Source organism: Vibrio salilacus, from assembly GCF_002811245.1.
GTDB classification, from domain to species: Bacteria; Pseudomonadota; Gammaproteobacteria; order Enterobacterales; family Vibrionaceae; genus Vibrio; species Vibrio salilacus.
The window spans coordinates 115,343-206,877 of sequence record NZ_NIVQ01000005.1 but is presented as its reverse complement, the minus strand read 5'-3'; the positions used below and the strand labels follow the sequence as shown (position 1 = coordinate 206,877).

Below are 91,535 nucleotides of genomic sequence, written 5' to 3'. Positions count from 1 at the left end.
AATCTGCACCAGCAGGCGAGCTATTCAAGATGTTCGGCTTTACTACTGAAAACGTAGTCAAAACAGCACACGAACTGTTGGCGTAAATCATCGATTGAGTCAACCATCAAGCCGGGTCATTATGATCCGGCTTTTTATTTGTGGATGCGTCAGAGAAAGTGATCGGTTACTATCTGTGGCACGAGATAATTCTAGGGTGAAGGCAGCATGCTAAAGGTTGCGATCAATGGATTTGGCCGTATCGGTCGTAATGTGCTGCGAGCGGTGTATGAGAGTGGCAAGAACCAACAGATAAAAGTAGTTGCTGTGAATGAACTGGCTCAACCCGATGCCATGGCTCATCTACTTCAGTACGATACCAGTCATGGTCGTTTTGCAAAAAAAATCTCACATGATCAAGAGCATATCTACATTCATCATGATGCTCCTCATCAGGGAACTGGCGAATTCGATTCGATTCGTATCCTCCATCTTGCTGACATTGACCTGCTTCCGTGGCGAGATCTCGAAGTCGATTTAGTGCTCGATTGCACTGGGGTGTATGGTACCCAAGCGGATGGTCAAGAGCATATAAAAGCAGGTGCAAAGAAAGTGCTGTTTTCCCATCCAGGGGCAAACGATGTTGACAATACGATTATCTATGGCGTAAACCATCACACCCTTAAAGCTGACCACAATATCGTGTCAAATGGCTCTTGCACCACCAACTGTATTGTTCCCATCATTAAAGCGCTCGACGACGCGTTTGAAATTGACTCTGGCACCATTACGACCATTCACTCTGCGATGAATGATCAGCAGGTTATTGACGCCTATCATTCTGACTTGCGCCGTACACGTGCTGCGAGCCAATCGATCATTCCTGTCGATACCAAGTTGCATAAAGGAATTGAAAGGATATTCCCGAAATTTTCTAACAAATTTGAAGCTATTTCCGTGCGAGTGCCGACTGTTAATGTCACTGCGATGGATTTAAGTGTCACAATTAATACAAATGTGAAAGTTAATGACGTAAATCAAACCATTGTTAACGCATCTCAGTGTACATTACAGGGCATTGTTGACTATACTGAAGCACCGCTCGTTTCAATCGACTTTAATCATGATCCCCATAGCGCGATTGTCGATGGTTCACAAACTCGGGTCAGTAATGGGCGTTTGGTAAAAATGCTCGTATGGTGTGATAATGAATGGGGCTTTGCGAACCGTATGCTGGATACTGCACTCGCAATGCAAGCTGCTAAATAAGTCGTTGAGTAGCAGTGGAGAAAGATTTATTTCCCACCTTGAAATAAATCTACAATTTCTCCATATTAAGACCAGTTTGAAGAATTATTGAGCTTGGCAGGGTTGCCGGGCGACTGAAAACTTTACTTATTGAAAATTTGAGAGGACACATCATGTCTGTAATCAAGATGACTGACCTGGAACTAGCAGGTAAACGTGTATTTATTCGTGCGGATCTAAACGTACCTGTTAAAGAAGGCAAAGTAACTTCTGATGCACGTATCCTAGCATCTCTACCAACCATCAAACACTGCCTAGAAGCCGGCGCGAAAGTGATGGTTACTTCTCACCTAGGCCGTCCAACAGAGGGTGAGTACGCAGAAGAGTTCTCTCTACAGCCTGTTGTAAATTACCTGAATGATGCACTCGATTGTGACGTTAAACTGGCAAAAGAGTATCTAGACGGTCTAGAACTCAACACCGGTGAGCTTGTTGTTCTAGAAAACGTTCGCTTTAACAAAGGCGAGAAGAAAAACGAAGCAGAGCTTTCTAAGAAGTACGCGGCATTGTGTGACATCTTTGTTATGGATGCATTTGGTACGGCTCACCGTGCACAGGCATCTACCCACGGTGTTGGCATGAACGCGCCTGTCGCGTGTGCTGGTCCTCTACTTGCTGCTGAACTTGAAGCACTAGGTAAAGCAATGGATAACCCAGAGCGCCCGCTAGTTGCTATCGTTGGTGGTTCTAAAGTTTCGACTAAGCTAACTGTTCTAGAATCGCTTTCTAAAATCGCTGACCAACTTGTTGTTGGTGGTGGTATAGCGAACACATTCATCGCCGCTGAAGGCCACAACGTAGGCAAGTCTCTATACGAAGCTGACCTAGTTGAAACAGCTCAGAAACTAATGAAAGAGTGTTCTATTCCAGTGGCAACTGATGTTGCTTGTGCGAAAGCATTCGATGAGAACGCAGAAGCTGAAATCAAACACGTTTCTGAAGTTCAAGATGACGACATGATCTTCGATCTAGGTCCAGATTCAACGGCGGTACTTGCTGACATAATCGCGAACGCAAAAACCATTCTTTGGAATGGCCCTGTTGGCGTCTTCGAATTCAAAAACTTCGAAGCGGGTACCAAAGGTATCTCTGAAGCAATCGCTAAGTCTGCAGGTTTCTCTGTAGCGGGTGGCGGTGACACGCTAGCGGCTATCGACAAGTTCGGTATCAAAGCAGATGTTTCTTACATCTCGACTGGCGGTGGTGCATTCCTTGAGTTCGTTGAAGGTAAAGTACTTCCAGCAGTAGCTATGCTTGAAGAGCGAGCTAAGTAATTTAATAAAAGCGGGAGCGAATGTCTCCCGCTTTGTCGTTTGCTGCACATCACATTTTTTTGCTAGAATAGCGCACGTTGTGAGCAATCGTTTGCCAAAATTTGAACTTAACAAGTTTTATATTTAAAACGACCCTTTTTCTAAATGACGGTTAAATAGGATTAAATCCATGTCTAAGATCTTCGATTTTGTAAAACCAGGTGTTATTTCTGGCGATGACGTACAGAAAGTTTTTGAAGTAGCAAAAGAAAATAAATTTGCTCTTCCAGCAGTTAACGTAGTTAACACTGATTCAATCAACGGTGTTCTAGAAGCGGCTTCTAAAGTTAAAGCTCCTGTTGTTGTTCAGTTCTCTAACGGCGGCGCAGCATTCTTCGCTGGTAAAGGCGTTAAACTTGAAGGTCAAGGTGCACAAATCCTTGGCGCTGTAGCTGGTGCAAAATACGTTCACGCTGTTGCAGAAGCTTACGGTGTTCCAGTTATCCTACACACTGACCACGCAGCTAAGAAACTTCTTCCATGGATCGACGGTCTACTAGACGCTGGTGAGAAGTTCTTTGCTGAAACTGGTAAGCCATTATTCTCTTCTCACATGCTCGATCTTTCTGAAGAGCCGCTAGAAGAAAACATTGAAACATGTGCTAAGTACCTAGAGCGCATGGCTAAAATGGACATGACAATCGAGATCGAACTTGGTTGTACTGGTGGTGAAGAAGACGGCGTTGATAACTCTGATATGGACGCTTCTGAGCTATACACTTCTCCTGAAGATGTTGCTTACGCGTACGAGAAACTAAGCGCAGTTAGTCCACGTTTCACTATCGCAGCGTCTTTCGGTAACGTGCACGGCGTTTACAAACCAGGTAACGTTGTTCTTACTCCAACGATCCTACGTGATTCTCAAGCATACTGTGCAGAGAAGTTTGGTATTGCACCTAACGCTCTAAACTTTGTATTCCACGGTGGTTCTGGTTCTTCTGAAGCTGAAATCCAAGAGTCTATCGGTTACGGTGTGATCAAAATGAACATCGATACAGATACACAGTGGGCAACGTGGGATGGTATCCGTCAGTACGAAGCTGAAAACCATGATTACCTACAAGGTCAAATCGGTAACCCAACTGGCGAAGATGCACCAAACAAGAAGTACTACGATCCACGCGTATGGCTTCGTGCTGGTCAAGCTTCAATGGTTGCACGTCTAGAGAAAGCTTTTGCTGACCTAAACGCAGTAGACGTACTATAATTCGTCGTTACATCATTGATGTTAAAGCCCGCTTATCATGAGCGGGCTTTTTGTTGTGCGGAAATCTGTGCGTATTAAATAAAGATAAATGTGGCGAAACCTATTCGGGTTGCTTAATCTTGGAACTGAATAAGTCTTTATTTAACGGCTATTTGCAAAAAGTTAATTTTGAGAATGGTCAACAATGTGTCATCGTTCCAAAAATACATTGCCACAGTGAATGCAGTTAGGTTGTGGTGATAAGCAGTTCGATTCATTCAGTCTTTAATAAAAAGAGGATACATGTATGTCAGGTGAGTCAGTTGGGATGGAAGCCCCTCTCGTGGATGGTTTAAGTTATGTGGAAAAATGGCTAACCAATAATTCTGATTTACTGGTTCAGTACGGTGTGAACATCATATCAGCGGTTCTGATCCTGTTTATCGGTAACATCATCGTGAAAGCAGTCGCTAGCAGCGTTTCTAAATTGTTAGAAAAGAAAAACATGGATAATGCAGTTGTTGAGTTTATTCATGGTCTTGTTCGTTATCTGCTATTCGTTATCGTACTTATCGCCGCATTAGGCCGTATTGGTGTTCAAACCGCATCTGTTGTTGCTGTTATCGGTGCGGCGGGCTTAGCGATTGGTTTGGCACTACAAGGGTCATTATCAAACTTTGCGGCGGGGGTGCTAATTGTTGCTTTTCGTCCATTTAAGTCTGGTGATTATGTTGAAGTTGGTGGTGTCGCTGGTAGTGTTGAAGCGATTCAGATCTTCCAAACCGTATTAAAAACCCCTGACAACAAGATGGTGGTTGTACCTAACTCGGGCGTGATTGGTGGTCCAATTACGAACTATTCTCGTCACGCGACTCGCCGTGTTGATCTGGTTATCGGTGTTTCTTATAAAGCGGATCTTAAGCAAACCAAGCAAGTGATCCGTGAGACCTTAGAGAAGGATCCTCGCATTCTCAAAGACCCAGAGATGACCATTGGTGTGCTTGCACTCGCCGACTCATCGGTGAACTTTGTCGTTCGCCCGTGGGTGAAAACAGAAGATTACTGGGGAGTGTACTTTGATGCGATGCAAGGCATTAAAGAAGCGCTTGATGCGGCAGGTATTGAAATTCCATTCCCACAAATGGATGTTCATTTGAACAAGGCTGACTAACGGTCGCCATTGATCGAATATAAAAAGCGAGGCAGTGCCTCGCTTTTTGTGTTTTTAGCTTTTTTATAGCTAACTTTCTATTTCAAGTAATGGGTTGCCTAAACTGGCGAGAATCCTTGGCAACTCTGTTGCCGCGACACCAAAAGTATACTCAGGCTTTGCTGGGGTATATAAGACTTCTCGATATTGATAAAGCTTAGTATTAACAATGATGAGAATCTCGCGTGGTAAACCAAATGGGCAGACGGCACCGGGAAGGCAGCCCGTTACTTCATTCATCTCTTGATCATTCACTATTGAAGGTCGCTTGCCTGTCAGGGCTTTGATTGCTTTACTGTCGAGTCGCGAGTCTTTATCTGTGAGCAGCAGCGCATAGCCAGCCCCTTTCAGTTTTAAAAATAGACTCTTACTGTGCGTCCCTGTCCAGCCTAATCGCTTGGCGACCAACACGTCGGTGGCAAAATCCAAAATTGGCTCATGTTGCCATTCGTTATACGACACCTTAAGTTGCGTAAGCATCTCGACATTGAACCGATAAATCTCATCTAACTTATTCATAGCTAACCTATACAAATTGACTCAACAATTGCTTAGTAAGTAACAGTGCAATCACAAACATCATAACCGCAACCGCAATATCAATTCCTTGCTTTACCCGCGGTTGTGATAATGTCGGGGCCAGTTTAGCGGCGCCAATCGATAGACTAAAGAACCACACAAAAGAGGCGCACATCGTGCCTAACGCGAAAGCCATACGATCTAGGCCCGTAAATTGTCCACCAATTGAACCTAAAATGACGACAGTATCTAGATAGAGGTGAGGGTTGAGTACTGTGACGGCGAGTGCCCCGATAATCACGGCTTTGCGACCACGGAAAGTTTGGCTGTTCTCTGTGGTAGATTGATCGACGCTAAAAGCGTTTTTTAGCGATAAATAACCGTAAAAACTCAAAAAAGCGATACCTCCTAATGTCACTAGTAACAATAAATTTTGATTACTCGCCAACAGTGCGCCGCCGCCAAAGATACCAATGGAGATAAAGGCAATATCTAGAACGCTACAGATGGTGGCCGTTGTCAGGTGGTGATGGCGCTTAATTCCCTGATTGAGTACATACGCATTTTGTGCGCCAATCGGTATTATCATGCTCGCTCCGAGCCCAAAACCTTGCAGTAATAACCAGCTATTCATTGCTTTCTCCTTAACTTTTGTTTGGCTTCAAGATAAGCAGATCACAAGAATAAGTATATTTAATAATAATAATGATATATTAGGCTCTCTAATGTTGGTGTGTCGGAGAGAATTATGCGTGGGTTAGATTATCGGTGGATTGAAGCGTTAGAAGCGGTGATTACCACGGGCGGATTTGAGCGTGCCGCGCAGCTGCTGTTTGTGTCACAGTCAGCGGTGTCCCAGCGGATAAAGCAGCTCGAGAAGTTTCTCACTCAGCCAGTGTTAATTCGCGAGCAACCACCAAGGCCTACGCTAATCGGCCAGAAATTACTTGGTTTTTATCAGCGCGTTCAGTTGCTTGAAAGTGATTTAATACCAGAGCTAAGTAACGAAACATTGCCACGAGTGCAAAGGGTATCAATTGCAACCAACGCCGATAGTTTAGCTACCTGGTTATTACCTGCGTTGGCACCCGTCATGAAGTCACATCAAGTGGAATTTAACTTGGCGGTATTTGCTGAAGCGCGCACCTTAGATAAGCTAAAAAATGGCGAAGTCGTTGGGGCGTTAAGTCTTGAATCTAAGGCGATCGTCGGTTGTGATGCTCAATACCTTGGCCGTATGGATTACGTCTGCGTCGCCAGTCCTAAATTTGCCCAACAGCATTTTCCACAAGGCATCACTCGAGACGCTCTGATTAGAGCCCCAGCCGTTTCATTTGATCAATACGATCAATTGCACCGAGACTTTCTGCAGCAGAACTTCAATATCCCACCAGACGCTATCGTTCATCATCACGTCGCAAGCTCTGAGGCGTTTGTTAATCTGGCATTGATGAGCTGCGCATACTGTCTAATTCCCAAGCTTCAGATAGAAAAAGAGCTTGAGTCAGGGGCATTAGTCGACTTGATGCCGGGTTTTTTTATGAGCTTTAATCTCTATTGGCATCATTGGCAGTTAGAAACAGGATTGCTGAAGAAAATCACCCAGGCGATCATAAGTCATAGTCACGTATTATTACCCAAGTGATTTGCACTCAATCGTTGGGTTAATTCTCTGTCAGAAGTGTTTGTTGTGCTTGGGCTATTCTTATTCGGTGTCTATGCTGTTATGAATTGATTATAAAGAGATTCTAAATATGAAGTTTATTCCGACACTGGTTGCCACACTCTCTTTGTCTACCGTCAGTGTGGCGGTTTTGGCCAACACTCCAGATTTTCCTCACTTGGTGACGACAGGCTATGGTGAAGTCATCGCCAAACCTGATATGGCTGAATTTTCGGTTAAAGTGGTTGAATCAACCATGACGGCTGAGCAAGCGAAACAGTCCGTTGATCAAGTCGTCAAGGCATTAATTGATGCGCTTAATCAACAAGGTGTCGAGTCGCAAGATATCAGCAGTTCTAACCTTTATATCACGCCTCAGTACCATTACCCGGAAAAAGGCAAGCCAGAGTTAGTTGGCTATCGTGCAACACGCAGTGTCTCTGTAACGGTCAATGATCTTGTCGATCTTAATCAGTATCTCGATTTAGCGCTAAATGCAGGGATTAATCAGGTCGACAATATTCAGCTTAAGGTTCGTGACCAAGCTCAATATCAGCAACAAGCGCGCATGGCGGCGATTCGAGATGCCAACGAAAAGGCACAGTCGCTTGCGCAAGGTTTCGGTAAAGCTGTCAAAGATGTGTGGCGTATTGATTACAATATGCAAAGCCAGCAGCCGGTCTTGATGCGTTCGATGGCAATGGATGCCAAAGTGGAATCGAATACTTATCAAGACTCAACCATCGTGATTCGTGATCGAGTGGATGTGATTTACCAGCTCGATTAAGCCATGCGCTAATCGGAGGTAAAAACAAAAAAAAGAGGGCCGAAGCCCTCTTTTCTATTTCAGTATCGAGTTCGATTAAAGAACGTGTACTGATGCCGTGTTGGTTGTACCTGAAGCGACTAGAGCGCCAGAAACCATCACTACGATGTCGCCTTTGTTACCTAGGCCAGATTGTAGCGCGATTTCTTTACCGTTGATGTAGAACGCGTCTGTGCTGTCGATAGAGTCAACCAGAACTGGCTTAACACCTTTAGTAAGAACTAACTGTGCAGCTGTCTTTTCGTTAGTTGTTAGAGCAAGGATGTTTGCCGTTGGGAAGTACTTACGTACTGAACGTGCAGACTTACCGCCTTCAGTTGCCACAACGATTAGAGGGGCCGCTAGCTTCTCTGCAGTGTCTACCGCGCCTTTACATACTGCTTCAGTGATACGTAGGCGTGGGCTGTCTAGACGAGAACCTAGTTCAGCTTTAAGCGCTGAATCAGTACGGTTCGCGATTTGAGCCATGATAGTAACAGCTTCAACTGGGTACTTACCTTTAGCCGTTTCACCAGAAAGCATAACCGCATCAGTACCATCCATGATTGCGTTCGCAACGTCACCCGCTTCTGCGCGAGTAGGGCGTGGGTTGCTGATCATAGAGTCAAGCATTTGTGTCGCTGTGATAACCATCTTACGTGCGCGGTTACATTTCTCGATCATCATCTTCTGCGCGAAGATTACTTCTTCCGCTGGGATTTCAACACCTAGGTCACCACGAGCAACCATGATGCCATCAGAAGCTTCAAGGATTGAATCGAAGTTATCGACACCTTCTTGGTTTTCAATCTTAGAAATGATGTGGATGTTTTCGCCGCCGTTAGCGTTTAGAAGCTCACGGATTTCTTTGACGTCTTCTTCTTTACGGATGAAAGAAGCAGCAACGAAATCAACGCCTTGCTCACAACCAAACTTAAGGTCAGCTTTGTCTTTTTCAGATAGTGCAGGTAGTTGAACAGAAACGCCTGGAAGGTTAACACCTTTGTTTTCACCAAGAGCACCGTTGTTAAGAACTTTACACTTAACTTCAGTTTCAGTCGTTGCGATAACTTCCATTTCGATTAGGCCATCATCAACAAGGATAGTGTTACCAACGGTTAGGTCTTTAGCGAAACCTAGGTAAGTTACTGCTACTACGTCTTTGTTACCAACAACTGTTGCGTCAGTTGTGAAAGTGAACTCTTGACCTGCTACTAGATCTACGTCGTTACCACCTTCAAGCTTAATCGTACGGATTTCTGGACCTTTAGTATCTAAAAGGATAGCAAGTTGTTCACCTTTGTTTTCCATTACTTTACGGAAGTTCGCGATACGGGTGCCGTGCTCTGCGAAGTCACCGTGAGAGAAGTTAAGGCGCATTACGTTCATGCCTGCGTTTACAAGTTCAGTCAGCTTCTCTACAGATTCAGTTTTAGGGCCAATCGTACATACGATTTTGGTCTTTTTCATGGAAGAGTCTCTCCGGTCAATATAGTTACAATTTGAAAGTCGGTTATTGGTCTGAAACCAAGGCTGTCATTTCGGCATTTTGTGCCTGCCAACTTACTAAGACAGCGCTGTATTCAGTTGGCTTCAGAACTGAAAGTCTTTCACAAAGTTTAGTCATTTTATGACCAACTCGTTGGGATTTCAGGCGCTATTTCTGTGATGTCACGGGGGTATATTGACGTAACACACACTGCATAGCGGTCAATTCTGTAATTTATTTTCTTTTCGGATGCGAATTCTATCACCGAATCACTCTAATATCACTGCTTAAGAATTGTCTTAGAACAAGGTTTTTGCGCTATTTATTAATTTTTTGGGTCGAAATAAATAGACGTAAAAGTTTCGTTTTGGCTATAATAAGTTTCACAATGAAACTTATCTTTGAATAATTAATGTCGAAACGAAACACTCAATTGAGAAGGCACGCGATTTCTAACTTAGTCAATGACAAGGGTGAAGTCAGTGTTGAAGAGTTATCCCTCCAGTTTGAAACCTCTGAAGTCACAATTAGAAAAGACTTAGCCTCCCTAGAAAAAAATGGCCAGCTACTGCGTCGTTATGGTGGTGCGATTGCATTACCCAAAGAGGTGGTCAATGACGAATTGAGTGCAAGTGTTTCGGTTCGAAAGAATGAGTTGGCTCAGGCTGCAGCCAAATTGCTTCGTGAGCACAATCGTATCGTGATCGACAGTGGCAGCACTACGGGCGCATTGATCAAGCAGTTAGATGGTATGCGTGGATTGGTGGTGATGACCAACTCCCTGAATGTTGCCAATGCACTCAATGAGCTTGAAAGTGAACCGACTTTATTGATGACAGGCGGTACGTGGGATGCGCACTCAGAGTCATTTCAAGGTCAGGTGGCTGAATCTGTTCTTCGCTCATATGACTTCGATCAGCTATTCATTGGTGCGGACGGGGTGGATTTAGACCGTGGCACCACGACCTTCAATGAGTTGGTCGGTCTGAGCAAAGTGATGGCTGAAGTCTCACGAGAAGTGATCGTCATGGTCGAATCAGAAAAGATTGGTCGAAAAATACCTAACCTAGAGTTGGCTTGGGATGCAATCGACATCTTAATTACCAATAAAGACTTAGATCCAGAGACAAAAAAAATCATCCAGTCTCATGGTATCAAAGTGGTTTGTGCATAACACAGAATATACGTTTTAATCTTAACTACTCCGAATCGGGCCTTTGCTTGCTGCCAATCGGAAAGAAATATTGGAGTTACTTATGTGTGGAATCGTCGGTGCTGTAGCACAACGAGATGTGGCTGAAATTTTAGTCGAGGGATTACGCCGCTTAGAGTATCGCGGCTACGACTCAGCGGGTGTGGCGGTGGTTGATGGTCAATCAAATCTGACTCGTATACGTCGCCTAGGGAAAGTGCAAGAACTGGCCGATGCCGTTGACTCTGCGCAGGTTATTGGTGGTACTGGTATCGCACATACTCGCTGGGCAACTCATGGCGAGCCATCTGAAGCCAATGCTCACCCACATATGTCTGGTGACATTACGGTTGTGCACAACGGCATCATCGAAAATCACGAAGAATTACGTGGTTTGCTGAAATCACGTGGTTATGTATTTGAATCGCAAACCGATACCGAAGTGATTGCTCATATGGTGGAGTGGGAACTGCGTAGCTCTGAAACGCTAGTGGAAGCTTTGCAAAAAACGGCAGCACAACTGGAAGGTGCGTATGGTACGGTAGCCTTGGATCGTAACGATCCTTCCCGTATTGTTGTTGCCCGTTCTGGTAGTCCGATAGTGATTGGTTTTGGGGTTGGTGAAAATTTCTTGGCCTCTGATCAACTCGCACTGTTAAACGTCACTCGCCGCTTTATGTACTTAGAAGAGGGTGATGTTGCAGAGATCACTCGTCGTGAAGTGAGTGTCTTTGATGAGCAAGGTGAACGTGTTGAACGTGAGATCACTGAATCAAATGCAGAGCATGATGCCGGTGACAAAGGTCAATATCGCCACTTTATGCAAAAAGAGATCTACGAGCAGCCAACGGCGCTGATCAACACGATGGAAGGCCGTATTACCGGTGACTCTGTGGTGACAGAAGCGATCGGTGTTAACGCCACAGACATTTTGAGTAAAGTCGAGCACGTGCAAATTGTCGCGTGTGGTACCTCTTACAATGCGGGTATGACGGCGCGTTATTGGTTCGAAGATATCGCCGGTGTCAGTTGTGATGTCGAAATTGCGTCTGAATTCCGTTATCGCAAATTTGTCACTCGCCCTAATAGTTTACTGATTACCTTGTCCCAATCGGGTGAAACTGCGGACACATTGGCAGCACTGCGTTTGGCGAAAGAAAAAGGTTATATGGCGGCAATGACAATCTGTAACGTCGCGGGATCGTCACTGGTTCGTGAGTCTGACATTGCTTTTATGACCCGAGCTGGGGTTGAAATTGGTGTTGCGTCAACCAAAGCTTTTACTACGCAGCTTGCTGCTTTGTTGATGTTAGTGACGGCATTAGGTAAACAGCAAAATCGTATCAGTAAAGAGAAAGAAAAAGAGATCGTTACGGCTCTTCATGCGCTACCAAAGCAGATAGAATCAGCTTTGTCGTTTGAAAAAGACATTGAAGAACTAGCCACTGATTTTGCCGATAAACACCATACTTTATTCCTAGGTCGTGGTGAGTTTTACCCCATTGCGATGGAGGCCTCTCTTAAGCTTAAAGAGATCTCATATATCCACGCAGAAGCATACGCGGCAGGCGAACTCAAGCATGGACCTTTAGCGTTGATTGATGCTGACATGCCAGTGGTAGTGGTAGCACCAAACAACGAATTACTAGAAAAGTTGAAATCGAACGTTGAAGAAGTGCGTGCGCGTGGTGGTTTGCTGTATGTCTTTGCTGATGCCGATGCTGGCTTTGAAGCGGATGAAACGATGAAGATCATCACTTTGCCTCACGTAAGTGAAATCACCGCGCCAATTTACTACACGATTCCGATGCAGTTGCTCTCTTACTATGTGGCTTTGATCAAAGGCACCGACGTTGACCAACCGCGTAACCTAGCCAAAGCGGTTACGGTTGAGTAGTCGATTGGAAAAGGAAAAAAAACCGATGTGTAAGTGGAATAAAGTTTCATACTAAGTAATAAAGAATCATACTGAGTATTAAAGTTTCATACTTAAATGGCAGCGTTCAGAGTACGCTGCCATTTCTAAAACTTTTCTGCCCCAAAATTAGTTACGCCTTCAAATCACACAATGATACTCAGTCAACTTTGATATACAAAAAGTAATAAGAGTCAAAAGACAAGACCTGACCTCGAAGTTCGGGAGAAATAACAATAAAAAAGGTGTCAACAATATGCTTGCTGATAGGCTACTGATATACGATAATGCTGTTTGTATATACAGTTCAAGTGGCATAGATGACAGAGCTAGAAATTAAAAAACTAATAGTAAGGTACTTTCTAGAAAAGTATGAAAATTTTGTTGTTGGTTCTGAATTTTCATTTCAATTTGGTGAAAGGCGAGCGGATCTAGCATTGCTGGATGATGGCTACTTAACTGCCTTTGAAATAAAAGGTGCTCGTGACACTGTATCTAGGTTGAATTATCAGATTGAAAGTTATAAAAAGTTTTTTGATTTTTGCTTTGTTGTGTGTGAACCAAGCAATCTGGCTGAAGTACGAGCAACGATTTCAAGAGATGTTGGCATCTTTCTGGTCGAAAATGACAAAATTACTCATGTTCGCCAATCAAAACAGTTCAAACGACACGATAAAAGAGTGTTAGCCAGTGCGTTAAGTGTGCAAAAGTTGAGTGCTCTATCGAAAGGAAGCAATTTAAGATCGAAGCACGAATTATGCGACTACGTATCAAAAAACAATACGTTAGAGTCATTAAGACAGTTATCAAGAAACGATTTTAATGAAAGATATGGGGTAGCTTCAAAACTGTTGAAACAAGAAACCACCCTTCATTTGACGTCGGATGACATATACACAATTACAAAGAAAGCTCCGTCATTACTAAAACGAAGAATCGTCTGATTCTCTGAGTAAAATGCGACTTTTAATGTAGTAGTTCATGCGAACTGATATCCAAAATGCAGGGCTAATACCTGATGGATTATCATTTGCTGCTGCTTGGATCTCTTCATCAGCCCACACTCCAAGCGGCTTATATGATGTTGTATCTCTGACGGTGTGCTCTGCGGCTCTAACATACCCACCATTGTTTCGACGGTATCTTTTATAGGTGAACGATTTTCCGTCTAAAGATGCAATATCAATCCTAGGTACAAAAGTACCGCCTTTCATTTCAATTTGTTCGGTGTTAATTGAAACGTAGTCGCCATATTTGATTGGGAACTCTTCACTAATACCCTGATAGATATCTTCTTCACAGATTCTAAACTCACCTGCAACATCTTCGCCACCAGTTTGAGCAACATTCGATGGGAAACTAGAGCAGAGCATTACAACGTCTTCTATTTTATCAGCGAAAGACTCCGTACCCGAGCATGCTTCAAGGAAAGTATCAACTACATCATTAATGGCTTTCTTTCTTACGAATTCAGCATCTAGAATTACGTAGAGTTTACAATTTTCGTTCAGGTTACTTGTTATAGGAGTTAAATAATACTCAACTTCTTCGTCACTTAAGTCATATGGCAATCTAACCGCAAGACAATTAGTTCTTGCAGAAGCACTTCTTACGAATTCTTCAACGTCTTCGAACTTACCGTTATCATCTTCATACAAGTGAACCATCGGGATGATGTTTAAGTCGCAATGTAGATCAAACAGAAAATACTGCCACTCTTTAAAGCCGTTGTGTTCTGATAACAATTGCTCAATCTGAGGGTTGATATATTTTTCGTTTGTACTCAAATCAAGTATAAATGGTCGCTTCTTCTGAATTTCAGCAATTTGCTTCATACGGCGATATATATCACCATCAGGTGCTTTTTTTGTTTTTCTTGATTTGGTTAGTTCGTAAATTGGCAAAATCTTTGAAAAATCATCATCATTGATGTGTTCAAAACAGCGGAGTTCGCCATCTCTAGTTTTTATGATCGGGAAATAGACAAATTCACTCATAGATTATGTCCGTCATAACCAAGAACTTTGGCTCTAATTCGAACTGCATGAGAAGATACTTGGAAGTGCATAGCAACATCTTCAACCTTTGATGATACGTTGGCTATGAAATTATCGAAAGCATCTTTAGGCATCAATAGTGAGGCTGCAAAATCATTGGCCTCAGCTTCCATCCAGTTTGTTTCCCCATTTCTAAAGAAAGTTGTATCTTCAAAGCAATCATTGTTAGCAGCATGGCGAATTCGATGTGCAATTTCGTGGGCTATTGTAAACCTTTGCCTATGCGGATGATGTAATGAATTAACGGTCATTACCCAACTACCTGACTTTTTCTCTTTTTTAAGTGAGCCTGATTCTTCATCTTGCATCGGCTCGTATCTAACGGTAATCCCTAGATGTTTGGCTAATTCAGATACATTGACAGGGTCAGTTTCTAAGCCTTTGTCTTCAGCAAGTGCTATTAGATGTTCAGGTGTAGACAAATCTTCAAACTCTGTAGTTGTTTGAGTTTTTCTACCAGATTTTCTAACGAATGCCATCTATTGTTCCTTTTTGACAAGTAGGGATTCTTTGCCTTCAGATTCGGATATATCTAACTGAGCTACACGTTCCGAAATGACCTTTATTTGTTGGCGTAGGCTTTGGTTTTCTGTTTCTAAAAGTTGCAATCGTTCTAGAGCTTCATCGACAGTTCCTAATGACCTTTCAAAATCACTAGCAGTAGCATTTAGATCGCTTTGCACAACTCGAAGCCGTGATTCTGCTTCATTCTCGACTTTTGTATTGAGTACGTGATTGAACGTATCACTATGCATATATTTTTTTGTGATTTCTTCAGCTTTTTCTTCTGATGTGCTTTTGATGTAAATCACGGATATTGCAGCGATCAAACCGTTAATAGCTATAAGGACGGTGATTATTGTTTGATAAAAGCCAGTTTGAAATGACCAGACATCTTTAAGGCTGATTAATGTCCCACTCTTGACTAATTCACCAATAATGTGGGATGTGAATGGATCGTTGATATTATCAGCATTAGCAAGTGCAACTGAGTCGGCATAGCCAAGGTAAGATAGCAGTGATGGGGAAGGTAAACATACGAGTAGCGCCAGTAGCACAATGCAAAAAAGTGAGCATGTGATTAAGCTTACAAAAAAGATTGCCTTGTAGATGCTAGGACTAGCGGGGGTATTCTCTGACATGCTTCCGTTTTATCTGTTGTAATTTTTTGTAGCTTACTATACATCTGATTCATATAAAATAATTTAACTCAATATGGTTGCATATTCCAGAGTGAAAACCAATAGGGTCAGGTCTTGTCTTTTGCTTTTTGGTGGCAGTTTTTCTATCAGGTTTAGCTATTTGTCATACCTGAAGTTATTAGTCATTTGCTAATGTTTGATTTTCCAAAACTCATTTCTGTCCAAAAACTTGCTAGAAATTGATCAGACTTTATTGTCATTCACAATGGGTATTGAAGAATCTGCAAAGCCGTAAATGATCAAACTTTATGACTATGCCACCCCAAAAGTATCTCAATATCCGTTATTTCTGATCAAACTTTATTGTCTGCCGACAACCGAAGAGAAATCTTCGGTTTTTTTGCGACCTAACAATTAAAAAGGGCTCTCTTTACCCAGTTCATTGCAGATTTCTACGATGGCAAGAGAGAGACCTGATTTTATGATTTGTTGCTGACGTTGCAGCTGTAACTGATAAAAATCGAGATCGATATCGTCATCAGGTTCGCTGACTTCAAGATTTACCATACTCATTTTCTGAACTAAATTGAGATTTTTAATCGGACCAAGAATATTAGGATCGGTAAACTCATAGTCGGTCGCATCGCTATTGAGTTTATGTTTAAGTTTGATGATATCTTCAATGTCGTGATAGACCTGGTCAGTCAACACGCCTAAGCCATAAAGTAGTTTCAATCGGACTGAAAGATCGCCTAACGGACCTGAGTCTCCAAGCAGAGGCCCGACAACAGACTGTACGGCAAAATTATCTTTGCGAAAAATTCGCTGCATGAGTGCATCAATAGAGTCGGTAAAAACATCTACGGCAGCAATAAAGAAACCTCGCACCGAAGGGGCGTTGTTTAATTGCTCTATAATCTCTGTTTCGTTAATATTGTCTGCCATATACTGAACTAAATAATTAATTAGAAAGGGGAGCGTTGACTCCCCCTGGTTTGTTGGTTAAAGCGTATTGAAAATACGCTCTATTTCAGCCACTTCCTGGCTGTTAGTGTCAAGCCCTGTATAGTCAGATAAGGTGCTGCTAATGCCTTTTTCTGTGAGTGAACTTTGCAGTTCAACAGCTTGTGGGTCATCACTATTTTGATATTTCAGTGCGGCAGCAATGCCTTTTAAAAGGGCGCTGTTTTTAGTGCCATACTCTATTGTACCTAGTAATGGCTTGATTAATCTATCGTTTGGACCAAGTTTACGAATTGGTTGGCGGCCCACACGATCCACTTCATCAACCAGATAGGGATTGGCAAAGCGACTCAAGATCTTATCGATATAGGCGTTGTGCAACTCGCGATCAAAGCCATAGCGTCGGATTAATACTTCGCCGCTCTCATGCATTGCTTGTTTGACGTCGGCTTGGATCTTTGGATCATTAATGGCCTCGCGAATGGTACGATGCCCTTTTAAACAACCTAAGTAAGCTGTGATGCAGTGCCCTGTATTAAGGGTAAATAGTTTGCGTTCGACGAAAGCCATCAGGTTATCGGTTTTTTCCATCCCAGGAATATTAGGGATGTCTCCTTTAAACTGCTGCTCATCAACAATCCATTCACTGAAGCTTTCCACCGTGACAGCAAGAGGATCATCGTTGGCCGCTTCTGCTGGTGGAACAATCCGGTCAACTGCTGAATCGACAAAACCAACCAACTCGTCTGCTTTTGCGTGCAATGCTTGATCTAAGTGTTGATACACCTGAGCTTTCAGATGCGTAGTCCCGCGCACCATGTTTTCACACGCGATAATATTCAGCGGTGCTTTATTACCCGCCTCGAAACGTTTTGCAATGCCGGTCGCGATTGTTTTTGCAATGATGTCCAATACGTTGGGCCCAACAGCGGTCGTGACCAAGTCAGTTCTAACGATACGCTCGATTACTTCGTCGCTGGCTGAATTGACGGCCGTTACGTGAGTCACGGTATCTGTTTGGCACTCGCTGCCTACGATTTTGACTTTGTATTCTTGTTTGTGGCTGAGTTGATCAACCAAAGGGGTATCGACATCGGCAAAGGTGACCGAAACATCGGCATCGGCTAGTAATTTGCCAATAAAGCCACGACCAATATTACCCGCACCAAAATGAACTGCATTTTTCATAATTTACCTACCAATATAAAAATAACGACTCTAGGGTGAGGTCAACCGTTATAAAGGGGGATAGCTGACCTCAGTTTTGCTCAGGAGCAAAATATTAAGCAGCGTGTGAGCGACCTAAGATGCGGAGTATCTCATCAACATCATTGGTGCTAGTTAGCTTCTCGATTGCTTCCGGATCATCGAGTGCGTTGGTAATGGTAGTGATTACTTGAATGTGCTCATCATTTTTTGCGGCAATACCGATAACCAGTTTTGCTACATCTTGTTGGTCATCTGTGAATTGAATCCCTGCAGGGTATTGGCAAATCACAATGCCGGTTTTTTTGACTTTATCTTTTGCTTCAATGGTGCCATGAGGGACAGCGATAAACTCACCTAAGTAGGTTGGGACGAGCTTTTCACGCTCAAACATAGCATCAACGTACTCTGGCTCGGCGTAACCCATTTCAACTAATTTGTTGCCAGCAAAGCGAATCGCCTGTTCTTTATTGGCAGCGCTCAATCCTAAGTGAATGTTATCTTCGCCAATTTTGAACACTGAAGTTGGTTGAGGCTGGTAGTGATCGTCATTGGCGGCGAGAACTGACACCTTGAGCGCTTGTTCGTCATTGGCTGCGGATTTTTGCGCGGATAATAGTTGAGTTACTAACTGGTTGTACATTTCGCTGTCTAAAAAGTTACTCAGAGAAATATGTTGTGCATTTGGAGCGTGCTGGCGCGCGCGGTCAGTTAAGTCTTTGTGCGTTATTACGAGCTCCGCGCTTTCAGTTAAACTGTTAATTGCCAAATTGGTCACCTTAATATTTAGGCCTGCGCTTTGCACTTTCTTACGTAGCATACTGGCACCCATAGCACTCGAACCCATACCAGCATCACAAGCGACAATAATGCGGTGTAGATTGTCGAGATCGAGGTTGCTTTTATTTGTACTTGCACGGTTGACTGATGCAGAGCTTTTTGGCGCAGACTTCATCTGTTTCATTTGTGAAGTCGCTTTTTCAAGGGCCGCTTCATCGCCGTCTTCTTCATTTGATGTTTGCGTTTTCATCAGTAGCGAAGCAACCGTGAATGACACACCAGTTGCTGACGCAATTGAAGCAAGCACACCAATAATTGATGCTTTAGGTGTCATCAGTAGAACGGCAAAAATAGAACCAGGAGATGCTGGTGACACTAGACCTGCATTAAAAAGCACTAGCACGAATACGCCTGTCATACCGCCAGCAATGGCCGCTAGAATCAAACGTGGATTCATCAGAATGTATGGGAAGTAAATTTCGTGAATACCGCCAAAGAAGTGAATGATCGATGCACCGCCTGCAGTTTGACGTGCCGTGCCCTTACCAAACACCATGTATGCCAATAGAATTCCCAAACCAGGCCCTGGGTTAGCTTCAATTAAGAAGAAGATCGATTGACCCATGTCATTGGCTTGTTGAATACCCAGTGGTGAGAAAATGCCGTGATTGATGGCATTATTGAGGAATAGAATTTTCGCTGGTTCAACAAAGATAGAGGTCAAGGGTAAAAGATGGGCTGAAACTAGGAAATGAACGCCTGCAGCAAGACCACCGGAAAGCATTTTGACAAATGGACCGATAAAGAAGAAAGCGATAATGGCACATACCATCCCTATGATACCGGCCGAGAAGTTGTTAACCAACATTTCAAAACCGCTTTTTACTTTCCCATCAATGTAGTGATCAAACTTTTTGATAGCCCAGCCGCCTAATGGGCCAACCATCATCGCCCCCATAAACATTGGAATGTCGGTACCGACAATGACCCCCATAGTGGTGATTGCACCAACCACAGCGCCGCGGTCACCACCAATTAGTTTACCGCCGGTATAGCCGATAAGCAGAGGAAGTAAGTAAGTAATCATAGGTCCAACCATGGCTGCTAGTGTCTCATTCGGCAGCCAGCCAGTTGGAATGAATAATGCGGTAATAAAGCCCCACGCGATGAACGCGCCAATATTTGGCATTACCATGTTTGATAGAAAACGACCAAAATTTTGTATCTTGATCTTGGTATCTGGTGATATCATCATATTTCCCCGTTTGATGTTCTGATGAATAGTGTCGTAGTACGGTTCGCCAAAACCGTTGATTGCTTAGTACCCAATCAATCTACCACACAAATTCAATTAAGAACTGACAACGGGTTTTTCGTGATCAGAACTGCATAAACTCCCACGCAAAAGTAAATTCCCGTGATCTAATTCACTTCTTGACATTGTAATTTTACAACAAAATGCATATGTCAAATATGTCAATAAATATTAATTGATCAAAATCACATATATATAAAATCAATATAAAATTAAATTGTGATCAAGATCGTTTATTAGGCTTTAAGTTAATTTATCAATAATTATTTAGTGACTTTTATCACTCTTTTATTGTGATTGATCTAAATGTTTTACCGATGACTATCACAAATTAATTTTCCATGAAATTTAATGACAGTTTGAATGATAGCTCTATTGCGCGGCGATATAGGGAAACAATTGACAGAAGTCGCCTTCTGCCAATTAGGTTGACTAATTGTTTAAGTAGGCTTTTGAGGAGATATCAGTCCAAGCGCGAACTTTGGTTAAGTACTGCTTTTGCGACTCAATGATCTCTTTGGCTAAAGGATCGTGGTTTGTTTGTTCTGCGAGTAGTTCTTCAGTCGCGGTTTGCATCGCTTCGAGTACTTGTGGCGGAAAATCTCGAACTTTGATATCTGAGTATTCTGCGCTCATGGTAGCCCAACTATTGGCGTTAGCATCAATAGCTTGAGTATACATATCAAATGCAGCGACTCTAAATGCGGTCTCTAGGATTGTCCGTAAGTCTGCGGGTAGCTTTTCCCAAGTCTTTTTATTGACCAGAAACTGCGTCTCTGACCCTGGCTCATGCCATGCGGTGTAGTAATAAGGCGCGATTTTTTGAAAGCCCATTCTTAAATCAAACGCAGGACCTACCCATTCAAGTGCATCGATAGTTCCGCGCTCTAATGAGGTATAAAGCTCTCCTGGAGCGATATTGGTCGGCGCTGCGCCAACTCGAGCCATGACTTCACCAGCAAAGCCTGGAATACGAATCTTGAGACCTTTCAAATCATCAATCGAATTGATCTCTTTTTTAAACCAGCCACCCATTTGGATATCTGAATTACCACCTGGGAATGACAACAGGTTATGCGGGGCATAGACTTTTTGCATTAACTCCATCCCACCACCATGGTAAAACCACGCGTATTGCTCGGTCGAGATCATGCCAAATGGCATTGAAGAGAAATAGAGCGTGTTGGGGACTTTGCCTTTCCAGTAGTAAGAGCTTGAGTGACCAAGGTCGTACTGGCCAGATTTGACCATATCAAAAATGCCCAACGGCGCTTTATGCTTATTGGCAGAATCGATGCGAATAACTAAGCGACCATTTGACATTTCTTCGGCTAGCCTCGCCATATTTTTGCTTGCATCGCCAAGAATGGGAGTATTTGGTCCCCAAGTTTCGGCTAGTTTTAAACGATAAATTTTATCGGCCGCTAACGTGGCAAAAGAACTCACTGCGAGTGATAACGTTAGTGTTGTGGCTATTATTGAGCGTAGTTGTATTTTGAAGGGCAGCATGTCTAGGTCACTTCCTTATTGTTGTGGCGCTATTTTCTACCTAGCATTTATTCTGGCTATTTTTTCGTCAATCTAATTTTTAGCTACATCGAGATCGGTGTTTAGCTTGTGTGGCTAATAAATAAGTACACACTAGTGAATTACGCTGCTTATCTAGTGAAACTCTGCGACGAATTTGGCGAGCTATCTAGCTTAACAAGTACATAATTTTGATAGTAAAAGTGCTGAGCAGGTCACGCAGCACTAGATTGCCTTTGTTGATCAGCTGCAGTACGGGTGTTGTTGAGATAGTCAGTGGCTTGGGCGACACCCATATAACGAGCTAAGGTTTTTATTGGTACTTGCCTAAGATCTACGGCAATCAACCCATCAAGTGCGTTGTTAAATTGAGGATCAACGTTGAAGCCGATAAGTTTACCGTTGAGTCCAAGGTATTGCCTAAGTAGTACAGGTACACTTTTGCCTTCGTCTATTCTAGCAATCACTCGAGATAGCAATTGTAGGTCTGCTAATGCACAGAGCATGGCACGGTTCCAGTTTAGTTCAGTTTTAGGTAGTGGATGGGATGGGTGGACAAATTCGGCCTTTTGGTTGTCATAATAATGCAGTGTCATTGTTTGAGCGAGTAGTTGACGGGTCTGTTCACTGTAGTCACCACTGATGCTGACGGGGCCAAACAGGTGGGTGTACTGCGGATTTTTCGACACAAAAGTCGCGATGCCTTTCCACAGTAATAGTAGTGGTGCCATGGTTTTCTGATAGCATTCATCTATGACTGAACGTCCCATCTCAATGGATTTTCCCATACTTTCGATGAAGGGCTGTTGGTAATGAAATAACGTACGTGAGTAAAGCCCTGACACCCCACGCTCGGCCACGATCTCATCGACTAGACCTAAACGATAGGCTCCGACGAGGCATTGCTGTTGCCGATCCCAGATAAAAAGTTGCAGGTAATAACGATCAAACTTATCAATATCAAGTGCATTCCCCGTTCCTTCGCCGACTTGACGAAAATTATGTTCTCTTAAGCGACCAATTTCATGCATCACTGATGGAATATGATCCGCCCGAGTGCAGTAAACATCAAACTCACCGCTTGAGATAAGGCGATGATCGTTAGGTAACGCCGCAAGATCGTCGAGCAATTCTTGTTTAGGTAAAGGAGGATCTACTGGAATCTGGTGTTTAGTCTTATGCGCAAGATGTTGCTTTGATAGCGGAGTGCTTTGTAATAAATAAGTATTTAAACGCAGATAATTAACTAGTTGCCCATCCGTCAGGCCATTCACTTCTTTATATTTAACAATTGAACCAATCGATATTTGGATAGTTTGACTTGATTTATTAAGTAACTCTCTTCCTAGCATTAGGGTTCGAAGTAGCGGATGAACTTTACCAGCAAGATAAAAGCGTTTGGAGTTTTGACCATCAATGAACATCGGTACCGTGGTCGCACGTGATTTTCGGATCAGTTGACTGACTGAGCGGCTCCACTCTTTGTCTTCGATACGCGACTTTTTACTATCGACCAGTTGAGAAACCTCTCCGGCAGGAAATAGTAGCAACAGACCACCGTTGGCTAAATGTTGATGAGCCTGACGCAAAGCTTTTAGGTTAGCGCGATGGGCATCTTGACTCTCGAAAACATCGACACCAATAAATAGCTCATCAAGTTCAGGGACAGTTTTTAAATACTGATTGGCTAATATTTGTACATCCTTTCTAACATGAAGCAGCATCTCCGCCAGTATCACGCCTTCAACACAGCCTAAAGGATGGTTGGCAATGACAACGGTCGGTCCACTGCGTGGAATGGTTTCTAAGCTGCCTTTGGCGATATGGTAGTTAATTCCCAATACTTCTAGGGTGTAGCGCAAAAAAGCAGAGGTATCACAATGGGCGGGACGTTGGGCGTAGAACTTGTCAAGTTGGCTTAATCCCGTTGCCCATTCGGTTAGACTTTCTGCAAATCTAAGCGGGGTTTTCTTGGGTAAACGGAAAGGGCTAGAAGTTTGCATAGTATCCTCAAGATAAAGCGTATCTGTATTGAGAATAGACAAGCGATGTTGCAGCTAGGCTGCAGTAAAATGAGAAGTGGATGACGAACGGATGACGTTAAAGTGACAGGCGCTATTTTCTCGAGAAGAATGATAGAGCTAACTGCAACAATGATATTTTTATAAACTATAAAAATAGATCGCTCACAAAATATACTAATTTCATCTCTTAGAAAAAGTATTGTTGCTAACGTTGTAAATGCGGGTAACGGCGATTGGGGCTAACAACGTTAGATTGTAGAGCCAATCGTTTGTCATGTTGCCTTCGTTTTGCTGCTCTGGGAAAGGCCTCTATTAAAGAGGTAAACGGGAACCATTTGGTTCCCGTTGTCGTAGTAATTGAAGCGCTCAAATTAACTGGTGCGATTTACTGACATGTGCGCCAAGGTAACGAGAGCGTGTTTGTAGTCTGACTCTTCTAATACCGCTAACTGAGCAATCGCTTTGTCAGCTTCTTGATATGCTTTATTGCGGGTATATTCTAGTGAGCCGGTTTGTTCCATCGCGGCAAGAATCTCGTTTAACCGTTCCATACCGTTGGCTTTCTCAATCGCTTCTCGAATCATCGCTGCTTGTTCTGGGCTACCGTGTTGCATCGCGTATAAAAGTGGCAAGGTAGGTTTACCTTCGGCCAAATCGTCACCAACGTTTTTACCCATTTCTTCGCCATCGGAAGTATAATCCATCACATCATCGATAAGTTGGAAAGCGGTGCCAAGGTATTTGCCGTAATTTTGCAGCGCAACTTCAATCTCTGCAGGTGCCTCGGTAAGAATGGCGCCAATTTGGGTTGCTGCTTCAAACAAACGAGCCGTTTTAGAATAGATAACCTGCATGTAGCTTTCTTCGCTGGTATCTGGATTGTTGCAGTTCATTAACTGTTGCACTTCGCCTTCGGCAATCACGTTTACAGCATCACTCATTAGCTTAAGGATCTTTAATGATCCTAGCTCTGTCATCATCTGAAATGAACGAGTGTAGATGAAGTCACCGACCAGAACACTGGCCGCATTACCAAATGCCGCATTGGCTGTGGCTTTACCACGGCGCATGTCTGATTCATCGACCACATCGTCGTGTAACAAAGTGGCCGTATGAATAAATTCAATAAAAGCCGCGGCAGTGTTGTGTGCATTACCTTGATAACCAAGAGCGCGCGCAGAAAGCACGGCTAGAAGTGGGCGAATACGTTTACCGCCACCACTGACAATGTAAAAACCTAATTGGTTAATTAAAGAAACGTCAGAGTTGAGCTGCGCATGAATTGTTTCGTCCACTTTTGCCATGTCATCGGCGGTAAGGGCTTGGATAGCTTTAAAATCCATTGTAAATCCGGCTGAGGTTAGAACTTGTAAGGTATTCTTATCTAGTTTATTCGCTGAATAATACACTAAAAAACGTTGATTAATACATGGTTAAAGGGCATGATCTCGGCACTTTTCATTGGCGATTAGCTTTTCGCCAATTTTTTCAAAATATGGCTTGTCATAGGTGCGACCTTTCTGTAGAATCTGCGCCCTATTGATGATTAGTTTAGCGCACACCCTTAGTGCTTAGAAAGCATACGGCTGTGCGGAAAAAGCGGAGTAAGATATGTACGCTGTTTTCCAATCTGGTGGTAAACAACACCGTGTAAGCGAAGGTCAAACTCTTCGTTTAGAGAAATTAGACGTTGAAACTGGTGCAACTGTTGAATTTGATAAAGTTCTTCTTGTTGCTAACGGTGAAGAAATTAAAGTGGGTGCTCCTCTAGTAGAGGGCGGTAAAATAGTTGCTGAAGTAGTACAACACGGTCGTGGCGATAAAGTTAAAATCGTTAAGTTCCGTCGTCGTAAGCACTCTCGTAAGCAACAAGGTCACCGTCAGTGGTTCACGGAAGTGAAAATCACTGGTATCAACGCTTAATCGATTAGGAGAGTTTAACAATGGCACACAAAAAAGCTGGTGGTTCTACTCGTAACGGCCGCGATTCAGAAAGCAAACGTCTAGGTGTTAAGCGTTTCGGTGGTGAGTCTGTTCTTGCAGGCAACATCATTGTTCGTCAACGTGGTACTAAGTTCCACGCTGGTACTAACGTTGGTATCGGTAAAGACCACACTCTTTTCGCTCTTACTGAAGGTAAAGTGAAATTTGAAGTGAAAGGTCCTAAAAACCGTAAATTCGTTAGCATCGACGCTGAGTAATTCAAGCAATTTGCTGAGTGACTAAGTAGCTTTCAAGCTGAATTCAAAAGCCCTGCCGATACGGCGGGGTTTTTTATTTAGTAATGCTGGAATAGATACTAAGGCACTTTGGAAAAAGTCCCTCATTATATATTCCTAAGTAGTAGAACGATCGAAGATCAAGGTGATCGATCTGAAAGCGGAATCTGCTAGAATTTATATCATTCACTTTACCATTGGTGGAGCTTGAGATGATATTTGCAACGCAGCTACTGAAGTAGCAACAGGGCGGAGTAAGAGATGAAATTCGTTGATGAAGCGGTAGTTAAAGTTCAAGCCGGTGATGGCGGTAACGGGGTAGTGAGTTTCTGGCGTGAGAAATTCGTTGCGAAAGGTGGCCCCGATGGTGGTGATGGTGGCGATGGCGGCGATATTTATATCCAAGCTGACGAAAACCTAAATACTCTTATTGATTATCGTTTTCAGCGCTTCTATGAAGCGGAACGTGGTGAGAATGGTCGCGGGGGTAACTGTACTGGTAAGCGTGGTAAAGATAAAGTACTGCGTGTACCTGTTGGTACCCGTGCGGTAGATATTCACACCAATGAAATTGTGGCCGAAGTTGCCGAGCACGGCAAAAAAATCATGGTGGCGAAAGGAGGGTGGCACGGTTTAGGTAACACGCGTTTTAAATCGTCAGTGAACCGAGCACCTCGTCAAAAAACCTTAGGCACCAAAGGTGAAGTTCGTGAAATTCGTTTAGAGTTACTGTTACTGGCCGATGTTGGTATGTTAGGTTTACCAAATGCAGGTAAATCGACCTTCATTCGTTCAGTGTCAGCCGCTAAACCTAAAGTGGCTGATTACCCATTTACCACACTGATTCCAAGCTTGGGTGTCGTGAGTGTGGTTCCAGAGAAAAGCTTTGTTGTCGCTGATATTCCTGGACTGATTGAAGGTGCAGCGGATGGTGCCGGTTTGGGAATTCGTTTCCTCAAGCACTTAGAGCGTTGTCGTGTATTGCTGCATATGATCGATATTATGCCAGTTGATCAATCGGATCCGATTGAAAATGCGCTGACGATCATTGATGAGTTGGAGCAATACAGTGAGAAACTGGCACAAAAACCACGTTGGTTGATTTTCAACAAAGTGGATTTGATGCCAGACGAAGAAGTCAATGAAGTCATTCAAGGGGTTCTTGACGCGTTAGGTTGGGAAGACGAATACTATAAAATCTCAGCGGTCAATAAACAGGGCACTAAAGAGCTTTGTTATAAACTGGCTGACTTTATGGAAAGTCTTCCGCGCGAAACTGAAGAAATCAGCGAAGAAGATAAAGTCGACTTTATGTGGGATGACTACCATAAAGACGCTATCGCTGGTAAAGACGTGATCACTGAAGACGAAGATGACGACGACGATTGGGATGATGAAGAAGATGATGGCCACGTTATCTACGTTCGTGAATAATCGACAATAATATCTATAGCCGCAATATCAATTGCGGCTTTTTTGTGTCTAAATCAAGATATTGTTTTTGATTACACCGCAAAATAGTCACATTCTAAGGGAGTAGGATCGAATTATGGCATCCAAGCAACGAGCGGTGTCTCGTTTAGTCGCCCAAGCTGGGCAAATGCTTTTGGCTCATGGCGCGGAAAGTACATTAGTTGGTGATTTAATGCGCCGCTTTGGTATCGCGGCAGGTATGGATGAGGTTGAAGTCTCTCTATCTGCCAGCTCTTTGGTTGTCACAACTGTGTATCAGGAGCACTGTATTACTACTGCCCGTCGTTGCGCGGATCGCGGCATTAATATGCGCGCTATCACTCAGGTGCAGCGCATTGGTATTATGTTAGAGCGAGGCATTATCGATTACACGTTAGCGCAGCATATGCTCAATCAAATTAGCCCAGAGCGTTATAATCGCTGGTTGGTTGTGTTTATGATTGGTCTATCCTGTGCAGCGTTCAGTCGTTTGGCAGGAGGGGATTGGACTGTGTTTGCGATGACGTTTATCGCCTCTTGTGTCGGAATGATCGTCAGACAAGAAATTGGTCATCGTCACTTTAATCCCTTAATGAACTTTGCCGCGACTGCCTTTGTGACGACCATTATTTCGGTTCAAGCCGTTGTGTATGAATTGGGTAATTCGCCGTCATTAGTCATGGCCTCATCGGTACTGATGCTGGTGCCCGGCTTTCCTTTGATCAACTCGGTTGCCGATATGCTCAAAGGGTACATTAATATGGGCATTGCACGTTTTGTTATGGCAAGTTTGCTGACCCTTGCAACAAGTTTGGGTATTGTCGCTGCGATGGGCCTGATGGGAGTTTGGGGGTGGGTGGTATGATCAGCTTAGATCTTCTGGTCGGTTTGTTGAATGATATGTTTTTTGCCGCAATTCCCGCCGTCGGTTTTGCGTTGGTATTTAATGTCCCGCAAAAAGCCTTAGTTTATTGCGCTCTAGGGGGAGCGATTGGCCATGGGGCGCGGTACTTAATGATGCACTTTGGCGTGCCTATCGAATGGGCAACTTTTTTTGCAGCCATCATTGTTAGCCTGGTTGGTATTCATTGGTCAGGACGCTTTTTGGCTCATCCCAAAGTGTTTACTGTTGCAGCATTAATCCCTATGGTTCCTGGTGTGTTTGCCTTTAAAGCTATGATTGCACTGGTTGAACTGAATCATCGTGGTTATAGTCCTGAATTGGTCGCAATGTTAATGGAAAACTTTTTGAAGGCGATGTTTATTATTGCAGGGCTTGCGGTTGGCTTAGCGATGCCAGGATTGTTATTCTATCGCCGTAAACCGATAGTTTAAGCCCTTAGGAGTAAAGAGATGATCATCAGTATGATCGCCGCTATGGCACAAGATCGTGTTATTGGAAAAGACAATCAGATGCCATGGCATTTGCCGGCAGATTTCGCATGGTTTAAACGCTGTACAATGGGTAAACCTGTGGTGATGGGGCGAAAAACGTACCAATCGATTGGACGGCCATTGCCAGGACGGCAGAACATTGTCATTAGCCGAGATGTGAAACTTGAAATTGATGGCGTTACTACCGTCACGTCGATTGAGCAAGCATTATTGGCGGCCGGTGACGTTGAAGAAGTGATGATCATCGGTGGTGGCGCTATCTATCAAGCCTGTTTAGCACAAGCGAGCAAGCTGTATGTGACTTATATCGATGCTCAAATTGAGGGTGATACACAATTTCCTGAGTGGGGCGACGCGTTTACAGAGACTTATTGTGAACACTATACGGCTGATCAAAATAACGCGTTCAATATGCGCTTCGTCGTTTTAGAGAGAATAGACAAGCTATAGTAGTAAATCGTTGTCATGGCTTTGGATTTCTTGGCGATATGAAAATGGGTTGGCGTACTACCGTCAACCCTGATACGAATCCCACTTATCGCTGCTATACCAATGCGTTTTGAGTGAAAAATGTTTTGTCGTCCCAACGTAGCATCGTCAGACTTCCACCCCAAACACATCCCGTATCTAGTCCAATTACATCGTTATTTTGATAACCTTCGAGAGCCGCCCAGTGACCAAAAATGACGGTTTTGCTCAGCGGTATGCGTTGCTCCACTTCAAACCAAGGTAGTAAGCCTTCATCTTTGACTTTATTTGGCGGCAGTTTACACGCCATATCTAAGCGGCCGTCGGCGGTGCAAAACCGCATTCTGGTAAAAGCATTAATGATATAGCGATAGCGTTCTATGCCTTTGAGCTTTTCATGCCAACGATCAGGTTGGTTGGCGTACATGTTTTCAATCAGCCAACGCCACTCTTTACCATGCAGTATTGCTTCAACTTCTTTGGCGGCCGAACGTGCTTGGTCTAATGACCACTGCGGAGAAATCCCTGCATGACACATTACAAACTGCTCATGCTCTGCAAGTAGCGGTTGTTTACGTAACCATTTAAGCAGCTCTTTTTTGTCCGGAGCTGACAAAATAGCAGCAGTTCGATCTTTGTCTTTGGCTTTAAATAAGCCTAAAGAGACCGCGAGTAAATGAAGATCATGATTACCCAAGACTATTTTGACACTTTTTCCGAGCGACTTGAGGTAACGCAGTGCGTCGAGTGACTTTGGTCCTCTGGCGACCAAATCCCCTGCAACCCAAAGCGTATCTTTTTTTGGCTTGAATTTGACTTTATCCAGCAGTAAGAGCAGTTCGTCCAGACAACCTTGTAGGTCGCCTACAATATATGTTGCCACGGCGTGTACCTAATTAAGAATATTGGGAATAGCGAGTCTAAATGGATCGATTTCAGCGATAAATTCATTGCCTTCACTGTCTTGCAGAATGTATTGACCTTGCATCACGCCAACAGGAGTTTCAATCACGGTACCGCTGTTGTAAGTGTACTCGTCACCGACGTCAATGTGAGGCTGTTGGCCGACAACTCCTTCACCTTCAATGGTCATTTGCTTGCCATCAGCATCGGTAATTAACCAGCGGCGACCAAGCAGTTGCACGGTTTGTTGACTGAGGTTTTTTATCGTGATTAGGTAAGCAAAAACGTAGCGTTTAGCATCAGGATAAGATTGTTCAGGGATGTATTTACTGTGTACTTGGACTTTTATGCAAGGGGTAGTTGTCATGTAAACTCCTATGAAAAGTCAAAAAAGGTGATAAGCCACAGACCTATCACCTCTCGTTTTATTGGTTAGCGTCTAACCAGTTCGCCATGGCGACAAACTGTTGTAATGTCAGGTTTTCAGGACGCATTCCAGGATCGATACCTAACGTTTCCAGTGTCTCAGCGGCAATTAAACCTTTATAACAGTTACGGATCGTTTTGCGGCGTTGGTTAAAGCCTTCACGACAGACACGATCGAGACACTTGAAGTTAGTAACTGGGTGTGGAAGTACTTCATAAGGCACAAGGCGTACCACCGCAGAGTCAACTTTGGGTGGTGGTATAAAGGCGGTTGGTGGCACTTCAAGCACAGGTACCACTTTACAGAAATATTGTGCCATAACCGTTAAGCGGCCATACGCTTTTGTTCCCGGCCCTGCGGCTAAACGGTTGACCACCTCTTTTTGCAACATAAAGTGCATATCTTGAATGTCTTTATGAAATTCAAAAAGGTGGAACATTAGTGGGGTAGAAATGTTGTACGGCAAGTTACCGAAAATACGCAGCTTGTTGTTTGGCTGAACCAATTGAGTAAAGTCGAAGCGCATGGCATCGCCTTCGTGAATCGTTAGCTTGTTGCCCAAATCTGGATGATTGCGCAAGCGTTCAGCAAGATCACGGTCAAGCTCGATAACAGTAAATTTATCGACTTCTTTACCGACAGGTTCGGTAATGGCACCAAGGCCCGGGCCAATCTCAACTAAGTTTTGACCAGGTCTTGGGTTAATTGCAGAGACAATACCATCAATGATATAAGGATCATTCAGGAAGTTTTGACCAAAGCGTTTTCTCGCCTTGTGCCCTAAGTGGACATCGTTTCTCATAATACTCTCAAGTTAATTGGTTTTCTTATCGACCAGCTCAATCGCATGAGCTAGAGCCGTTCTGAAGCTTCCTGTATCCGCATTGCCAGTCCCTGCAAGGTCGAGTGCGGTGCCGTGATCAACGGAGGTCCTAATAAATGGTAGACCCAAAGTGATATTCACAGAGCGCCCAAAACCTTTATATTTTAATACAGGAAGTACTTGATCGTGGTACATCCCGAGTACAGCGTCTGCCTCTTCAAGGTATTTTCCGTTGAAGATGGTGTCGGCAGGAAGTGGGCCGATTAAATTATAGCCCTTTTGCTGACGTATTTTTTCCAGCGTTGGTGTGATGGTTTCCATCTCTTCCTTGCCTAAGCAGCCATCTTCACCTGCATGCGGGTTTAACCCACACACGTAAATTTTTGGTGATGGGATTGCAAACTTATCGACTAAGTCTTGATGGAGAATGTCGATGACTTTTTCAAGTCTTTCCGCTGTCACCGCTTTGGATACATAAGCCAGCGGAATATGAGTGGTCACCAAAGCGACGCGTAGCCCTTCTGTTGCTAGCATCATTACCACAAGTGGGGTGTTGGACTTTTCAGCAAAAAATTCCGTGTGGCCACTAAAGGCAACCCCTGCGCGGTTAATCACCCCTTTATGCACAGGGCCGGTGACAATAGCATCAAATTCACCATTCATACAGCCTAAAGCGGCTCTTTCTAGGGATTTTAATACGTAGTGACCGTTGGTTTCATCCAACTCGCCAGCAGTGACGGCAGAGGTTAGCGCAACATGATCGACAATCAGTGCTCCCGCTTTTTGCGGCTTAATTGCGCTATCGGCATGGTAATCAAGCAGTTCGACGTCAATACCCAGTTGCTGAGCACGTTGGGCAAGCAGGTTTTTATCGGCACAGACAACGATCTGATGTGTCCAATTTTCTTTCGAAAGCGCGAGGACGAGATCTGGACCAATACCTGCGGGTTCACCTGCGGTGACGATAATACGTTTAACGCTCATCTTCATCACTCACAACTTCAACGAAGGCGCTGGCACGCATTTCTTGCAACCAAGCACTCGCTTCTTCGTTAAACTTACGGTTAAACAAAATGCGATAGGCTTTGTTTTTCATTGCGGAATCGGTTCTATCGACTTCTCGGCGATCGAGAACTTCAACAATGTGCCAGCCATGGACTGTTTTAAATGGTTCGCTGATTTGCCCGACGGGTAAGGTATCAACCTGATGCTTAAATTCAGGCACGTACAGATCGGAGGTTTGGTAACCGAGTTCGCCTTCTTGCGCAGCAGAGCCAGGATCTTGGCTATATTGTTGCGCCATTTCTGCGAAGGTCGTTTCGCCTGCGTTAATGCGCGCAATGATCTCGTTGAGTTCTTTTTTGACGCCGTCGTCACTGAGAATAACCGTAGGCTTGATCAGTATATGTCGTGCATTAATCTCAGTCACTGCGACGGTTTCTAACCCTTTAACATCTTCAATTTTTAGAATGTGGAAGCCAACGCCGCTGCGAAATGGACCAATGATGCTGCCTTTATTTTGTAGTTTTATTTGATCGGCAAAGATGGTCGGCATCTCTTCTTTTCGCATCCAACCCCAATCACCACCTTGAAGCGCTTTTGGACCTTTCGAGTAGGTATAAGCCATGGTACTAAAGTCTGCACCATCATTGAGTTTGTTGACGAGCTCTTGTGCTTGAGTTTGGATCGTTTCTTTATTGTCATCATTAACACGTAATTGGATATGGCCAATCTTGTACTGCACCGTTGCATTGGTTTCTTGAGCCAATAAGTTGGCTAAGTTATCAACTTCGGCAGGTAAAATATTAATGCGCTGTCTGACTAATGCATTGCGTGCTTCACTCGCCGCGATTTCTTTACGAATTTGTTCACGAAACTCAGCGTAACTCAGCCCTTCTTGCTCTATTGAAGCACTGAGTTGCTCGACAGTCTGTTGGTTATTGCTAGCAATTTCGTTTATCGTCTCATTGAGGCGATTATCATCAATTCGCACGCCAATACGCTCAGCTTCCTGTTGCTGGATGGTATCGACAATCAGTTTCTCTATGACCTGTTCACGGAGTATTTCTTCCTCAGGCAAAGCTTGTCCGCTCTTTTTCGAGTTGGCCTTAAGGGTCTGAATCGATGCATTGATATCGCTTTGCAAAACCACACCGTCATTGACGATCACTGCGACCTTATCTAGCGCTACAGGTTCCGCGTAGGCAGGGGTGAGGCTACTGAACGCAAATAAAGCCACTAAAGTCTGTTTCCAAAATCTCATTGAGAATCCTATAAATCTATCTTACCTGCTGATATAGACAGCAAGTATCGTCATTAGTTGTTTAAGAAGAAAGGTCGGCCGTAACCTAAAGAGTTCCCGGCACCATCTAATCCTGCTAAGCCAGAACCGGCGCCAATCTGAGTACCAAAGCCAATAATACCGAAGTTAAGGCTAAAGTTGTTCTCATACTGTGGTGTTGCTGTGGTGGAGTTAATGTAGTCACCATTCCAACTCTGGAGCTGATTGCTGTAAGTAAAACCGATATACCAACAATCCGAGGTGTAGTTGAGACGGGTTAGCCATTCAAGTGCTTCATCTGTGGTCAGATCATGGAAATACTGAGCGCTCGCATTCCAGTTTCTTGATATCTGGTAACCCGCTAACAAACCAGCCTGTGAAATCCCTTCTGGTGTAATACTGTCGATATTAAAGTCGACCGTATTATCGATGTACTCTTTAGTGACATAGCGGTAGTTACCTTGGATATAACCACCACTAAATCGGTACTCGAGAGTACTGTTACCCATCTGCACCTCGTCAGTATCGATATCATATTGAATACCACCGTGGAAGAACAGATAGTCGTCGTAGTTAAAGTCTGCCTCTACCGCCCATGCGGAATAGTTTGAAGGAGAATCGGTTGATGAATCGATACGCTGCTGACTATCTAGATAGATGATTTGACCAAATGAGATATTAAGACGCTCTTTAAAACCATCATCAAAGAAGCGAGTCGAGGCACCATAGCTAAACTGGTTAGCGGCCGCGATCTCATCGACGCCGCTAAATTTACGACTACGGAATAAACCGTAGTAATCAGTCTGCAGTAGGGTTGTATCGTACTTGGCGATATCACTTTGATCTTGTTTAGGTACATATAGATACTGAACTTGAGGCTCTAGGGTTTGGGTATAGTTATCAAACACAGCGGTGTCACGTTCTAATACAATACCGGCATGCGAACGAAACTCTGGAATGACGCGTGAGACATTCTCTTTCAGACCATAGTATGGGTTATCAATAAGAGTACCGGAAGAGTCAGCAATCTGCTTTGAAGAAGTATCAATGCCATCCAATTCCTGTTGATAATAGGTACCTAGCACTCTGGCTTCTGTGGTCCATGTGCCCCAAGTGGTGCCAACAGGGATGGTCAATCCTGGCTCAATATGTACCCGGGTCGCAGAGGGTTTGTCTTTAGCGTCAGTATCAAAACGTGAGATATGAGTGACCATATCAAAGTCAAGATAGCGCATTAGCTCTGGTGCGTAGTAATTGTACTCAAGCTGAGGCAGCAATCGATAAGGTAAATTATTACTGCTTGTCAGTACTTGAAAGTCACGAGCAAGAATCGAAGCATCCCAGTTCGCTGAGCGGTAGGTCGCTTTCATTTCTTGCACCAGTTGACCATCTTCACGATTACCAATGCTTGAGTCGATATCTGAGAAATAGCGGATATCACTGACTTTGGAATAATCGCCCTCAAATTTCCAGTTTTGTTGAAATATCCCCGAGTGTTGCCATTGAAAGCCCCAACGATCGCCGAGTTCTGGATACTTCTTATCGTCCGGCAAATATTCGGATTTGATATTGCCGTAACCCAAATCAGACAGATAGCGGAATTCACTATTTAGCTGGGTTCCACGCTCTTGCATGTATTTGAAGGTGGTTTCTAAATCGTAGTTGGGTGCCAAGTTCCAATAAACCGGCACTTCCATTTCGAAACCATCACTAGAGCCGTAAGAGACGGTTGGGTATAAAAATCCCGTTTTTCGTGTGTCGCCAATTGGAACGGTTAAAAACGGCAAATAGAATATAGGGACATTGGCAATTTCAAAGCGTGGATTGTAGAACGTCGCTTCTTCTTCATTCTGATCGATATCGATACTGGAAGCACGCATGCGCCATGACTTGTCACCTTCAGGACACGAGGTGATTGTACCATCTTCAATTTCATAAACGGCTTTGCCCGTTTTCGCGACATAGACGGCTTGACCGCGTCCAGGCTCACATAAAAATTGATAGTGGGTATTCTCGAGCGTGACTTCTTCGGTATTAAGGTTGTTGGTGGCTTTGTCAGAAATGGTCTTGACTTCACCATCGCTGAACACCACATTACCTTCAGCGACAACAATGTTTTCTTGTTGATGCATGGTCACGTAATCCGCTTGGATGCGTTTTTTACCTTGCACCACCACCACATTTCCGCGGTAGGTTGCCTTATTTCCATTAATCGCCTCTAGACTGTCCGCTTCGACATTGACTGGAAGTTGATTTGGGTTTTCTGGCTCAGGTTCGTTGATCAAACATTGATCTATAGCGGGCAGTTCCTGCACACTATCATCTAACATAGTTTCAGCTTGAGTCTGAGACACTAAAAATGCAGCACTGATCGAAGCGGCTAACAAGGTGCGAGGAAAAAGTGACATCGAGTTTGACTATCCTGTTGAACTTGATATATCCGGTGAATAGGTGACCGAATGAAAATAAAACGGTCCTTATCATAAAGTAATTTGTAGCTAACAGCACTATCAGACCGCGTTGCGATGTAAAAATTCATAGATTGAGAGCACATAATGCATATTTTTGGCAAAATTCTTGGCGCATTTTTTGGCTTACTATTAGGTGGGCCGTTCGGTGCATTATTCGGCCTATTTATTGGTCACCAATTCGATAAAGCACGTCGCTTGCGTCAAGCGGGTTTTAATTCTGGATTTGGTGGTGGCCCGAGCCAAACCGAGCGTCAGGAAGAGTTCTTTAAAGCAGCGTTTGCGGTGATGGGGCATGTGGCTAAAGCGAAAGGCCAAGTGACTCGTGAAGAGATTCAGCTTGCAACCATGATGATGGATCGAATGGGCCTGCATGGTGAGCAGCGTCGTTCCGCTCAAGAGGCTTTTCGTGAAGGGAAAGAGTCTGGTTTCCCATTGGAAACCGTGTTGGAGCGAGTCCGTATTTCGTCAAGTGGTCGTTTTGACTTAATCCAGTTTTTCTTAGAACTACAGATATCAGCCGCCTTTGCGGATGGTGATCTGCATCCGAGCGAGCGCAATGTACTGCATAAGATTGCGCGCGGACTGGGATTTTCATCTGATCAGTTAGAGCAGCGTTTGCGCATGCAAGAAGCCGCATTTCGTTTCCAACAGGGCGGTTTTTCTGGTTCAGGGCAAGGCCAGTCTCATCAGTCGAATGGCGATTGGCAGCAGGCAACGAGCGCTGACCAGTTGAGTAATGCCTATAAATCACTTGGCATTGATAGTAGTGCGGATGCAAAAACAATTAAGCGTGCTTACCGCAAGCTTATGAATGAACACCACCCTGATAAGCTGATGGCCAAAGGTCTGCCGCCAGAGATGATGAACGTCGCGAAAGAGAAAGCACAAGAAATTCAAAATGCTTATGATTTGATAAAGAAAAGTAAAGGCTTTTAACGTGTTTTGAGCAACGAATGTTGAGCGTGACTGGGATTAGATCAATAAAATAGCAAATTTAGTGACTTATTATTTGTGAGAGTGTCGCCACTATAACTACACTTGTTTGAGTAGAGAAAAGAAATAGTGTGTGATCATGGAAGTTGCAATTGAGCGTATGGCTGTGCGTAGGCCGTGCCAACACCCGTTGAATCAACAATTAGTCAGTCTACATAAGCGTATGAAAGTTCATCATTCGCAGGTCGATAGGGTGTGCTTTGTGCTTTATAATACGCGGGATCACTTACTTAAAACCTATGCCGATAGTTCGGGTCTGGCATTAAGTCTTGCTCATGATAAAGCGCCAATCAGCGCCTTGCCCGCACTTAAACATTGTATTGAAACACGCGGGTATATTATCTTATCGGATTTACATCATTTACGTACTTCAACGCTGATTGACTCATTAATCGGCGAAGGCTATCAATCGAGCCTAGTCATACCAACCTTTTCGGCTCGTCAATTCCGTGGTTTTATTTTCCTTATTTCTTATCAAAAAATGGCTTTTGATGCGCAGGACTTTTCGATATTAAAGCCCTACATTGACATGCTTCAGAGTGCGATTCTTTCTGAATTTGAATTAGTGAATGAGCTCGTTGAAAAAGCACACCGTTTGGTGGCCCGTTCACCTGCATATCAACGAGAATCTTACGCGCACAAGCAAAGAGTGGCCGATTATAGCAATATGATTGCTCTCGGACTTACTGAACAGTATGACCTTGATGATGAGTGGGTCGAGCACTTAACGTTGTTTGCGCAATTTCATGATATCGGTAAAGTCATGTTGCCTGCGAAGCTGCTGTGTAAACAAACGCCATTGACTTCGCAAGAACTAACATTACTACAAAATCATATTTTCCAGGGAGAGAGCCTACTTGAGCAGATCGCTTTGGAGCTGGGAGAAGTGCAACATCCAAGTATCGAATTATTTCACGATATTATTGCCTATCACTATGAATTTTTAGATGGTAGTGGCTACCCGCGTCACCTGAGAGCAGAAGAAATACCAATCAGTGCCCGTATTGTCTGCGTTGCCAATATTTTTGATGCTTTGACTAGCCATAAACCCTATAAGCAAGCGTGGTCGATTCCTTATGCCTTGTTAGAGCTAGAGAAGATGGTAGGCGAGGGGAAGTTAGATCGTGATTGCGTCAACGTGCTGCGTGAGCATCAACATTCACTCAAGGCGATTATAGCGCGTTACCCGGAACGCGATCCTAAAGATGGGTGTTATTGAAAGCTAAAAGGCGTAGCAGGTATTGACCTGCTACGCCTTCTAAAATTTGGTGGCCCCTCGCAGACTTGAACTGCGGACCAATCGATTATGAGTCGACTGCTCTAACCACTGAGCTAAGGGGCCGTTAGGGGATTGATTATAGGGGATGAGGATCTAGCTGTCTAGCCAGTAGATAGGGTAAATGCGCTTAGATTTTATCCACTTAAATCCAATTGAGACAAAAAAGGTGAGCTTCTGCTCACCTTTTAATCAATCATGCCAAATAACAGCTGTAATTACTCGTCAAGGAAGCTGCGCAGAGTTTCTGAGCGGCTAGGGTGACGAAGCTTACGCAATGCTTTTGCTTCGATTTGACGAATACGCTCACGGGTTACGTCGAACTGCTTACCTACTTCTTCCAAAGTATGGTCAGTGTTCATATCGATGCCAAAACGCATACGCAGTACTTTAGCTTCACGAGGTGTTAAACCCGCTAGAACGTCTTTGGTTGCCACTCTAAGACTGGTTGAAGTCGCGGAGTCTAATGGCAGTTCTAGAGTGGTATCCTCGATGAAATCACCAAGATGCGAATCTTCATCGTCACCGATAGGTGTCTCCATAGAGATTGGCTCTTTAGCAATTTTCAGTACTTTACGGATCTTATCCTCTGGCATTTGCATACGCTCGGCCAGTTCTTCCGGTAGCGGCTCACGACCCATCTCTTGAAGCATTTGACGCGAGATACGGTTGAGCTTGTTGATCGTTTCGATCATGTGCACCGGAATACGGATGGTGCGTGCTTGGTCTGCAATTGAGCGCGTGATCGCCTGACGAATCCACCAAGTAGCATAGGTCGAGAACTTGTAACCACGACGATATTCGAACTTATCTACCGCTTTCATCAGACCGATGTTACCTTCTTGAATCAGATCCAAGAATTGTAGACCACGGTTGGTGTACTTTTTAGCGATAGAAATAACCAAACGTAAGTTCGCTTCAACCATCTCTTTCTTCGCACGGCGAGCTTTCGCTTCGCCGATAGACATACGACGGCTGATGTCCTTAATGTTTTGTACTGTTAAAGACGTCTCTTTTTCGATCACTTTCAGTTTGGCGATTGAACGACGAATATCTTCTTCGCTACGGCGGATTTTTTCTGCATACGGTTTATCCGATGCAAGAATCTCATCTAACCAAGCTTCACTTGATTCATTACCAGTGAATAGGGTAATGAATGATTTCTTCGGCATCTTACCGTACTCAACGGTCGCCTTCATGATCAGGCGTTCTTGGGTACGGACACGTTCCATCGACTTACGCAGCTCGTTTACTAAGTAATCAAACTGTTTTGGTGTTAGACGGAACTCTTTAAATACGTCAATAACAAGCTCGTGGGCGATTTGCGCTTTCGGGCTTTCTCTACCGTATTCGTTGCACGCTAACTGATAGTTTTGGAATGTGTTACGCAGCGATGTGAATTTCTCAAGAGCAAGCTCAGGATCGATACCTGTATCTTCCTCTTCTTCATCCTCATCGTCTTCTTCCTTATCTTCCTCTTCCTTATCTTCATCTTTCAGATCAGACTCAGCGAGTTCCGAACCGATATGAGTCGCAGTGGGTGCTGCAGTTTCATCGGCATCAGGATCAACAAAGCCATTGATAAGGTCAGTAAGGCGTAGCTCTTCGGCTTGAACTTTATCAAACTGTTCAAGAATATATGGGATAGTGCCCGGATACTCCGCAACTGCATTTTGAACTTGGTTAATACCATCTTCAATACGCTTGGCGATATCGATCTCGCCTTCACGAGTCAATAGCTCAACTGTACCCATTTCACGCATGTACATGCGCACAGGGTCAGTGGTGCGGCCGATTTCACTTTCTACGCTTGAAAGCGCAGCTGCAGCCGCTTCGGCCGCATCTTCATCGGTGATTGTATCGTCATCGTTCAGTGCTAGGTCATCGGCGTCAGGAGCAGTTTCTACTACTCGGATGCCCATGTCGTTAATCATCTGAATGATATCTTCGACCTGCTCTGAATCGACAATTTCTGCCGGCAGATGATCGTTTACTTCTGCGTATGTCAGATAGCCCTGTTCCTTGCCTTTAATGACAAGTTGTTTTAGCTGTGACTGCGGATTTTGATCCATAGACGGTATCCAACTTAGTATCTGGTGAAGGAATTAGTATGCGAGTTGCAAACCACACATCATAACAAATTTATTTATTGCTGACTAATCGAACAGGGTTACGCTTTTAAATCTAGCATTAATGCTAGCAGCTCCCTTCTCTCTTCGGTTGATAAACCGACACTTCTTTCTTTGGCCTGCAGGTTTTCAATTTGTTTTTCAACGCATTGGGCAAGTATCTTGTCCAATGAATCTAAAAATATATCTTGCTCGTTGTCGTCATCGAGGGGGATTTCCCACCCTGCAAGACGCGACATTAGTGCTTCGTGGCGACTATTTCGCCAATACTCAAGTAACTGGCCTGTAGTGATATTGGGATGCTGATGACAATATTCAAGCACTTCCACAAATAAACTTAAGCCTGGTACTGATAATTCTCTTACGCTCGAGAGGTCTGGTACCATTTCAGCATAGCTCGGATTTTGAATAAGCAAAGTGACCACTTGTCGCATTGGTGTACGTTTGATCTCTTTGTGCGGTTGAGATCGAGTTACACTACGTTTGTTACGTGACTGGCGTAAGCGATTATCAAAGCCTGTCCGCTCATCAAGCAATTTCTCTAATAGTTCTTGGAAGTACGGATCGGGGATTTTTTCGATCAATGCACTCGCGTGTGCGCGAAGGGCCGATTTACCTTCGTTACTGCCAAGATTCAACTGATGAATCCCAATTAGGTTATCAAACAGATAGTTCGAGAGTGGCGTTGCTTGCTTTATTTGTTGTTCGAAAGCTTCTTTACCATGTTGACGCACATAACTGTCAGGATCTTCGCCATCTGGCAAAAAAAGGAACTTGAGTGTGTTGCCCGTTTTAAGGTACTGCAACGCATTTTCTAATGCTCGCCATGCCGCTTCTTTACCCGCTCGGTCACCATCGTAGCAACACACGACCGTATTGGTTTGGCGGAACAAAAGCTGGATATGATCACCAGTTGTTGAGGTGCCCAGTGACGCCACGGAGTAATCGACCCCATATTGCGCCAGCGCCACCACATCCATATAACCTTCTACGACTAAAATCTGTTTCGGCTCGCGATGCGCTTGCATCACTTCATACAGGCCGTATAGCTCTTTGCCTTTGTGAAATATCGGTGTTTCAGGTGAGTTGAGATATTTTGGTGTGCCATCGCCAATCACGCGGCCACCAAAACCAATCACTCGACCACGGCGATCTCGGATCGGGAACATCACCCTACCGCGAAAACGGTCATAGCGATTGCCCTTGTCGTTTTCAATCAGCATACCGCCGGAAACGAGCATCTCTTGCGTCTGTGGGGTTTGACCAAAGTTTTTGCGTACCAGATCCCACTCATCCGCCACATAACCGATACCAAACTTTTGCACAACTTGCCCAGAAAGCCCACGATCTTTTAAATACTCGATGGCCACTTTACTGCTGGGTTGTTTAAGCTGATCGCGATAAAACTGTGCAATGCTGCCCATCAAGTCGTAAAGATTTCGTTTTTGCTCGGAATTGACTTGGGGTTGGTTAGTGTTGAAATCGCCACCTTGACGCTGCTCACGAGGAACATCAAGCCCTAGAAATGAGGCGAGTTCTTCAATGGCTTCGACAAAATCAAGACGTTCGTACTCCATCATAAAGTCGATGGCGTTGCCGTGCACACCACAGCCGAAACAGTGGTAAAACTGTTTTTCTTGCGAGACACTAAATGACGGTGTTTTTTCGTTATGGAAAGGGCAGCAAGCGCCGTAGTTTTTGCCTTTTTTCTTAAGTTTTACGCGAGCGTCGACAATGTCGACAATGTCGAGTCGAGCGAGGAGGTCATCAATGAAACTGCGAGGGATGTGTCCTGCCATAAAACCTTAGAAAAACGCACTAACTATTAAAAACATCGAAAGGGTAGATACAAACAAGCCGTGCATTCCAAAGGAGAGCACGGCTTGCTGCAATTGGGTTGGGAGGTTAAGCCAATTTAGCGCGAACTAAACCGCTTACTTTACCCATGTCTGCACGCCCTTGAATCTGAGGCTTGAGAATAGCCATTACTTTACCCATGTCTTGCATGCCCGCAGCGCCAGATTCAGTCATTGCACTGGCAATGAGTGTTGCGACTTCTTCTTCGCTAAGCGGTTGAGGCATAAAGTCCTCAAGTATCGTAATTTCTGCTTTCTCAGCATCGGCTAAATCTTGACGATTTGCTGATTCATATTGAGCGACAGAATCGCGACGTTGTTTAACCATTTTAGTCAGCACGGCAAGAATGTCGTCATCGCCCAGAGTAATCCGTTCGTCGACTTCACGTTGCTTAATTGCTGCTAAGGCTAAACGAATAGTACCAAGGCGCATTTTGTCCTTGGCTTTCATCGCTAATTTTTGCTCTTCTTTGAGCTTGTCAATAAGAGCCATAACTATAATCCTTTTGGACTTAGTTATTAGTACAGGCGAACGCGACGAGCGTTTTCGCGAGCTAGCTTCTTAGCGTGACGCTTTTGAGCTGCTGCTTTAGCGCGTTTGCGAACTGTAGTTGGTTTTTCATAGTGCTCACGACGACGCACTTCAGAAAGGATACCTGCTTTTTCGCAAGAGCGCTTGAAACGACGTAGTGCAACGTCGAACGGTTCGTTTTCACGTACTTTAACTACTGGCATATGCCTTTCACCTCAGGGGTTATTCGTTAACGCTGGTAACTTAGTGGACTGAACTAAATATTTTCAGTCATAACCAGCTTGATCAAAAATGGTGCGGAATTTTAATCTGATCACACTAGCTTTGTAAAGTATTTTGTTGGGTAGAGTTTGCACAAAATTTGTTTGCAAAGCAAAGGCGCGGTAAGATTGCGCCAATTTTGAATTAAACACAGAAACATCCAAGGTAAACCATGCGCATTATTGGTATCGAAACCTCTTGTGATGAAACAGGAATTGCTATTTACGACGATGAGAAAGGCTTACTTTCCCATCAGCTTTACAGTCAAGTAAAGTTACACGCTGACTACGGCGGTGTTGTCCCGGAACTGGCTTCCCGTGATCACGTTAAAAAGACCATACCGCTTATTAAAGCGGCCATGGCACAAGCGAACTTAACGCCGCAAGATATCGATGGTGTTGCTTACACCGCAGGACCAGGCTTGGTCGGCGCCTTGTTAGTTGGTGCAACGATTGGTCGCAGCCTTGCTTACGCATGGGGCGTGCCGGCAGTACCAGTGCATCATATGGAAGGGCATTTGTTGGCTCCAATGCTTGAAGACAACCCGCCTCCTTTTCCATTTGTTGCGGTCTTGGTGTCGGGTGGCCACTCGATGATGGTGGAAGTTAAAGGCATTGGTGAGTACAAAATTTTAGGTGAGTCGATTGATGATGCGGCCGGTGAAGCGTTTGATAAAACCGCTAAGCTGATGGGGCTAGATTACCCCGGTGGCCCGTTATTATCTAAATTGGCAGAGAAAGGCACTCCGGGTCGCTTTAAATTCCCACGCCCAATGACAGACCGTCCTGGTTTGGATATGAGTTTCTCGGGGCTGAAAACCTTTACGGCCAATACGATTGCTGCCAATGATGCTAGCGAACAAACCCGCGCAGATATTGCACTGGCGTTTGAAGAGGCAGTCTGTGCCACGTTAACCATTAAATGTAAGCGTGCATTGGAACAAACTGGCCTTAAGCGCATCGTGATTGCAGGTGGGGTGAGTGCTAACCGTCGTCTGCGTTCTGACCTTGAGCAGCTAGCAAAGAAAATTGGTGGTGAAGTTTATTATCCGCGTACTGAATTTTGTACCGACAATGGTGCAATGATTGCGTATGCAGGTATGCAACGTCTGAAAAATGGTGAAGTGGCCGATCTTGCTGTACAAGCAACGCCACGTTGGCCAATTGACCAGTTGGAGCCGATTGGTTAATCGGTTGTCACGATAAATAGCAATAGGGTCGCCGTTATGGCGACTTTTTAACACTAAGCCTTACCGCCAGATGAAATGAGTGAAAGAAGAAATGAATAAGTTTGCCGTTGATGGAGGCGAGATGGCCTACCTAGATGTAGGACAAGGACCCGTAGTTGTATTTGGCCATAGCTACCTTTGGGACAGTGCAATGTGGGCCCCACAAGTTGCAGCCTTGAGTCAAGATTATCGCTGTATCGTGCCAGAACTGTGGGCTCATGGTCAGTCTGATTATTGTCCTGCGACAACACGTTCACTACAGGATTATGCGGCGCAAGTACTTGCCTTGCTCGACCATTTAAGCATTGAAAACTTCTCAGTGGTTGGTCTGTCAGTCGGCGGCATGTGGGGCACTGAGCTGGTGACGTTAGCGCCTGGGCGAGTGCAATCACTGGTTTTAATGGACACCTTTGTCGGTCTTGAACCTGAGGTGACGCACGCCAAGTATTTTGCGATGCTAGAGACTATCTCTGAGCTACAGGCCGTTCCTGAGTCGATGATTGCGGCAATTACGCCACTGTTTTTCGCCAATAACGTTGAGCAAGATAACCCGCAGCTTGCCAAGGGCTTTGCACAACAATTGGCAGAGTTAAAAGGTGAGAGTGCGGTCGAAGTCGCGCGTGTGGGTCGAATGGTGTTTGGTCGTCGCGATCAGATTGACGAGGTTGAAAAGTTTTCGTTGCCAGTATTGATAGCGGTTGGTCAAGAAGATAAACCACGCCCAGTGCTTGAGTCTTATCTGATGCATGATTGTATTTCAGGTTCAGAGCTGATTCAGATCCCTAAAGCAGGGCATATCTCTAACCTCGAGCAGCCTGAATTTGTCACTCAGATGCTTAAGCGCTTTTTGACACGTGTTTACGCGTAGATATGTTGATGTAAAATAAAGCCTTGCTATGAGGCTTTTTATCCGCTTTTCTTGGCGCCAACCTTAGGTTCAGTCCCTTCAAACAGTCGTTTAATATTTTGATGATGGCGAAAGATAATCAGGCAGCACAACATCGCGACGGGAAGCGTGTATTGCGGTTTGACCATCCAGGTGTAAAAGGGAGCAAGTAGTACCGTGAGGATCGCAGCCAACGATGAGTAGCGGAATAAAAACGCCACCCCAATCCAAGTTGCAATGATCATCGCACTAAGATCGATCCCGATTGGCGCAATTGCACCGAGTGCGGTAGCCACGCCTTTTCCGCCTTTAAAATGGAAAAAAATCGGATACATATGGCCCAAACAGGCCGCGATGGCGACGATGCCTAACATGATCGGTTCAATATTTAAAAAGTAGCCGCCCCAGACCGGAATCGTGCCTTTGAGCATGTCACACAGTAGCACTGCGATGGCCGCTTTTTTGCCACCAATTCGCAGCACATTAGTTGCGCCAGGGTTATTTGAGCCCACACCACGTGGATCGGGTAAGCGTAGTACCCGACAGATCAATACCGCACTTGAGATCGAGCCCAAGAGGTAGGCGAAAATGATCATGATCAGTGCTAATGGGGTCATAGTAGAGTAACTCGTCTGAAACAGGTGTTAGCCAAGCAAGTAACTGATATCATAACGCGCCTGACACTCTCAAGCCATGGCAGTAGCCGAGTTTGAGCAACAAATAGTACGACTTTTTACCCCTCTTGGGTATCCGACCTGTAAAGGAAGACACATATGGATAAAGTATTTATCGATCAATTAGAAGTCATTACCACCATTGGTGTTTACGATTGGGAGCAACAGATTAAGCAAAAGTTAGTGCTTGATTTAGAAATCGCTCACGACAACCGACCCGCGGGTAAAAGTGATGATGTCGTTGATGCACTCGATTATTCGCAGGTCAGCCAAGTGGTACTGAGTTACATCGAACAAGGTCGCTTTCTACTGGTTGAACGAGTCGCCGAAGAGGTGGCAGAGCTTATCATGACGCACTTTAATGTGCCTTGGATTAAAATTCGCCTGACCAAACCAGGCGCGGTACCACAAGCCAAAGGGGTTGGGGTTGTCATCGAGCGAGGTCAGCTATGATCACAACCTATATTGGGGTTGGGTCAAACATACAACGGCGTAAACACATAGCAGCTGCCATTGATGAACTCAGTGGGATCGGCGAGCAGTTGCGTCTTTCGACGATATTTGAGTGTGAGGCAGTAGGTTTTGACAGCCAAGCGTTTTATAACCTCGTTGTTGAAATGAAAACACCACTGAGCTTAGCCGAATTTGCCAAGCAGTTACGTACTATCGAGCAGAAATTGGGACGGGCTGACAATGCCAGCAAGTTCGAGCCGAGAACTTTAGATCTCGATATTATTCTGTTTGGCGAGCAAGTGAGTGCATCGCAACCAGAGCTGCCTCGCAGTGACATATTTCACTATGCTTTCGTGCTTGAGCCACTCTACGAGCTTTGTCCACAACGGGTAATCCCTGCAGATGGACGCAATATCGCTCAAATCAGGCAACAAACGAATTTTGATACCACCCTCACTCCAGTTCCACTGTGGTTTAGCTATTAATTAATGAGATTGTGATGAGTTATTTTGAAGCCTTTGTCCTTGCTTTAATTCAAGGGCTAACCGAGTTTTTGCCCATTTCTAGCTCTGCCCACCTGATTTTGCCTTCGGCGATCTTAGGTTGGGAAGATCAGGGCTTAGCGTTTGATGTTGCCGTTCACGTCGGTACTCTGTTGGCGGTAATGATCTATTTCCGTCATGAAGTGGTGAGTTTACTGCGGGCGTTTTTTGCGTCGATATTTAATGGCGATCGGAGTAAAGAAGCAAAGTTGGCGTGGATGATCCTATTGGCCACCATTCCGGCGTGTGTGTTTGGCTTGTTGATGAAAGATGTCATAGAGCTTTATCTGCGCAGTGCGTGGGTGATTGCCACCACGACAATCGTATTTGGCTTATTGCTTTGGCACGTTGATAAGAAAGCCACGCTGACCGATGATGAGTATCAAGCGGATTGGAAAAAAGCGATATTCATTGGCCTTAGTCAAGCGGTGGCTATGATTCCAGGTACTTCACGATCTGGCGCGACAATCACCGCAGCGCTGTATCTTGGCTTTACTCGCGAAGCCGCCGCTCGCTTTTCTTTCTTAATGTCGATCCCTATTATCCTTCTTGCGGGAGGGTATCTTGGCCTTAAATTGGTCACCAGCGGAGAACCGATTCATATTGGCTTTCTCATGACAGGGATCGTGACGTCATTTATTAGTGCTTACCTTTGTATTCACTTTTTCCTTAAGCTGATTTCACGGATGGGGATGATGCCATTCGTGATTTATCGTTTGATATTAGGTGGCGCTTTGTTTACGTTCTTATTGATCAATTAAGCGCATAATCTTAATCAAGGCCACACAGTGCAATCTCGCGCCAGCAGTGACATTGTGATATATATGTGGTCTTTCTATTCTCTCTGCTTAGATTGACGATATGCGAATTTTTGCTCTGTTATTAATCCTGATTTTAGGCTGGCTACAATATGAATTGTGGCTAGGTAAAAATGGTATTGTCGATTTTCAAGCGATCAATGCTGAAACCCAAGTTCAGCATCAAGTGAATAGCAACCTTCAAACACGTAATGATGAAATGTTCGCTGAAATTGACGATCTGCGCCAAGGGCTCGATGCGATTGAAGAGCGAGCAAGGCACGAACTTGGAATGATCAAAGACGGTGAAACCTTTTATCGAATTATCGGTGAGGATAACTAAATGCGAACGCCTTTTTCACTGGTTGCGATTGTTCCTGCAGCGGGGGTCGGTAGCCGTATGAAAGCGGATCGACCTAAGCAATATCTTACTATCGAAGGTAAAACGGTTCTCGAACATACCGTTAAGAAACTGCTTTCGCACCCTAAGGTTGAGCAAGTAGTCATTGCGGTGACCGACGGTGATCCCTATTTTGCTGAGCTATCGCTAGCAAGTCGTCCCGATGTGGTCCAAGTTTCAGGTGGCAAAGAGCGCGCTGACTCGGTGTTATCGGCGCTTGACTATGTGCAAGCGCAACAAACGTCAGAGTGGGTAATGGTACACGATGCCGCCCGGCCGTGTATCACTTTGGCCGATATCGACAACTTAATCGAGCAATCGCTAGCCAACGCGAATGGCGCTATTCTTGCTTCACCCGTGCGAGATACGATGAAACGCGCTAATGGTCAGCAAAAGATCGATCATACCGTTGATAGGGAAGCACTATGGCATGCACTGACGCCACAAATGTTTAAAACTCAAATGCTCTTTGATGCTTTATCTGGCGCATTAGCGCAAGGCGTCGCCATTACCGATGAAGCCTCGGCTATCGAGTGGCTAGGCCATTGTCCTGCACTGGTACAAGGGAGAGCGGACAATATCAAAATAACCCAACCGGAAGATTTGGCGTTGGCTGAGTTTTATCTCAACAAAAACAAAGGATAACTCATGATTCGAATTGGTCACGGCTTCGATGTCCACAAATTTGGTGGTCAAGGCCCCGTCATTATCGGCGGAGTTGCCATTCCTTATACGCAAGGTCTTATCGCGCATTCTGATGGCGATGTGGCGTTGCATGCGTTGTGTGATGCCTTGTTAGGCGCGATTGCCGCCGGCGACATTGGCCGTCATTTTCCAGATACCGATGATAAATGGAAGGGGGCAGACAGTCGCGCTCTACTTCGGGATGTGTATCGCCGCGTGCGTGAACAAGGCTATAAGTTGGGTAATGCGGATATCACTATTATTGCTCAAGCGCCTAAAATGGCACCGCACATTGAGGCGATGTGCCAAGTCATTGCTGAGGATTTAGATACCGAACTCGGCAACATCAATGTCAAAGCCACCACTACTGAAAAACTTGGCTTTACTGGCCGTAAAGAAGGCATTGCAACCGAAGCGGTTGTGTTGCTCGTTAAAAAATAACTTGAGTTGCCCTCTGTTTGTGGCACGGAACTGAATTATGTCTGATCTTTTATCATCACTGGCGTACCTCCATGGTAAGCCAAGCGCAACAGGTAAGCTTAAAGCCAAGCCTGAGCATTTCCAAGTTAGCGAAAACTTAGGCTTTGACTTTACTGGTCAAGGCGAGCATCTAATGGTGCGCATTCGCAAAACAGGCGAAAACACCAGCTTTGTTGCTAATGAACTCGCTAAAGCTTGTGGCGTAAAATCCAAAGATGTGAGTTGGGCCGGCCTGAAAGATCGCCATGCTGTGACTGAGCAGTGGCTAAGTGTGCATTTGCCAAAAGGGGAAACACCCGATTTTAGAGCTTTTCTCGCTCAGTACCCAAGTATCGAAATCTTAGCCACTGACCGACATAATAAAAAGCTCCGTCCTGGTGACTTAGTCGGTAACCAATTTGTCGTGACCTTGTCTGACGTTTCAGACGTGGAAGATGTGGTTCAGCGCTTGGCGTTGATTAAGCAAAACGGTGTACCGAATTACTTTGGTAGTCAGCGTTTTGGTAACAACGGCAATAACCTTGTAGAGGCGAGACGTTGGGGACGTGACAATGTTCGCACTCGTAACCAGAACCAGCGTAGCTTGTACCTTTCGGCGGCACGTTCATGGATCTTTAACGCCATCGTTTCGGCGCGTATTGAGCAAACGGTGTTTACTCAAGCGGTTGTCGGTGATGTGGTGGTGAAGCAAGCTGAGCAATTGCCAGTGACTGCAGACTCGTTAGAGGCGATCAATCAGCAACTTTTGCAGCGTGAGTTAAGCTTAACGGCGGCGCTTGCAGGGGACAATGCTTTGCCAACCACAGAGCAAGCACTGGCGATTGAGCAGCCGCACCTAGACGCTGAACCGGATTTAATGGCCTTAATTTGTTCTAACCGTATGCGCCATGAGCGCCGTGAATTGGCATTATTTCCTCAACAATTGAGTTGGCAAGTCTCGGGTAATGAGATTTGCTTACGGTTTGCGCTTGATGCAGGCTGTTTTGCCACGGCGATTGTACGTGAGCTTATCGAAGAAATTGTCGTGGAGCGTCACTATTCATGAGCGATAAACGATTGAAAATACTGGTCAGTAATGATGATGGTGTGCATGCCGAGGGGATACATGCCTTGGCTGACTCCCTGCGAGATATGGCCGATGTGACGATTGTCGCTCCAGACAGAAATCGCTCTGGCGCTTCCAACTCGCTCACTTTAGAGCAGCCATTGAGAGTGAGTCAAATTGCGCCTAATGTCTATTCAGTGCAGGGTACTCCGACAGACTGTGTTCATTTTGCGCTCAATGAATTGATGAAAGATAACTTACCTGATTTGGTCTTGGCTGGCATCAATCATGGCGCTAACCTCGGTGACGATGTGCTCTATTCAGGCACCGTGGCGGCAGCAATGGAAGGTCACTTTCTTGGCGTTCAGGCGATGGCTTTTTCACTGGTTGGCAAACAGCACTTTGCGACGGCTGCAGCGGTGGCTCGTCAATTGGTGTTTCAACACTCTGTATCGCCGATCCCAACCAATCGGCTGTTGAACGTCAATATTCCTGATATAGCATGGGCAGATCTCAAACCGACACAGATCACTCGATTGGGTGCGCGTCATCACGCAGAAGCGATGATTAAGCAGCAAGACCCACGAGGCCATGATATTTATTGGTTAGGTCCTCCGGGTAAAGAGCAAGATGCTGGTGAAGGGACTGATTTTTATGCCATTGAGCAGGGCAGCGTCTCGATTACACCACTACAGGTTGATTTAACCGCGCACGAATCGCTTTCAAGTATGGATAATTGGTTAAAGGAAAAATAACAATGGCAAACCCACATGCGGACAGATTAATCGACTTTCTTGTCGCGAGTGGCATTCAAGATCAGCACGTGTTAGATGCCATCTATCGTTTACCTCGAGAACAATTTGTTTCTCAGGCAATGATGCACCAAGCGTATGATAATAACGCGTTGCCGATTGGACAAGGACAGACAATTTCTCAGCCATACATTGTGGCTAAAATGACCGAGATGCTTGGTTTAGAGCGAACTAGTCAGGTACTGGAAGTTGGTACTGGATCAGGCTATCAGACGGCGGTTCTCGCTCAGTTAGTTGACCATGTTTATTCGGTTGAACGAATTAAAGCCCTGCAGTGGGAAGCGAAGCGTCGCCTTAAGCAGCTCGATATCTACAATGTTTCAACCAAGCACGGTGATGGTTGGCAAGGATGGGCGGCGAAAGGGCCATTTGATGCGATCATTGTGACTGCGGCGGCCGAATCGGTGCCTTCAGCGCTACTTAAGCAGCTAAGTGAGGGAGGAGTGATGATGATTCCCATCGGAACGGCTGTGCAAAATCTTTACAAGATCACACGTCATGGTGATGAATATCAATCTGAATTAATTGAAATGGTTCGATTCGTTCCTTTAATTGCAGGTGACCTCGCGTAGCCATGAAGTTTCTTTCTTTGCCGTTATTATTGGTGATGTTATCCAGTGTGCTAGTTGGCTGCGCTGCCCACTCACCTGCGCCAGTTTCAGGGTTAAACAAAGACTATAGCTCGGTTGCTCGTGGGAGCTATCGTGGCAGTTATTATCAGGTAGAAAAGGGCGATACGCTCTATTTTATAGCTTACGTCACAGACAAAAATGTAAATGATCTGATTCGTTACAATGGTTTGAAAAAACCGTACACGATAAAACCTGGTCAGAAGATAAAGTTGTGGCAGCCTGCCTATAATCCACCAGCCTTTGGTGGAACTGGTGCGGGTGGCGTCGTAGCGGCGGCGGCGATACCTGCGCCATCAACACCAAGTCAAAAAAACACTCATAAAGCCAGCGGGAATAGCATAAAAAATAGACAAGAATTGATCAAAAAAGAATCAAAAAAGAAGGTTGATCAATCGAAATCAAAAGAGTATGTTGGAGTTAATGGTAAACAGAATGTTAACAAAAACGTCATTGAGCCTAAACAAAATAACAATAAAATTTCCAAATGGTTATGGCCAACGAAAGGGAGAGTAATCAAACAGTTTTCTGCTGGAGACCAAGGGAACAAAGGGATTGATATCGCAGGACAGCGAGGCCAATCCATCGTCTCAACAGCAGGTGGCACCGTCGTTTATTCTGGCAATGCGCTACGTGGTTACGGTAATCTCGTGATAATTAAACATAACGACAATTACCTCAGTGCATATGCACACAATGATAGGTTGCTCGTACACGAAGGACAGAGTGTAAAAGCCGGCCAAAAGATTGCGACAATGGGCAGCTCAGGAACGTCCAGTATTCGATTGCACTTTGAAATTCGCTATCAAGGTAAATCAGTGAATCCAAATCGCTACTTACCTTAAAAATTTACTTATTATAGTAATATGGCGACATTAGACGTAGTAATGTCTTGCTAGCTCGCCAGGGGAGGCGCTATGAGTATCAGCAATGCAGCAACGAAAGTCGAAGAGTTCGATATGGCCAACGAAGCAAAGGAATCGCTTCGAACCAAGAATTCTACTAAACCCACCAAAACAGTCGATGCTAAAGAAGATGTTGATGCATCTACTAAAAGTCTCGATGCCACGCAGCTCTATTTGGGCGAAATTGGTTTTTCTCCACTACTTACCGCAGAAGAAGAAGTTCTTTATGCTCGTCGATCGTTACGCGGAGACGAAGCGGCGCGCAAACGCATGATTGAGAGTAACCTGCGCCTAGTGGTTAAAATCTCCCGCCGTTATAGTAATCGTGGTTTGGCACTACTTGACCTCATAGAGGAAGGCAACCTTGGTCTGATTCGCGCTGTCGAAAAATTTGATCCCGAGCGCGGTTTTAGATTCTCTACTTATGCGACTTGGTGGATTCGTCAAACGATAGAGCGGGCGTTAATGAATCAAACGCGCACCATTCGTTTACCGATTCATGTCGTTAAAGAGCTCAATATTTACCTGCGTACTGCACGTGAATTATCACAGAAACTTGATCATGAACCTACCGCAGAAGAGATCGCAACACAGCTTGATAAACCCGTTGATGATGTCAGCAAAATGTTGCGCCTTAATGAGCGTATAAGCTCAGTCGATACACCGATTGGTGGTGATGGTGAAAAAGCCTTGTTAGATATCATTCCTGACATCAATAACTCTGATCCTGAAGTTTCAACTCAAGATGATGACATTCGTGATTCTTTAATCCATTGGCTCGATGAATTAAACCCGAAGCAGAAAGAAGTGCTAGCACGTCGTTTTGGTTTGCTCGGCTATGAGCCATCAACACTTGAAGAAGTGGGGCGCGAAATTAATCTAACTCGTGAACGTGTTCGCCAAATTCAAGTTGAAGGTTTACGTCGCTTGCGTGAAATCCTAATCAAACAGGGTTTGAATATGGAGAACCTGTTCAGCGTAACGGAAGACTAATTCAGTCTAAGTTGGAAAAAGCCTTGGTTTGAAACCAAGGCTTTTTTGTTGGACGTAAAGACAGGGGACGCTTAAGCCGACTGCGCTTTCTTAAGTGTAGGAAAAACCTTGACCAGCTTGATTCGATTTTCTTCCAGCTCTACGATTTCCATCGGGTGGCCGGAAACATGAACACTGAGATGACTTTCAGGAATCTCTTCTAGGTGCTCTAAGATCAAACCATTGAGTGTTCGTGGCCCATCAGTAGGTAACTTCCACTTAAGTCCTTTGTTGATATCGCGAATGTTGGCACTGCCTTCGATCAAGAAACTGCCATCACCTTGCGGAGTAATTTCATCCGACAAGCTTGGCGCAATCGAAGTGGTAAACTCTCCGACAATCTCTTCGAGAATATCTTCTAGAGTCACTAGACCAATGATGTCACCGTATTCATCAACGATCAGGCCAATACGTTGTTTATTACGCTGGAACTTAAGCAGTTGAACATTAAGAGGAGTACTCTCTGGAATAAAGTACACTTCATCGGCTGCGCGCAACAGTGTCTCTTTGGTGAATTCATTTTTCTCTAACATCAGGCGATAAGACTCTCGCAGGCGCAACATCCCTACCGCTTCATCAATTTGATCGCGATACAACACCACTCGGCCATGAGGAGAGTGTGTTAACTGGCGTACAATCGATTTCCAGTCATCATTGATATCGATGCCGGTGATCTCATTACGTGGCACCATGATGTCATTAACGGTGACATGTTCAAGATCGAGAATTGAAATCAACATATCTTGGTGGCGGCGAGGGATCAAACTCCCTGCTTCGTTGACCACGGTTCTCAGTTCATCCGAACTTAAGTGGTCATCCCCGCCGTGTACGACTTTAAGACCTAATAAACGGATAAAGCCATTGGTTATCATATTGATAAACATCACTAGCGGCGACAACAGTTTCATTAAAATGGTTAGTAGAATACTGCTAGCGTATGAGACCCGCTCGGGGTAAAGCGCGGCCAGGGTTTTTGGCGTCACTTCGGCGAAGACTAAAATCACTAAGGTCAGAGTGCCTGTGGCAATCGCCACGCCAAGGTTACCATATAGACGCATACCTAAAATGGTGGCAATCGCAGAAGCGAGAATATTAACGAGGTTATTACCGATTAAGATCAGACCAATGAGTCGGTCTGGTCGGTCGAGCAGCTTCTCAACGCGCTGTGCGCCTTTGTGCCCATTATTGGCGAGATGCTTGAGACGGTAGCGGTTCAGAGCCATCATGCCTGTCTCGGAACCAGAGAAATATCCTGAAATAACAATAAGACACGCGAGTAGCGCAAATAAGATACCCGTTGATATGTCGTCCAAAGCTTATCTTTTCCTTGTTAGGTTTGGTTAATTTATGACCTAAATTGTCATTGAAGTCAATTTCAAATAGGGAACTGCGTAGTGTAAAAAGGGCACTTATGGTGCACCTTATGTCGGAACTTTATCTTTACCTGTTAACGCAAAATAATTTCACGCACAAAGCGACTGCCAAAGTAGGCCAGAGTCAGTAAGGTTGCCCCTGCGATCGTAAACCATGTCACTTTACGTCCGCGCCAGCCTTTTTGATAGTGGCCCCACAGCAGTACAGAGTAGGCAATCCAAGCAACAAAAGAGAGAATCGCTTTATGCGCTTTACCTTGGGCGAACATATCTTGCACAAAGAAAAAGCCAGTCAATAAGGTGCCAGTTAGAAGAAGGGTACCAATTAAAATGATATTAAATAGCTGACGTTCAACCATCATCAGTGGTGGTAAATTGGGGTTAATGGCTAGCGCTTTCTTGGTTTTCAGTTTGTGGTCAAGCCAAGCCAATTGAAGCGCATACAATGCACCAATGGTCAGTGTTGAGTACGAAAATAAGGCAAACGAAATATGAATCAGTAGTTTCGGGTCTTGCTCGAGATGGGTAATAAAGGTGCTCGGCAATACCGCTGCTGCGATGAGGTTAATGGCGGCAAAGCTATAAACCACAGGTAGTAAGAACCACAAACGGGTTTTGAGCATCGCGCTACTCAATACCATAGAGATAATAAAGCTTATCAACGAGGCGACGTTGAGAATACTGAGGTTTTGTCCGGCACTGCCTAATATCAGATCACTAAGTAGCCAAGCATGAAAAGCCAGCGCAAGAAAAGCACTAGCAAACACAGTTTTAACACGGATGCCTGTCTGGTGAACAAGTCCGGGAACTATGGTAGCAATCGCTAATAGATAGAGTATTGCAGCAACGATGGCGATTAGGTTATCCATTAGTCTCTATAAGCTGGTGGATTTTTAACAAATTATACCCTGCATCAACGGCTTGAGCTATGACTTATCACTTTCATTTGCGTGACATGAGATGTCAAAAGTTATCTAGGCAGTGTCAAGCTTGGTTTGGCTAAGGTATACTTGTAGTAATTTATCGCCGAAATGACACGGCGAGTCTCCCTAAACACCGTCAAGGTAAAGAGAGTAAGATGTTTGAGAATTTAACGGATCGTTTATCCAAAACGCTGAAAAACATCAGCGGAAAAGGTCGTTTGACCGAAGATAATATCAAAGAGACGTTGCGTGAAGTGCGTATGGCGCTTCTTGAAGCCGACGTGGCACTACCGGTTGTACGTGATTTCATTAAGCGCGTAAAAGAGTCAGCCGTTGGTGTGGAGGTCTCTAAATCGCTCACTCCAGGTCAAGAGTTCATTAAGATTGTTCAAAATGAACTTGAAGCCGTGATGGGTGAATCTAATGAAGCTTTGAATCTGGCTGCGCAGCCACCGGCTGTGATTTTAATGGCAGGTTTACAAGGGGCGGGTAAAACAACCTCGGTAGGTAAGCTGTCTAAATTACTGACTGAGCGAGACAAAAAGAAAGTCTTAGTTGTTTCTGCGGACGTTTACCGTCCTGCGGCGATAAAACAGCTAGAAACATTGGCATCGGATGTTGGTGTTGATTTCTTCCCCTCTTCAGCGGATCAAAAGCCGCTCGATATTGCTAATGCAGCGATTGATCATGCCAAGAAGAAATTCTACGACGTGTTGGTTGTCGATACGGCTGGTCGTTTAGCGATTGATGAGCAGATGATGGGGGAGATAAAAGATCTCCACTCGGCAATTAACCCGGTTGAAACCTTATTCGTTGTTGATGCAATGACAGGTCAAGATGCGGCGAACACGGCCAAAGCGTTTGGTGATGCACTGCCTCTAACAGGTGTGATTCTGACCAAGGTAGATGGTGATGCTCGTGGTGGTGCGGCGCTGTCTGTACGTCATATTACCGGTAAACCGATTAAATTCCTCGGTGTTGGTGAAAAAACGGACGCGTTAGAACCATTCCACCCTGATCGTGTTGCCTCGCGTATCCTTGGTATGGGTGATGTGCTGTCTTTGATTGAAGATCTGCAGCGTAATGTCGATACCGAGCAAGCTGAGAAACTAGCGAAAAAGTTCAAAGAGAAAAAAGGCTTTGATCTTGAAGACTTTCGTGAGCAGCTAGGTCAAATGCAAAACATGGGCGGCATGATGGGCATGATGGATAAGCTGCCCGGCATGAGCAACTTACCAGATAATGTTAAAGATAAAGTTGATGACAAGATGTTCCATCAAATGGAAGCGATCATTAACTCAATGACAATGAAAGAGCGTCAACGCCCAGAGCTTATCAAAGGTTCACGCAAAAAGCGTATTGCGGCAGGTTCTGGTACTCAAGTACAAGATGTAAACCGCCTGCTCAAACAGTTTACTCAGATGCAGAAAATGATGAAAAAAATGCAGAAGGGTGGCATGAAAGGTATGATGCGCAACATGCAAGGCATGATGGGTGGCATGGGCGGAATGGGTGGCGGTGGCTTCAATCCATTTGGCCGTTAAATCCAAACTGCGACAAAAATTTCAAGGTGTTAGCTACGTCACAAACTTAGAGCGATTTCTATGTTGGTGAAAAAGTAGCTAAAGACCTTGCAATGATCCGGAATAAGAGTAAAATTCCGGAGCTTTATTTTGGCACGAGCCCCAAACTATTTAGCGATAAATGGTTGTTGGGGTACTTTTATTTTTGAGAAAGCAAAGAGGACGACATGGTAACCATTCGTTTGGCACGTCACGGCGCTAAAAAGCGTCCATTTTATCAAATCGTAGTTGCGGATAGCCGCAACGCAGCAACTGGCCGTTTCATTGAGAAAGTGGGTTTCTTTAACCCAACGGCTCAAGGTCAAGAAGAAGGTCTACGTCTAGACCTAGATCGCGTTAACCATTGGGTTGGTCAAGGCGCATCTGTATCTGACCGCGTTGCTAAGCTAGTTAAAGACGCTCAAAAAGCGGCTTAATTCTTGATAAAGAAGAAATTAGCTTATGTCGATGAAAGGTAATGAAACAATGAGCGAAGACAAGATTGTTGTGGGTAAGTTCGGTGCTTCTTACGGCATTCGTGGTTGGCTTAAAGTTTTGTCCTATACAGACGATGCTGAAAGCATATTTGATTACACCCCTTGGTACATTAATCAAGGTGGAAAGTGGGTTGAGTACAAAGCTGAAAGTTGGAAGCGCCATAACAAAGGTTTGGTGGTAAAACTTGAAGGTCTGGAAGTGCGTGAAGATGCACAAATCCTGACAAATTTTGAAATTTCAATTGACCCTGCGGTTTTACCAGAATTGCCATCAGATGAATTCTATTGGCGTGATTTGATTGGAATGCAAGTCGTGACTGATAAAGGTTATGACCTCGGCATTGTCTCTGACATGCTTGAGACAGGTTCCAACGATGTTTTGGTAATTAAAGCAAATCTTAAAGATGCTTTCGGGCAAAAGGAACGACTAATCCCGTTCCTTGAAGAGCAAGTGATCAAAAACATTGATCGTGAAGCTCAACGGATCGAAGTTGACTGGGATCCTGGATTTTAACTCCAAGTAACGGAGCGATTGAACAATGTGGGTTGGCATAATTAGCCTATTTCCAGAAATGTTCCGCAGCGTTACTGATTTTGGAGTAACAGGCCAAGCGGTTAAAAAAGGTCTTTTGTCGATTAAGACTTGGAATCCTCGTGATTTCACGCACGACAAACATCGCACTGTTGATGATAGACCTTACGGTGGTGGTCCTGGTATGTTGATGATGGTTCAGCCTTTGCGCGACGCTATTCATACTGCCAAGCAAGCAGCACCGGGAAAGACGAAAGTCATCTACCTTTCTCCTCAAGGTCGTAAACTCGACCAGCAAGGAGTTGAAGAGTTGGCAACCAATGAGAACTTGCTTCTTATTTGCGGCCGCTATGAAGGGGTAGATGAGCGTATCATCCAATCTGAAGTTGACGAAGAATGGTCAATTGGTGATTTTGTGATGACGGGTGGTGAAATACCAGCCATGACGTTGATAGATTCTGTTTCGCGGTTTGTTCCGGGAGTGCTAGGAGATTTCGCGTCAGCAGAAGAAGACTCTTTTGCCAATGGTTTGTTAGATTGCCCTCACTATACGCGCCCTGAGGTATTAGACGGTCGAGAAGTACCTGCGGTACTTAAGTCTGGTAACCACAAGGATATTCGTCTCTGGCGACTTAAACAATCGTTAGGCCGAACTTGGCTGAGAAGACCAGAACTCCTGGAAAACCTAGCTCTGACTGACGAACAGGAACAATTACTGGCCGAATTTATCAAAGCGCATCGCAGTGGTGAAAAGTAAGCAGTAACCTATTTAATTTAGTATCAGTTTATTCTAGGAATTTATAAAATGAGTAACATCATCAAGGCTCTTGAAGAAGAGCAAATGAAATCAGGCCTACCTAAATTTGCACCAGGTGACACTGTTGTCGTTCAAGTTAAGGTAAAAGAAGGTGAACGTGAGCGTCTACAGGCTTTTGAAGGCGTTGTAATCGCAATCCGTAACCGTGGCCTACACTCTGCTTTCACTGTACGTAAGATCTCTAACGGTGAAGGTGTTGAGCGTACGTTCCAAACACACTCTCCAATTGTTGATAGCATCGAAGTTAAACGCCGTGGTGCAGTACGTCGTGCCAAGTTGTACTACCTACGTGAGCGTTCTGGTAAGTCAGCTCGTATTAAAGAGAAACTTGCTAAGAAGTAATGCTATAACTAGCGTTCTCATAGTATTAGCGGAGGCCTTAGGTCTCCGCTTTTTTATTTGAGGCTTTTGGTTTGCTCTTTTAATCGACTAAAGACGTTTTGCTTCTTTAGTATTGGTCTTCTGACCAGCCATCCGAGTCTGACATGTCTGGCGCTCCGGCAATGGTCTTTTCCTCATCGGCCCACTCGCCAAAATCGATCATTTGGCACTGTTTGCTGCAAAAAGGACGATATGGACTTTGCTCGCCCCATTTGACGTCAGTGCCACATTGTGGGCATTTTACAATGGTTATTTTTGACATGGTTACTCTCTTACAAGGAAAGGGATAGATTGACTCGATACCGCGGCAAGTGCTTGAGTGTATGGCTAGCTACACACGGCCAACTGAAACTCAACATTGGCAACCGATGCTTGCCCTGAGCCAAACTCAATAAATTTAATCGCAAAACGGTTTTTATGACCTGAAATCATAGGGTATACGCCATATTGCATTGGAATTTCTAAGCGTAGAATGTTCGCGTCTTCCGCATCACTTTGGAAAAATCCTGACTGAGCTTGAATCGAACGGAAGTGGCCTGTTTCGCGAGTTAGCTTTAGCCATAAAGTTAATGCATTGGTTAAGGGGCTTAATGAGCTAAGCCACTTTTGAGCATCGGCTTTTTTCTTATCCGGTGGCAGATGAAGCCAATGGTGTAACGCTGGCAAGTCAAAACAGCAAGAACCGCCGGGTAAGTTGAAACGCTGACGGATCGCACCTAAGAAGCGATCTTCTTTAAAACTTTGGCCAAAACGCTCTGCTGCCATCAAATCGCTATGTACTTTATCGACTTCACTCAAAATCGCGCTCAGCATCTCTTGATCAACACCGTCAACATTCAACCAGGCGCGATACGCGAGGCGCTGTTTTTCGATATCTTTGGCCAATTCACTTTTGAGCTGGATCTGTTCGAAGATTTCGAGCAGATCAAACAGTGAGCGATAGAAAATTAAATGCTGCATATCATCACCAAATTGAGCCGCAATATTTAGTTGATTGAGCAGGGCTTCTACTCTCAAGTAAATACGCGTTTTCTCATTAAGTGGATGTTCGAAGTGATGCGTGGTCATTAATATGCAGCTCTGAATGATTCAGTCTTTATTCTCACAGATTTTCCCTACTCATTTCTAGGAACTTTTGATGTAATTCTGTGATTTGAGGCAAAAGTTTTTGGTTTGCTGTACTATTTTTAATCACATAGTCGGCAATTGCCAACCTTTGCTCTCGTGATGCCTGTGACGCAAGAATCGATTTGGCTTGTTCACGACTGACCTTGTCGCGCGCCATTGTGCGTTCAATTTGTATTTCTGGCTCGACATCCACCACCAAAACCTTGTCGGCAAGTGCTTGTAAATTATTTTCGACCATCAGCGGAATAACTAATAACGCGTAGGGGGTTTGGACTTGCTTTAATTGCTGTAACATCTGGCGACGAATCATCGGGTGCAGTAACTGGTTCAACCAATGTTTCTCATTTGGTTGAGTAAAGATCAGCTCGCGCAACTGTGTGCGATCAAGTGTTCCTTGAGCCGTTAAAATCGATGCTCCAAAGTGTTTGATAATCGCGGCTAATCCTTCACTGCCAGGCTCGACAACCTCTCGGGCGATCACATCAGCATCAACAATCTCAACGCCAAACTGTTGGTGAAATAGGTTGGCCACTGTGGTCTTTCCGCTCGCAATGCCGCCTGTTAAGCCAATCACAATCGCCATGTTACATCCCCAAGAATTGGTTGAAATACCAAGCCATAATCGACTCGCCCCACATCATGCTTATCCAGCCGGCAATCGCTAGGTAGGGACCGAAAGGAAAAGCTTTATCGATACCTTGCTGCTTGAGGCGTAACTGAATTAAACCAAAGATTAATCCGACTAAAGAGGAGAGTAAAATGATCAGCGGGAGATGCTGCCAGCCAAGCCAGGCCCCAAGCGCTGCGAGCAGTTTAAAGTCGCCATAACCCATGCCTTCTTTTCCGGTGAGTAGTTTAAATAACCAATAAACCGACCAGAGCGATAAATAACCCGCCATCGCCCCAATGACCGAGTCTTGTAAAGAGAGCGGGCTGATATTAAGCAGCGCTAAGGCAATACCCGCCCACATTAAGGGTAAAGTGAGCTGATCGGGGAGCAGCATGGTATCGAGATCGATAAAGGTCGCGGCGATCAGAGTAAGAGTGAAAAACAATAAAGCGACGGAAAAATAGCTGAACCCTTGTTGGTAGGCAATGGCCAAACAGAGCGCCGCACTCAGCAGTTCAACCAGAGGGTAGCGGATACTAATCGATCCAGAGCAGTGACGACATCGCCCTTTCAGGCGTAACCAACTAAATAACGGAATATTATCTTTTATTGCCACAGAGTGCTGACATTTGGGGCAACGTGAGCGCGGCACACTAAGGTTAAACTCTCCTTGTGGTGGCTCGATATGATATTCGGCAAAGCTTTCTGCGCACTCTTGTCGCCACTCTCTTTCCATTATCAAAGGTAAGCGGTGAATAACAACATTCAAAAAGCTGCCAATGATCAGACCGAATACACTTGCGAGGGCAGCAAACAGCCAAGGGTAATAGTTAAATAGTTCCATTTATCTTAGGTACGCAGGAAAAGTGTAAGCTCAATATACTATCCTAAGACATTCATTAAATTAAAGATAGGTAAGTAAAGCGCAACCACTAGACTGCCGACAATTGTGCCGAGTAACAAGACCATTAAGGGTTCGAGCGATTTCTCGAGGTTTTCAATTTGATTGTCGATTTCCAATTGGTAAATATCTGCCACTTTTCTCAGCATGTCATCAAGTTGGCCTGACTCTTCACCCACCATGATCATTTGGACCATTAACGCGGGGAAAGCGCCTCTTTCACGCAGCGCAATGTAGATCGGCATGCCCGCTAAAGTTTGTTCAAACACTTGCTGTATCGCCTTTTGATAATAGAGATTAGGCGTGGTTTTTATCGCGCTCGCTAAACCGTGATGTATCGCTACGCCTGCACTAACGCTAGTTGATAGAGAGCGACAAAATTTACTCAAGGCCGATTTCTCAATCGCACTGCCAATTACCGGTAGCTTTAAAACCCAACAGCTGAGGCGCAACTGCATTATTGGCGAGACCGAAACTAGCTTACGACAGCCCCAGATAACAGCGCCAATCGATAGCAGCAGATAGCCAGTGTAATTTTGGATGAATCTTGACACCTTGAGTACCTGTTGAGTGAACCATGGAAGTTGAGCGCCAAGACCTGCAAACATAGCTTCAAATTGTGGGACCACGAAGGCCAACATCAAATAACTGACTATGATGGCAGTAGCGAGAACCAAAGTGGGATAGATCAAGGCGGTTTTAAGTTTTGCTTTTAAGCGCTGACTTTTTTCACGATAAGTCGCCAAGCGCTCAATGACGTCGCTGAGTCGACCGCTTTGTTCGCCGACTTTGACCAGGTCGCGATAGAAGTCATCAAACAGGACGCTTGTTTGCCCCATCGCCTGTGAAATCGGTGTACCAGATTCGACAATAGCGCTCATGCGCGTTATCAGCAGTCTCATTTCGGCTTTACGTTGGTTGTGGTTAATCAGTTTGAGCGCATGCACTAGCGTCACGCCACTGGCTAACATAGTCGCTAATTGGCGTGTCATGACAGTGATGTCTTGTGGGCGAGCTTTATGTTGCCAACGAGATAGTAATGAACAACTGCGCCGTTTGAGGCTCAGCAAGGTGATCGAGTTGTTTTTTAAGTGGTGGCGAATATCGCTCTCGTGATTGGCGAGCATTGTTCCGCAGCAACGTTTGCCAGTGGCATTGATGCCTTTCCAGTGATAATGACTTAATGGCGTGTGCGAGTGTAACATCATCATTAAGCGCTAAAAGTAGAGTACGCGTTGTAATTCATCAATACTGGTAACCCCTGCGCGCACTTTTTCGATCCCAGATTGGATTAAACTCTGCATACCATTTTCTATCGCAATCGCTTGAAATTGCTCGGCTGTGGCTTGATTTGAAATCGCTTCAATAAGCTCGGCATTGATTGGTAACAGCTCGTAGATGCCAACTCGGCCGAGATAGCCATTGTGACAGTGCGTGCAACCTGCTGGGTTGGCGATGAACATACTCGAGTTCGGCGCGAGATTAAACTGTTCAGCGACAGGAGTTGGAGTCGCGATACTTTGTTTGCAGTGTCGACACAGTTTCCTGACTAGGCGCTGTGCGATAAGTAAAGAGAGCGAAGAGGCCATATTAAAGTGATTGACCCCCATATTAGCCAAGCGAGTAATGGTTCCTACCGCCGAATTGGTGTGCAAGGTAGAAAGCACCAAGTGGCCGGTTTGAGCGGCTTTAATCGCAATCTCTGCTGTCTCAAGGTCTCGGATTTCGCCGAGCATGATGATGTCTGGATCTTGGCGTAGAAACGCGCGTAACGTTTGGCTAAAATCGAGGCCAATTTCAGGGTGAATGTGTACTTGGTTGATGCCGGGAAGATTAATTTCGACCGGATCCTCTGCCGTAGAGATATTAACATGCTGTGAGTTCAAGTGATTGAGCGCCGCATAAAGCGAGACGGTTTTACCACTGCCGGTGGGGCCGGTCAGCAGTATCATCCCTTGAGGTTTTTCCAGCGCTGTTAGGTAGATATTTTGCTGCTCAGGGTTAAAACCTAAAGCATCGATAGTGAGTGCAATGGCGCGATTATCGAGAATACGCAGAACGATTTTTTCTCCCCACAATGTCGGTAAGGTGGATACACGCATATCCACTGCGACCGTGTCATTTAAACGCAGCTTGATTCGGCCATCTTGCGGTAAGCGGCGCTCGGCAATATCAAGTTTGGCCAATATTTTCAATCTGGCGGCTAAACGGCGACTGAGTTGATGTGAAGGTTGCTGAGCGGAAATTAATAGACCGTCACAACGTAAACGTACTCGATACGATTGTTCGTATGGTTCAAAGTGAATGTCAGAGGCGTGGCGAGAGACGGCATCCAATAAGATCTGTTGAATGTAACGACTGACGGGAGCTTTATCATCAATAAGGTCATCTTGCTCACGCTGTTCATCGGCGCTCAAGGTGACTAATTGAGTGAGTTGATGGTCATTGATAGCAGGGCTGCCAGTCAGAGTTGAGCGCGCTGAATTATGCTGTGATAGCCGTTCTATGGCGTTAAGCAGTGCACTGTATTCGGTAATCACCAATTCAATCACGAGACCAGTAGCAAAATGAAACTCATTTTCTATCTCGTATTGGCAAGGGTCAGCGACGGCCAGTTGTAATGTTTGCAGTTCAAGGCGAACAGGAACGGCTTGGAAACGATCGATTAATGGCATTAGGTCGAACTGAAGGCAGAGCGCTTGATAATCAAACTCGGTGAGTTGAATCAGCGGCAGAGCAAGGTGTTCGGCCAGCTGTTTAGCTAACTCAGTGTCACTGATAAAGCCATCTTCAATAAGGGCGGTGATCGGATGCTGGCCAAGTTCGTCGATGCTTGCTTGGGCGCGTTGTTGCTGCTGTTTGCTTACGAGTTGCAATTGAACGAGGAGGCTGAGTAATTCGCTTTGCATCAAGAGCACCCGGCGAGAGAGACACTACTGGATGCGCTGCAGCGCCAGGCTCCATTGGCATCACGTTTTAAAGTTATGCTTTGACCCGAGCCTGACCCTTGGGTTATCGCGACCACTAAATCATTGGTGGCGTTGTCAGTGGCTAATGGCGCGGATTCAGAGCTAATGGTCCCAATCGCAAAGGTTTGTGAGATAGCAGGAAAGCGCCCTTCTACAGCAATGGCATCTTCAACAATCACTTTGTATGCACTCGCGGAGGCAAGGGCGGTACTTAATGCCGCCTTCTTTACGTAGCTTTGGTAATGAGGAATTGCTACGGCGGACAGCAGGCTGATTACTGCAACGACAATCATGAGTTCAATCAGTGTGAAACCGAGGGTATGGCGCTGGCGTTGTGGGTGCATAGTCTCTTCGAACGGTTTGAATGGTACTAGAGAGACTAGTGGTCGCGAGTGTTAGCGTGGAGACGAATTGTGTGAAAGTTAGATCTGATTAGGTGGAGTTAATCGTACGTCACTGTGATGGTTCAATAAAATATGAACTGGATCTGAGTTTCTCACCTTCTCACCTTAGAAACAATAACGGAGGCGCACAGCCTCCGTTAGTTAAATCGCTCAGTGATGGTTACTTAAAGCGCATTGAAAGATCCATTGCTTTAAGGTGTTTGGTTAGTGCGCCGACGGAAATATAATCTACGCCAGTTTCTGCGAACTCTCGAATCGTTTCGAGCGTGACATTACCTGAGTTTTCTAACGCCGCGCGACCAGCGTTAATTTTGACGGCTTCACGCATCATCTCGGTGGTGAAGTTATCTAACATGATGATATCAGCGCCTGCGTCAATGGCCTCTTGTAGCTCTTGCAAGCTTTCGGTTTCTACTTCGACCGGTTTACCAGGGTTGAGCTCTTTCGCTGTTTTAATGGTCTGAGTAATGCCGCCGTTGGCAATGATATGGTTCTCTTTGATCAGATACGCATCGAAAACGCCAATGCGGTGATTAAAACCACCCCCACAAGCCACGGCGTATTTGAGTGCGCTGCGCAGCCCGGGAATGGTTTTACGCGTATCGAGTAGGCGACAACCAGTGCCTTGAATTTGAGCAGCGTACTGGGCAACGACAGTAGCACAACCTGACAGCGTTTGGATGAAGTTCATCGCGTTACGTTCACCGGTTAATAGAGCACGTGCAGGACCCGAAAGAGTGCACAACACTTGGTTTGGTGTAACGTGGTCTCCATCGTTGACATGCCAATCGATGTTGACTTCGCCACCAAGCTGCTTGAATACTTCATCGGCCCAGGCTTTGCCGCAGAACACGCCGTGCTCTCGGGTGATGATGGTGGCTTCATTGTGCGCATTGGCAGGGATTAGACTTGCAGTGATATCAGCAGATGGGTCGAGCGTGCCACCCAGATCTTCTTTGATGGTGTCAGCCACGGCTCGGCTGATCTCAAGAGGCAGTTGCTGTTTCAAATATTCGAGACGTTGTTGGCTATTATGTGTGTTTTTCATCGCAAATCTAATACGCAGTTGAACAAGAGGTGGGCATGATACGCTGACTGAGTGCGAAATTCAGCCATTAATCTCGCATTTCATGGTCAAAGGGATAAAATCATAACAAGACGAAAACAGTGAGCCTTAAAATGATAGATGACAACGGTTGGTATTGCGCTGCGCGACACGTTCCTTCGCCCTTTTTTGATCAAAGGCCGCCAGGACAAGATGTCTCTTTGCTGGTGGTGCACAATATTAGCTTGCCGCCCGGTCAATTTGGCGGGCCTTATATCGAACAGTTTTTTACCGGTCGGCTTAACCCTGATACGCATCCATTCTTTGCTGTCATTCATAAGATGGGCGTGTCGGCGCACTGCCTGATTCGACGTGATGGGGAGGTGGTACAGTTTGTCTCTTTTGCTGAGCGAGCTTGGCATGCGGGACATTCCAGCTTTGCTGGACGTGATAAGTGCAATGATTACTCGATTGGCATTGAACTTGAAGGAAGCGACTATGTGGTTTATAGCGATGCACAATACGCTGCGCTAACCGCGTTGACTCGGTCGATACAAAGTCGCTATCCGAAGATCACCATCCCGCGAATTACAGGCCACCAATATATTGCGCCGCTGCGTAAAACTGACCCAGGGTTGGTGTTTGATTGGGCCAAATATAGGCGTGCGCTGCTCGCTGCGGGCTAAAGCGTCTCTTGGTACTCAAGTAAGATCTGTTCAACCCAGTTGGCGATGCGCTCATCACTCAGTTCATATTGGGAGTCTTCATCGAGAGCTAAGCCAACAAACTGGCTAGCATCCTCAGTGAGAGCTTTGGAGGCCTCAAACTGATAGTTTTCATCATTGGGCCAGTAACCGATGATGTTAGCTCCGGTCTTCTTCAGTTCGTCGTGGAGTAACCCCATCGCATCCAGATACCATTCGCCATAACCTTCTTGATCGCCTAAACCGAACAGTGCGACGGTTTTGCCATTTAGCGCTACGCCATCGATTTGATCCCATATTTCATTCCAATCTTCTTGGATTTCACCAAAGTCCCAAGTCGAAATACCCAAGATAAGAAAATCGTAATCTGCCATCAAAGCGAGTGGCGACTCTTTAACGTTGTGAATATCAACAAGGTCTTCACCAAGAATAGCGCGGATTTTTTCTGCTGCCATTTCGGTATAACAAGTGGTTGAGCCGTAAAACAGACCGATCTTCATAATATGCTTTTATCTATTGCAAAATGGATGATGGATTCTAACCACAAAATGACCAGTTTTGCAGTCAATATCCGACTCAAAGACGATTTTTTATAGCATTATTCGCTTGTGCCCCTTACATTTGAGCGCAGAACAAAAATAAGAGGTTAGCTGTGTCAGAACAAATGTCACCCGATCAAGGGGTTGTTGAGCTGTTTTTAGATGCGATGTGGATGGAGCGAGGATTATCTGAAAATACACTTTCATCTTACCGCAATGATCTGTTTAAACTATTACAGTGGATGACGGCCAACAATTATCGACTCGACTTTATCAGCTTATCTGGCCTGCAAGAGTATCAATCCTGGCTGGCAGACCAACAATACAAGCAGACTTCTCGTGCGCGGATGTTGTCGGCTATCCGGCGACTGTTCCAATATTTGCACCGAGAAAAAGTCCGCGCGGATGATCCGAGTGCGCTGCTGGTTAGCCCTAAATTACCCAAACGTTTACCGAAAGATCTTAGTGAAGAGCAAGTGGAAGCACTGCTTGATGCTCCGGATCCGAATGATGCGATAGAGTTACGGGATAAAGCGATGTTAGAACTGCTTTATGCGACGGGTCTACGTGTGACTGAATTAGTCAGTTTAACGATGGAAAATATTAGTCTGCGTCAAGGAGTTGTGCGCGTAACGGGTAAAGGCGGTAAAGAACGTTTAGTGCCGATGGGCGAAAATGCGGTTGATTGGATTGAAACTTTTCTCCAACAAGGTAGGTCTGAGTTACTTGGGGATAATACTTCTGATGTGGTTTTTCCCAGTAAACGTGCGCGGCAAATGACTCGCCAGACATTCTGGCACCGTATAAAGCGCTATGCCGTATTGGCAGGGATTGAGACGGAATTACTTTCTCCCCATGTCTTGCGCCATGCCTTCGCGACCCACTTGCTTAACTATGGTGCGGATCTTCGTGTGGTGCAGATGTTACTGGGGCATAGTGACTTGTCGACCACACAAATTTATACTCATGTAGCAACAGAGCGTCTGAAGCAGCTACACAGTGAACACCACCCAAGAGCGTAATCGCTTTTGGCTCAACCAATTGAATTTAAGGTGACTTGAATGAGCGTATTACGCCGAATGACTCTACTGACTTTACCTTTGCTGTTAGCGGCGCAAACCGTATCGGCCAATGAGGTTAAGTTTGACAAAGCGCAGCTAGAGGCACGTTTTGCTAAGCTGGGTTTAGAAGTGAAAGATATTACTGCCGCGGATATTGATGGCCTAATCGAAGTGAACACCAGTGGTGGGGTATTGTTTGCGTCACCAAACGGAGATTATTTCTTAGCGGGAACCTTGTACCAGTTGGATGAAAGCGGCCAATATCAAGATGTGCTGGCTAAGCGCCAAGCACCGATTAACGCGGCAAAAATCGCTGCGTTTAAAGACAGCATGATTGAATTTAAAGCCGACGATGAGCAATACGTCGTGACAGTCTTTACCGATGTTACGTGTGGCTACTGCGTGAAACTTCACAGTCAGATGCAAGGCTACAATGATCTCGGTATTACGGTGCGTTATATGGCTTTTCCTCGTCAAGGTGCAACAGGCATGGCGGCTGATCAAATGGCGGCAGTATGGGGCGCGGAAGATCCGCAAGCGGCCATGCATGACGGTAAAGTGAATCGTCAATTCCCTAAAACGGGTGACGATTTCGCTAAGTTCCAACAGATCATCAAACAACACTACTCGCTAGGCCGTGAGCTTGGTATCAGCGGTACTCCTGCGATTTTCTTGCCAAATGGTGAGATGATTGGTGGTTACCTACCGCCAGAACAGCTTGTTCAGCGCCTTAAGCAAATTTAATTAATTTAACGAAGAGCCTCATTTGAGGCTCTGATGCCCCTTATGATAGAAATTCAACGCAGACCTGAAGTTGATTTAACCCTTCTTCCCGACACCATCGCACCACTGCTAAAACGCATTTATATTGCGCGTGGTATTCGCCATGTGGAGCAACTAGATACCGCTGCGCGAGCGCTGCACTCTTACCAAAAATTGCATGGAATTGAAGCCGCCGTTACGCTGCTGTTTGAGGCGATTCAAACCGACAAACGCATTATTGTGGTCGGTGATTTTGATGCCGATGGCGCTACTAGTTCGGCGCTGTCGGTGCTGGCGCTACGCATGCTGGGATCGAACAATGTCGATTACTTAGTGCCGAATCGTTTTGAAGATGGCTACGGCTTGAGCCCTGATGTGGTCGATCAAGCTATCGCGCTTGGTGCACAAATGATCATGACGGTTGATAACGGTGTCTCTTCCATTGAGGGGGTTCGTTACGCCAAGCAGCAGGGGTTACAGGTTTTGGTCACCGACCACCATCTCCCCGGCCATGAACTGCCCGAAGTCGATGCCATGGTCAATCCTAATCTACAAGAGTGCGCTTTTCCCTCTAAAGCCTTGGCTGGCGTTGGCGTGGCTTTCTATCTGATGATGGCGTTGTGTGTTCACATGCGTAAGCACAACTGGTTTGTAGATAAAGGCATGGCAGAGCCCAAGTTGATGGAGTTGATTGACTTGGTCGCCCTCGGCACAGTGGCTGACGTTGTGCCGCTGGATGAGAATAATCGCATTTTGGTCCATCAAGGTTTGCAACGTATTCGCGCCGGCAAGGCGCGACCAGGTATTCAAGCATTGATTGAAGTGGCTAAGCGTGATGCACGTCGCTTGGTAGCGTCTGATTTTGGCTTTGCGCTTGGCCCACGTATTAATGCCGCAGGTCGCTTGGATGATATGTCTTTTGGCGTTGAACTGCTGATGAGCACCAATATTTATGCAGCACGGCGTATGGCGAGTGAGCTCGATGGTCTTAACCAAACGCGTAAAGAGATTGAAGAGGGCATGAAACAAGAAGCGATGGCTTTTTGTGAGCGCCTGCAGTTTGGTGAACAAGACATGCCTCATGGCTTGGTGTTATTCCAGCGTGACTGGCACCAAGGTGTGATCGGTATTTTAGCTTCGCGGATCAAAGACAAATTTCATCGTCCGGTCATTGCTTTTGCTGATGGTGGAGAAGGGAGCATCAAAGGATCGTGTCGATCGATTGCGGGCGTTCATATGCGTGATGTGCTTGATCGCATTGATACGCAAAACCCAGGCTTGATTGTTAAATTTGGCGGTCATGCAATGGCGGCAGGTTTGACCATCTTAGAGCAAGACTTTACTCGCTTTGCAACGCTGTTTGATCAAGCCGTCAAACAGGATTTAGATGAAGCGGTGCTGAAAGGGGTATTACTTTCTGATGGTGAGCTAAAGCCTGAAGAATTTTCGATGCACACCGCAGAATTATTGCGATCAGGCGGGCCATGGGGGCAAGCATTTCCGGAGCCTCTGTTTGATGGAGAATTTAAAGTTTTACACCAAAAATTAGTTGGTGAGAAGCACCTGAAATTGATGCTAGAGCCCCTGCATAAAGGCCATCCGACCAACATTATGATCGATGGGATCGCGTTTAATGTTGATCTGCGCCGTTGGCCTGATGCTTCTGTCAACACTATTCGCTTAGCCTACAAACTTGATATTAATGAGTTTCGTGGCAATCAGTCGTTGCAGTTGATGATTGATCATATTGAGGCGAGGTAGTGCCTTAACTTGTGTCATTGCATAGAACGTCGAAAGAGCAGGTAGGGAATCTCTAAAGGTTGTCTGCTTGCTTCAAGAGGTCATTAACTCGTTGGTCCCTCGTTCTTGAAGATGCTACTTTTTGACATGGTTTGTCAGATATATTGTTATTATTCCAGAAACGAGTGACACATATCGAATCTAGTGTCCACGATCACTTTGATTAGATTCTGAATCACGATCGTATCTCGCTGTTTAGAACGACGCCCTGATGTTCTTATCTCTTGCTTTTTCCATCGTACCCCTTAATAACCTTCCACATTTCTTTTAAAACTGATTAATTAAACCGTGATCGCTAGCACGGTTTATTCCCATCTGTATGTACTTTGTAATTGGTCAGACCAATTAGATTGCCGTTTTAATCAACTATTGTTATCAAAGTGTTGGTGTTAGGCTCGTTCTATGATTTGGGTCAATTTTTGACTGGAACTTGCGTTTTAATTATGTTAATTTTCTCGCCAACTTAGAATTGGTATTACCAATTGACTGCGTACAGAGTAGAAGAAAAACAATTATGGCTTATCAAAGGATTCGTCAGCCAAAACTCTCAGACGTTATTGAGCAAGAGTTAGAAAGGCTGATTGTCGAAGGAACACTATCTCCAGGGCAGCAGTTGCCTCCAGAGAGAGAGTTAGCGAAGCAATTTGATGTCTCGCGTCCTTCAATCCGTGAAGCGATACAACGCCTAGAAGCGAAACGTCTTCTTACTCGACGTCAGGGGGGGGGCACATTTGTTAGTGAGAGTATTTGGACAGGTTTTTCCGATCCTCTGCTAAATTTATTGTCTAGTCACTCTGAAACTCAGCTGGATTTACTTGAAGCGCGCCATGCGATGGAAGGTATTGCAGCGTATTTTGCAGCAGTTCGTGGTACCGAGGAAGATTTTGCACGTATTCAGGCTTGCTTGACTAACATCAGCGCAGAGCAAACCAAGAAGAATGTTGAAGCGGAGGCCACTGCAGTGATGCAGTTTCTGATTGCTTTAACCGAAGCGGCGCACAATGTTGTGTTACTTCACATTGTTCGCAGTCTTGGTCCTCTGCTTGAGCAAAATATTTTACAGAATTTAAAGCTCTTACATCGCCGCGATGAAGTGGTCGATAAAGTAAGTACACACCGAGCTAATATTGTCGATGCGATTGTTTCTGGGCAGCCTGAAAAGGCGCGTGAAATGTCACATTCACATTTAGCTTATATTGAAGAGACATTGTTGGATTTGACGCGTGAAGAGTCGCGAAGAAAGCGTTCTTTACGTCGAATTCAGCAAGGTAACGATTCTTAACACAAGAAACGGTTACTTAAATAAGTAGATCCAACCAACAGAAGGATAGATCGCCATGTCTGACATGAAGCATGACGTAGACGCACTGGAAACTCAAGATTGGCTAGAAGCCCTTGAATCAGTTGTTCGTGAAGAAGGTGTAGAACGTGCACAGTTTCTACTAGAAACCGTACTAGAAAAAGCACGTCTAGACGGCGTTGATATGCCAACCGGTATCAACACAAACTACATTAACACCATTCCAGCGACACAAGAGCCAGCTTACCCAGGTGACACAACGCTTGAGCGCCGTATCCGCTCGATCATTCGCTGGAACGCAATCATGATTGTATTGCGTGCTTCTAAGAAAGATCTAGACCTAGGTGGTCACATGGCTTCTTATCAGTCAGCGGCTACATTCTACGAAGTCTGTTTTAACCACTTCTTCCGTGCTCCAAATGAGACGGACGGTGGCGATCTAGTTTATTACCAAGGTCACATCTCTCCAGGCATCTACTCTCGTGCATTCGTTGAAGGTCGTCTTACGGAAGAGCAGTTAGATAACTTCCGTCAAGAAGTAGACGGTAAAGGTGTCCCATCATACCCGCACCCTAAACTGATGCCTGAGTTCTGGCAGTTCCCAACGGTATCTATGGGTCTTGGTCCCATTTCTGCGATCTACCAAGCGCGTTTCCTTAAGTACCTAGAAGGTCGTGGTCTTAAAGATACTTCCGCTCAGCGCGTATATGCGTTCCTAGGTGACGGTGAGATGGATGAGCCAGAATCACGTGGTGCTATCTCTTTCGCTTCACGTGAGAAGCTAGATAACCTATGTTTCCTAATCAACTGTAACCTACAGCGTCTCGATGGCCCTGTAATGGGCAACAGTAGCATCATTCAAGAACTTGAAGGCCTATTCAAAGGCGCAGGTTGGAACGTTGTTAAAGTTATCTGGGGTAGCAACTGGGATGCACTACTGGCGAAAGATACCACTGGTAAGCTTCTTCAGTTGATGAACGAAACCGTTGATGGTGACTACCAAACATTCAAATCTAAAGATGGCGCATACGTACGTGAGCACTTCTTTGGTAAGTACCCAGAAACAGCGGCACTCGTTGCCGATATGACGGATGAAGAAATCTTCGCTCTTAAGCGTGGTGGTCACGACTCCTCTAAGCTTTTTGCTGCATTCAACAATGCCAAAGAGACGAATGGTAAGCCGACCGTAATCCTAGCTAAGACCGTTAAAGGTTACGGTATGGGTGACGCCGCAGAAGGTAAAAACATCGCACACGGTGTTAAGAAAATGGATATGACGCATGTTCAATACTTGCGTGATCGTCTAGGCCTACAAGATCTTCTTTCTGATGAGAAAGTGGCTGAACTTCCTTACTTGAAACTGGAAGAAGGCACTGCTGAGTACGAATACTTACATGCCCGTCGTAAGGCGCTACAAGGCTATACTCCTACTCGTCAGCCTAAGTTCACGCAAGAATTCAAAGTACCTGAACTAGAAGAGTTTGCTCCTCTATTGGGTGCTCAGAAGCGTGAAATCTCAACGACTATGGCTTACGTACGTACGTTGAACATTCTGCTTAAAGACAAGAACATCGGTAAGAACATTGTTCCTATCATCTGTGATGAAGCACGTACCTTCGGTATGGAAGGTCTATTCCGTCAAGTGGGTATCTACAACCCAGACGGTCAAGAATACACGCCTGAAGATAAAGGCATCGTTTCTTACTACAAAGAAGCAACATCTGGCCAAGTTCTTCAAGAAGGTATCAACGAACTAGGTTCAATGGCATCTTGGGTTGCTGCTGCTACTTCTTACAGCACAAACGATCTGCCAATGATCCCGTTCTACATCTACTACTCAATGTTCGGTTTCCAACGTATTGGTGACATGGCATGGCTAGCAGGTGACCAACAAGCTCGTGGTTTCCTACTTGGTGCAACGGCTGGTCGTACAACACTGAACGGTGAAGGTCTACAGCACGAAGATGGTCACTCGCACATTCAAGCGAACACTATCCCGAACTGTATCTCTTACGACCCAACATTCGCTTACGAGCTAGCAGTAATCATGCAAGATGGTATCCGTCGTATGTACGGTCCTGAGCAAGAAAACATTTACTACTACCTAACAGTAATGAATGAAAACTACGCAATGCCAGCAATGCCAGAAGGCGCTGAAGAAGGCATCCGTAAAGGTATCTACAAGCTTGAGTCTCACGAAGGTGCTAAGGGTAAAGTTCAGCTAATGAGCTCTGGTACTATCATGAACGAAGTACGTAAAGCCGCGACTATCCTAAGTGAAGAGTACGGCGTAGCATCTGACGTGTTCTCTGTAACTTCATTCAACGAGCTAACTCGTGATGGTCAAAATGCAGAGCGCTACAACATGCTTCACCCAGAAGCTGAAGCGAAAGTACCTTACATCACGACGGTTCTTGGTAACGAACCAGCAATCGCTGCGACGGATTACATGAAGAACTACGCTGAGCAAGTACGTGCATTCATGCCTACTGAGTCTTACAAAGTTCTTGGTACTGACGGTTTCGGTCGCTCAGACAGCCGTGAGAACCTACGTCGTCACTTCGAAGTTAATGCAGGCTACGTAGTAGTTGCAGCACTAACTGAACTAGCGAAACGTGGTGATGTTGAGAAGTCTGTTGTTGCTGAAGCAATTGCTAAGTTCAACATCGACACTGAAAAAACAAACCCACTTTACGCTTAATACAGCGCTTAACTAGAAGGTAAATAAGCAATGGCAATCGAAATTAATGTACCTGACATCGGTGCGGATGAGGTTGAAGTTACTGAGATTCTAGTCAACGTTGGCGACAAGGTTGAAGAAGAACAGTCTCTGATCACTGTTGAAGGCGACAAAGCTTCTATGGAAGTTCCAGCGTCTCAAGCAGGTATCGTTAAAGAAATCAAAGTAGCAGAAGGTGATTCTGTTACGACTGGTTCTCTTATCATGATTTTCGAAGCCGAGGGTGCAGCTGACGCTGCACCTGCTCCTGCGGCGGAAGCGGCTCCAGCAGCAGCTCCAGCTCCAGCAGCAGCGGCAGAACTGAAAGAAGTTCACGTTCCTGATATCGGTGGCGACGAAGTAGAAGTTACTGAGATCATGGTTAAAGTTGGCGATGCAGTAGAAGAAGAGCAATCTCTTCTTACTGTTGAAGGCGACAAAGCTTCAATGGAAGTTCCAGCACCATTCGCGGGTATCGTTAAAGAAATCAAGATCGCTTGTGGTGACTCAGTTTCTACGGGCTCTCTAGTGATGGTGTTTGAAGTAGCTGGCTCTGGCACCGCGGCTTCGGCTCCTACAGCAGTAGAAGCACCAGCAGCACCTGCGGTAGCGGCTGACAAAGAAGTAAACGTGCCAGATATCGGTGGTGATGAAGTAGAAGTTACTGAGATCATGGTTAAAGTTGGCGACACAGTAGAAGAAGAGCAATCTCTAATCACTGTGGAAGGCGACAAAGCGTCGATGGAAGTTCCAGCGCCTTTCGCAGGTACTGTCAAAGAGATCAAGATTGCTGAAGGTGATTCAGTCACAACGGGTTCTCTAATCATGGTATTTGAGGTTGCCGGCGCAGCGCCAGTAGCAGCACCGGCAGCGACGGCTCCAGCGCCGACAGCAGTACCTGCGGCGGCTCCAGCAGCCAAAACAGAGCCTGCTCCAGCAGCGAGCGACTTCCAAGAAAACAATGAGTACGCTCACGCGTCTCCAGTGGTTCGTCGTCTTGCTCGCGAATTTGGCGTCAACCTTTCTAAGGTGAAAGGATCTGGTCGTAAGAGCCGTATCCTTAAAGAAGACGTTCAGTCTTACGTTAAAGAAGCGCTTAAGCGTCTAGAGTCTGGTGCGGCAGCATCTGGTAAAGGCGGTGACGGTTCTGCTCTTGGTCTGCTACCATGGCCAAAAGTGGACTTCAGTAAGTTTGGTGAAACTGAAGTTCAGAAACTATCGAAGATCAAGAAGATCTCTGGTGCAAACCTACACCGTAACTGGGTAATGATCCCTCACGTTACACAATGGGACAACGCTGACATCACTGAGCTAGAAGCATTCCGTAAAGAACAAAATGCTATCGAAGCGAAGAAAGACACGGGCATGAAGATCACGCCTCTTGTGTTCATTATGAAAGCAGTAGCGAAAGCGCTAGAAGCCTTCCCAGCGTTTAACTCTTCACTGTCTGAAGATGGCGAAAGCATCATTCTTAAGAAGTATGTTAACGTAGGTATTGCTGTTGATACGCCAAACGGCCTAGTTGTTCCGGTATTTAAAGACGTGAACAAGAAAGGCATTTACGAGCTATCTGAAGAGCTAATGGTTGTCTCTAAGAAAGCACGTTCGGGCAAGCTGACTGCGGCTGACATGCAAGGTGGTTGTTTCACTATCTCTAGCCTTGGTGGCATTGGTGGTACGGCATTTACGCCAATCGTCAACGCACCAGAAGTTGGTATCCTTGGTGTGTCTAAATCTGAAATGAAACCTGTATGGAACGGTAAAGAATTTGAACCGCGCCTACAACTGCCACTGTCTCTATCATACGATCACCGTGTGATCGATGGTGCGGAAGGTGCACGTTTCATTACGTTCCTAAATGGTGCGCTATCAGACATTCGTCGTCTTGTTCTTTAATCGAAACTAGATGATAGAGAGGCGGCAAGTGAGCCGCCTCTATTACAAATAATTACTGAACAATTTGATGCGAGACTTAGATAAAATAAGGTTTTCGCCATCGAATTGTTGTCTAGCTCACAGGCTAAATTGATTTACTTTTCACTCCATTAACATCTCTGTAAACTGTTGGCGGTCTGAAAAATAACTGTTTAAAACAAATCGACTTGAACAAATAAATCAATACCCACTCAGCCTGTTAGGGATAATGACTACAAGAGGTCACAATGAGCAAAGAAATTAAAGCCCAAGTTGTTGTACTTGGTTCTGGTCCTGCTGGTTACTCAGCGGCATTCCGTTGTGCAGACTTAGGTCTTGAAACTGTACTTATTGAGCGCTACAGCACCCTAGGTGGTGTGTGTCTGAACGTGGGTTGTATCCCATCAAAAGCACTGCTTCACGTTTCTAAAGTTATCGAAGAAGCGAAAGCGATGGCTGACCACGGCGTTGTATTCGGTGAGCCACAAACTGACATCAATAAGATTCGTATCTGGAAAGAGAAAGTTGTTAATCAACTGACTGGCGGTCTTGGCGGTATGGCGAAGATGCGTAAAGTTAACGTGGTTAACGGTTTCGGTAAATTCACTGGCCCTAACTCTATCCTTGTTGAAGGTGAAGGCGAATCAACAACCGTTAATTTCGATAACGCTATTATTGCTGCGGGCTCTCGTCCAATCAAACTGCCGTTTATCCCACATGAAGATCCACGTATTTGGGATTCGACTGACGCGCTAGAGCTGAAAGAAGTTCCTGGGAAATTGCTTATTATGGGCGGTGGTATCATCGGCCTAGAAATGGGTACAGTTTACCAATCTCTTGGTTCTCAAGTCGACGTGGTTGAAATGTTCGACCAAGTTATTCCAGCCGCCGATAAAGACATCGTTAAAGTTTACACTAAGCGTGTAAAGAACAAGTTCAATTTGATGCTAGAAACGAAAGTAACGGCAGTTGAAGCGAAAGAAGATGGTATCTACGTTTCAATGGAAGGCAAAAAAGCACCAGCAGAAGCTGAGCGCTATGATGCCGTTCTTGTTGCTATCGGCCGTGTACCAAATGGTCTACTTATCGATGGTGAAAAAGCAGGTCTAGAAATTGACGAGCGTGGTTTTATTAACGTTGATAAGCAAATGCGTACTAACGTACCGCATATCTTTGCTATCGGTGATATCGTTGGCCAACCAATGCTTGCTCACAAAGGCGTGCATGAAGGCCATGTTGCTGCAGAAGTTATCTCCGGTAAGAAGCACTACTTCGACCCGAAAGTCATTCCTTCGATTGCTTATACTGAGCCAGAAGTGGCTTGGGTTGGTAAAACAGAAAAAGAAGCAAAAGCGGAAGGTCTTAACTACGAAACAGCGACATTCCCATGGGCTGCTTCGGGACGTGCGATCGCCTCTGACTGCTCTGACGGTATGACTAAGCTTATCTTTGATAAAGATACGCACCGTGTTATTGGTGGTGCTATCGTGGGTACTAACGGTGGTGAACTGCTTGGTGAAATCGGTCTTGCCATCGAGATGGGTTGTGATGCAGAAGATATCGCACTAACCATTCACGCGCACCCAACGTTACACGAATCAGTTGGCCTTGCGGCTGAAGTGTTTGAAGGTACGATCACTGACCTGCCAAACCCTAAGGCGAAGAAAAAGTAATCATCACGAGTGATTGAATATTAAAAACCGCTGCTAAGTCAGCGGTTTTTTATTAGCTGAAATACAGCAATAAAAAGCCCACTAGTGAAGTGGGCCTGATTCAGACGTGTTTAATTAGTCATTTTTTGCGTGCTTGTAGATGCACAGCATATCTAAATAGCTCGCGGTCAGTTTCTTCATCACGTCTTCATCTTGGGTACGTGTCGCTTGAATAAACAGTGAATAGAACATGCCGTGGAACAAGGTTGCTAGCTCTGCAGGGGAATGTTGATCGCACACTTCGCCTCGTTCAATTGCTTTAACAAACATGTTTTGTACCAGTAATTGATTAGTGCGGTTAGTGGTCACAAACAGTGGCCAAACTTCGTCGCGAGTTGATGCGCTCCACTCGAACCATACTTTCAGCCAGTGACAATCATTAATGACTAATTCGATCATTGCAGACGTCAGGTTGTTAAGGTTTTCTTTGGCGTGCAGGTCAAGATCGATATTGTCAGATAAGAAGTTCGAGAACTGACGTACAACGTAGTTAAGTACATCGTCGACTAAATCTTCGCGAGTCGGGAAGTAGTTAAACACGGTTGCGACCGAAACTTGTGCTATTTCTGCAATGTCTGCGTGACCGCCGCGGCCTATGCCTCGTCGGGCAAAAACTTCGACAGAAATTTCCATTAGTTGTTGCTTACGTTTTTGCGGAGATAGCCGCGTACGCGGTCTTTTCGCGATAGAGTCCATAGTTAATTTCCTTGCCAAATGACTTGTTTATAGTATTTATTGGGCTTTGCCCTAATTAGTATTATTGTGCGTTGTTTGACGCTCTATGAGTGTAATGGTGCATATCAAGAAGGTCAACGGTTTACGTTTATTTTATAATCAGATTTATTAATATGTGATGCAACCTGAACATAAAAATCGTGCTGTTCGGTGTTTATTTTTAGGCAAACGTTTTTCTCATCGCTGGGTAATGTTAGACTACGCGCCTCAAACATCAGACAGTACTTGAGCAAAGATAAGAGTGCTTAAGGTACGGCTAACGTGAAAAAAGAGATCAGTATGAAACATACAGTAGAAGTGATGATTTCTGAGCAAGAAGTTCAGGATCGCGTACGTGAATTAGGTAAGCAGATCACTGCACACTACCAAGGTAGTGAAGATTTAGTCTTAGTAGGCTTACTACGTGGCTCTTTTGTCTTTATGGCTGACTTAGCACGCTGTATTGAGCTGACGCATCAGGTGGACTTTATGACTGCTTCTAGCTACGGCAATACGATGGAAAGCTCGCGTGATGTGCGTATCTTGAAAGACCTTGATGATGACATTAAAGGTAAAGACGTATTAATCATCGAAGACATTATTGATACCGGTAATACGCTCCATAAAATCAAAGAGATTCTATCTTTGCGAGAGCCTAAATCGATTGCAATTTGTTCACTGCTCGACAAACCAACGCGTCGTGAAGTACAAGTGCCAGTAGAGTGGATTGGTTTTGAAATCCCAGACGAGTTTGTTGTTGGGGTTGGAATTGACTATGCACAAAAGTACCGTCATCTACCGTATATCGGTAAAGTGGTGCCACAAGAGTAATGTCTCGTGCTGCGACTATAATTGGTCATGCCCTGACGATAAAAACGCCCCACATTTGCGGGGCGTTTTGCATGATGAACTTAGCGACACAACAAACGGTGTTGAGGGTTAAGGATCGCTTCCATCGCTTTGTGGTAAGAGGCTTCAACCGAATCATTTGAGTGGGAACGAACGCCGAGGTATTGTAGCTTGCCATCGCTGATACCATATACGACACCATGAATCTCTACATCCTGTCGTCGTTCCCATGCATTTTGCATTATGGTTGAGTTGCCCAAGTTGTACACTTGCTCAGCGACGTTGATCTCACATAGTTTATCAGCGCGATCTTGGGCTGGCATATACTCAAGATATTCACGGTGCTTGAAATATAAATCTCGGATATGCAACAACCAATTATTGATCAAGCCGAGTTTTGGGTTATCGATTGCAGCATTAACGCCTCCACAATCGTAGTGACCACAGACAATCACATGTTTAATTTTTAATACATCAATAGCGTACTGCACGACGGAAAGACAATTAAGATCAGTATGGATCACCTGATTGGCGACGTTCCGATGAACAAACAGCTCTCCAGAGTATAAACCCGTTAAACGTTCAGCGGGAACGCGGCTATCGGAACAACCAATCCACAAAAACTCTGGGCTTTGACCCTGTTCCAGTTTGGTAAAGTACTCGGGACGATCTGCTGTGATTGATTGAGACCATTGAGAGTTATTATCAAATAGCTGTTTTATTTCTGGCATCTTAGTTGTGGCCCTTCAAAAATACTTGAATAACTATACACAATGTTACAATTTTGGTCGCGTTTAAAATGGCTTGATAGCGACTCATCTGACGTGTTTGAACTTAAAAAATCATAAGCTTAGTGATTATGCTAACCAATAGTTATAACGTATGAGTTATGTGATGTAATTCCCCCTTATCTGGTGCAGCTGTTATTTGTTAGAGTTATGAAGATAGTGACTTTTTATCAAATTAATTACATTTAAATAAAGCATGTAAGGTTACTTCGCCACACTAACCAATCTAATTAAAATAAGTTAAAACTAAGATGTTGTTTATGGTGTCGCAACACGCTGGTAGCATGGACAACTCGCGTGTTCGAACATCAAATGGAATGGAGTATTGCTGTGTTCACGAGTCGTTTTGAAGATTTGAACCTACGAGGAGATGCGTTTGGTGGGGTTACCACTGCGATCATTTCTCTGCCGTTAGCCTTAGCTTTTGGGGTTGCATCGGGAGCGGGGGCCGAAGCGGGTTTGTGGGGTGCAATTATGGTCGGCTTATTTGCCGCGCTGTTTGGTGGTTCAAACACGCTGATTTCAGAGCCGACTGGTCCTATGACGGTGATCATGACGGCAGTGCTGACCAGTATGATGGCCAAGTACCCAGAAACTGGCATGGCCATGACTTTTACCGTGGTGATGATGGCCGGGGCATTTCAGATTTTACTCGGCACACTCAAGCTCGGTAAATACGTGACACTGATGCCTTACAGTGTCGTGTCTGGCTTTATGTCGGGTATTGGCGTTATCTTAATCATCTTACAACTTTCGCCTTTGCTAGGTCAGCCTGCGCCGCCAGGAGGCGTTACTGGGACGCTCTCTGCAATCCCTGACATTATCAGTAATATGAAGTTTAGCGAGTTGTTTCTTGGCTTATTGACCTTAGGCATTTTGTTTTTCTTCCCGAAACAGTATCGCAAGTACGTTCCTGCCCAGTTGGTGGCGCTGGTTGCGGTTACCTTATTGTCGGTGATTATTTTCGATACTGACTCGATTCGTCGTATTGGTGAGATCCCTGCAGGTTTGCCATCCTTGGTAATACCTCATTTTGATGGTGCAATATTTACTGAGATGGTGATTGATGCCTTAGTGCTGGGCACTTTGGGCTGTATTGATACCTTGCTCACCGCAGTTATTGGCGATTCTTTAACACGAAAAGAGCACGATTCGGATAAAGAACTGCGAGGCCAGGGGCTTGCGAACATGATTTCTGGTCTGTTTGGCGCGCTACCTGGGGCAGGCGCTACCATGGGAACCGTCACCAATATTCAAGTTGGCGCGCGTTCTCCACTTTCCGGTGTTATTCGTGCGTTGGTGCTGGCACTGGTGGTGTTGGTCGCTGGCGGTTTAACTGAGCCCATTCCAATGGCGGTACTGGCTGGTATTGCTGTTTATGTTGGTTTTAATATTCTTGATTGGAGCTTTATTCAGCGCGCCCATCGGGTCAGCTTCTCTGGCATGGCGATTATGTATGGAGTGATGTTGCTGACGGTGTTCGTTGATCTTATCGCGGCGGTCGGTTTAGGGGTGTTTATCTCTAATATCATTATCATTGAGCGTTTAAGTCGCGAGCAGGCCCGTCAGGTTAAAGCGATCAGTGATGCTGATGATAATGATGTGCCGCTGACAGACAGTGAACGTAGCTTACTGGATAAAGCCAACGGTAAGGTACTGTTTTTCTATCTTTCCGGGCCAATGATCTTCAGTGTCTCGAAAGCGATTTCACGTCAGCACTCAAGGATTAGTGATTATCAAGTGATGATCTTGGATTTAACCGATGTGCCTATGATTGATGTTACGGTCGGTCTGGCTTTAGAAAACGCGATCAAAGATGCGCAGGATGCCAATTGTCAGGTTTATCTTTTGTGTCCAAACGAGACGACACGTCAGCAGCTAGAGAAATTTCATGTGATCGATCTTATCTCAAGCCACAACAGTTTCAAGTTCCGTTATGAAGCGCTCAATGCGGCGATTAAGCATGTTAATTGAGAATTGCCACAGGTGCAGCCCCTAGTTTAGTCTGCCTCAAAAACAGCGCCTTGGGAGTGATCCCAAGGCGCTGTTTTATTCTTAGTTAAAGCGAAAATATTATTTCCAAAATATTCGAAAGGTTTAATTGTAATCAAGGAACCCCAGCGATAAACTGATTGACGTTTTAGTTTGAGTAATGGCAATACTACCTATGTACGCATTAGAAATAGAACAGCTGCGCAAAACCTATGCTGGTGGTTTTGAAGCGTTAAAAGGCATCAGCTTGAATGTGGTTAAAGGCGATTTTTACGCGCTATTAGGGCCAAATGGTGCCGGCAAGTCGACGACGATTGGGATAATTTCTTCGCTGGTGAATAAAACCTCGGGTCAAGTGAAAGTCTTTGGCTACAACATCGATGACAACCTAGAGCAGGCAAAACAGCATTTAGGTTTGGTCCCTCAAGAGTTTAATTTCAATCAGTTTGAAACGGTTGAGCAGATTGTCTTGCAGCAAGCGGGTTACTATGGTGTGCCTAAATCGCTCGCCAAAGAGCGCGCCAAAAAATACTTAACAAAACTCGATTTGTGGCAAAAGCGCGACGAGCGAGGAAGAAATCTATCCGGTGGTATGAAACGTCGCTTGATGATTGCTCGCGCGCTGATGCACGAACCTCAGTTGTTGATTCTTGATGAACCGACTGCGGGGGTGGATATTGAGTTACGTCGCTCAATGTGGACGTTTCTTAAAGAGATTAACTCTGAACTTGGCATTACCATCATCTTGACGACGCATTACCTCGAAGAGGCGGAAATGTTGTGCCGTAATATCGGCATCATCAACAAAGGTGAGTTGATCGAGAATACCTCCATGAAAAGTTTACTCAGTAAGCTACAAGTGGAAACCTTTATTCTTGATCTCGCAGAGGGCGTACCACAGCCGCAACTTCAAGGCGTAATCAAGCAACAGATGGTCGCAGGATCGCTTGAGATCGAAATTGACAAGACGCAGGGCCTTAATGACATCTTTGCTCAGCTATCAGAGCAAGGCATTAAAGTGTTATCGATGCGTAATAAATCCAACCGATTGGAAGAGTTGTTCGTTAGTATTGTTCGTGAAGGGGACAAGTAATATGTATCGTCTATATTGGGTCGCTTTTCGCAGCTTATTAGGTAAAGAGATCAATCGTTTTACCCGTATTTGGGTGCAAACCTTAGTGCCGCCTGCGATCACCATGACGCTCTATTTCATTATTTTCGGTAACTTGATTGGTTCGAGAATCGGCCAGATGAACGGCTTCAGTTATATGGAGTACATTGTCCCGGGTCTGATTATGATGTCGGTGATCACTAACTCTTACTCTAATGTGGCGTCGTCGTTTTTCAGTGCCAAGCTACAAAAAAATATCGAAGAGTTGCTCGTAGCACCCGTACCTAACTATGTGATTATTGCGGGCTATGTGATGGGCGGTGTGACTCGAGGCCTACTCGTTGGCACCATCGTCACGTTTGTCTCTCTGCTGTTTGTTGATCTTCAGGTCGAGCACTGGGGGGTTATCATTGCCACCGTGTTTATGACTTCGGTCGTGTTTGCTTTAGGCGGCTTGATCAATGCGGTTTATGCTAAAACCTTTGATGATATCTCGATCATTCCTACTTTTGTGTTGACGCCATTGACCTACCTTGGCGGGGTATTTTACTCGATTAGTCTGCTGCCTGAATTTTGGCAAGGGATATCAAAGATTAATCCAATCGTTTATATGGTTAACGCTTTCCGCTATGGCTTCTTGGGGGTATCAGATGTCGGCATTGTTACCTCATTTAGTGTGTTAACGGTGTTTGTGTTGGTGCTGTACTCGATTGCGCATTATTTGGTGACCAAGGGGATTGGTTTAAGAAGTTAGTGCAGTCTGCGGCGATAAGGCTCGTCATGTGACGATGACAAGAAAATAAAAAGGGTTGGTGCTTGCGCGCCAACCCTTTATTTTATTTTGCTGTTTATTCTGTCTCTGAAGAAGATTCAGTGCTCTCTTCTTCTTTGCTCTCAATGACCAGATCAACCACTTGATTATCAATCAGGCGCGCCTGACCTAAGAACGCTGACATCAGAATGACCGCTTGGGTGGTTTCTGCTGTGATCGCATGCAGTGTCCGGGCGTCTCGAATAAAGATCTCGTCGGGATGAAGACCTGCGGCACGTAATTGATCGCTGGCATCTTCAATCACAGAAGCGTAATCGTCGCGACCGCCACGGATTGCACTACTAATCCAACGCATGGTACGAGCCAGTACAGGCGCACGTTGGCGCTCATCAAGGGTGAGTAAACCATTACGTGAACTCATCGCCAAACCATCCATCTCGCGCACAGTGGCAACACCAATGATGTTGATATCCATCGCCAGATCGTCAGTCATTTTGCGGATCACGGCAAGTTGCTGGAAGTCTTTCTCGCCAAAACATGCCACATCAGGTTGGACGATGTTAAATAGCTTAGTTACGACGGTCGCAACGCCGCGAAAATGGCCCGGACGAGAGGCGCCTTCAAGCATACTTGATAGCCCAGGAACCTCAACGGAGGTTTGGTTTTCGACCCCTTGAGGATAAATTACGTCAGCAGTAGGGGTAAAGACCAGTTCTACTCCTTCGGCGTTGAGTTTGCTTAAGTCATCTTCAAGTGTACGGGGATAACTATTGAGATCATCAGCGCGATCAAACTGCATCGGGTTAACAAAAATGCTCACCACGACAATATCAGCGTGCTCACGTGCTTTACGAACCAAGGTTAAATGACCTTCGTGCAAGTTCCCCATGGTAGGGACGAAAGCAATACTACGTCCTTCACGTTTATACTGTTTGATCTGTTCGCGCAGTAGCGCAATTTCAGCAAAAGTTTGCATGGCCGTTATCCTTAAGCGATGGTATGGGCATCGTCAGGGAACGCGCCACTTTCAACATCTTGCTTGTACTTGGTCACTGCCTCGCGCATATCCCCTGTTTCAGCAAGGAAGTTTTTCGAGAACTTTGGCATGTAGTTCGCTGCAATTCCAAACATATCGTGCATTACTAAGATCTGGCCATCCGTAACATTGCCCGCACCGATACCAATCACTGGCACCTCACACACTTCGGTGATTCGCGCGGCCAGTTCTTTTGGTATGCATTCTAATAAGATAATTTGCGCACCAGCTTCTTGTAGGGCGAGTGCATCACGAACCATACGGTCAGCTTTGTCTTGCTCGCGACCTTGAACCTTAAAACCACCAAAAATATTCACAGATTGTGGTGTCAGGCCTAAGTGAGCACAGACAGGAACGGCGCGCTCTGTGAGCATTTTCACTGTGTCGACTAACCAGTCACCACCTTCAATTTTAACCATATTGGCCCCAGCGCGCATAAGCGTAGCCGCGTTTTCACACGCTTGTTCTGGGGTTGCATAGCTCATAAATGGCATATCGGCCATCAGTAGACAGTTAGGGCTACCCGCACGCACACATCGTGTGTGGTAAGCAATCTCTTCGACAGTAACTGGCAATGTGTCACGTGTTCCTTGCAGTACCATACCCAGAGAGTCACCGACTAACAGAACTGGCATTTCTTGGCTTTCAAACAACTGAGCAAAGCTCGCATCATAAGCGGTCGAGGTCGCAAATTTACGACCTTCTTGCTTCCAAGTCATCAGATCATTGATGGTAATTTTTTTCATGATTTTTCCTTACAGGAGTTGGCTATGATTGCCAAATACGCAGACCGTTTTGCTCAACAACTTGCAATAAGTCTTTTAGTCTGGTCCCACATGGGAGGGTTAAATTTGGTGCGATTTCCGCGAGCGGATAGAGCACGAATTCACGCTCTTTCATCCCATAGTGTGGAACGATTAAACGCTCGGAATCGATCACCTCATTGCCGTAAAGAAGGATGTCGAGATCAAGGGTTCTTGGCCCCCAGCGCTCTTCTTTACGGACGCGCCCTTGCTCTAGCTCAATTGCTTGGGTGCAATCGAGTAGCTCAAGTGGCGTTAATTCTGTCGATATTTCAACCACAGCATTGATGTAGTCAGGTTGGTTTTGTGGTCCCATCGGTGTACTGCTGTACAGCGATGAGGCATGAACAAATTCTGACTTAGGTAATTGTTTTAAAGCACCAATGGCTGCATGTGCTTGTACGATAGGGGAGCTAAGGTTGCTCCCCAGTGCAATAAAGACCTGACTCATGATGAGGCCTTAGGCTTCTTCTTACGGCTGTTTTTACGACGGCGTTGCTTTGGTTGCCCTTCGCTGTCATCAAGGTCTGCCACCATGGCTTGGCGCATATTGCGCGCGGCACTTTGGAACACCTGCCACCATTTAGCTAATTGAGCAGTTTCTCCTTGCTCAACTTCGCCACGCATTTCTAAGAAATCAAAACCTGCGCGGAACTTATTTAGTTCCATTAAGCGGAAGGCGCGCTTGCCATTACGGCGAGGTAAGCGCAGCTGCAGTTGCCAGATTTCGCGAATGGTCGCGGTGTGGCGACGTGGAATCGCAATAGTACGTACTTGTTCATCAAGAATGTAATTGCTTGCTTCCATGATGGCATCGTAGAAAGAGAGCTTACGTTGTTCCATCAACAGCTTGGCTCGCTCTTGCAGTGGATACCACAACATAGCGGCAAACATGAAGGCCGGATTGATGCGTTTGCCTTCTTCAATACGCTGATCGGTGGAGTCCAGTGCTAGGTCTAGCATTTGCTCTGTCGGTGAAGAGTAGTCTTCAGTAAAGTGCTCTGCAATGATCGGGAACAGCTGTTGGAAAAGATTGTACTCGCGCATTAGGTGGTAAGTTTCCAATCCATGACCAGACTGAAGCATCTTGAGCGACTCTTCATACAGACGAGCAGCAGGAATATCTTGTAACAGCGTCGCGAGTTCTTCAATCGGCGCAGCAGTGTCTTCTTCAATATCGAAATCCAATTTTACCGCAAAGCGGATCGCACGCAGCATACGGACAGGATCTTCGCGATAACGAGTTTCTGGATCGCCAATCAGACGAATTAATTTATCTTCGAGATCTTCCATTCCACGTGCGTAATCGTGAATCGCGTAGTCGCTGATGCTGTAGTACATTGCGTTGACGGTAAAGTCTCGGCGCTCTGCATCTTCATCGATGGTGCCGTAGACATTGTCACGCAATAACATGCCTTCTTTTGACTGCTGAGCAACATTCTTGCTTGGCTCTTGGTGATGGCCTCGGAAGGTCGCCACTTCGATTATGTCGCGCCCAAACATAATGTGAGCAAGACGGAAACGACGACCGATCAATCGACAGTTTCTAAATAGCTGACGAATTTCTTCAGGCGTCGCGTTGGTTGCAATATCGAAATCTTTCGGCTGTTGGCCAAGGAGTAAGTCACGCACGCCGCCACCAACAAGATACGCATCGAAGCCTGCACCATTGAGACGGTATAGTACCTTCAATGCATTATCGCTGATCTGTTTGCGCGAGATGTTATGCTCTTGGCGAGTAATAGTATTTAGAGCGAGCTCAGTAAACACTTTGGCTTCGCTTGCAGTATCATCAATTTTGTTCATGTGCTTCTGGCAATAGTTGGTTGAGCCAACCTTGCATTAAATTAATTTTTAGGCCCTATCGGGGCGAATTTGCGGCTAATCATAGCTTACAGCGAGCGGTTTGAGAATATTGGCGTGATCGTCGTCGATGCGGGAAGTTGGGATAAGTGCCAATTATCAACGCCCCATTGAATGATCTCACCAATTGGCAAATCGCTAATTTCTTTATCAATATCAAAACCTAACAACCGCATTGCGTCAAGTAGAGCCGGCTTGGGCTGGTCATTGTCGAGCGCTTTTGCGTGGTTTTGCTTAGATAACTTTTGACCATTCACATCGAGTGCGAGTGGTAGGTGTAAATAGTTCACCGGAGCGACACCAAGCATTTTGTACAAGCTTATTTGCCGTCCTGTTGGTTCGATTAAGTCCGCGCCGCGTACCACTTCTGTTACGCCTTGGTCGATATCATCCAATACTACCGCGAGGTTGTAAGCAAACAATCCATCACGACGTTTTATAATAAAATCTTCATCCGCCAACGCGTTAGGGATGGTTAAGGTCCCATGCCGTCTATCTTCCAACTGATAGACAGGGTGTGTCATTCTGAGTCGAATCGCACACTCATTATGATTGGTTAGTGCCAGCGTTCGGCAGGTGCCAGGGTAGAATCCCCCCAATGCTTTTATCTGCTTACGTGTACACTGACAATTATAGGCTTGCCCCGAGGCCAACCATTGATCTATTTGCGCTTGATACAACGAGTGACGTTGGCTTTGATAAACGACGTTGTCATCCCAGTAGAGATGATACGCCTCTAGGGTTTTGAGGATCAACGAACTTGCACCAGGCATTTCGCGAGGGGGATCGAGATCTTCAATACGTACTAACCATTGGCCATGGTGTGATTTAGCTTGGAAATAACTTCCTAGGGCCGCGAGCAGCGAACCAAAGTGAAGTGGGCCTGATGGTGAAGGTGCGAAGCGACCAATATAACTCATAGCGTTTTATTTAGCATTAACAAACCAAAAAGGGAGCCAAAGCTCCCTTCAATAAGTTATGGCAAAGGTTAAATTAACCTTGCATCTGCTTTTCTTTGATTTCTGCAAGTGTTTTACAGTCAATACAAAGGTCCGCAGTAGGACGAGCTTCTAAACGACGAATGCCGATCTCGACACCACAAGATTCACAGAAGCCGAAATCGTCTTCTTCGATTTTTGTTAGTGTTTTTTCGATCTTTTTGATTAAACGACGTTCGCGATCACGGTTACGTAGTTCTAAGCTAAACTCCTCTTCTTGAGAAGCACGGTCAACGGGATCGGGAAAGTTTGCTGCTTCGTCCTGCATATGGTGCACAGTGCGATCAACTTCTTCCCTGAGCTGGTTGCGCCAAGCCGATAAAATTTTTGTAAAATGAGCCAGTTGTTCAGGTGACATGTACTCTTCACCCGCTTTCGCTTGGTATGGCTCAACCCCTGCAGTGGCTAGGATGCCTAGCGCTTTTTTCTTTGATTCTGGCATGCAGCATCTCCTACTAATACCTAGTCAACTGCGCTCGCAGTCAATTTTAAGGCGGCTATCTATAGCAAAAAGAATCATTGGAGGCAAATACTGAAGAGTAAACTTATTGTCAATGTGAAGGTCACATCATTTTTTGTCGTTATTGACTAAATTTGAGTGACTTGACTAATCTCATCTCATTGCTTGAAAGCTGCGCCTTGTAGCACAAAACTTCCACTCCTTGTTCTTGCGCGTTTTTTAATAATTGTGAATATTCGGCGTCTATATGGAGTGCCGAAGAGACTTTTTCAATCCCTGAATGTAAAACAGTGAATAAAAGTACAGCTCTGCTTCCAGATCGCGCCATTTCGGTCAGTTCTCGCAAATGTTTTTGACCACGGGTGGTGACGGCATCTGGGAAATAACCTTGTCCATTGGCAGCTAATAAAGTGACACTTTTTACTTCTATATAACATGTTGGCTTACTTTGTGATTTGAGCAAGATATCAATTCGACTATTTTCATTGCCATATTTCACTTCAGTTTGCAGTTGTTGATAACCTTGCAGCTCGTCAATGACGCCAGTTTCGATCGCCTCAACGGCTAGTTGGTTGGCCCGGGCGGTATTAATACAAATTTGATGGCCCTGCTCGGTTTCACTCAATTCCCAACTGTTGGGGTACTTACGTTTTGGATTATCCGATGTCGAGTACCAGACTTTATTGCCCGATTCAGCGCAGCCAGTCATCGCGCCTGTGTTGGCACAATGAATGGTACGTTGACTGCCATCCGGCAGGGTGATGTCGGCCAAAAAACGTTTATAACGCTTGATCAAAACGGCGGATTCAAGGGCAGGTTCAAACTTCATTAGGGACAGGCTACTGTTTTT

The 91,535-nt window shown here is 45.1% G+C and carries 90 protein-coding genes, 1 tRNA gene and 1 pseudogene; 48 read left to right on the top strand and 44 right to left on the bottom strand.

Annotated elements, in window-relative coordinates:
- The 5 genes and pseudogenes from CDZ87_RS17545 to mscS form a co-directional block, all read left to right on the top strand.
- Window positions 1–86, top strand: a pseudogene (locus tag CDZ87_RS17545) (transketolase-like TK C-terminal-containing protein); the annotation flags it as partial.
- 121 nt (window positions 87–207) lie between these two features.
- Window positions 208–1,248 carry an erythrose-4-phosphate dehydrogenase gene (gene epd, locus CDZ87_RS05610; protein ID WP_100752561.1) on the top strand — a complete coding sequence of 347 codons (1,041 nt, stop codon included), beginning with the start codon at window positions 208–210 and terminating at the stop codon, window positions 1,246–1,248.
- A 152-nt stretch (window positions 1,249–1,400) separates the two neighbouring features.
- Window positions 1,401–2,561, top strand: a complete 1,161-nt coding sequence (locus CDZ87_RS05605; protein WP_100752560.1) for a phosphoglycerate kinase — start codon at window positions 1,401–1,403, stop codon at window positions 2,559–2,561.
- A gap of 169 nt (window positions 2,562–2,730) precedes the next feature.
- Window positions 2,731–3,807, top strand: coding sequence for a class II fructose-bisphosphate aldolase (gene fbaA, locus CDZ87_RS05600; RefSeq protein WP_038173661.1), 1,077 nt, complete (start codon window positions 2,731–2,733; stop codon window positions 3,805–3,807).
- Window positions 3,808–4,093: 286 nt separating this feature from the next.
- Complete coding sequence (gene mscS / locus CDZ87_RS05595; RefSeq protein WP_100752559.1) at window positions 4,094–4,957, top strand: small-conductance mechanosensitive channel MscS; 864 nt, start codon at window positions 4,094–4,096, stop codon at window positions 4,955–4,957.
- Window positions 4,958–5,026: 69 nt separating this feature from the next.
- On the opposite strand, the gene CDZ87_RS05590 is transcribed toward mscS, so the two are convergent.
- Both CDZ87_RS05590 and CDZ87_RS05585 read right to left on the bottom strand, forming a co-directional pair.
- A complete protein-coding gene (locus tag CDZ87_RS05590; protein ID WP_100752558.1) occupies window positions 5,027–5,515 on the bottom strand; it encodes a YbaK/EbsC family protein in 489 nt (162 codons plus the stop codon).
- A gap of 7 nt (window positions 5,516–5,522) precedes the next feature.
- On the bottom strand, window positions 5,523–6,149 hold the full coding sequence (locus CDZ87_RS05585; protein WP_100752557.1) for a LysE/ArgO family amino acid transporter: 627 nt from the start codon (window positions 6,147–6,149) through the stop codon (window positions 5,523–5,525).
- 114 nt (window positions 6,150–6,263) lie between these two features.
- Here CDZ87_RS05585 and CDZ87_RS05580 point away from each other — a divergent pair, with 114 nt between their 5' ends.
- Both CDZ87_RS05580 and CDZ87_RS05575 read left to right on the top strand, forming a co-directional pair.
- Window positions 6,264–7,160 (top strand): LysR family transcriptional regulator ArgP, encoded by an 897-nt coding sequence (locus CDZ87_RS05580; RefSeq protein ID WP_100752556.1) that lies wholly within the window; start codon window positions 6,264–6,266, stop codon window positions 7,158–7,160.
- A 109-nt stretch (window positions 7,161–7,269) separates the two neighbouring features.
- Window positions 7,270–7,965, top strand: a complete 696-nt coding sequence (locus tag CDZ87_RS05575; RefSeq protein WP_100752555.1) for an oxidative stress defense protein — start codon at window positions 7,270–7,272, stop codon at window positions 7,963–7,965.
- A gap of 75 nt (window positions 7,966–8,040) precedes the next feature.
- On the opposite strand, the gene pykF is transcribed toward CDZ87_RS05575, so the two are convergent.
- Window positions 8,041–9,453: a pyruvate kinase PykF gene (gene pykF / locus CDZ87_RS05570; RefSeq protein WP_100752554.1), complete on the bottom strand. Its 1,413-nt coding sequence runs from the start codon at window positions 9,451–9,453 to the stop codon at window positions 8,041–8,043.
- Window positions 9,454–9,884: 431 nt separating this feature from the next.
- Between pykF and CDZ87_RS05565 the strand changes: the two genes are divergently transcribed.
- The 3 genes from CDZ87_RS05565 to CDZ87_RS05555 all read left to right on the top strand — a co-directional run bounded on the left by CDZ87_RS05565 (window position 9,885) and on the right by CDZ87_RS05555 (window position 13,523).
- Window positions 9,885–10,646: a DeoR/GlpR family DNA-binding transcription regulator gene (locus CDZ87_RS05565; RefSeq protein ID WP_038173671.1), complete on the top strand. Its 762-nt coding sequence runs from the start codon at window positions 9,885–9,887 to the stop codon at window positions 10,644–10,646.
- A gap of 82 nt (window positions 10,647–10,728) precedes the next feature.
- Complete coding sequence (glmS, locus tag CDZ87_RS05560; protein ID WP_100752553.1) at window positions 10,729–12,561, top strand: glutamine--fructose-6-phosphate transaminase (isomerizing); 1,833 nt, start codon at window positions 10,729–10,731, stop codon at window positions 12,559–12,561.
- Window positions 12,562–12,899: 338 nt separating this feature from the next.
- Complete coding sequence (locus tag CDZ87_RS05555) at window positions 12,900–13,523, top strand: sce7726 family protein (protein ID WP_100752552.1); 624 nt, start codon at window positions 12,900–12,902, stop codon at window positions 13,521–13,523.
- Here CDZ87_RS05555 and CDZ87_RS05550 read toward each other — a convergent pair.
- The 9 genes from CDZ87_RS05550 to ispB all read right to left on the bottom strand — a co-directional run bounded on the left by CDZ87_RS05550 (window position 13,503) and on the right by ispB (window position 24,936).
- A complete protein-coding gene (locus CDZ87_RS05550; RefSeq protein WP_100752551.1) occupies window positions 13,503–14,576 on the bottom strand; it encodes a beta family protein in 1,074 nt (357 codons plus the stop codon). The two genes, CDZ87_RS05555 and CDZ87_RS05550, sit on opposite strands and share 21 nt — an antisense overlap.
- The gene (locus CDZ87_RS05545) at window positions 14,573–15,115 is read right to left on the bottom strand and encodes an ImmA/IrrE family metallo-endopeptidase (RefSeq protein ID WP_011078487.1); all 543 of its coding nucleotides are present in this window, start codon (window positions 15,113–15,115) and stop codon (window positions 14,573–14,575) included. The genes CDZ87_RS05550 and CDZ87_RS05545 overlap by 4 nt, the downstream gene beginning before the upstream one ends.
- Window positions 15,116–15,778 (bottom strand): hypothetical protein, encoded by a 663-nt coding sequence (locus CDZ87_RS05540; RefSeq protein WP_011078486.1) that lies wholly within the window; start codon window positions 15,776–15,778, stop codon window positions 15,116–15,118.
- A gap of 414 nt (window positions 15,779–16,192) precedes the next feature.
- Window positions 16,193–16,723, bottom strand: coding sequence for an MltR family transcriptional regulator (locus CDZ87_RS05535; protein ID WP_100752550.1), 531 nt, complete (start codon window positions 16,721–16,723; stop codon window positions 16,193–16,195).
- Between the two features lie 57 nt (window positions 16,724–16,780).
- Window positions 16,781–17,929, bottom strand: a complete 1,149-nt coding sequence (locus CDZ87_RS05530; protein ID WP_100752549.1) for a mannitol-1-phosphate 5-dehydrogenase — start codon at window positions 17,927–17,929, stop codon at window positions 16,781–16,783.
- A gap of 94 nt (window positions 17,930–18,023) precedes the next feature.
- Window positions 18,024–19,979 (bottom strand): PTS mannitol transporter subunit IICBA, encoded by a 1,956-nt coding sequence (locus CDZ87_RS05525; protein WP_100752548.1) that lies wholly within the window; start codon window positions 19,977–19,979, stop codon window positions 18,024–18,026.
- 495 nt (window positions 19,980–20,474) lie between these two features.
- Window positions 20,475–21,551 carry a TRAP transporter substrate-binding protein gene (locus CDZ87_RS05520; protein WP_100752547.1) on the bottom strand — a complete coding sequence of 359 codons (1,077 nt, stop codon included), beginning with the start codon at window positions 21,549–21,551 and terminating at the stop codon, window positions 20,475–20,477.
- 233 nt (window positions 21,552–21,784) lie between these two features.
- On the bottom strand, window positions 21,785–23,572 hold the full coding sequence (locus CDZ87_RS05515) for a bifunctional lysophospholipid acyltransferase family protein/GNAT family N-acetyltransferase (RefSeq protein ID WP_100752546.1): 1,788 nt from the start codon (window positions 23,570–23,572) through the stop codon (window positions 21,785–21,787).
- A 392-nt stretch (window positions 23,573–23,964) separates the two neighbouring features.
- Window positions 23,965–24,936 (bottom strand): octaprenyl diphosphate synthase, encoded by a 972-nt coding sequence (gene ispB, locus CDZ87_RS05510; protein WP_100752545.1) that lies wholly within the window; start codon window positions 24,934–24,936, stop codon window positions 23,965–23,967.
- A 268-nt stretch (window positions 24,937–25,204) separates the two neighbouring features.
- Here ispB and rplU point away from each other — a divergent pair, with 268 nt between their 5' ends.
- From rplU to folA, 6 genes are all read left to right on the top strand, one after another.
- Window positions 25,205–25,516, top strand: a complete 312-nt coding sequence (gene rplU / locus CDZ87_RS05505; protein ID WP_038173696.1) for a 50S ribosomal protein L21 — start codon at window positions 25,205–25,207, stop codon at window positions 25,514–25,516.
- 20 nt (window positions 25,517–25,536) lie between these two features.
- A complete protein-coding gene (gene rpmA / locus CDZ87_RS05500) occupies window positions 25,537–25,794 on the top strand; it encodes a 50S ribosomal protein L27 (protein ID WP_010320621.1) in 258 nt (85 codons plus the stop codon).
- Between the two features lie 279 nt (window positions 25,795–26,073).
- On the top strand, window positions 26,074–27,246 hold the full coding sequence (gene cgtA / locus CDZ87_RS05495; protein WP_100752544.1) for an Obg family GTPase CgtA: 1,173 nt from the start codon (window positions 26,074–26,076) through the stop codon (window positions 27,244–27,246).
- Window positions 27,247–27,361: 115 nt separating this feature from the next.
- Window positions 27,362–28,129: a threonine/serine exporter family protein gene (locus CDZ87_RS05490; RefSeq protein WP_100752543.1), complete on the top strand. Its 768-nt coding sequence runs from the start codon at window positions 27,362–27,364 to the stop codon at window positions 28,127–28,129.
- Window positions 28,126–28,599: a threonine/serine exporter family protein gene (locus CDZ87_RS05485; RefSeq protein WP_100752570.1), complete on the top strand. Its 474-nt coding sequence runs from the start codon at window positions 28,126–28,128 to the stop codon at window positions 28,597–28,599. Before CDZ87_RS05490 ends, CDZ87_RS05485 begins: the two co-directional genes overlap by 4 nt.
- A gap of 18 nt (window positions 28,600–28,617) precedes the next feature.
- Window positions 28,618–29,109 (top strand): type 3 dihydrofolate reductase, encoded by a 492-nt coding sequence (gene folA, locus CDZ87_RS05480; protein ID WP_100752542.1) that lies wholly within the window; start codon window positions 28,618–28,620, stop codon window positions 29,107–29,109.
- A 94-nt stretch (window positions 29,110–29,203) separates the two neighbouring features.
- On the opposite strand, the gene apaH is transcribed toward folA, so the two are convergent.
- The 6 genes from apaH to lptD are packed head-to-tail and all read right to left on the bottom strand — an operon-like array spanning window position 29,204 to window position 35,969.
- Entirely contained in the window at window positions 29,204–30,010 is an 807-nt protein-coding gene (apaH, locus tag CDZ87_RS05475) for a bis(5'-nucleosyl)-tetraphosphatase (symmetrical) ApaH (protein WP_100752541.1), read from the bottom strand.
- A 9-nt stretch (window positions 30,011–30,019) separates the two neighbouring features.
- Complete coding sequence (gene apaG, locus CDZ87_RS05470) at window positions 30,020–30,397, bottom strand: Co2+/Mg2+ efflux protein ApaG (RefSeq protein WP_100752540.1); 378 nt, start codon at window positions 30,395–30,397, stop codon at window positions 30,020–30,022.
- 58 nt (window positions 30,398–30,455) lie between these two features.
- Complete coding sequence (gene rsmA, locus CDZ87_RS05465; protein ID WP_100752539.1) at window positions 30,456–31,259, bottom strand: 16S rRNA (adenine(1518)-N(6)/adenine(1519)-N(6))-dimethyltransferase RsmA; 804 nt, start codon at window positions 31,257–31,259, stop codon at window positions 30,456–30,458.
- A 12-nt stretch (window positions 31,260–31,271) separates the two neighbouring features.
- Entirely contained in the window at window positions 31,272–32,264 is a 993-nt protein-coding gene (pdxA, locus tag CDZ87_RS05460; RefSeq protein WP_100752538.1) for a 4-hydroxythreonine-4-phosphate dehydrogenase PdxA, read from the bottom strand.
- Window positions 32,254–33,543: a peptidylprolyl isomerase SurA gene (surA, locus tag CDZ87_RS05455; protein WP_100752537.1), complete on the bottom strand. Its 1,290-nt coding sequence runs from the start codon at window positions 33,541–33,543 to the stop codon at window positions 32,254–32,256. Before surA ends, pdxA begins: the two co-directional genes overlap by 11 nt.
- 53 nt (window positions 33,544–33,596) lie before the next feature.
- Window positions 33,597–35,969 carry an LPS assembly protein LptD gene (gene lptD / locus CDZ87_RS05450; RefSeq protein ID WP_100752536.1) on the bottom strand — a complete coding sequence of 791 codons (2,373 nt, stop codon included), beginning with the start codon at window positions 35,967–35,969 and terminating at the stop codon, window positions 33,597–33,599.
- A gap of 147 nt (window positions 35,970–36,116) precedes the next feature.
- Here lptD and djlA point away from each other — a divergent pair, with 147 nt between their 5' ends.
- Together djlA and CDZ87_RS05440 are read left to right on the top strand one after the other, a co-directional pair.
- The gene (gene djlA / locus CDZ87_RS05445) at window positions 36,117–36,968 is read left to right on the top strand and encodes a co-chaperone DjlA (protein WP_100752535.1); all 852 of its coding nucleotides are present in this window, start codon (window positions 36,117–36,119) and stop codon (window positions 36,966–36,968) included.
- Between the two features lie 136 nt (window positions 36,969–37,104).
- Window positions 37,105–38,244, top strand: a complete 1,140-nt coding sequence (locus CDZ87_RS05440) for an HD-GYP domain-containing protein (protein WP_100752534.1) — start codon at window positions 37,105–37,107, stop codon at window positions 38,242–38,244.
- A 47-nt stretch (window positions 38,245–38,291) separates the two neighbouring features.
- On the opposite strand, the gene CDZ87_RS05435 is transcribed toward CDZ87_RS05440, so the two are convergent.
- The 5 genes from CDZ87_RS05435 to rpsU form a co-directional block, all read right to left on the bottom strand.
- Window positions 38,292–38,367: transfer RNA gene (locus CDZ87_RS05435), tRNA-Ile, on the bottom strand.
- Window positions 38,368–38,519: 152 nt separating this feature from the next.
- Window positions 38,520–40,373, bottom strand: coding sequence for an RNA polymerase sigma factor RpoD (gene rpoD / locus CDZ87_RS05430; protein ID WP_038173794.1), 1,854 nt, complete (start codon window positions 40,371–40,373; stop codon window positions 38,520–38,522).
- A gap of 98 nt (window positions 40,374–40,471) precedes the next feature.
- Window positions 40,472–42,229 (bottom strand): DNA primase, encoded by a 1,758-nt coding sequence (gene dnaG / locus CDZ87_RS05425; protein WP_100752533.1) that lies wholly within the window; start codon window positions 42,227–42,229, stop codon window positions 40,472–40,474.
- A gap of 106 nt (window positions 42,230–42,335) precedes the next feature.
- Window positions 42,336–42,779: a GatB/YqeY domain-containing protein gene (locus CDZ87_RS05420; protein ID WP_100752532.1), complete on the bottom strand. Its 444-nt coding sequence runs from the start codon at window positions 42,777–42,779 to the stop codon at window positions 42,336–42,338.
- 26 nt (window positions 42,780–42,805) lie between these two features.
- The gene (gene rpsU, locus CDZ87_RS05415; protein ID WP_001145625.1) at window positions 42,806–43,021 is read right to left on the bottom strand and encodes a 30S ribosomal protein S21; all 216 of its coding nucleotides are present in this window, start codon (window positions 43,019–43,021) and stop codon (window positions 42,806–42,808) included.
- A 230-nt stretch (window positions 43,022–43,251) separates the two neighbouring features.
- Here rpsU and tsaD point away from each other — a divergent pair, with 230 nt between their 5' ends.
- Entirely contained in the window at window positions 43,252–44,268 is a 1,017-nt protein-coding gene (tsaD, locus tag CDZ87_RS05410) for a tRNA (adenosine(37)-N6)-threonylcarbamoyltransferase complex transferase subunit TsaD (protein WP_100752531.1), read from the top strand.
- Window positions 44,269–44,359: 91 nt separating this feature from the next.
- On the top strand, window positions 44,360–45,175 hold the full coding sequence (locus CDZ87_RS05405; protein WP_100752530.1) for an alpha/beta fold hydrolase: 816 nt from the start codon (window positions 44,360–44,362) through the stop codon (window positions 45,173–45,175).
- Between the two features lie 38 nt (window positions 45,176–45,213).
- Here CDZ87_RS05405 and plsY read toward each other — a convergent pair whose 3' ends face one another.
- Complete coding sequence (plsY, locus tag CDZ87_RS05400; RefSeq protein ID WP_100752529.1) at window positions 45,214–45,810, bottom strand: glycerol-3-phosphate 1-O-acyltransferase PlsY; 597 nt, start codon at window positions 45,808–45,810, stop codon at window positions 45,214–45,216.
- Window positions 45,811–45,966: 156 nt separating this feature from the next.
- Here plsY and folB point away from each other — a divergent pair, with 156 nt between their 5' ends.
- The 11 genes from folB (at window position 45,967) to rpoS (ending at window position 53,607) form a co-directional block, all read left to right on the top strand.
- Window positions 45,967–46,320: a dihydroneopterin aldolase gene (folB, locus tag CDZ87_RS05395; protein WP_100752528.1), complete on the top strand. Its 354-nt coding sequence runs from the start codon at window positions 45,967–45,969 to the stop codon at window positions 46,318–46,320.
- Window positions 46,317–46,805: a 2-amino-4-hydroxy-6-hydroxymethyldihydropteridine diphosphokinase gene (gene folK, locus CDZ87_RS05390; protein WP_100752527.1), complete on the top strand. Its 489-nt coding sequence runs from the start codon at window positions 46,317–46,319 to the stop codon at window positions 46,803–46,805. Before folB ends, folK (CDZ87_RS05390) begins: the two co-directional genes overlap by 4 nt.
- 14 nt (window positions 46,806–46,819) lie before the next feature.
- Entirely contained in the window at window positions 46,820–47,623 is an 804-nt protein-coding gene (locus CDZ87_RS05385; protein WP_100752526.1) for an undecaprenyl-diphosphate phosphatase, read from the top strand.
- Between the two features lie 100 nt (window positions 47,624–47,723).
- Entirely contained in the window at window positions 47,724–48,002 is a 279-nt protein-coding gene (gene ftsB, locus CDZ87_RS05380) for a cell division protein FtsB (RefSeq protein WP_100752525.1), read from the top strand.
- Entirely contained in the window at window positions 48,003–48,704 is a 702-nt protein-coding gene (gene ispD / locus CDZ87_RS05375) for a 2-C-methyl-D-erythritol 4-phosphate cytidylyltransferase (RefSeq protein WP_100752524.1), read from the top strand.
- A 3-nt stretch (window positions 48,705–48,707) separates the two neighbouring features.
- The gene (ispF, locus tag CDZ87_RS05370; protein ID WP_100752523.1) at window positions 48,708–49,184 is read left to right on the top strand and encodes a 2-C-methyl-D-erythritol 2,4-cyclodiphosphate synthase; all 477 of its coding nucleotides are present in this window, start codon (window positions 48,708–48,710) and stop codon (window positions 49,182–49,184) included.
- Between the two features lie 37 nt (window positions 49,185–49,221).
- Entirely contained in the window at window positions 49,222–50,268 is a 1,047-nt protein-coding gene (truD, locus tag CDZ87_RS05365) for a tRNA pseudouridine(13) synthase TruD (protein WP_100752522.1), read from the top strand.
- Window positions 50,265–51,023, top strand: coding sequence for a 5'/3'-nucleotidase SurE (gene surE / locus CDZ87_RS05360; protein WP_100752521.1), 759 nt, complete (start codon window positions 50,265–50,267; stop codon window positions 51,021–51,023). The genes truD and surE overlap by 4 nt, the downstream gene beginning before the upstream one ends.
- A gap of 2 nt (window positions 51,024–51,025) precedes the next feature.
- The gene (locus tag CDZ87_RS05355) at window positions 51,026–51,652 is read left to right on the top strand and encodes a protein-L-isoaspartate(D-aspartate) O-methyltransferase (protein ID WP_100752520.1); all 627 of its coding nucleotides are present in this window, start codon (window positions 51,026–51,028) and stop codon (window positions 51,650–51,652) included.
- A 2-nt stretch (window positions 51,653–51,654) separates the two neighbouring features.
- Complete coding sequence (locus CDZ87_RS05350) at window positions 51,655–52,554, top strand: peptidoglycan DD-metalloendopeptidase family protein (RefSeq protein ID WP_100752519.1); 900 nt, start codon at window positions 51,655–51,657, stop codon at window positions 52,552–52,554.
- A 72-nt stretch (window positions 52,555–52,626) separates the two neighbouring features.
- Window positions 52,627–53,607 carry an RNA polymerase sigma factor RpoS gene (gene rpoS, locus CDZ87_RS05345; protein ID WP_100752518.1) on the top strand — a complete coding sequence of 327 codons (981 nt, stop codon included), beginning with the start codon at window positions 52,627–52,629 and terminating at the stop codon, window positions 53,605–53,607.
- Between the two features lie 71 nt (window positions 53,608–53,678).
- Here rpoS and CDZ87_RS05340 read toward each other — a convergent pair whose 3' ends face one another.
- Both CDZ87_RS05340 and CDZ87_RS05335 read right to left on the bottom strand, forming a co-directional pair.
- A complete protein-coding gene (locus tag CDZ87_RS05340) occupies window positions 53,679–54,959 on the bottom strand; it encodes an HlyC/CorC family transporter (RefSeq protein ID WP_100752517.1) in 1,281 nt (426 codons plus the stop codon).
- Window positions 54,960–55,093: 134 nt separating this feature from the next.
- On the bottom strand, window positions 55,094–55,888 hold the full coding sequence (locus tag CDZ87_RS05335; RefSeq protein ID WP_100752516.1) for a cytochrome C assembly family protein: 795 nt from the start codon (window positions 55,886–55,888) through the stop codon (window positions 55,094–55,096).
- Between the two features lie 209 nt (window positions 55,889–56,097).
- On the opposite strand from CDZ87_RS05335, the gene ffh reads away from it, so the two are divergent.
- From ffh to rplS, 5 genes are all read left to right on the top strand, one after another.
- The gene (ffh, locus tag CDZ87_RS05330) at window positions 56,098–57,486 is read left to right on the top strand and encodes a signal recognition particle protein (protein ID WP_038173821.1); all 1,389 of its coding nucleotides are present in this window, start codon (window positions 56,098–56,100) and stop codon (window positions 57,484–57,486) included.
- Window positions 57,487–57,692: 206 nt separating this feature from the next.
- Window positions 57,693–57,941, top strand: coding sequence for a 30S ribosomal protein S16 (gene rpsP / locus CDZ87_RS05325; protein WP_004742593.1), 249 nt, complete (start codon window positions 57,693–57,695; stop codon window positions 57,939–57,941).
- A gap of 25 nt (window positions 57,942–57,966) precedes the next feature.
- Window positions 57,967–58,515 (top strand): ribosome maturation factor RimM, encoded by a 549-nt coding sequence (gene rimM / locus CDZ87_RS05320; RefSeq protein ID WP_038173822.1) that lies wholly within the window; start codon window positions 57,967–57,969, stop codon window positions 58,513–58,515.
- Window positions 58,516–58,540: 25 nt separating this feature from the next.
- The gene (gene trmD, locus CDZ87_RS05315; protein WP_100752515.1) at window positions 58,541–59,290 is read left to right on the top strand and encodes a tRNA (guanosine(37)-N1)-methyltransferase TrmD; all 750 of its coding nucleotides are present in this window, start codon (window positions 58,541–58,543) and stop codon (window positions 59,288–59,290) included.
- 48 nt (window positions 59,291–59,338) lie between these two features.
- Window positions 59,339–59,692: a 50S ribosomal protein L19 gene (rplS, locus tag CDZ87_RS05310; protein ID WP_038173824.1), complete on the top strand. Its 354-nt coding sequence runs from the start codon at window positions 59,339–59,341 to the stop codon at window positions 59,690–59,692.
- A gap of 106 nt (window positions 59,693–59,798) precedes the next feature.
- Here rplS and yacG read toward each other — a convergent pair whose 3' ends face one another.
- From yacG to nadC, 8 genes are all read right to left on the bottom strand, one after another.
- A complete protein-coding gene (gene yacG, locus CDZ87_RS05305) occupies window positions 59,799–59,993 on the bottom strand; it encodes a DNA gyrase inhibitor YacG (RefSeq protein ID WP_100752514.1) in 195 nt (64 codons plus the stop codon).
- 65 nt (window positions 59,994–60,058) lie between these two features.
- Window positions 60,059–60,799 (bottom strand): cell division protein ZapD, encoded by a 741-nt coding sequence (gene zapD / locus CDZ87_RS05300; RefSeq protein ID WP_100752513.1) that lies wholly within the window; start codon window positions 60,797–60,799, stop codon window positions 60,059–60,061.
- A 34-nt stretch (window positions 60,800–60,833) separates the two neighbouring features.
- Window positions 60,834–61,442: a dephospho-CoA kinase gene (gene coaE / locus CDZ87_RS05295; RefSeq protein ID WP_100752512.1), complete on the bottom strand. Its 609-nt coding sequence runs from the start codon at window positions 61,440–61,442 to the stop codon at window positions 60,834–60,836.
- A gap of 1 nt (window position 61,443) precedes the next feature.
- A complete protein-coding gene (locus tag CDZ87_RS05290) occupies window positions 61,444–62,313 on the bottom strand; it encodes a prepilin peptidase (protein WP_100752511.1) in 870 nt (289 codons plus the stop codon).
- Window positions 62,314–62,351: 38 nt separating this feature from the next.
- A complete protein-coding gene (locus CDZ87_RS05285; RefSeq protein WP_100752569.1) occupies window positions 62,352–63,578 on the bottom strand; it encodes a type II secretion system F family protein in 1,227 nt (408 codons plus the stop codon).
- Between the two features lie 9 nt (window positions 63,579–63,587).
- On the bottom strand, window positions 63,588–65,279 hold the full coding sequence (gene pilB / locus CDZ87_RS05280; RefSeq protein WP_100752510.1) for a type IV-A pilus assembly ATPase PilB: 1,692 nt from the start codon (window positions 65,277–65,279) through the stop codon (window positions 63,588–63,590).
- Window positions 65,279–65,683: a pilin gene (locus CDZ87_RS05275; protein ID WP_100752509.1), complete on the bottom strand. Its 405-nt coding sequence runs from the start codon at window positions 65,681–65,683 to the stop codon at window positions 65,279–65,281. The genes pilB and CDZ87_RS05275 overlap by 1 nt, the downstream gene beginning before the upstream one ends.
- A gap of 220 nt (window positions 65,684–65,903) precedes the next feature.
- Complete coding sequence (gene nadC / locus CDZ87_RS05270; protein WP_100752508.1) at window positions 65,904–66,791, bottom strand: carboxylating nicotinate-nucleotide diphosphorylase; 888 nt, start codon at window positions 66,789–66,791, stop codon at window positions 65,904–65,906.
- Window positions 66,792–66,922: 131 nt separating this feature from the next.
- Here nadC and ampD point away from each other — a divergent pair, with 131 nt between their 5' ends.
- On the top strand, window positions 66,923–67,474 hold the full coding sequence (gene ampD, locus CDZ87_RS05265) for a 1,6-anhydro-N-acetylmuramyl-L-alanine amidase AmpD (protein WP_100752507.1): 552 nt from the start codon (window positions 66,923–66,925) through the stop codon (window positions 67,472–67,474).
- On the opposite strand, the gene fldB is transcribed toward ampD, so the two are convergent.
- Window positions 67,471–67,992 carry a flavodoxin FldB gene (gene fldB / locus CDZ87_RS05260; RefSeq protein ID WP_100752506.1) on the bottom strand — a complete coding sequence of 174 codons (522 nt, stop codon included), beginning with the start codon at window positions 67,990–67,992 and terminating at the stop codon, window positions 67,471–67,473. The genes ampD and fldB overlap by 4 nt on opposite strands.
- Before the next feature lie 164 nt (window positions 67,993–68,156).
- Here fldB and xerD point away from each other — a divergent pair, with 164 nt between their 5' ends.
- From xerD to lpdA, 7 genes are all read left to right on the top strand, one after another.
- Entirely contained in the window at window positions 68,157–69,053 is an 897-nt protein-coding gene (xerD, locus tag CDZ87_RS05255; protein ID WP_100752568.1) for a site-specific tyrosine recombinase XerD, read from the top strand.
- Between the two features lie 39 nt (window positions 69,054–69,092).
- Window positions 69,093–69,836, top strand: coding sequence for a thioredoxin fold domain-containing protein (locus CDZ87_RS05250; RefSeq protein WP_100752505.1), 744 nt, complete (start codon window positions 69,093–69,095; stop codon window positions 69,834–69,836).
- A gap of 42 nt (window positions 69,837–69,878) precedes the next feature.
- The gene (gene recJ, locus CDZ87_RS05245) at window positions 69,879–71,615 is read left to right on the top strand and encodes a single-stranded-DNA-specific exonuclease RecJ (RefSeq protein WP_100752567.1); all 1,737 of its coding nucleotides are present in this window, start codon (window positions 69,879–69,881) and stop codon (window positions 71,613–71,615) included.
- 553 nt (window positions 71,616–72,168) lie between these two features.
- Window positions 72,169–72,936, top strand: coding sequence for a pyruvate dehydrogenase complex transcriptional repressor PdhR (gene pdhR / locus CDZ87_RS05240; RefSeq protein WP_100752504.1), 768 nt, complete (start codon window positions 72,169–72,171; stop codon window positions 72,934–72,936).
- A gap of 55 nt (window positions 72,937–72,991) precedes the next feature.
- The gene (gene aceE / locus CDZ87_RS05235) at window positions 72,992–75,655 is read left to right on the top strand and encodes a pyruvate dehydrogenase (acetyl-transferring), homodimeric type (RefSeq protein ID WP_100752503.1); all 2,664 of its coding nucleotides are present in this window, start codon (window positions 72,992–72,994) and stop codon (window positions 75,653–75,655) included.
- A 30-nt stretch (window positions 75,656–75,685) separates the two neighbouring features.
- Complete coding sequence (gene aceF, locus CDZ87_RS05230) at window positions 75,686–77,569, top strand: pyruvate dehydrogenase complex dihydrolipoyllysine-residue acetyltransferase (RefSeq protein WP_100752502.1); 1,884 nt, start codon at window positions 75,686–75,688, stop codon at window positions 77,567–77,569.
- A 266-nt stretch (window positions 77,570–77,835) separates the two neighbouring features.
- A complete protein-coding gene (gene lpdA, locus CDZ87_RS05225) occupies window positions 77,836–79,260 on the top strand; it encodes a dihydrolipoyl dehydrogenase (protein WP_100752501.1) in 1,425 nt (474 codons plus the stop codon).
- Window positions 79,261–79,374: 114 nt separating this feature from the next.
- On the opposite strand, the gene CDZ87_RS05220 is transcribed toward lpdA, so the two are convergent.
- Window positions 79,375–79,995, bottom strand: a complete 621-nt coding sequence (locus CDZ87_RS05220; protein WP_100752500.1) for a LuxR/HapR/OpaR family quorum-sensing transcriptional regulator — start codon at window positions 79,993–79,995, stop codon at window positions 79,375–79,377.
- A gap of 318 nt (window positions 79,996–80,313) precedes the next feature.
- Here CDZ87_RS05220 and hpt point away from each other — a divergent pair, with 318 nt between their 5' ends.
- The gene (gene hpt, locus CDZ87_RS05215) at window positions 80,314–80,844 is read left to right on the top strand and encodes a hypoxanthine phosphoribosyltransferase (RefSeq protein ID WP_038173846.1); all 531 of its coding nucleotides are present in this window, start codon (window positions 80,314–80,316) and stop codon (window positions 80,842–80,844) included.
- A gap of 80 nt (window positions 80,845–80,924) precedes the next feature.
- Here the strand turns inward: hpt and can are convergent, their stop codons facing one another.
- On the bottom strand, window positions 80,925–81,593 hold the full coding sequence (gene can, locus CDZ87_RS05210; RefSeq protein ID WP_100752499.1) for a carbonate dehydratase: 669 nt from the start codon (window positions 81,591–81,593) through the stop codon (window positions 80,925–80,927).
- A 387-nt stretch (window positions 81,594–81,980) separates the two neighbouring features.
- On the opposite strand from can, the gene CDZ87_RS05205 reads away from it, so the two are divergent.
- The 3 genes from CDZ87_RS05205 (at window position 81,981) to CDZ87_RS05195 (ending at window position 85,507) form a co-directional block, all read left to right on the top strand.
- The gene (locus CDZ87_RS05205) at window positions 81,981–83,624 is read left to right on the top strand and encodes a SulP family inorganic anion transporter (protein ID WP_100752498.1); all 1,644 of its coding nucleotides are present in this window, start codon (window positions 81,981–81,983) and stop codon (window positions 83,622–83,624) included.
- 193 nt (window positions 83,625–83,817) lie between these two features.
- Window positions 83,818–84,735 carry an ABC transporter ATP-binding protein gene (locus CDZ87_RS05200; protein ID WP_100752497.1) on the top strand — a complete coding sequence of 306 codons (918 nt, stop codon included), beginning with the start codon at window positions 83,818–83,820 and terminating at the stop codon, window positions 84,733–84,735.
- A 1-nt stretch (window position 84,736) separates the two neighbouring features.
- Entirely contained in the window at window positions 84,737–85,507 is a 771-nt protein-coding gene (locus CDZ87_RS05195) for an ABC transporter permease (RefSeq protein ID WP_100752496.1), read from the top strand.
- Window positions 85,508–85,601: 94 nt separating this feature from the next.
- On the opposite strand, the gene panC is transcribed toward CDZ87_RS05195, so the two are convergent.
- The 7 genes from panC to sfsA form a co-directional block, all read right to left on the bottom strand.
- Window positions 85,602–86,501, bottom strand: coding sequence for a pantoate--beta-alanine ligase (gene panC / locus CDZ87_RS05190; protein WP_038173851.1), 900 nt, complete (start codon window positions 86,499–86,501; stop codon window positions 85,602–85,604).
- A gap of 11 nt (window positions 86,502–86,512) precedes the next feature.
- Window positions 86,513–87,307, bottom strand: a complete 795-nt coding sequence (panB, locus tag CDZ87_RS05185; RefSeq protein ID WP_100752495.1) for a 3-methyl-2-oxobutanoate hydroxymethyltransferase — start codon at window positions 87,305–87,307, stop codon at window positions 86,513–86,515.
- Between the two features lie 22 nt (window positions 87,308–87,329).
- Entirely contained in the window at window positions 87,330–87,815 is a 486-nt protein-coding gene (gene folK / locus CDZ87_RS05180) for a 2-amino-4-hydroxy-6-hydroxymethyldihydropteridine diphosphokinase (protein ID WP_100752494.1), read from the bottom strand.
- On the bottom strand, window positions 87,812–89,170 hold the full coding sequence (gene pcnB, locus CDZ87_RS05175) for a polynucleotide adenylyltransferase PcnB (protein ID WP_100752493.1): 1,359 nt from the start codon (window positions 89,168–89,170) through the stop codon (window positions 87,812–87,814). Before pcnB ends, folK (CDZ87_RS05180) begins: the two co-directional genes overlap by 4 nt.
- Before the next feature lie 86 nt (window positions 89,171–89,256).
- Complete coding sequence (gene gluQRS / locus CDZ87_RS05170) at window positions 89,257–90,147, bottom strand: tRNA glutamyl-Q(34) synthetase GluQRS (RefSeq protein WP_100752492.1); 891 nt, start codon at window positions 90,145–90,147, stop codon at window positions 89,257–89,259.
- Between the two features lie 73 nt (window positions 90,148–90,220).
- The gene (dksA, locus tag CDZ87_RS05165; protein ID WP_038173856.1) at window positions 90,221–90,667 is read right to left on the bottom strand and encodes an RNA polymerase-binding protein DksA; all 447 of its coding nucleotides are present in this window, start codon (window positions 90,665–90,667) and stop codon (window positions 90,221–90,223) included.
- A gap of 139 nt (window positions 90,668–90,806) precedes the next feature.
- Entirely contained in the window at window positions 90,807–91,514 is a 708-nt protein-coding gene (gene sfsA, locus CDZ87_RS05160; protein WP_100752491.1) for a DNA/RNA nuclease SfsA, read from the bottom strand.
- Window positions 91,515–91,535 lie beyond the last annotated feature (21 nt).

Excerpts from the sequence above, each read along its gene's own strand:
- epd (WP_100752561.1), top strand. The coding sequence starts at position 208 with ATGCTAAAGGTTGCGATCAATGGATTTGGCCGTATCGGTCGTAATGTG.
- CDZ87_RS05605 (WP_100752560.1), top strand. The coding sequence starts at position 1,401 with ATGTCTGTAATCAAGATGACTGACCTGGAACTAGCAGGTAAACGTGTA.
- fbaA (WP_038173661.1), top strand. The coding sequence starts at position 2,731 with ATGTCTAAGATCTTCGATTTTGTAAAACCAGGTGTTATTTCTGGCGAT.
- mscS (WP_100752559.1), top strand. The coding sequence starts at position 4,094 with ATGTCAGGTGAGTCAGTTGGGATGGAAGCCCCTCTCGTGGATGGTTTA.
- CDZ87_RS05590 (WP_100752558.1), bottom strand. The coding sequence starts at position 5,515 with ATGAATAAGTTAGATGAGATTTATCGGTTCAATGTCGAGATGCTTACG.
- CDZ87_RS05585 (WP_100752557.1), bottom strand. The coding sequence starts at position 6,149 with ATGAATAGCTGGTTATTACTGCAAGGTTTTGGGCTCGGAGCGAGCATG.
- CDZ87_RS05580 (WP_100752556.1), top strand. The coding sequence starts at position 6,264 with ATGCGTGGGTTAGATTATCGGTGGATTGAAGCGTTAGAAGCGGTGATT.
- CDZ87_RS05575 (WP_100752555.1), top strand. The coding sequence starts at position 7,270 with ATGAAGTTTATTCCGACACTGGTTGCCACACTCTCTTTGTCTACCGTC.
- pykF (WP_100752554.1), bottom strand. The coding sequence starts at position 9,453 with ATGAAAAAGACCAAAATCGTATGTACGATTGGCCCTAAAACTGAATCT.
- CDZ87_RS05565 (WP_038173671.1), top strand. The coding sequence starts at position 9,885 with ATGTCGAAACGAAACACTCAATTGAGAAGGCACGCGATTTCTAACTTA.
- glmS (WP_100752553.1), top strand. The coding sequence starts at position 10,729 with ATGTGTGGAATCGTCGGTGCTGTAGCACAACGAGATGTGGCTGAAATT.
- CDZ87_RS05555 (WP_100752552.1), top strand. The coding sequence starts at position 12,900 with ATGACAGAGCTAGAAATTAAAAAACTAATAGTAAGGTACTTTCTAGAA.
- CDZ87_RS05550 (WP_100752551.1), bottom strand. The coding sequence starts at position 14,576 with ATGAGTGAATTTGTCTATTTCCCGATCATAAAAACTAGAGATGGCGAA.
- CDZ87_RS05545 (WP_011078487.1), bottom strand. The coding sequence starts at position 15,115 with ATGGCATTCGTTAGAAAATCTGGTAGAAAAACTCAAACAACTACAGAG.
- CDZ87_RS05540 (WP_011078486.1), bottom strand. The coding sequence starts at position 15,778 with ATGTCAGAGAATACCCCCGCTAGTCCTAGCATCTACAAGGCAATCTTT.
- CDZ87_RS05535 (WP_100752550.1), bottom strand. The coding sequence starts at position 16,723 with ATGGCAGACAATATTAACGAAACAGAGATTATAGAGCAATTAAACAAC.
- CDZ87_RS05530 (WP_100752549.1), bottom strand. The coding sequence starts at position 17,929 with ATGAAAAATGCAGTTCATTTTGGTGCGGGTAATATTGGTCGTGGCTTT.
- CDZ87_RS05525 (WP_100752548.1), bottom strand. The coding sequence starts at position 19,979 with ATGATATCACCAGATACCAAGATCAAGATACAAAATTTTGGTCGTTTT.
- CDZ87_RS05520 (WP_100752547.1), bottom strand. The coding sequence starts at position 21,551 with ATGCTGCCCTTCAAAATACAACTACGCTCAATAATAGCCACAACACTA.
- CDZ87_RS05515 (WP_100752546.1), bottom strand. The coding sequence starts at position 23,572 with ATGCAAACTTCTAGCCCTTTCCGTTTACCCAAGAAAACCCCGCTTAGA.
- ispB (WP_100752545.1), bottom strand. The coding sequence starts at position 24,936 with ATGGATTTTAAAGCTATCCAAGCCCTTACCGCCGATGACATGGCAAAA.
- rplU (WP_038173696.1), top strand. The coding sequence starts at position 25,205 with ATGTACGCTGTTTTCCAATCTGGTGGTAAACAACACCGTGTAAGCGAA.
- rpmA (WP_010320621.1), top strand. The coding sequence starts at position 25,537 with ATGGCACACAAAAAAGCTGGTGGTTCTACTCGTAACGGCCGCGATTCA.
- cgtA (WP_100752544.1), top strand. The coding sequence starts at position 26,074 with ATGAAATTCGTTGATGAAGCGGTAGTTAAAGTTCAAGCCGGTGATGGC.
- CDZ87_RS05490 (WP_100752543.1), top strand. The coding sequence starts at position 27,362 with ATGGCATCCAAGCAACGAGCGGTGTCTCGTTTAGTCGCCCAAGCTGGG.
- CDZ87_RS05485 (WP_100752570.1), top strand. The coding sequence starts at position 28,126 with ATGATCAGCTTAGATCTTCTGGTCGGTTTGTTGAATGATATGTTTTTT.
- folA (WP_100752542.1), top strand. The coding sequence starts at position 28,618 with ATGATCATCAGTATGATCGCCGCTATGGCACAAGATCGTGTTATTGGA.
- apaG (WP_100752540.1), bottom strand. The coding sequence starts at position 30,397 with ATGACAACTACCCCTTGCATAAAAGTCCAAGTACACAGTAAATACATC.
- rsmA (WP_100752539.1), bottom strand. The coding sequence starts at position 31,259 with ATGAGAAACGATGTCCACTTAGGGCACAAGGCGAGAAAACGCTTTGGT.
- pdxA (WP_100752538.1), bottom strand. The coding sequence starts at position 32,264 with ATGAGCGTTAAACGTATTATCGTCACCGCAGGTGAACCCGCAGGTATT.
- surA (WP_100752537.1), bottom strand. The coding sequence starts at position 33,543 with ATGAGATTTTGGAAACAGACTTTAGTGGCTTTATTTGCGTTCAGTAGC.
- lptD (WP_100752536.1), bottom strand. The coding sequence starts at position 35,969 with ATGTCACTTTTTCCTCGCACCTTGTTAGCCGCTTCGATCAGTGCTGCA.
- djlA (WP_100752535.1), top strand. The coding sequence starts at position 36,117 with ATGCATATTTTTGGCAAAATTCTTGGCGCATTTTTTGGCTTACTATTA.
- CDZ87_RS05440 (WP_100752534.1), top strand. The coding sequence starts at position 37,105 with ATGGAAGTTGCAATTGAGCGTATGGCTGTGCGTAGGCCGTGCCAACAC.
- rpoD (WP_038173794.1), bottom strand. The coding sequence starts at position 40,373 with ATGGATCAAAATCCGCAGTCACAGCTAAAACAACTTGTCATTAAAGGC.
- dnaG (WP_100752533.1), bottom strand. The coding sequence starts at position 42,229 with ATGGCAGGACACATCCCTCGCAGTTTCATTGATGACCTCCTCGCTCGA.
- CDZ87_RS05420 (WP_100752532.1), bottom strand. The coding sequence starts at position 42,779 with ATGGCTCTTATTGACAAGCTCAAAGAAGAGCAAAAATTAGCGATGAAA.
- rpsU (WP_001145625.1), bottom strand. The coding sequence starts at position 43,021 with ATGCCAGTAGTTAAAGTACGTGAAAACGAACCGTTCGACGTTGCACTA.
- tsaD (WP_100752531.1), top strand. The coding sequence starts at position 43,252 with ATGCGCATTATTGGTATCGAAACCTCTTGTGATGAAACAGGAATTGCT.
- CDZ87_RS05405 (WP_100752530.1), top strand. The coding sequence starts at position 44,360 with ATGAATAAGTTTGCCGTTGATGGAGGCGAGATGGCCTACCTAGATGTA.
- plsY (WP_100752529.1), bottom strand. The coding sequence starts at position 45,810 with ATGACCCCATTAGCACTGATCATGATCATTTTCGCCTACCTCTTGGGC.
- folB (WP_100752528.1), top strand. The coding sequence starts at position 45,967 with ATGGATAAAGTATTTATCGATCAATTAGAAGTCATTACCACCATTGGT.
- folK (WP_100752527.1), top strand. The coding sequence starts at position 46,317 with ATGATCACAACCTATATTGGGGTTGGGTCAAACATACAACGGCGTAAA.
- CDZ87_RS05385 (WP_100752526.1), top strand. The coding sequence starts at position 46,820 with ATGAGTTATTTTGAAGCCTTTGTCCTTGCTTTAATTCAAGGGCTAACC.
- ftsB (WP_100752525.1), top strand. The coding sequence starts at position 47,724 with ATGCGAATTTTTGCTCTGTTATTAATCCTGATTTTAGGCTGGCTACAA.
- ispD (WP_100752524.1), top strand. The coding sequence starts at position 48,003 with ATGCGAACGCCTTTTTCACTGGTTGCGATTGTTCCTGCAGCGGGGGTC.
- ispF (WP_100752523.1), top strand. The coding sequence starts at position 48,708 with ATGATTCGAATTGGTCACGGCTTCGATGTCCACAAATTTGGTGGTCAA.
- truD (WP_100752522.1), top strand. The coding sequence starts at position 49,222 with ATGTCTGATCTTTTATCATCACTGGCGTACCTCCATGGTAAGCCAAGC.
- surE (WP_100752521.1), top strand. The coding sequence starts at position 50,265 with ATGAGCGATAAACGATTGAAAATACTGGTCAGTAATGATGATGGTGTG.
- CDZ87_RS05355 (WP_100752520.1), top strand. The coding sequence starts at position 51,026 with ATGGCAAACCCACATGCGGACAGATTAATCGACTTTCTTGTCGCGAGT.
- CDZ87_RS05350 (WP_100752519.1), top strand. The coding sequence starts at position 51,655 with ATGAAGTTTCTTTCTTTGCCGTTATTATTGGTGATGTTATCCAGTGTG.
- rpoS (WP_100752518.1), top strand. The coding sequence starts at position 52,627 with ATGAGTATCAGCAATGCAGCAACGAAAGTCGAAGAGTTCGATATGGCC.
- CDZ87_RS05335 (WP_100752516.1), bottom strand. The coding sequence starts at position 55,888 with ATGGATAACCTAATCGCCATCGTTGCTGCAATACTCTATCTATTAGCG.
- ffh (WP_038173821.1), top strand. The coding sequence starts at position 56,098 with ATGTTTGAGAATTTAACGGATCGTTTATCCAAAACGCTGAAAAACATC.
- rpsP (WP_004742593.1), top strand. The coding sequence starts at position 57,693 with ATGGTAACCATTCGTTTGGCACGTCACGGCGCTAAAAAGCGTCCATTT.
- rimM (WP_038173822.1), top strand. The coding sequence starts at position 57,967 with ATGTCGATGAAAGGTAATGAAACAATGAGCGAAGACAAGATTGTTGTG.
- trmD (WP_100752515.1), top strand. The coding sequence starts at position 58,541 with ATGTGGGTTGGCATAATTAGCCTATTTCCAGAAATGTTCCGCAGCGTT.
- rplS (WP_038173824.1), top strand. The coding sequence starts at position 59,339 with ATGAGTAACATCATCAAGGCTCTTGAAGAAGAGCAAATGAAATCAGGC.
- yacG (WP_100752514.1), bottom strand. The coding sequence starts at position 59,993 with ATGTCAAAAATAACCATTGTAAAATGCCCACAATGTGGCACTGACGTC.
- zapD (WP_100752513.1), bottom strand. The coding sequence starts at position 60,799 with ATGACCACGCATCACTTCGAACATCCACTTAATGAGAAAACGCGTATT.
- coaE (WP_100752512.1), bottom strand. The coding sequence starts at position 61,442 with ATGGCGATTGTGATTGGCTTAACAGGCGGCATTGCGAGCGGAAAGACC.
- CDZ87_RS05290 (WP_100752511.1), bottom strand. The coding sequence starts at position 62,313 with ATGGAACTATTTAACTATTACCCTTGGCTGTTTGCTGCCCTCGCAAGT.
- CDZ87_RS05285 (WP_100752569.1), bottom strand. The coding sequence starts at position 63,578 with ATGATGTTACACTCGCACACGCCATTAAGTCATTATCACTGGAAAGGC.
- pilB (WP_100752510.1), bottom strand. The coding sequence starts at position 65,279 with ATGCAAAGCGAATTACTCAGCCTCCTCGTTCAATTGCAACTCGTAAGC.
- CDZ87_RS05275 (WP_100752509.1), bottom strand. The coding sequence starts at position 65,683 with ATGCACCCACAACGCCAGCGCCATACCCTCGGTTTCACACTGATTGAA.
- nadC (WP_100752508.1), bottom strand. The coding sequence starts at position 66,791 with ATGAAAAACACACATAATAGCCAACAACGTCTCGAATATTTGAAACAG.
- ampD (WP_100752507.1), top strand. The coding sequence starts at position 66,923 with ATGATAGATGACAACGGTTGGTATTGCGCTGCGCGACACGTTCCTTCG.
- fldB (WP_100752506.1), bottom strand. The coding sequence starts at position 67,992 with ATGAAGATCGGTCTGTTTTACGGCTCAACCACTTGTTATACCGAAATG.
- xerD (WP_100752568.1), top strand. The coding sequence starts at position 68,157 with ATGTCACCCGATCAAGGGGTTGTTGAGCTGTTTTTAGATGCGATGTGG.
- CDZ87_RS05250 (WP_100752505.1), top strand. The coding sequence starts at position 69,093 with ATGAGCGTATTACGCCGAATGACTCTACTGACTTTACCTTTGCTGTTA.
- recJ (WP_100752567.1), top strand. The coding sequence starts at position 69,879 with ATGATAGAAATTCAACGCAGACCTGAAGTTGATTTAACCCTTCTTCCC.
- pdhR (WP_100752504.1), top strand. The coding sequence starts at position 72,169 with ATGGCTTATCAAAGGATTCGTCAGCCAAAACTCTCAGACGTTATTGAG.
- aceE (WP_100752503.1), top strand. The coding sequence starts at position 72,992 with ATGTCTGACATGAAGCATGACGTAGACGCACTGGAAACTCAAGATTGG.
- aceF (WP_100752502.1), top strand. The coding sequence starts at position 75,686 with ATGGCAATCGAAATTAATGTACCTGACATCGGTGCGGATGAGGTTGAA.
- lpdA (WP_100752501.1), top strand. The coding sequence starts at position 77,836 with ATGAGCAAAGAAATTAAAGCCCAAGTTGTTGTACTTGGTTCTGGTCCT.
- CDZ87_RS05220 (WP_100752500.1), bottom strand. The coding sequence starts at position 79,995 with ATGGACTCTATCGCGAAAAGACCGCGTACGCGGCTATCTCCGCAAAAA.
- hpt (WP_038173846.1), top strand. The coding sequence starts at position 80,314 with ATGAAACATACAGTAGAAGTGATGATTTCTGAGCAAGAAGTTCAGGAT.
- can (WP_100752499.1), bottom strand. The coding sequence starts at position 81,593 with ATGCCAGAAATAAAACAGCTATTTGATAATAACTCTCAATGGTCTCAA.
- CDZ87_RS05200 (WP_100752497.1), top strand. The coding sequence starts at position 83,818 with ATGTACGCATTAGAAATAGAACAGCTGCGCAAAACCTATGCTGGTGGT.
- CDZ87_RS05195 (WP_100752496.1), top strand. The coding sequence starts at position 84,737 with ATGTATCGTCTATATTGGGTCGCTTTTCGCAGCTTATTAGGTAAAGAG.
- panC (WP_038173851.1), bottom strand. The coding sequence starts at position 86,501 with ATGCAAACTTTTGCTGAAATTGCGCTACTGCGCGAACAGATCAAACAG.
- panB (WP_100752495.1), bottom strand. The coding sequence starts at position 87,307 with ATGAAAAAAATTACCATCAATGATCTGATGACTTGGAAGCAAGAAGGT.
- folK (WP_100752494.1), bottom strand. The coding sequence starts at position 87,815 with ATGAGTCAGGTCTTTATTGCACTGGGGAGCAACCTTAGCTCCCCTATC.
- pcnB (WP_100752493.1), bottom strand. The coding sequence starts at position 89,170 with ATGAACAAAATTGATGATACTGCAAGCGAAGCCAAAGTGTTTACTGAG.
- gluQRS (WP_100752492.1), bottom strand. The coding sequence starts at position 90,147 with ATGAGTTATATTGGTCGCTTCGCACCTTCACCATCAGGCCCACTTCAC.
- dksA (WP_038173856.1), bottom strand. The coding sequence starts at position 90,667 with ATGCCAGAATCAAAGAAAAAAGCGCTAGGCATCCTAGCCACTGCAGGG.
- sfsA (WP_100752491.1), bottom strand. The coding sequence starts at position 91,514 with ATGAAGTTTGAACCTGCCCTTGAATCCGCCGTTTTGATCAAGCGTTAT.